The sequence below is a fragment of the Streptomyces sp. NPDC052114 genome (assembly GCF_040680155.1).
Classification (GTDB): domain Bacteria; phylum Actinomycetota; class Actinomycetes; order Streptomycetales; family Streptomycetaceae; genus Streptomyces.
In genome coordinates this window covers 56,062-169,418 of sequence record NZ_JBFAWC010000002.1, presented here as the reverse complement: position 1 = coordinate 169,418, position 113,357 = coordinate 56,062, and the positions used below count along the sequence as shown (strand labels likewise).

Annotated in this window: 97 protein-coding genes, 2 tRNA genes and 2 pseudogenes (2 of these 101 only partly in view); 34 read left to right on the top strand and 67 right to left on the bottom strand. The window is 71.6% G+C overall.

Annotated features, from left to right (window positions below; genetic code table 11):
* Nucleotides 1-760 carry the 5' portion of an SGNH/GDSL hydrolase family protein gene (locus tag AB0L89_RS04935; RefSeq protein WP_365134406.1) on the bottom strand. The gene continues 47 nt to the left of window position 1, outside the view, so only the first 760 of its 807 coding nucleotides appear in the window; it begins with the start codon at nt 758-760; its stop codon lies off the left edge, out of view.
* A gap of 323 nt (nt 761-1,083) precedes the next feature.
* On the opposite strand from AB0L89_RS04935, the gene AB0L89_RS04930 reads away from it, so the two are divergent.
* On the top strand, nt 1,084-1,881 hold the full coding sequence (locus AB0L89_RS04930) for a tyrosine-protein phosphatase (RefSeq protein WP_365134403.1): 798 nt from the start codon (nt 1,084-1,086) through the stop codon (nt 1,879-1,881).
* Nucleotides 1,882-1,906: 25 nt separating this feature from the next.
* Here the strand turns inward: AB0L89_RS04930 and AB0L89_RS04925 are convergent, their stop codons facing one another.
* The 19 genes from AB0L89_RS04925 to AB0L89_RS04835 form a co-directional block, all read right to left on the bottom strand.
* A complete protein-coding gene (locus AB0L89_RS04925; protein ID WP_362326896.1) occupies nt 1,907-2,023 on the bottom strand; it encodes a DUF6126 family protein in 117 nt (38 codons plus the stop codon).
* Nucleotides 2,024-2,076: 53 nt separating this feature from the next.
* Nucleotides 2,077-2,703, bottom strand: coding sequence for an XRE family transcriptional regulator (locus AB0L89_RS04920; RefSeq protein WP_365134400.1), 627 nt, complete (start codon nt 2,701-2,703; stop codon nt 2,077-2,079).
* 99 nt (nt 2,704-2,802) lie between these two features.
* Complete coding sequence (locus AB0L89_RS04915; RefSeq protein WP_365134397.1) at nt 2,803-4,188, bottom strand: aspartate aminotransferase family protein; 1,386 nt, start codon at nt 4,186-4,188, stop codon at nt 2,803-2,805.
* Nucleotides 4,185-6,104: a 1-deoxy-D-xylulose-5-phosphate synthase gene (dxs, locus tag AB0L89_RS04910; protein WP_365134394.1), complete on the bottom strand. Its 1,920-nt coding sequence runs from the start codon at nt 6,102-6,104 to the stop codon at nt 4,185-4,187. Before dxs ends, AB0L89_RS04915 begins: the two co-directional genes overlap by 4 nt.
* A 25-nt stretch (nt 6,105-6,129) precedes the next feature.
* A complete protein-coding gene (gene ispG, locus AB0L89_RS04905) occupies nt 6,130-7,296 on the bottom strand; it encodes a flavodoxin-dependent (E)-4-hydroxy-3-methylbut-2-enyl-diphosphate synthase (RefSeq protein WP_365134391.1) in 1,167 nt (388 codons plus the stop codon).
* A gap of 4 nt (nt 7,297-7,300) precedes the next feature.
* Nucleotides 7,301-8,323, bottom strand: a complete 1,023-nt coding sequence (gene hpnH, locus AB0L89_RS04900; protein WP_365134388.1) for an adenosyl-hopene transferase HpnH — start codon at nt 8,321-8,323, stop codon at nt 7,301-7,303.
* 5 nt (nt 8,324-8,328) lie between these two features.
* Entirely contained in the window at nt 8,329-8,982 is a 654-nt protein-coding gene (locus AB0L89_RS04895; protein ID WP_365134385.1) for a 1-hydroxy-2-methyl-2-butenyl 4-diphosphate reductase, read from the bottom strand.
* Nucleotides 8,982-10,985, bottom strand: coding sequence for a squalene--hopene cyclase (gene shc / locus AB0L89_RS04890; protein ID WP_365134382.1), 2,004 nt, complete (start codon nt 10,983-10,985; stop codon nt 8,982-8,984). Before shc ends, AB0L89_RS04895 begins: the two co-directional genes overlap by 1 nt.
* Nucleotides 10,986-11,089: 104 nt before the next feature.
* Nucleotides 11,090-12,223: a polyprenyl synthetase family protein gene (locus AB0L89_RS04885; RefSeq protein ID WP_365134379.1), complete on the bottom strand. Its 1,134-nt coding sequence runs from the start codon at nt 12,221-12,223 to the stop codon at nt 11,090-11,092.
* Nucleotides 12,220-13,629 (bottom strand): hydroxysqualene dehydroxylase HpnE, encoded by a 1,410-nt coding sequence (gene hpnE / locus AB0L89_RS04880; RefSeq protein WP_365135554.1) that lies wholly within the window; start codon nt 13,627-13,629, stop codon nt 12,220-12,222. Before hpnE ends, AB0L89_RS04885 begins: the two co-directional genes overlap by 4 nt.
* Nucleotides 13,630-13,753: 124 nt before the next feature.
* Nucleotides 13,754-14,704 (bottom strand): presqualene diphosphate synthase HpnD, encoded by a 951-nt coding sequence (hpnD, locus tag AB0L89_RS04875; RefSeq protein ID WP_365134376.1) that lies wholly within the window; start codon nt 14,702-14,704, stop codon nt 13,754-13,756.
* Nucleotides 14,701-15,600 carry a squalene synthase HpnC gene (hpnC, locus tag AB0L89_RS04870; protein ID WP_365134373.1) on the bottom strand — a complete coding sequence of 300 codons (900 nt, stop codon included), beginning with the start codon at nt 15,598-15,600 and terminating at the stop codon, nt 14,701-14,703. Before hpnC ends, hpnD begins: the two co-directional genes overlap by 4 nt.
* A 347-nt stretch (nt 15,601-15,947) precedes the next feature.
* Nucleotides 15,948-16,700, bottom strand: coding sequence for an ABC transporter ATP-binding protein (locus tag AB0L89_RS04865; protein WP_365135551.1), 753 nt, complete (start codon nt 16,698-16,700; stop codon nt 15,948-15,950).
* A gap of 61 nt (nt 16,701-16,761) precedes the next feature.
* Nucleotides 16,762-17,709 (bottom strand): ABC transporter permease, encoded by a 948-nt coding sequence (locus tag AB0L89_RS04860; RefSeq protein WP_365134370.1) that lies wholly within the window; start codon nt 17,707-17,709, stop codon nt 16,762-16,764.
* 95 nt (nt 17,710-17,804) lie between these two features.
* On the bottom strand, nt 17,805-18,677 hold the full coding sequence (locus AB0L89_RS04855) for a glycosyltransferase (RefSeq protein ID WP_365135548.1): 873 nt from the start codon (nt 18,675-18,677) through the stop codon (nt 17,805-17,807).
* Between the two features lie 20 nt (nt 18,678-18,697).
* Complete coding sequence (locus tag AB0L89_RS04850) at nt 18,698-19,477, bottom strand: CDP-alcohol phosphatidyltransferase family protein (protein WP_365134367.1); 780 nt, start codon at nt 19,475-19,477, stop codon at nt 18,698-18,700.
* Complete coding sequence (locus tag AB0L89_RS04845; protein WP_365134364.1) at nt 19,455-20,522, bottom strand: iron-containing alcohol dehydrogenase family protein; 1,068 nt, start codon at nt 20,520-20,522, stop codon at nt 19,455-19,457. Before AB0L89_RS04845 ends, AB0L89_RS04850 begins: the two co-directional genes overlap by 23 nt.
* Nucleotides 20,510-21,262 (bottom strand): phosphocholine cytidylyltransferase family protein, encoded by a 753-nt coding sequence (locus tag AB0L89_RS04840; protein ID WP_365134361.1) that lies wholly within the window; start codon nt 21,260-21,262, stop codon nt 20,510-20,512. The genes AB0L89_RS04845 and AB0L89_RS04840 overlap by 13 nt, the downstream gene beginning before the upstream one ends.
* Nucleotides 21,259-23,052, bottom strand: a complete 1,794-nt coding sequence (locus AB0L89_RS04835) for a DUF5941 domain-containing protein (RefSeq protein WP_365135545.1) — start codon at nt 23,050-23,052, stop codon at nt 21,259-21,261. The genes AB0L89_RS04840 and AB0L89_RS04835 overlap by 4 nt, the downstream gene beginning before the upstream one ends.
* A gap of 575 nt (nt 23,053-23,627) precedes the next feature.
* Here AB0L89_RS04835 and AB0L89_RS04830 point away from each other — a divergent pair.
* From AB0L89_RS04830 to idi, 3 genes are all read left to right on the top strand, one after another.
* Entirely contained in the window at nt 23,628-24,566 is a 939-nt protein-coding gene (locus tag AB0L89_RS04830) for a cation diffusion facilitator family transporter (RefSeq protein ID WP_365134358.1), read from the top strand.
* Between the two features lie 270 nt (nt 24,567-24,836).
* Entirely contained in the window at nt 24,837-26,093 is a 1,257-nt protein-coding gene (locus AB0L89_RS04825; protein WP_365134355.1) for a bifunctional class I SAM-dependent methyltransferase/N-acetyltransferase, read from the top strand.
* Nucleotides 26,094-26,237: 144 nt separating this feature from the next.
* Entirely contained in the window at nt 26,238-26,831 is a 594-nt protein-coding gene (gene idi, locus AB0L89_RS04820; RefSeq protein WP_365134352.1) for an isopentenyl-diphosphate Delta-isomerase, read from the top strand.
* Nucleotides 26,832-26,853: 22 nt separating this feature from the next.
* On the opposite strand, the gene AB0L89_RS04815 is transcribed toward idi, so the two are convergent.
* Nucleotides 26,854-27,330, bottom strand: coding sequence for an ATP-binding protein (locus tag AB0L89_RS04815; protein ID WP_365135542.1), 477 nt, complete (start codon nt 27,328-27,330; stop codon nt 26,854-26,856).
* Nucleotides 27,331-27,459: 129 nt separating this feature from the next.
* Nucleotides 27,460-28,140 carry an HdeD family acid-resistance protein gene (locus AB0L89_RS04810; RefSeq protein WP_365134349.1) on the bottom strand — a complete coding sequence of 227 codons (681 nt, stop codon included), beginning with the start codon at nt 28,138-28,140 and terminating at the stop codon, nt 27,460-27,462.
* A gap of 111 nt (nt 28,141-28,251) precedes the next feature.
* Between AB0L89_RS04810 and AB0L89_RS04805 the strand changes: the two genes are divergently transcribed.
* A complete protein-coding gene (locus tag AB0L89_RS04805) occupies nt 28,252-29,004 on the top strand; it encodes an enoyl-CoA hydratase/isomerase family protein (RefSeq protein WP_365134346.1) in 753 nt (250 codons plus the stop codon).
* Between the two features lie 4 nt (nt 29,005-29,008).
* Here the strand turns inward: AB0L89_RS04805 and AB0L89_RS04800 are convergent, their stop codons facing one another.
* Nucleotides 29,009-29,662, bottom strand: coding sequence for a DJ-1/PfpI family protein (locus tag AB0L89_RS04800; protein ID WP_365134343.1), 654 nt, complete (start codon nt 29,660-29,662; stop codon nt 29,009-29,011).
* Between the two features lie 47 nt (nt 29,663-29,709).
* Nucleotides 29,710-30,684, bottom strand: coding sequence for a GlxA family transcriptional regulator (locus tag AB0L89_RS04795; RefSeq protein ID WP_365134340.1), 975 nt, complete (start codon nt 30,682-30,684; stop codon nt 29,710-29,712).
* A 112-nt stretch (nt 30,685-30,796) separates the two neighbouring features.
* Here AB0L89_RS04795 and AB0L89_RS04790 point away from each other — a divergent pair, with 112 nt between their 5' ends.
* The 3 genes and pseudogenes from AB0L89_RS04790 to AB0L89_RS04780 all read left to right on the top strand — a co-directional run bounded on the left by AB0L89_RS04790 (nt 30,797) and on the right by AB0L89_RS04780 (nt 34,494).
* Nucleotides 30,797-31,687 (top strand): hypothetical protein, encoded by an 891-nt coding sequence (locus AB0L89_RS04790; protein ID WP_365134337.1) that lies wholly within the window; start codon nt 30,797-30,799, stop codon nt 31,685-31,687.
* Nucleotides 31,688-31,794: 107 nt separating this feature from the next.
* A pseudogene (locus AB0L89_RS04785) lies at nt 31,795-31,923 on the top strand (LPFR motif small protein); the annotation flags it as partial.
* A 114-nt stretch (nt 31,924-32,037) separates the two neighbouring features.
* Nucleotides 32,038-34,494 carry a Tex family protein gene (locus AB0L89_RS04780; RefSeq protein ID WP_365134334.1) on the top strand — a complete coding sequence of 819 codons (2,457 nt, stop codon included), beginning with the start codon at nt 32,038-32,040 and terminating at the stop codon, nt 34,492-34,494.
* Between the two features lie 72 nt (nt 34,495-34,566).
* Here AB0L89_RS04780 and AB0L89_RS04775 read toward each other — a convergent pair whose 3' ends face one another.
* From AB0L89_RS04775 to AB0L89_RS04755, 5 genes are all read right to left on the bottom strand, one after another.
* Entirely contained in the window at nt 34,567-36,222 is a 1,656-nt protein-coding gene (locus AB0L89_RS04775) for an ABC-F family ATP-binding cassette domain-containing protein (protein ID WP_365134331.1), read from the bottom strand.
* Nucleotides 36,223-36,719: 497 nt separating this feature from the next.
* Nucleotides 36,720-37,751, bottom strand: coding sequence for an oxidoreductase (locus AB0L89_RS04770; RefSeq protein WP_365134328.1), 1,032 nt, complete (start codon nt 37,749-37,751; stop codon nt 36,720-36,722).
* Between the two features lie 286 nt (nt 37,752-38,037).
* The gene (locus AB0L89_RS04765; protein ID WP_365135539.1) at nt 38,038-39,669 is read right to left on the bottom strand and encodes a BCCT family transporter; all 1,632 of its coding nucleotides are present in this window, start codon (nt 39,667-39,669) and stop codon (nt 38,038-38,040) included.
* A gap of 179 nt (nt 39,670-39,848) precedes the next feature.
* On the bottom strand, nt 39,849-41,129 hold the full coding sequence (locus tag AB0L89_RS04760) for a M14 family metallocarboxypeptidase (protein ID WP_365134325.1): 1,281 nt from the start codon (nt 41,127-41,129) through the stop codon (nt 39,849-39,851).
* Nucleotides 41,126-43,135, bottom strand: a complete 2,010-nt coding sequence (locus AB0L89_RS04755; RefSeq protein WP_365134322.1) for a Xaa-Pro dipeptidyl-peptidase — start codon at nt 43,133-43,135, stop codon at nt 41,126-41,128. The genes AB0L89_RS04760 and AB0L89_RS04755 overlap by 4 nt, the downstream gene beginning before the upstream one ends.
* 202 nt (nt 43,136-43,337) lie before the next feature.
* Here AB0L89_RS04755 and AB0L89_RS04750 point away from each other — a divergent pair, with 202 nt between their 5' ends.
* Complete coding sequence (locus AB0L89_RS04750) at nt 43,338-44,852, top strand: M1 family metallopeptidase (RefSeq protein ID WP_365134319.1); 1,515 nt, start codon at nt 43,338-43,340, stop codon at nt 44,850-44,852.
* Nucleotides 44,853-44,894: 42 nt separating this feature from the next.
* Here the strand turns inward: AB0L89_RS04750 and AB0L89_RS04745 are convergent, their stop codons facing one another.
* Complete coding sequence (locus tag AB0L89_RS04745) at nt 44,895-45,746, bottom strand: oxygenase MpaB family protein (protein WP_365134316.1); 852 nt, start codon at nt 45,744-45,746, stop codon at nt 44,895-44,897.
* A 381-nt stretch (nt 45,747-46,127) separates the two neighbouring features.
* Between AB0L89_RS04745 and AB0L89_RS04740 the strand changes: the two genes are divergently transcribed.
* On the top strand, nt 46,128-47,588 hold the full coding sequence (locus AB0L89_RS04740; protein ID WP_365134313.1) for an aldehyde dehydrogenase family protein: 1,461 nt from the start codon (nt 46,128-46,130) through the stop codon (nt 47,586-47,588).
* 60 nt (nt 47,589-47,648) lie between these two features.
* Here the strand turns inward: AB0L89_RS04740 and AB0L89_RS04735 are convergent, their stop codons facing one another.
* From AB0L89_RS04735 to AB0L89_RS04715, 5 genes are all read right to left on the bottom strand, one after another.
* Nucleotides 47,649-48,461, bottom strand: a complete 813-nt coding sequence (locus AB0L89_RS04735) for an alpha/beta fold hydrolase (protein ID WP_365134310.1) — start codon at nt 48,459-48,461, stop codon at nt 47,649-47,651.
* 70 nt (nt 48,462-48,531) lie between these two features.
* Nucleotides 48,532-49,140, bottom strand: a complete 609-nt coding sequence (locus AB0L89_RS04730) for a hypothetical protein (protein ID WP_365134307.1) — start codon at nt 49,138-49,140, stop codon at nt 48,532-48,534.
* Nucleotides 49,141-49,277: 137 nt separating this feature from the next.
* Nucleotides 49,278-49,757, bottom strand: a complete 480-nt coding sequence (locus tag AB0L89_RS04725) for a macro domain-containing protein (protein ID WP_365134304.1) — start codon at nt 49,755-49,757, stop codon at nt 49,278-49,280.
* 58 nt (nt 49,758-49,815) lie between these two features.
* Complete coding sequence (locus AB0L89_RS04720) at nt 49,816-51,294, bottom strand: amino acid permease (RefSeq protein WP_365134301.1); 1,479 nt, start codon at nt 51,292-51,294, stop codon at nt 49,816-49,818.
* Nucleotides 51,295-51,454: 160 nt separating this feature from the next.
* On the bottom strand, nt 51,455-53,266 hold the full coding sequence (locus AB0L89_RS04715; protein WP_365134298.1) for an AMP-dependent synthetase/ligase: 1,812 nt from the start codon (nt 53,264-53,266) through the stop codon (nt 51,455-51,457).
* Between the two features lie 156 nt (nt 53,267-53,422).
* Here AB0L89_RS04715 and AB0L89_RS04710 point away from each other — a divergent pair, with 156 nt between their 5' ends.
* Nucleotides 53,423-54,151 (top strand): MerR family transcriptional regulator, encoded by a 729-nt coding sequence (locus AB0L89_RS04710; RefSeq protein ID WP_365134296.1) that lies wholly within the window; start codon nt 53,423-53,425, stop codon nt 54,149-54,151.
* Between the two features lie 18 nt (nt 54,152-54,169).
* On the opposite strand, the gene AB0L89_RS04705 is transcribed toward AB0L89_RS04710, so the two are convergent.
* From AB0L89_RS04705 to AB0L89_RS04680, 6 genes are all read right to left on the bottom strand, one after another.
* Nucleotides 54,170-54,901: a hypothetical protein gene (locus AB0L89_RS04705; protein WP_365134294.1), complete on the bottom strand. Its 732-nt coding sequence runs from the start codon at nt 54,899-54,901 to the stop codon at nt 54,170-54,172.
* Nucleotides 54,902-55,017: 116 nt separating this feature from the next.
* Nucleotides 55,018-57,189 (bottom strand): 3-hydroxyacyl-CoA dehydrogenase NAD-binding domain-containing protein, encoded by a 2,172-nt coding sequence (locus AB0L89_RS04700; protein ID WP_365134291.1) that lies wholly within the window; start codon nt 57,187-57,189, stop codon nt 55,018-55,020.
* A 151-nt stretch (nt 57,190-57,340) separates the two neighbouring features.
* Nucleotides 57,341-58,555: an acetyl-CoA C-acetyltransferase gene (locus AB0L89_RS04695; RefSeq protein WP_365134288.1), complete on the bottom strand. Its 1,215-nt coding sequence runs from the start codon at nt 58,553-58,555 to the stop codon at nt 57,341-57,343.
* Nucleotides 58,556-58,604: 49 nt separating this feature from the next.
* Nucleotides 58,605-59,747, bottom strand: a complete 1,143-nt coding sequence (locus AB0L89_RS04690; RefSeq protein ID WP_365134285.1) for an acyl-CoA dehydrogenase family protein — start codon at nt 59,745-59,747, stop codon at nt 58,605-58,607.
* Nucleotides 59,748-59,791: 44 nt separating this feature from the next.
* Entirely contained in the window at nt 59,792-60,817 is a 1,026-nt protein-coding gene (locus AB0L89_RS04685; RefSeq protein WP_365134282.1) for an LLM class F420-dependent oxidoreductase, read from the bottom strand.
* Nucleotides 60,817-61,974 (bottom strand): CaiB/BaiF CoA-transferase family protein, encoded by a 1,158-nt coding sequence (locus tag AB0L89_RS04680; RefSeq protein WP_365134279.1) that lies wholly within the window; start codon nt 61,972-61,974, stop codon nt 60,817-60,819. The genes AB0L89_RS04685 and AB0L89_RS04680 overlap by 1 nt, the downstream gene beginning before the upstream one ends.
* Before the next feature lie 146 nt (nt 61,975-62,120).
* Here AB0L89_RS04680 and AB0L89_RS04675 point away from each other — a divergent pair.
* Nucleotides 62,121-62,569: pseudogene (locus AB0L89_RS04675) on the top strand (DUF523 domain-containing protein).
* Between the two features lie 30 nt (nt 62,570-62,599).
* Here AB0L89_RS04675 and AB0L89_RS04670 read toward each other — a convergent pair.
* Nucleotides 62,600-62,986 (bottom strand): MmcQ/YjbR family DNA-binding protein, encoded by a 387-nt coding sequence (locus AB0L89_RS04670; protein WP_365134276.1) that lies wholly within the window; start codon nt 62,984-62,986, stop codon nt 62,600-62,602.
* Between the two features lie 84 nt (nt 62,987-63,070).
* Between AB0L89_RS04670 and AB0L89_RS04665 the strand changes: the two genes are divergently transcribed.
* A complete protein-coding gene (locus AB0L89_RS04665; RefSeq protein ID WP_365134273.1) occupies nt 63,071-64,267 on the top strand; it encodes a saccharopine dehydrogenase NADP-binding domain-containing protein in 1,197 nt (398 codons plus the stop codon).
* 63 nt (nt 64,268-64,330) lie between these two features.
* On the opposite strand, the gene AB0L89_RS04660 is transcribed toward AB0L89_RS04665, so the two are convergent.
* The gene (locus AB0L89_RS04660) at nt 64,331-65,776 is read right to left on the bottom strand and encodes a glyceraldehyde-3-phosphate dehydrogenase (RefSeq protein ID WP_365134270.1); all 1,446 of its coding nucleotides are present in this window, start codon (nt 65,774-65,776) and stop codon (nt 64,331-64,333) included.
* Between the two features lie 99 nt (nt 65,777-65,875).
* Entirely contained in the window at nt 65,876-66,568 is a 693-nt protein-coding gene (locus AB0L89_RS04655) for an endonuclease V (RefSeq protein ID WP_365134267.1), read from the bottom strand.
* 196 nt (nt 66,569-66,764) lie between these two features.
* Here AB0L89_RS04655 and AB0L89_RS04650 point away from each other — a divergent pair, with 196 nt between their 5' ends.
* Both AB0L89_RS04650 and AB0L89_RS04645 read left to right on the top strand, forming a co-directional pair.
* Nucleotides 66,765-67,280: a hypothetical protein gene (locus tag AB0L89_RS04650; RefSeq protein ID WP_365134264.1), complete on the top strand. Its 516-nt coding sequence runs from the start codon at nt 66,765-66,767 to the stop codon at nt 67,278-67,280.
* A 104-nt stretch (nt 67,281-67,384) separates the two neighbouring features.
* Nucleotides 67,385-68,818 (top strand): SPFH domain-containing protein, encoded by a 1,434-nt coding sequence (locus AB0L89_RS04645; protein WP_365134261.1) that lies wholly within the window; start codon nt 67,385-67,387, stop codon nt 68,816-68,818.
* Nucleotides 68,819-68,843: 25 nt separating this feature from the next.
* On the opposite strand, the gene AB0L89_RS04640 is transcribed toward AB0L89_RS04645, so the two are convergent.
* The 6 genes from AB0L89_RS04640 to AB0L89_RS04615 form a co-directional block, all read right to left on the bottom strand.
* Entirely contained in the window at nt 68,844-70,121 is a 1,278-nt protein-coding gene (locus tag AB0L89_RS04640) for a PP2C family protein-serine/threonine phosphatase (RefSeq protein ID WP_365134258.1), read from the bottom strand.
* Nucleotides 70,118-71,122, bottom strand: coding sequence for a SpoIIE family protein phosphatase (locus AB0L89_RS04635; RefSeq protein ID WP_365134255.1), 1,005 nt, complete (start codon nt 71,120-71,122; stop codon nt 70,118-70,120). The genes AB0L89_RS04640 and AB0L89_RS04635 overlap by 4 nt, the downstream gene beginning before the upstream one ends.
* The gene (locus AB0L89_RS04630) at nt 71,119-71,520 is read right to left on the bottom strand and encodes an anti-sigma regulatory factor (protein ID WP_365135536.1); all 402 of its coding nucleotides are present in this window, start codon (nt 71,518-71,520) and stop codon (nt 71,119-71,121) included. The genes AB0L89_RS04635 and AB0L89_RS04630 overlap by 4 nt, the downstream gene beginning before the upstream one ends.
* Before the next feature lie 58 nt (nt 71,521-71,578).
* Nucleotides 71,579-71,986, bottom strand: a complete 408-nt coding sequence (locus AB0L89_RS04625; protein ID WP_055698717.1) for an STAS domain-containing protein — start codon at nt 71,984-71,986, stop codon at nt 71,579-71,581.
* The gene (locus AB0L89_RS04620; protein ID WP_365134252.1) at nt 71,983-72,870 is read right to left on the bottom strand and encodes an STAS domain-containing protein; all 888 of its coding nucleotides are present in this window, start codon (nt 72,868-72,870) and stop codon (nt 71,983-71,985) included. Before AB0L89_RS04620 ends, AB0L89_RS04625 begins: the two co-directional genes overlap by 4 nt.
* Nucleotides 72,871-73,151: 281 nt before the next feature.
* Complete coding sequence (locus tag AB0L89_RS04615) at nt 73,152-73,652, bottom strand: MarR family transcriptional regulator (protein WP_365134249.1); 501 nt, start codon at nt 73,650-73,652, stop codon at nt 73,152-73,154.
* A gap of 109 nt (nt 73,653-73,761) precedes the next feature.
* On the opposite strand from AB0L89_RS04615, the gene AB0L89_RS04610 reads away from it, so the two are divergent.
* A complete protein-coding gene (locus AB0L89_RS04610; RefSeq protein WP_365134246.1) occupies nt 73,762-74,934 on the top strand; it encodes a PP2C family protein-serine/threonine phosphatase in 1,173 nt (390 codons plus the stop codon).
* Between the two features lie 18 nt (nt 74,935-74,952).
* On the opposite strand, the gene AB0L89_RS04605 is transcribed toward AB0L89_RS04610, so the two are convergent.
* Nucleotides 74,953-75,801: an RNA polymerase sigma factor SigF gene (locus AB0L89_RS04605; protein WP_365134243.1), complete on the bottom strand. Its 849-nt coding sequence runs from the start codon at nt 75,799-75,801 to the stop codon at nt 74,953-74,955.
* Between the two features lie 239 nt (nt 75,802-76,040).
* Between AB0L89_RS04605 and AB0L89_RS04600 the strand changes: the two genes are divergently transcribed.
* The 3 genes from AB0L89_RS04600 (at nt 76,041) to AB0L89_RS04590 (ending at nt 77,339) form a co-directional block, all read left to right on the top strand.
* Nucleotides 76,041-76,454, top strand: a complete 414-nt coding sequence (locus AB0L89_RS04600; protein ID WP_365134240.1) for an ATP-binding protein — start codon at nt 76,041-76,043, stop codon at nt 76,452-76,454.
* A gap of 46 nt (nt 76,455-76,500) precedes the next feature.
* A complete protein-coding gene (locus AB0L89_RS04595) occupies nt 76,501-76,953 on the top strand; it encodes a GNAT family N-acetyltransferase (protein ID WP_365134237.1) in 453 nt (150 codons plus the stop codon).
* 86 nt (nt 76,954-77,039) lie between these two features.
* Nucleotides 77,040-77,339 carry a YciI family protein gene (locus AB0L89_RS04590; protein ID WP_365134234.1) on the top strand — a complete coding sequence of 100 codons (300 nt, stop codon included), beginning with the start codon at nt 77,040-77,042 and terminating at the stop codon, nt 77,337-77,339.
* Here AB0L89_RS04590 and AB0L89_RS04585 read toward each other — a convergent pair.
* Entirely contained in the window at nt 77,336-78,418 is a 1,083-nt protein-coding gene (locus tag AB0L89_RS04585) for a YCF48-related protein (protein WP_365134232.1), read from the bottom strand. The genes AB0L89_RS04590 and AB0L89_RS04585 overlap by 4 nt on opposite strands.
* Nucleotides 78,419-78,659: 241 nt before the next feature.
* On the opposite strand from AB0L89_RS04585, the gene AB0L89_RS04580 reads away from it, so the two are divergent.
* Complete coding sequence (locus tag AB0L89_RS04580) at nt 78,660-79,076, top strand: SsgA family sporulation/cell division regulator (protein WP_365134229.1); 417 nt, start codon at nt 78,660-78,662, stop codon at nt 79,074-79,076.
* A 30-nt stretch (nt 79,077-79,106) separates the two neighbouring features.
* Here the strand turns inward: AB0L89_RS04580 and AB0L89_RS04575 are convergent, their stop codons facing one another.
* On the bottom strand, nt 79,107-79,787 hold the full coding sequence (locus AB0L89_RS04575; RefSeq protein ID WP_365134226.1) for a GPP34 family phosphoprotein: 681 nt from the start codon (nt 79,785-79,787) through the stop codon (nt 79,107-79,109).
* 297 nt (nt 79,788-80,084) lie between these two features.
* On the opposite strand from AB0L89_RS04575, the gene AB0L89_RS04570 reads away from it, so the two are divergent.
* The 4 genes from AB0L89_RS04570 (at nt 80,085) to AB0L89_RS04555 (ending at nt 86,028) form a co-directional block, all read left to right on the top strand.
* A complete protein-coding gene (locus AB0L89_RS04570; RefSeq protein ID WP_365134223.1) occupies nt 80,085-81,728 on the top strand; it encodes an ATP-binding cassette domain-containing protein in 1,644 nt (547 codons plus the stop codon).
* A 10-nt stretch (nt 81,729-81,738) separates the two neighbouring features.
* The gene (locus AB0L89_RS04565) at nt 81,739-84,042 is read left to right on the top strand and encodes an excinuclease ABC subunit UvrA (protein ID WP_365134220.1); all 2,304 of its coding nucleotides are present in this window, start codon (nt 81,739-81,741) and stop codon (nt 84,040-84,042) included.
* Nucleotides 84,043-84,107: 65 nt separating this feature from the next.
* Entirely contained in the window at nt 84,108-84,884 is a 777-nt protein-coding gene (ddaH, locus tag AB0L89_RS04560) for a dimethylargininase (RefSeq protein ID WP_365134217.1), read from the top strand.
* Nucleotides 84,885-85,056: 172 nt separating this feature from the next.
* Entirely contained in the window at nt 85,057-86,028 is a 972-nt protein-coding gene (locus AB0L89_RS04555) for an acyl-ACP desaturase (RefSeq protein WP_365134214.1), read from the top strand.
* 28 nt (nt 86,029-86,056) lie between these two features.
* Here the strand turns inward: AB0L89_RS04555 and AB0L89_RS04550 are convergent.
* The 6 genes from AB0L89_RS04550 to AB0L89_RS04525 all read right to left on the bottom strand — a co-directional run bounded on the left by AB0L89_RS04550 (nt 86,057) and on the right by AB0L89_RS04525 (nt 89,971).
* Nucleotides 86,057-86,132 (bottom strand) — tRNA-Trp (locus tag AB0L89_RS04550).
* A gap of 146 nt (nt 86,133-86,278) precedes the next feature.
* On the bottom strand, nt 86,279-87,442 hold the full coding sequence (locus AB0L89_RS04545) for a ribonuclease inhibitor (protein WP_365134211.1): 1,164 nt from the start codon (nt 87,440-87,442) through the stop codon (nt 86,279-86,281).
* Nucleotides 87,439-88,779: an SDR family oxidoreductase gene (locus AB0L89_RS04540; RefSeq protein WP_365134208.1), complete on the bottom strand. Its 1,341-nt coding sequence runs from the start codon at nt 88,777-88,779 to the stop codon at nt 87,439-87,441. The genes AB0L89_RS04545 and AB0L89_RS04540 overlap by 4 nt, the downstream gene beginning before the upstream one ends.
* Before the next feature lie 28 nt (nt 88,780-88,807).
* A tRNA-Ala gene (locus AB0L89_RS04535) sits at nt 88,808-88,879 on the bottom strand.
* A 125-nt stretch (nt 88,880-89,004) separates the two neighbouring features.
* A complete protein-coding gene (locus AB0L89_RS04530; RefSeq protein ID WP_365134206.1) occupies nt 89,005-89,334 on the bottom strand; it encodes an AzlD domain-containing protein in 330 nt (109 codons plus the stop codon).
* On the bottom strand, nt 89,327-89,971 hold the full coding sequence (locus tag AB0L89_RS04525; RefSeq protein ID WP_365134203.1) for an AzlC family ABC transporter permease: 645 nt from the start codon (nt 89,969-89,971) through the stop codon (nt 89,327-89,329). The genes AB0L89_RS04530 and AB0L89_RS04525 overlap by 8 nt, the downstream gene beginning before the upstream one ends.
* A 203-nt stretch (nt 89,972-90,174) precedes the next feature.
* On the opposite strand from AB0L89_RS04525, the gene AB0L89_RS04520 reads away from it, so the two are divergent.
* Nucleotides 90,175-90,630, top strand: coding sequence for an Lrp/AsnC family transcriptional regulator (locus tag AB0L89_RS04520; protein WP_365134200.1), 456 nt, complete (start codon nt 90,175-90,177; stop codon nt 90,628-90,630).
* A gap of 113 nt (nt 90,631-90,743) precedes the next feature.
* Nucleotides 90,744-93,215, top strand: coding sequence for a hypothetical protein (locus AB0L89_RS04515; protein ID WP_365134197.1), 2,472 nt, complete (start codon nt 90,744-90,746; stop codon nt 93,213-93,215).
* A 91-nt stretch (nt 93,216-93,306) separates the two neighbouring features.
* On the opposite strand, the gene AB0L89_RS04510 is transcribed toward AB0L89_RS04515, so the two are convergent.
* Complete coding sequence (locus tag AB0L89_RS04510) at nt 93,307-93,555, bottom strand: WhiB family transcriptional regulator (protein ID WP_365134194.1); 249 nt, start codon at nt 93,553-93,555, stop codon at nt 93,307-93,309.
* 311 nt (nt 93,556-93,866) lie between these two features.
* Nucleotides 93,867-94,670: a VOC family protein gene (locus AB0L89_RS04505; RefSeq protein ID WP_365134191.1), complete on the bottom strand. Its 804-nt coding sequence runs from the start codon at nt 94,668-94,670 to the stop codon at nt 93,867-93,869.
* 302 nt (nt 94,671-94,972) lie between these two features.
* Between AB0L89_RS04505 and AB0L89_RS04500 the strand changes: the two genes are divergently transcribed.
* Entirely contained in the window at nt 94,973-96,208 is a 1,236-nt protein-coding gene (locus AB0L89_RS04500) for a glycoside hydrolase family 64 protein (RefSeq protein WP_365134188.1), read from the top strand.
* Nucleotides 96,209-96,281: 73 nt separating this feature from the next.
* On the opposite strand, the gene AB0L89_RS04495 is transcribed toward AB0L89_RS04500, so the two are convergent.
* Nucleotides 96,282-97,349 carry a LacI family DNA-binding transcriptional regulator gene (locus tag AB0L89_RS04495; RefSeq protein WP_365134185.1) on the bottom strand — a complete coding sequence of 356 codons (1,068 nt, stop codon included), beginning with the start codon at nt 97,347-97,349 and terminating at the stop codon, nt 96,282-96,284.
* A gap of 168 nt (nt 97,350-97,517) precedes the next feature.
* Here AB0L89_RS04495 and AB0L89_RS04490 point away from each other — a divergent pair, with 168 nt between their 5' ends.
* Nucleotides 97,518-98,996: a HEAT repeat domain-containing protein gene (locus AB0L89_RS04490; RefSeq protein WP_365134182.1), complete on the top strand. Its 1,479-nt coding sequence runs from the start codon at nt 97,518-97,520 to the stop codon at nt 98,994-98,996.
* Here the strand turns inward: AB0L89_RS04490 and AB0L89_RS04485 are convergent.
* Complete coding sequence (locus AB0L89_RS04485) at nt 98,993-100,057, bottom strand: multicopper oxidase domain-containing protein (RefSeq protein ID WP_365134179.1); 1,065 nt, start codon at nt 100,055-100,057, stop codon at nt 98,993-98,995. The genes AB0L89_RS04490 and AB0L89_RS04485 overlap by 4 nt on opposite strands.
* A gap of 199 nt (nt 100,058-100,256) precedes the next feature.
* Here AB0L89_RS04485 and AB0L89_RS04480 point away from each other — a divergent pair, with 199 nt between their 5' ends.
* Nucleotides 100,257-102,782: a ThuA domain-containing protein gene (locus AB0L89_RS04480; protein ID WP_365134176.1), complete on the top strand. Its 2,526-nt coding sequence runs from the start codon at nt 100,257-100,259 to the stop codon at nt 102,780-102,782.
* An 89-nt stretch (nt 102,783-102,871) separates the two neighbouring features.
* A complete protein-coding gene (locus AB0L89_RS04475; RefSeq protein ID WP_365134173.1) occupies nt 102,872-105,019 on the top strand; it encodes a family 16 glycoside hydrolase in 2,148 nt (715 codons plus the stop codon).
* A gap of 135 nt (nt 105,020-105,154) precedes the next feature.
* Here AB0L89_RS04475 and ligD read toward each other — a convergent pair whose 3' ends face one another.
* The 3 genes from ligD to AB0L89_RS04460 all read right to left on the bottom strand — a co-directional run bounded on the left by ligD (nt 105,155) and on the right by AB0L89_RS04460 (nt 107,885).
* On the bottom strand, nt 105,155-106,189 hold the full coding sequence (gene ligD, locus AB0L89_RS04470) for a non-homologous end-joining DNA ligase (protein WP_365134170.1): 1,035 nt from the start codon (nt 106,187-106,189) through the stop codon (nt 105,155-105,157).
* A 175-nt stretch (nt 106,190-106,364) separates the two neighbouring features.
* Nucleotides 106,365-106,889 carry a hypothetical protein gene (locus tag AB0L89_RS04465; protein WP_365134167.1) on the bottom strand — a complete coding sequence of 175 codons (525 nt, stop codon included), beginning with the start codon at nt 106,887-106,889 and terminating at the stop codon, nt 106,365-106,367.
* Nucleotides 106,890-107,297: 408 nt separating this feature from the next.
* Nucleotides 107,298-107,885 carry an XRE family transcriptional regulator gene (locus tag AB0L89_RS04460; protein WP_365135533.1) on the bottom strand — a complete coding sequence of 196 codons (588 nt, stop codon included), beginning with the start codon at nt 107,883-107,885 and terminating at the stop codon, nt 107,298-107,300.
* Nucleotides 107,886-108,290: 405 nt separating this feature from the next.
* On the opposite strand from AB0L89_RS04460, the gene AB0L89_RS04455 reads away from it, so the two are divergent.
* The 4 genes from AB0L89_RS04455 (at nt 108,291) to AB0L89_RS04440 (ending at nt 113,344) form a co-directional block, all read left to right on the top strand.
* Nucleotides 108,291-108,806, top strand: coding sequence for a hypothetical protein (locus tag AB0L89_RS04455; RefSeq protein ID WP_365134164.1), 516 nt, complete (start codon nt 108,291-108,293; stop codon nt 108,804-108,806).
* Between the two features lie 446 nt (nt 108,807-109,252).
* Nucleotides 109,253-110,323, top strand: coding sequence for an ATP-dependent DNA ligase (locus AB0L89_RS04450; RefSeq protein ID WP_365134161.1), 1,071 nt, complete (start codon nt 109,253-109,255; stop codon nt 110,321-110,323).
* A gap of 222 nt (nt 110,324-110,545) precedes the next feature.
* Nucleotides 110,546-112,339, top strand: a complete 1,794-nt coding sequence (locus AB0L89_RS04445) for an FAD-dependent oxidoreductase (protein ID WP_365134158.1) — start codon at nt 110,546-110,548, stop codon at nt 112,337-112,339.
* A 48-nt stretch (nt 112,340-112,387) separates the two neighbouring features.
* The gene (locus tag AB0L89_RS04440) at nt 112,388-113,344 is read left to right on the top strand and encodes a DUF3048 domain-containing protein (RefSeq protein WP_365134155.1); all 957 of its coding nucleotides are present in this window, start codon (nt 112,388-112,390) and stop codon (nt 113,342-113,344) included.
* A gap of 6 nt (nt 113,345-113,350) precedes the next feature.
* Here AB0L89_RS04440 and AB0L89_RS04435 read toward each other — a convergent pair whose 3' ends face one another.
* On the bottom strand, nt 113,351-113,357 hold the 3' portion of the coding sequence (locus AB0L89_RS04435) for a MarR family transcriptional regulator (RefSeq protein ID WP_365134152.1). Its footprint extends 476 nt past the window's final position; 7 of the gene's 483 nt are visible here — the last part of the coding sequence; its start codon lies beyond the right edge, outside the window — the gene reads right to left on this strand; it ends in the stop codon at nt 113,351-113,353.

Here is a 113,357-nt window from a genome sequence, read left to right as displayed (position 1 = left end):
AGCTCTCGCCGCGGATACGCCGGCCGATCCACGGGACCAGGTACTCGCGGGCCCAGTGGATGTCGTCGCGCCGCACTTCCAGCGTGCCGCGCGGCGGCAGCGGGGGCCACGCCTGGTCGGGGTCCGCGGGCACCTCGAGACCGAGCACCTGACCGGCGCGCAGGGCCACACGGGTGTGCCCCTCGGCGGACAGGTGCAGCCGGTCGCCGTCCCAGGCGCGCCGGTCCTGGACGGTCTTGAGGGACCACAGGTCGAGCACGGGGCAGCCGTACCGGTCGGCGATCGCGCGGACGTGCATGTTGTACGTGGCGATCTTGCCGCGCAGGTGCTTGAGCAGGGCGACGCCGCGGGTGTCGAAGCCGGTGGTCACCATGACCGTGCCGACCGCCGAGGCGAGGTCGGCGACGGCCCGCTCGAAGCGTTCGGCGACCTCGTCGGGGTCGGTGCCGGGGCGGATGATGTCGTTGCCGCCCGCACAGAACGTCACCAGGTCGGGGGCGAGCTCCTTGGCGCGCGGGATCTGGTCCTCGACGATCTGGTCGAGCAGCTTGCCGCGGACGGCGAGGTTGGCATACCGGAAGGTGTGCTCGGGCACCCGGTCGTCCAGCAGGACGGCGAGGCGGTCGGCCCACCCGACGAACGCGCCGTCGGGCCCCGGGTCCCCCACGCCTTCGGTGAAGCTGTCGCCGACCGCTGCGTAGGAGTTGAATACGCCGTTGTTGATGGGGTGATTGATGAAGGATGTCGACTCTGCGCTCACGAAGTCACATCTTTCACCTCCCTAAGTGACCTACGCCACCGTAGGGAGGGGTTGACGGAGCGTGAGATAAGCCACCGGTCAAGATTCACCCAAGACGGAATAAGCCTCGGCATATGCCCCGGAGGGTCCGAAGCCCGGCTCGGGGGGCGGTGATTCGGCCGTCCGGAGGGGTGTCCGCGCGTCTGTCATGAGGGTGGATGTGCGCCTGTCACAGGGGTGAACGAAGGGGCGTCGCGGGGGTGATTGCCCAAGGAACCCATGTCGTATCGTCGAGGGCGCAACCACCGGCGAGTCGCGCCGGCCGCAGAGCTTGAGGAGAGCCCGTGACGCAGCAGGTCCCGTCGACAGAGCCCGAGCTTGCCGGAGTGCGCAACTTCCGTGACGTGGGCGGCCTGCCGACGGTGGACGGCCGCCGGGTCCGCGCGGGCCGGCTGTTCCGCAGCGGTCACCTCGCGCACGCCACCGAGGCCGACGCCGCGTTCCTCTCCTCGCTGGGCCTGCACACGGTCTTCGACTTCCGCAACGCCGCCGACCAGCGCCTGGAGGGCCCCGACGTCGCGCTGCCCGGCGTGCGCAACGTGAACCTGCCGCTGACCGACCCGGCCGACGGCGCCGAGTTCTGGAAGATGGTCCGCGACGGCGACCTGGACCAGCTGCGCGCGCTCCTGTCCGACGGCAAGGCCGCCGGACGGATGTCGTCCTCGTACCGCTCGATCATCAAGGAGCGCACCGCCGAGCACAGCCGGGTGCTGCACGCCATGGCGGAGGACAGCGTGCCCGCCCTGATGCACTGCGCGGCCGGCAAGGACCGCGCGGGCCTGTCGATAGCGGTCACCCTGCTCGCCGTGGGTGTCGAGCGCGACGCCATCGAGGCGGACTACCTGGAGTCGAACGCGGCGCACCGCCGCTACAAGGTGCAGCGCTCCGACGACTCCCCGAACGCGATGTCGCCCGAGGTCATGGAGCTGCTCAACCCGCTCTTCGACGCCCGCGCCGAGTACCTCGCGGCGGCCTTCGAGACGATCGAGCAGACCTGGGGCGGCGTGGACACCTACCTCTCCGAGGGTCTGGAGCTGAGCGACGCGACCCGCGAGCGGCTGCGCGAGCGCCTCCTCGACTGAGGCGGCGCCGCAAAGGGGGCGCCGCCTACTGGTTCTGCGCCCCCAGCTCGAACAGCAGATAGATGAAGGCCGCGAAGATGTGCCCCACCGCCACATAGATGATCAGGCGGACCCACAGGGCCCGGGGGAACTTCTCCTCCATGGACGTGCGGGCGGGCCGCCGCTCCTGGCCGGGTCCCTGCGGTTCGGGTTCCGTCATGTCGGGTCTCCCTGGGTGGGGCCACCGAGGCACAGCGCGGTGGCGGGGCTCTGCAGCAACGTGTGGACGAAGAGAAGGTCGGCGCCGCCCTGGTCGGCGGCGGCGATCCGGTGCGGGGTCAGCGAGTCGAAGTGCGCGCTGTCCCCGGGGCCGAGCGTGTGCGCGGTGTCCCCGAGGCGCAGCCGCAGCCGCCCCTTGAGGACGTACAGCCACTCCTCGCCCGGGTGGACGCGCACGATGTCCCCCTGGGCGCCGTGCGGCACGTGGACGCGCAGGGACTGCATGCCGCGGCCCGGCGCGCCCGCCTGCCAGTAGGTCCAGCCGCCGGCCCGGGTCGGCTCCATGTCGGCGGCGCGCACGACGGAGTCCCGGTCGGCGACCGTCTCGCCGAGCAGCTCCGAGACCGTCGTACCGTAGATCCGTGCGAGCGCGAGCAGCATGGGCAGCGACGGCTGGCGCTGTCCCGTCTCCAGGCGGGACAGATGGGCGGGCGAGAGCCCGGCGGTGCGGGCCGCGGCCTCCAGCGTGAGGCTCGCGCGACGGCGCAGTTCGCGCAGTTGGGGCGCGACGGCGGGCAGCGCTTCGGCCGCCTCCGGCGGCTCGGCGGGCTCGGCAGGGCTCATGCTTCGATTGAGCCAGAGCCTTGCCTCCCGGGCAAATTTCTTGCCCGGGAGGCAAATCCACACGTCACGGCGTCAGAGACGCACTCTCACGTCACTGCGTCACCGGTGGGCGACGGCCTGCTTCACCAGCGTCCTGCCGAAGTCCCACATCAGCCCGCCGCCGCTGTGCGCGTCGTCCATCACGGCGGTGAAGGCGGCCACGAAGCGGTCCACCTCCTGCTCCCCCACCGTCAGCGGCGGGATCAGCTTGATGACCTCCAGGTGGTCGCCGGAGACCTGGGTGAGGATGCGGTGCTTCTGCAGCAGCGGCACGACGACCATCTGCGCGAAGAGCCCCTTGCGGGCGGCCTGGAGCATCGTCCAGCGCCCGCGCAGCTTCAGCGACGTGGGCCGCCCGAACTCGATGCCGACCATCAGGCCCCGGCCGCGCACCTCGGCGAGCAGCTCATAGCGGTCGACGAGCGCGGCGAGCCGGGTCCTGAGCAGTTCCCCGGTCACGCGCGCGTTCTCGACGATCTTCTCGTCGTCCATCACGGCCAGGACGGCGAGCCCCGCCGCCATCGCCTGCGCGTTGGAGCCGAAGCTCGCCGAGTGCACGAGCACCCGGTCCATCGACGAGTAGACCTTCTTGAAGATCCAGTCCTTGCCGAGCGTCGCCCCGACCGGCACGTAGCCGCCCGACAGGGCCTTGGCCACGCAGACGAGATCGGGCTCGACCCCCTCCTCGTGCTGGTAGGCGTAGAAGTCGCCGGTCCTGCCGAGGCCGGTCTGCACCTCGTCGGCGATCAGCAGCGCCTTGTGCCGGTGCAGCAGCTCCTGGGCGGCGCGCAGATAGCCGGGGGGCGTCTCGTGCACGCCCTTGCCCTGGATGGGCTCGACGATCAGAGCGGCGACGTCGCCCTTCTTCAGCTCCCGGCGCAGGGCGTCCAGATCGCCGAGCGGGATCGCGGTGTCGGGCAGCAGCGGCGCGAAACCGTCGCGGAAGCCGCTCTCGCCGTTGACGGAGAGCGATCCGGTGGTCAGCCCGTGGAAGGCGTGCGCGCAGTAGAGCACGCGCGGCCGCCCCGTCGCGTAGCGCGCGAACTTCAGGGCGGTCTCCACGGCCTCGGTGCCGCTGTTGCCGAAGAAGACCCGGTCCAGGTGCGGGCTGTGGGTGAGCAGCCGCTCGGCGAGCAGTCCGGGCAGCGGCTGGCAGTCGAACCGCGTGAGGTCGGCGAGCGAGGCGTCCAGGACGTCGTGCAGCGCCTTGCGGACGACGGGGTGGTGCCTGCCGAGGCCCATCACGCCGAAGCCCGCGAGCATGTCGAGGTAGTCGTTGCCCTCCGCGTCCCAGAAGTACGCGCCCTCGGCCCGCTCGTAGACCTTGTCGAAGCCGATGGTGTGCAGCATGCGCGGCAGCTGGTGGTTGAGGTGGCGCGCGTGCAGTTCGTAGCGCTCGGCGCCCCGCTCCGCGAGCAGTCCGCCGAGGTCGAACTCCTTGGTCATGAGCTGTGCTCCTTGCCTGGACCGGGCTCCCCCGCGCCCTCCTTGGCCGCCAGTGTGGCGCTGATCCGCCCCGCGATCTCGACGGGCGTGAGCCCGATGTCGGCGAGGACCTCGCCCCGCTTGGCGTGCGCGAGGAACTGCTCGGGGATCCCGAACCTCCGCACGGGTACGTCCACTTCGGCCTCGCCGAGCGCCAGCGCGACGGCCGCGCCGACACCGGCGGACCGGCTGTTGTCCTCGACGACGGCCACGACGCGGTGGCGGGCGGCGAGCGCGGGCAGCTCCGCGTCGACCGGCTTGACCCAGCGCGGGTCGACGACGGTGCAGCGCAGGCCGCGCTCGCGCAGCAGCTCGGCGGCCCGCAGACAGACCGGCGCCATCACGCCGACCGCGACGAACAGCACGTCCGCGTCCGGCGCGTCCGGCTCCCGCAGCAGTACGTCCATGCCGCCGAGCCGGTCGACGGCCGGGATCGCGGGGCCCACCGACTCCTTGGGGAAGCGGATGAGCGTCGGCGCGTCGTCGACCGCGACGGCCTCGCGCAGCTGCGCCCGCAATTGGTCGGCGTCGCGGGGCGCGGCGATCCTGAGGCCGGGCACCACCTGGAGGACGGAGAGGTCCCACATGCCGTTGTGGGACGCGCCGTCCACGCCGGTGACGCCCGCCCGGTCGAGCACGAACGTCACCCCGCACCGGTGCAGCGCGACGTCCATGAGGAGCTGGTCGAAGGCGCGGTTGAGGAAGGTGGCGTACACGGCGACGACCGGGTGGAGCCCGCCCGTCGCGAGTCCCGCGGCCGACACCGCGGCGTGCTGCTCGGCGATGCCGACGTCCCACACCCGGTCGGGGTAGGCCTCGGCGAACTTCGTCAGGCCGACCGGGCCGAGCATGGCCGCGGTGATGGCGACGACGTCCTCGCGCTCGGCGCCGATGCGGACGATCTCGTCCCCGAACACCGAGGTCCAGGAAGGGCCGTTGGAGGGAGCGAGCGGTTCGCAGGTGAGCGGGTCCATCACGCCGACGGTGTGGAAGCGGTCGGCCTCGTCGGCGAGCGCGGGTTCGTAGCCGCGCCCCTTCTCCGTCAGGCAGTGGACGAGGACGGGGCCGTGGAAGCGTTTCGCGCGGCGCAGCGCCGACTCGACGGCGCCCGTGTCGTGCCCGTCGATCGGTCCGACGTACTTGAGGCCGAGGTCCTCGAACATGCCTTGGGGCGCGAAGGCGTCCTTGAAGCCCTTCTTGGCGCCGTGCAGCGACTCGTAGAGCGTGCGCCCGACCACGGGCGTGCGCTGGAGTATGTCCTTGCCCCAGGCGAGGACCCGCTCGTAGCTGTCCGTCGTGCGCAGCGTGGCGAGGTGGTTGGCGAGGCCGCCGATGGTCGGGGCGTAGGAGCGTTCGTTGTCGTTGACGACGATGATCAGCGGCCGGTCCTTCGCGGCCGCGATGTTGTTGAGCGCCTCCCAGGCCATGCCGCCGGTGAGCGCGCCGTCACCGATGACGGCGACGACGTGGCCGCGCTCGCCGAGCACCTGGCGCGCCTTGGCCAGGCCGTCGGCCCAGCCGAGCGCGGTCGAGGCGTGGCTGTTCTCGACGATGTCGTGCTCGGACTCCTCGCGCGAGGGGTAGCCGGAGAGGCCGCCCTTGCCGCGCAGCTTCGAGAAGTCCTGACGTCCCGTCAGAAGCTTGTGCACGTAGCTCTGGTGGCCGGTGTCCCAGACGATGCGGTCGACCGGCGACTCGAAGACCCGGTGGAGGGCGATGGAGAGCTCCACCACCCCCAGATTGGGGCCGAGGTGACCGCCTGTCCTGGCGACCGCGTGCACCAGGAACTCCCGGATCTCCTCGGCCAGTTCACCGAGTTGCGCCTCGGTCAGCGACTTGAGGTCGCGCGGCCCCCGAATGGTGTCGAGAATGGTCATGCTCGGGCCCCCTTGCTGGTTGCACTCAGTTCACGGTGACGGCGGGCGCCCCTGACGGGGTCCCGTCGCGCTCCATCCGTGCGGCGATCTTCATCGCCTCTTCGATGAGGGTCTCCACGATCCTGGACTCGGGGACGGTCTTGACGACCTCGCCCTTGACGAAGATCTGCCCCTTGCCGTTGCCGGACGCGACGCCGAGGTCGGCCTCGCGGGCCTCGCCGGGGCCGTTGACGACACACCCCATGACGGCGACGCGCAGCGGCACCTCCATGCCGTCGAGCCCGGCCGTGACCTCGTCGGCCAGCCGGTACACGTCGACCTGGGCGCGCCCGCAGGACGGGCAGGAGACGATCTCCAGGCGGCGCCGGCGCAGGCCCAGCGACTCCAGGATCTGGATGCCGACCTTGACCTCCTCGGCGGGCGGCGCGGACAGCGAGACGCGGATGGTGTCCCCGATGCCCTCGCTCAGCAGCGCGCCGAAGGCGACGGCCGACTTGATCGTGCCCTGGAAGGCGGGGCCGGCCTCGGTGACGCCGAGGTGGAGCGGGTAGTCGCAGGCCTCGGCGAGCTGCCGGTAGGCGTTGACCATGACCACCGGGTCGTTGTGCTTGACCGAGATCTTGATGTCCCGGAAGCCGTGCTCCTCGAACAGCGACGCCTCCCACAGCGCCGACTCGACGAGGGCCTCGGGGGTGGCCCTGCCGTACTTCAGGAGCAGACGGCGGTCCAGGGATCCGGCGTTGACCCCGATGCGGATCGGCGTGCCCGCGTCCTTGGCCGCGCGCGCGATGTCGCGCACCCGGTCGTCGAACTGCTTGATGTTGCCGGGGTTCACACGGACCGCCGCGCACCCCGCGTCGATCGCCGCGAAGACGTACTTCGGCTGGAAGTGGATGTCCGCGATCACCGGGATCTGGGACTTCCGCGCGATCGTGGCGAGCGCGTCCGCGTCGTCCTGCGTCGGGCAGGCCACCCGCACGATCTGGCAGCCGGACGCGGTCAGCTCCGCGATCTGCTGCAGCGTCGCCCCGATGTCGGACGTACGCGTGGTGGTCATCGACTGCACCGAGACCGGCGCACCGCCCCCCACGGCCACCGGCCCGACCTCGATGCGCCGCGAGAGGCGGCGCTCGGCGATCGGCCGGACCGGCAGCTCCGGGAGGCCCAGAGAAACGGGCTCTCCAGGGGTCATGACGTCACCCGCGGTTTCCGGAGACCGTCTCGCGGGCCGCGCGGATGGACTCCTTGAGGGAGCCCATGGTGGCGAGGACGGCGGTGGGTTCGTAGCCGCAGTGCGCCATGCAGTTGGCGCAGCGCGGGTCCTTGCCGCGGCCGTACTTGCTCCAGTCGGTCTCCTCGATGAGCTGGCGGTACGTGGGGACGTAGCCGTCGCTCATCAGGTAGCAGGGGCGCTGCCAGCCGAACAGCGAGTAGTTGGGGATCGCCCACGCGGTGCACGGGAAGTCGGCCTTGCCCTCCAGGAAGTCCAGGAAGAGCGGCGAGTGATTGAGCCGCCAGCGGCGCCGGTTGCCGCCCGCGAAGGCCTTCTTGAACAGTTCCCTGGTCTGGTCGACGCCCAGGAAGTGCTCCTGGTCGGGCGCCTTCTCGTACGCGTAGGCGGGCGAGAGCATCATCTCGTCGACCTGCAGGTCGTCATTGAGGAAATTCAGGACCTCGATGATGGTCTGCGGGGTGTCCGTGTTGAAGAAGGTCGAATTGGTGGTGACCCGGAAGCCGCGCCGCTTGGCCTCCTTGATGGCCGCCACCGCCTCGTCGAACACCCCCTCCTTCGCGACGGACTCGTCGTGCCGCTCCCGCATGCCGTCGATGTGCACGGCGAACGCGAAATACGGCGAGGGCTTGAACTTGTCCATCTTCTTGCGCAGCAGCATGGCGTTGGTGCACAGGAAGATGTACTTCTTCTTGGCCACCAGCTGCCGCACGATCTCGTCGATCTGAGGGTGCATCAGCGGCTCTCCGCCGGCGATGGACACCATCGGCGCACCCGACTCGAGCACGGCGCCCACGGCCTGGGCCACCGGCATGCGCTGCTTGAGCACACCGGCCGGGTGCTGGATCTTCCCGCATCCCTCGCACTTCAGATTGCAGGCGAAGAGCGGCTCCAATTCGACGATCAGCGGGAACTTTTCCCGCTTGCGGAGCTTCTGTTCAAAAAGATACGTAGCGACCTTGACGGACTGACGCAGCGGCATGGCCATCTGGCTCACCTCCGGGGGAGCAAAGAAGAACGGTGCCATTCAAAGAAAGCGGGAAGCACGGCACGAAGAACGCGGAAAGCCGATATTCCACCGCGTACCGTGCCGATGCGGACGAGTTCGTGCTGTGGGGCGTCCACGACCACCCGGACGGCCGCAACGGGCCGCCGTCCCGCGCGCACGGCGCTGTGCAGGGTCGCGGCGGACTCCATGTCCACGGCGATCGCGCCCGTGGCCAGGAGGTCGCCGCGCTCGTGGCCGCGCACGACGTGGTCGGAACCGGTGAGCGGTCCGGTGTGCACGGTGCGTCCGGGCACGGCCCGCACCAGCTCCTCGACCAGCAGGGCGGTCCCCGTGCAGGGGGTGCTGCCACGGGCGTCCCGGGTCTCCTCGGCGACGACGAGGTCGCCGGGGTGCATCCCGGGGGCGAGTCCGGCGCAGAAGCCGGTCGCCAGGACGGCCGCGTCCCGCAGGGGGTCCTTGCCGAGCGCCCCGCTGACGGCGCGCTCGGCGTTCTTGGGTCCCATGCCCGTGCGCAGCACGGTCAGGGGTCCGGGCGCGCCGCTGCGGTCGCCGGTGCGCAGGGCGAGGTGCTCGATGCCGAGCGCGCAGGCGATCAGCAGCGGTGCGGGGCCCGGCCGGGGGGCCGGGGTCCGGTCCATCAGCTCCCCTTGCCGGAGCGTTCGGAACCGTTCGCGAAGGGATCTCCGTTGACGTACCTGCCGAGCGCGGTCAGCGGGAAGACCTGCCGGTACAGGTGGTAGTTGATGGAGAAGTCCCACGGGAAGCCCGTGCCGGTGAAGTACGGCTCGTCCCAGGAGCCGTCCTCGCGCTGCGTCTCGGCCAGCCAGTCGATCGCGCGCTCCACGGCCTTGGACTCGCGCTCGCCCGCCGAGAGCAGCGCGAGGAGCGCCCAGGCGGTCTGCGAGGCCGTCGACGTGCCGTGGCCCGCCCAGCCGCGCTCGCGGTAGGAGCGCAGGTCCTCGCCCCAGCCGCCGTCGTCGTTCTGCACGGACTCCAGCCAGGCCACCGCGCGACGGATGGCGGGGTGCGAGCCCGGCAGTCCCGCCGCGACGAGCGCGGGCACCACGGACCCCGTGCCGTAGACGTAGTTGACGCCCCAGCGTCCGAACCAGGCGCCCTCGGGCTCCTGTTCGGCCAGCAGCCAGGCGATACCGCGGCGGGTGCGCGGGTCGTGGGACCTGCCCTCGACGGCGAGCATCTCCACGACGTGGCCCGTCACGTCGGCGGACGGCGGGTCGATGACCTCGCCGAAGTCGCAGAACGGCAGGCGGTTGGGGAAGGCGCTCGTGTTGTCGACGTCGAAGGCACCCCAGGCGCCGTTCTTCGACTGCATGCCGAGGTTCCAGCGCACCCCGCGCTCGATGGCGTTCTCCACGCGCGCCTTGTCCGGGTGCTTGACCCGGCGCAGCGCGAGGGCGACCTCGGCGGTGTCGTCGATGTCGGGGTAGTTGTCGTTGTGGAACTCGAACGCCCAGCCGCCCGGCGTCAGTCGGGGTCTGCGGACCGACCAGTCCCCCGGCCGCACGATCTGCTCGCCGAGCATCCAGTCCGCCGCCTTGACCAACTGCGGGTGGTCGGCGGGCAGTCCGGCGTCCGCGAGCGCGATGGTGGCCAGACAGGTGTCCCACACGGGCGACTGACAGGCCTCGATCATCCGCGCGCCGTCCTCGCGCCACACGGCGAACCGGTCGAGGGACTCCAGACCGGCCCGCAGGACGGGGTGGTCGAGGTCGTAGCCGAGCAGGTGCAGCGCGATGACGGAGTAGACGGCGGGCGGCTGGATCCCGCCCCAGCAGCCGTCGTTCTCCTGGCGCTCGATGATCCAGCGCGCGGCGCTGTTCATCGCGGTCCTGCGCAGCCGGCGCGGCGCGACCTTGCGGTAGAGGTGCAGCGCCTTGTCGAGCCGCTGGAAGATCCCGTCCCAACTCGCCACGGGAGCAAGGGGCTTGGCCGGGCGCGGCCGGCGCGCGTCGGTGTGCAGCTCGTCGAGCGCGAAGGGCGCGGGGCGCACCGGCCGCTTGGCGGAGACGATGGTGAGCGGCACGATCGTCTGCCGGGCCCAGCAGCCGAAGTCGTAGATGTTGAGGGGGAACCACTTGGGGAAGTAGATGAGCTCCGGCGGGAGTTCGGGCAGGTCGTCCCACTTCCACCAGCCGAACAGGGCGAGCCAGATGCGGGTGAAGACGCGGCTCGCGGCGATGCCGCCCTGGTCGCGGACCCACGCGGAGGCCTTGGCCATGTGCGGGGCGTCGGGCGCGTCGCCGGCCAGGCGCAGGGCGACGTACGCCTCGATGGTGGTGGAGAGTTCGCCGGGCCCGCCGAAGAAGGTGGCCCAGGTGCCGTCGTCGCGCTGCTCGCCGCGGATGAAGAGCGCGGCGGCGTGCGTGGTCCGCTCGTCCCGGATCCCGAGGAACTGCCGCAGCAGGAGGTCCTCGGCGTCCATGGTGACGTTGGTCTCCAGGTCGCCCTTCCACCAGCCCTGGGCGTCCTGCCGGGAGAGCAGGAACTGTGTGGAGCGTTGTATGGCGCGCGCGGCGGCTTCCTGCGTGCCCGCCGCCGCGGCGGACGTGTCGGTGGTTTCGCTGGCCGAGGCTGCGCGGGGCGTGGCCGCTCCGGTGCTTCCGTCGGTCGTCGCTGTCATGGCTTCCCCTTCGTGCAGTGCGATGGCTACGTCTGCTGTGGGTCCGCCGTCGGCCGACGCGAAGCGTCGGCCGGCGACTGCGAGTCATATGCGGCCGATAGTGATCATCTCTCTCGTACGACGACGAAGTCCGCGAGCGCGACGAGCTGCGCCCGCACCCGGTCCGGCATCTCGATGGTGTCCAGCGCCTCGACGGCGACGGTGTGCTGGCGCCGGGCCTCCTCGGCGGTCCACGCACGGCCGCCCGCCTCTTCGATCAGGGCGGCGCGTGCGGCGAACTCCTCCTCGGAGAAGCTGTCGAAGTCATTGCTCTTGGCGTCGGCGGCGAGCAGCTCGCCGAGCCGCTCGGACGCGGGGCCGCCCGCGGCGAGCGCGGCCACCACCGGCAGGGACTTCTTGCGCTGGCGCAGGTCGCTCCACGTCTGCTTGCCGGTGGCCTCCGGGTCGCCCCAGATGCCGAGCAGGTCGTCCACGGCCTGGAAGGCGAGGCCGAGGTGGTAGCCGTACTTCTCCAGCGTGTCGGCGGTGCGGTCGTCGGCCCCGCCGAGGACGGCACCGATGGAGACGGCGCAGGCGAGCAGGGCGCCGGTCTTGTTGCCCTCCATCTCCAGGCACTCCTCGACGGTGACCCGCTCGCGGTGCTCGTAGCTGATGTCCTGCGCCTGGCCGTCGATCAGCGCGCGGGTGGCGGTGGTGAGGCGGCGCGTGGCGCGGCCGGCCTCGACGGTGCCGAGTTCCAGGAGGATCTCGTTGGCGAGCGCGAAGAGGGCGTCGCCCACGAGGATGGCCTGCGCGGGGCCGTGCACCTTCCACACCGTGTCGCGGTGGCGGCGCTGCTCGTCGCCGTCCATGAGGTCGTCGTGCAGCAGCGAGAAGTTGTGCACGAGCTCGACGGCGACCGCGCCGGGCACGCCGACCTCGGGCGCCGCGCCCGCGGCCTCGGCGGAGAGCAGGGCGAGCGCGGGGCGCACGGCCTTGCCGCCGTCGCCGTCGGACGGGTTGCCCGCCGCGTCGATCCAGCCAAAGTGGTACGCGGCGACGGTGTCCATGGGAGGCGCGAGGCGGTCCACCGCGGCCCGCAGCACCGGGGTGGCCAGCGTCCTGCCACGCTCGAGCAGTGAGGTCACGTCCACCGTGTCGGCAGCCGCCTTTTCGGCCGGGGGCACAGTCGGCACAGTTTCTCCTCTTGTTCCGGTGCGGGGTTTCTGGGGACCTGACCCCAGAAGATCGAGCTTCACGCCGCCGCCTCCTCGAATGCGAAGAGGTGATCGCGGGGGCGATCGAGGGTGGAGAGGGCGGCTTCGGCCGCGGTGATGCCGCTGCGCACGGCGCCCTCCATGGTCGCGGGCCACCCGGTGGCGGTCCACGCGCCCGCGAGGTAGAGGCCGCGGGCCTTGGTGCGGGCCCCGGGCCGGAGCCTGCCGACGCCGGGGGTGGGCGCGAAGGTGGCGGTGCGCTCGCGGGTGACGAAGAAGTCGCGGACCTCGGCGCCGTGCGCGGCGGGCAGCAGCCGCTCCAGTTCGGGCAGATAGCGCTCTCGCAGCGCGGCGACGGGCGCGTCGATCTCGTCCTGGGCGGCGGACTGCGACAGCGCGAGGTACTGGCCGTCGGTCAGGCCGGCGGCCTCGGTGCGGTCGAAGACCCACTGGACCGGGCTGCCGAGCGCGGCGAAGAAGGGCCGCTTGAGCACCTTGCGGCCGTACACGACGTGGATGTTGAGGATCGGCGCGGTGTCGATGTCCAGCAGCCGGTCGGGCCGCTCCAGGGCGCCGTCCGGGAGCAGGTCGTGCGCCTCGTGCTGCGGCACGGCGAGCACGACGGTGTCGGCCTCCAGCGTCTCGCCGGGAACCTCCACGCGCCAACCGCCGTTGTCCGTACGGGAGATGGAGGTGACTCGTGTCTTCAGTTCCGTACGGACTCCCGCGGCGTCGAGCGCCTTGCGGGCCAGCTCGTCGTGCAGATCACCCAGGGGCACCCGGGACCAGCCGATGTCGGCGGCGCCCGGGTCGGAGAGCAGTCCCGTCTTGAACACCATCGCGGCGAGCCCCAGCGAGGCGTCGCCCGCGACGGCGTTCAGCGTGGCGACGCCCACGAGGTCCCAGAGGGCCTCGATGGCGCGCTGCGACTGCCCGTGCCGCGCGAGCCAGCTGCCGAAGTCCTGGCCGTCGAGCGCGGGGTCGGCCGGGTCGAGTCCCTTGAGGGCGAGCGCCGCGCGCCCCACCTTGGCGCGCTCGGCGACCGACAGATGCGGATAGGTGGCGAGGCTCGCCGCCAGGTGCAGCGGCACGGGAAGCGCGGTGCGCCGCAGCCGCCCGAGCCGATTGCGGTCGGCGTCGAGCACCGGCACGTCGAGACGTTCCTGCAAGGGGGCGAGGTGTGTGCCCTCGACACGGTCGAGGAACCAGCGGTAGGCGGTGCAGCAGCGCAGGTAGACGTGCTGGCCGTTGTCGACGGTCAGGTCGCCGCGCCGGAAGGAGAAGGCGAGCCCGCCGAGCCGCGGCCGCCCTTCGAGCAGCGTCACACGCAGCCCCGCGTCGGCGAGCGAGAGCGCGGCGGTGACACCGGCGAGTCCACCGCCGACCACTACGGCGGCCGCCCCACCGGGGCGGCCTTCGGCATCCGCGCTCAGCCCATCGGGCCGCATGTCGTCGCTCTTCATGCACCCTCCCCTTCGACCGTTGCAGTCTTGGACGCGACCTTCGAGCGGAGGGTTGCCCGCCGCTTCGCGCAGGTCGCCCCAGCCGCCCCACGATCACCCCGGATACCCGTCACGCGCGCCTCCTGACGGTCTGGCGTGACACGTTCCGCGCGTCCAGACCGGACAGACCGCGCACGGCGACGTACGCCTTCTCGCGGCCCGGCAGCGAGACACGGCCCCGCAGGACCGCTTCCGGTTCGCGCTCGATGCGGTCGAGCAGGCGGCGGTAGATGCCGGCCATGGCCGCCACACAGGCACCACTGCGCCGGTCCAGCATCGGCAGCAGGCGGTAGCCCTCGGCGAACAGCGCCCGCGCGCGGCGCACCTCGAAGTGGACGAGGCCCGCGAAGTCCGATCCGGCGGGCGGCTCGGAGCCCGAGAATCCCGCGGAGCAGCCGAACTTGGCGAGGTCGTCGGCGGGCAGATAGGTCCGTCCGCCCTCCGCGTCCTCGCGAACGTCCCTGAGAATGTTGGTCAGTTGGAGCGCGAGGCCGAGCGTGTCGGCATACTCCGGCGCGCGCTCGGCGTGGAGCGCCCCCCGCTCGGTGCCGAACACGCCGAGCGAGAGCCGCCCGATCGCCCCGGCCACACAGCGGCAGTAGACCTTCAGGTCCTCCCAGGTCTCGTACGTCTCGCCGCGTACGTCCATCAGGACGCCGTCGATCAGCTCGTCGAGGCCGCCCATCGGGATGGGGAAGTGCTCGGCGGCGTGCGCGAGGGCGACGGCCACCGGGTCGGTGTCGTCCTCCTCGACCTCGCCCGCGCGGATCCGGGCGAGCAGCGCCCGGGTGTCGTCGAGGCGGTCGGCCTTGACGTCCGGCGCGAGCGCGCCGTCCCCGATGTCGTCCACGCGCCGCGAGAGCGCGTAGAGCGCGGACATGGCACGCCGCTTGGGCGTCGGCAGCAGCCTGATGCCGTAGGCGAAGTTGCGCGCCTGCTGTCCGGTGATGGCCTCGCAGTAGCTGTACGCGGCGAGCACCGGCGCGGACACATGCGGATCCGACTCCACGGTCCGGCTCACCCCTCTCCTCGCAGAACCGCCCCTGCTTCGCGCAGCAATCGGGGCGTGGTGGGCTTGGGTGGTCCAGGAAGCACGTCGTAACCGGCGGCGACGATCGCCCGGACCGCCGCCCTTCCCCCTGCCACGAACCCCGCCAGCAGCAGCTTCAGCCTGCCGTGGACGCTACCCACCAGGGGGGTGCCTTCATTCAGGAGGTCACGGGCGCGTTCCGTCTCGAAGGCGACCAGAGCACGCACCGACGCGCCGGCCGTCGGCCGAGCCAGATCGGCCTCGCTCACGTGGAACCGCTTCAGGTCCTCGGCGGGCAGGTAGATGCGGTCGCGGCGCAGGTCCTCGGCGACGTCCTGGATGTGCTCGACGATCTGGAGCGCGGTGCACACGGCGTCCGACCTGCGGATACGTTCGGGGGTCGCGGTGCCGGTGAGGGCGAGGACGAGACGGCCGATGGGGTTCGCGGAGAGCGCGCAGTAGGCGACGAGGTCGTCGTACGTCTCGTAGCGCGTCACGAGCTGGTCCTGGCGGTTGGCGGCGATCAGCGCGAGGAAGGGCTCGGCCGTCACGCGCCCGCGCTCGGCGACCGGCCGCAGCGCCCGCAGCAACGGGTGGCCGGACCGGCCGTCGCCGAAGACCCTGCCGAGGTCGGCCTCGACCGCGTCGAGCAGCTTCAGCGGATCCCGGGCGTCGGCCTCCGACACCCCCAGGCACCGGGCGTGGGCGGACCCGGGCGGGAGGTCGCCGTCGCCGATGTCGTCGATGAGGCGGACCACGCCGTACACGGCCATGAGGTCCTCGCGCCACGCCCTGGGCAGGAAGAAGGGCGCCACGGGGAAGTTCTCGTCCGCGGCCTTGTCGAGGACGGCGGATGCATCGCGGAGCTGGAGATCATCCGTAGCCATTGCCGTCACATCTCCCGTTCTACACTGCCGACCCAATACATCCTATTTCGGACACGCCGCCCGGTCCTTCGCGAGGTACGCCGTGCTCTGAGCCGGAGCGCCGCGCCATATCGCCCCACTTGCCGCGAATCAGCACCGGTACAGCTTACGTTGTACAACCCAGCACGCATCGTCGGGGTGTTCGGCACATCACAACAACACACCAATTGGCGTCAATCTTCCCTGCGCGCCGGTGAGTTGAGGGATTCACGAGGCTCCGTGAACCCTATGACACGACAGGGCCCCGCCGGATCGTTCCCGGCGGGGCCCTGCTGCCGAACGGGTGCTTGCCCGATGGCTCGATCGGGCTACTTGCCCGTGAACTTCTCGTACTCCTTGATGACCTCGTCGGTCGGCCCGTCCATGCGCAGCTCGCCGCGCTCCAGCCAGAGCACCCGGTCACAGGTGTCACGGATGGATTTGTTGTTGTGGCTGACCAGGAAGACCGTGCCGGCCTCCTTGCGGAGCTCGCGGATGCGGGCCTCGGAGCGCTTTTGGAACTTGCGGTCGCCGGTGGCCAGCGCCTCGTCGATCATGAGGACGTCGTGGTCCTTGGCCGCCGCGATGGAGAAACGCAGGCGCGCCGCCATGCCGGAGGAGTAGGTGCGCATCGGAAGGGTGATGAAGTCGCCCTTCTCGTTGATCCCGGAGAAGTCGACGATCTCCTGGTAGCGCTCCTTGATCTGCTCCCGGGACATGCCCATGGCCAGACCGCCGAGGATGACGTTGCGCTCGCCCGTCAGGTCGTTCATCAGGGCCGCGTTCACCCCGAGCAGCGAGGGCTGGCCGTCGGTGTAGACCTTGCCCTTCTCGGCGGGGAGCAGGCCGGCGATGGCGCGCAGCAGGGTGGACTTGCCGGAGCCGTTCGAACCGATCAGGCCGATGGCCTCACCGCGGTAGGCGGTGAAGCTGACGCCCCGCACGGCGTGCACCTTGCGCACCCCGCGCTCCTCGCCGCGCCTGAGGATGCGGCTCAAGGCGGAGGTGGCGCTGCCCTTGCCCGTCTTGGCGCCGTTGACGCGGTAGACGATGTGCAGCTCGTCGGCGATGACGGTGGGGATGTGGCCCTTGCCGGCGTTCGCGTCCGCCTTGTCGGTGTTGCCGGTGTTGCCGGTGTTGTCGTCAGCCACGGCCGTACCGCTCCTCAGCCTTCCAGAAGTACACGAACCCGAGCACGCCGAGCAGCACGGCCCAGCCCACGGCGAAGGCCCACACGTGCGGCGGCAGGTACGTCGAGCCGTAGTCGTCGATCATGGCGTACCGGATCAGGTCCATGTAGATCGAGGCCGGGTTCCACTGGAGCACGTCCCCGACCCAGCCGGGCACGCTCTCCTTGTCGGCGAGCATCGCGGGAATGCTGAACATGACGCCCGAGGCGTACATCCAGGTGCGCATCACGAACGGCATCAGCTGCGCCAGGTCGGGCGTCTTGCTGCCCATCCGGGCGAAGATCAGCGCGAGCCCGGTGTTGAAGACGAACTGCAGGAGCAGCGCGGGCACCACCAGGAGCCAGGACAGGGCCGGGAAGATCCCGAACGCCAGCATGATCACGACGAGCACGATCATCGAGAAGAGCAGCTGCTGGAGCTGCTGGAGCGCGAAGGAGATCGGCAGCGAGGCCCGGGGGAAGTGCAGGGCCCTGACCAGCCCGAGGTTGCCGGAGATCGCCCGCACGCCCGCCATGACCGAGCTCTGCGTGAAGGTGAACACGAAGACGCCGGTCACCAGGAAGGGCACGTAGATCTCGTGCGGGATGCCCTTCCTCGCGCCCAGCAGCAGGCCGAAGATGAAGAAGTAGACCGCCGCGTTCAGGAGCGGTGTGGCCACCTGCCACAGCTGGCCGAGCTTGGCCTGGCTGTACTGGGCGGTCAGCTTCGCCTGCGAGAAGGCGAGGATGAAGTGGCGCCGTCCCCAGAGCTGGCGGACGTACTCGAAAAGTCCGGGCCGGGCGCCGCTGACGGTCAGACCGTACTTGGCGGCGAGGTCGGCCCGGGAGAGCCCGTCATCGGGCGACGGAGTCGACAGGGATGCTGTCACGGCGACCCCGCCGTCATGCGTTGTCTCACTCACGAGTGGAAACTTTCGTCTTCAGATGCGCAGCCGGTCGGGCGTAGGCGTGGGCCAGGGACCGGGGTATGGCCCAGATGCTCTCAGACCCGAGCTTGTCAGATGACAGGAGGTCGGCCCAGTCGGGTCAGCCGCCACACCGTACGCCACTTCATGGGCCTGCGCGGTCCGCAGGGCGTGGTCCAGCCCTCCTTGAAGCCGCCGAACCAGGCCTTCAGGGCCGGGCCCGAGGGGCGCCGGGCGAGGGTGAGGAGCAGCCAGACGCCGAGGTAGACCGGGACCAGGAGCGCGGGGAGGTTGCGGCGGGCCAGCCAGACGCGGTTGCGGGCGACCATGCGGTGGTAGACCGCGTGCCGCGAGGGGGCCGTCGTCGGGTGGAAGAGGACCATGTCGGAGCGGTAGTCGATCATCCAGCCGGCGTTCAGCGCGCGCCAGGCGAGGTCGGTCTCCTCGTGCGCGTAGAAGAACTCGTCCGGCAGCCCGCCGACCTCGGCGATGACCTTCGTGCGCACCGCGTTGGCGCCGCCCAGGAAGGTGGTCACGCGCGAGGAGCGCATCGGGTCGGCGGCGCGCAGGCGCGGCACGTGGCGGCGCTGGGTCTCCCCCGTCTCCGGGTCCGCGATGCGGAAGCTGATGATGCCGAGCTCCGGGTCGGCGGCGAAGGCCTCGCGGCACAGCTGGGCCGTGTCCATGTTCGCGAGCAGGCCGTCGTCGTCCAGGAAGAGCAGGATGTCGACGTCGGTGCCGCCAGGGCCGAAGGCCTCGATGCCGACGTTGCGGCCGCCGGGGATGCCGAGGTTCTCGGGCAGCTCGACGGTGCGCACACCGGCGGGGACGTCCGGCACGGGGGCGCCGTTGCCGACCACGACCACCTCGACCGGGTCGCCGTCCTGCTTGGCGACCGAGTCGAGGAGGGCGCGCAGCTCCTGCGGCCGGTTGCCCATCGTGATGATGACGGCGCCGACCTTCATCGTCTTGCCCCCTGCCGTACTCACTTGAGCCTGCTCGAAGCCAGGATGGACACGAGGTGCAGCAACGTCTGCAGGAGCGCGATCCCGGCCAGCACGGCGACGCCGAGCCGCGAGAAGAACAGGTCGCCCCGGACCTGGTCCACGATCGCCAGGACCAGGATGAGCAGGGACGCCTCGATGCCCAGGATCAGACGGTGGAACTTCAGCGCGGCGGCGGCCTTGCGGGCCAGGGCCATGCCGGAGCCGCGCATCTCGGACGCGGCCTCCTTCACCTGCTCCTTGCCGTTCTGCGCACGGGCCACGGCGACCAGGTCCGTCTCGGCCTTGATCAGGATGGCGCCGAGCGCGGCGAGCGTACCGAGGAACGCCCACAGCCAGTCGATCCGGCCCGAGCCCCACAGGTCGGCGGCGCGCAGGCCGAAACCGACGAGGACGGCCGCGTCGGTGAGGTAGGCGCCGACGCGGTCCATCCAGACACCGGCGAGCGAGTACTGCTTGCGCCACCGGGCGATCTCGCCGTCGACGCAGTCGAGCAGGAGGTACAGCTGAACCGCGACGACACCGAGAACCGCGCCCCAGATGCCCGGCACCAGCAGGGCAGGGGCCGCGAGGACGCCGCAGACGGTCATCAGGTAGGTCAGCTGGTTGGGCGTGACCTTGGTGTTCACCAGGTGACGGTCGATGCGCAGCGAGATCTCGCGCATGTAGAGGCGTCCGCCCCAGTGCTCGCCGCTCCGCCGGTCCTTGACCCCCGGGGGGTGAACAACCGGGCGGAGCTCAGCTACCGATGGCTTTTGCATAGTCGGCGTATGCGTCCCTGATCTGGTCGGTGGACAGGTCGAGGTGTTCGAGGATCGTGTAGCGGCCCGGACGGGTCTGCGGAGCGAACTCCACGACCTTCACGAACTCCTCCACGGTGAAGCCGATCTCCTCCGGCAGCACGGGCAGGCCGTGGCGGCGCAGGACCTGGGCCATGAAGCCCGACTCCTCGCGGGCGCCGCGCAGGTGCATCGCGAAGGCCGCGCCCAGGCCGCACTGCTCGCCGTGGCTGGCCGCGCGCTTGGGGTAAAGGAGGTCGAAGGCGTGGTTGATCTCGTGGCAGGCGCCGGACGCGGGGCGGGAGTCGCCCGAGACCGACATCGCGATACCGGTGAGGACCAGGCCTTCGGCGAGGACCTGGAGGAACCCGTCGTCGCCGACACCGCCGGGGTGGCGCAGGACGGCCTCGCCGGCCTGGCGGGCCATGGCGGCCGCGAGCCCGTCGATGTCCTCGCCCCGCTCGCGGGCGGCCAGCTCCCAGTCCGCGATCGCGGAGATGTTGGAGAGGGCGTCGCCGATGCCGGAGCGGACGAAGCGGACCGGCGCCTCGCGGATCACGTCGAGGTCGATGACGACCGCGATGGGGTTCGGAACGCCGTACGAACCGCGGCCCGCGTCGTTGTCGAGGGTCGCGACCGGCGAGCAGAGGCCGTCGTGCGACAGGTTCGTCGCGACGGCGACCAGCGGCAGGCCCACGCGCGCCGCGGCGAACTTGGCGCAGTCGATGATCTTGCCGCCGCCGAGGCCCACGATCGCGTCGTAGCGGCCCGACTTCTTGATGGCGTCGGCGAGCTTGATGGCGTCGTCCAGCGTGCCGCCACCGACCTCGAACCACTCCGCGCCGCCCAGCGAGGGCGCGAGCCGCTCACGCAGCACCGCGCCCGAGCCGCCGCTGATGGCGATGGCGAGCTTGCCGGTCGACGAGCAGATCCGCTGGTCGGCGAGGACATCGGCCAGGTCGTTGAGCGCCCCCGGCCGAATGTCGACGACGACCGGCGAGGGGATGAGCCTCGTCAGTACTGGCACGCGATCTCCCGGCCCTTGGCGAGGTCCTCGTGGTTGTCGATCTCGACCCACTTGACATCGCCGATCGGCGCCACGTCGATCTTGAAGCCGCGGTTGACGAGCTCCTGGTAGCCGTCCTCGTAGTAGAGGTCGGGGTCGCGCTCGAAGGTGGTCTTCAGCGCGTCGGCGAGCTCCTCGGCCGCCTCGCCCTCGATGAGGGTGACGCCGATGTACTCACCGGTGGCCGTGGCCGGGTCCATGAGCTTGGTGATCTTCTGGACGCCCTTCTCGGGGTCCACGATGACCTTCATCTCCTCGTCGGCGAGGCTCTTCACCGTGTCGAGGGCGAGGATGATCTTCTTGCCGTCGCCGCGGGCGGCGAGCAGCGTCTTCTCGACGGAGACCGGGTGCACGGTGTCGCCGTTGGCGAGGATCACCGAGTGCTTGATCGCGTCACGGCCGCACCACAGGGAGTAGGCGTTGTTCCACTCCTCGGCCTTGTCGTTGTCGATCAGCGTCAGCTTGAGGTTGTACTTGGCCTCGAGCGCCGCCTTGCGGTCGTAGACCGCCTCCTTGCGGTACCCGACGATGATCGCGACGTCGGTCAGACCGATCTCGGCGAAGTTCTTCAGGGTGAGGTCGAGGACGGCCAGCTCGTTCTCGGTTCCCTCGCCCACGACGGGCACCAGCGCCTTGGGGAGCGTTTCGGTGTAGGGGCGCAGACGCCGGCCGGCGCCGGCGGCCAGGACGAGGCCGATCATGCGGGTTCTCCTTCATCGTGTACGGCGGGTGCTCCGGAGGACACCCAGAAGCGGATGCTCTCGACGAGCACCACGAGTGCCACGGCCACGGCGAGTGCCGTGAGCGCGACGGTGAAATCTGAGGTGGGCAACAGGGCCGCGGCCAGCGCGACCACGAGGGTCCTGCCCTCCTGGCCGCCGATCGCCCGCACCAGCCAGCGCGGGGGTGCGCCGGTGCCGCCCTTGATGCGGTACACCGTGTCGTAGTGATGGTAGGCGACCGCGGCCACGAGCCCGAAAGCCGCGGGAAGCGCTCCGTTCACATCGGCTTTGGCCGCCAGTACCAGGACCGTGCCGTACTCGGCGGCGCGGAAGAACGGCGGGACCAGCCAGTCGAGGGGGGCCTTGAGGGGGGTGCCCAGGGCGAAGCCCGACAGGGCGACGTAGACCACCGCGGCCACCACGACCACGGGGCTGCCGTAGGAGTTGGCCACCGCGGTGCCGACGAGCGCGGCACCGCCGGCGAAGGCGATGACCGGCGCGGGGCGCAGCCAGGGCCGGTGGCCGAGGGCGGCGAAGGCGGAGGCGAGCGGGCCGTTGTCGGCCAGGTCGCGCAGGGCGAGCGCGGCGCGGTCGGTGCGGGTCGCCTTGCGGGTCAGCGAGCGCAGGACGCGTCCGGCCGTGGTGTAGCAGGCGGCGAGCGCGCAGCCGATGATCAGGACGACGAGGGTGATGCGCGGGGTGGTGACCGCGGTGAGCACGGCGATCATCGCCCAGCGCTCGCCGATGGGCAGCACTATCATCCGGCGCACCCACACCGTCCAGCCGACGCTGTCGAGCTTGTCGGACAGGGCCGCCGTGGGGCTGGTGTTGGCGGTCGCGTCGTGGTTCGCCTCGTTGAAGGAGAAGTCGACGACGTGGCGGCAGGTCTGCAGGACCATCGCGCCGAGCGCGAGCGCCCATACGTCGTCACCGCCGCGGGCGGCGCCGAGCGCGAGGCCCGCGTAGTACGCGTACTCCTTGGCGCGGTCGAACGTCGCGTCCAGCCAGGCGCCGAGCGTCGAGTACTGGAGGGAGTAGCGGGCGAGCTGCCCGTCCGTGCAGTCCAGGACGAAGGAGAGGAGCAGCAGCAGGCCCGCCGCGACGAAGCCGCCGCGGGTACCGGTGGCCGCGCAGCCCGCCGCGATCAGCGCGGTGAGCAGGGAGGCGGTGGTGACCTGGTTCGGGGTCAGGCCCCGGCGGGCGCACCAGCGGGCGATGTAGCGGGAGTACGGGGAGATGCAGTACGTCGTGAAGAAGCCGTCCCGCGACTTGACCGCGGTGCGCAGGCGCACGGCTTCGTCGTCGACGGCGGCGACGGCCTGCCGTGCCTCGTTGCGCGCCTGCGGGTCGGTTGGCACGGTGGCGACGAGGGTGCCGAGCTCGGGGCGGTGCACGTCCGTTTCGGCGGACTCCATCGCGGCGGCGATGTCGTCCGGCAGGGCGTCGAGCGTCACGACGGCGCCCGTGGTGCCGGCCGTGGCGCGCAGGGCGCGCGTCAGGTCCTTGCGGGCCTCGGGCTGCGCGGTGACGGCGCCGGTCACGGCGGACGCGGGGAAGCGGGGGTCGGTGAGACCGAGACGCAGGGCGTGGACGTGCCCGACGAAGCGCGCGTCGACGACCGCGACCCGCTGGCCACCCGGTACGGCGGCGAGCAGCGTCTCGACGTCCGCCGCGTCGGAGGCGACCCGCACGTCGAAGCCGAGGGACCGCAGATCGCCTTCGAGCGGCGACCCGGGGACCGGCTGGCCGGTGAGGATGGCGGTCGACAGACGAACTCACTCCTTGAGTCCCGGCGCGGCTCGCGCCGGGCACATGCGTAAGGGGGGCGCCCCTGGCCACAGCGGCCGGGCGGCACGTCGGCAGAGGCTATCGGATGATGGGAAGCGGGCGTTCATCACCCGTTCACGCCCCGATAAGGGCGGCCTGCGAGGGCCTGGGCCTTGGCGATCATCATGGTGGAAGAGGGGCCGCGCCCACAAACCGCGCCCGCACGGCGCCCGGCTTGCCCGCATAGCGCCCACCTGGTGCCCGGCGCCGGTCGGAGGGGCTCCCGGCGGCCTGACGGATCACCCTGATCGGTGAGGTTCACGGGGACGCTGTCGGGGAGTCGGCCTCCACGGCGCCGCCAGGACGCCCCGCGCCACCCCGGAGCTGATCGTTCCGGCGCTCTGACCTGCGCCCCTCGCCGTGCCGCCGCCTTGCCGGTAATCGTTGCCATTTTCGCAGGTCAGAGCATATGACAACGGTGTTCAGTGCCGCGTTGCCAGATACCCCCCACCCGTAGTTCACTGTGCACCGCGACCAGCGGACAGCAGACCGATGACCGACGCGGGAGGGCGGCTCCATGGGGGCTGGGCACGATCACGGACACACGCACGGGGCACCGACGACGGGGACGGCGGCCAACGCCTACAAGGGGCGGCTGCGGACAGCGCTCGGCATCACGATCACCGTCATGCTGGCCCAGATAGTGGGCGGCGTCATGGCCGACTCACTCGCGCTCATCGCGGACGCGGCACACATGGCGACGGACGCCGTGGGCCTCGGCATGGCCCTCCTCGCGATCCACTTCGCGAACCGCCCGCCGACCCAGAACCGCACCTTCGGCTACGCACGCGCCGAGATCCTCGCCGCGCTCGCCAACTGTCTGCTGCTGCTCGGCGTCGGCGGCTACGTCCTGTACGAGGCGGTCGAGCGCTTCTTCACGCCGGCCGAGACCCAGGGCGGGCTCGCCGTCTTCTTCGGCGTCTTCGGCCTCGTCGCGAACATGATCTCGCTCTCGCTCCTGATGCGCGGCCAGAAGGAGAGCCTCAATGTGCGCGGCGCCTTCCTGGAGGTCGTGGCGGACACCCTCGGGTCGGTCACGGTCATCGTCTCGGCGACCGTGATCCTGCTCACCGGGTGGCAGGCGGCCGACCCGATCGCCTCGCTCGTCATCGGCTTCATGATCGTCCCGCGGACGGTGAAGCTCCTCAAGGAGACCCTGAACGTGCTCCTGGAGTCGGCGCCCAAGGACGTCGACATGGCCGAGGTGCGGGCCCACATCCTCGCCCTGCCGGGTGTCGAGGAGGTGCACGACCTGCACGCCTGGACGATCACGTCGGGCCTGCCCGTGCTCTCCGCCCATGTGGTGGTCGGCTCCGACACCCTCGACGCGATCGGCCACGAGAAGATGCTGCACGAGCTCCAGACCTGCCTCGGCGACCACTTCGACGTCGAGCACTGCACCTTCCAGCTGGAGCCGAGCGGTCACGCCCAGCACGAGGCGAAGGTCTGCCACTGAGGCACGGCCGCGCCATCACGTTGCGTGCTATCGTGGCCAAGGATCTTTGAGCGCCGAGCAATGAAGGAGGTGGGTTGATGACTGTCGCGCCGAGCGCTGCTCTCGTACTGCGCAGCGACACGTGCATCCCCACTTCCCGGGCTCACGGCTGACTTCTCGTACGTTTCGTACGTCCTCTTCGTACCGCCTTCACGCGTACACCTTCGTACCCGTCGCGGGCGCGTGCGTACGGCACGTCTGCCGAGCCCCTCACTCAAGGGTTTCCCCACGTTGACTGACAACGCTTCCACCACCGACGCCTTCTTCGCCCTGCACCACGGGCTTCCCCGGCAGGGACCCGGCTCCGACGCCACCACCCGGCGGCTGCTCTCCTTCGCGGGGCCGCTGCCCGAGCGGCCGCGCGTGCTCGACCTCGGCTGCGGCCCCGGCCGGGTCGCGCTGCTGCTCGCCGCCGAGGCCGGCGCCGAGGTGACCGCCGTCGATCTGCACGAGCCGTTCCTCGACGAGCTCCGCGCGTCCGCACGGGCCCGCGGGCTCGACGGATCCATCACGGCCGTCAACGCCGACATGACCGAACTCCCCCATCCGGATGGTTCGTTCGATCTCGTCTGGGCCGAGAGCTCGGTCTACAACGTCGGCTTCGACACCGCGCTGACCGCCTGGCGACGCCTGCTCGCCCCCGGCGGCACGCTCGTCGTCACCGAGTGCGAATGGACGGCCGCCGAGCCGTCCGAGGCCGCCCGCGCCTTCTGGGCGCAGCACTACGCGCTGCGTACCGGAGAGGACAACATTCGAGCCACCGCGCGCGCCGGGTACTCCGTGCTCGGCGTGTACCGGCAGCCCGAGTCCGACTGGGACGAGTACTACGGCCCGCTGGCCGCTCGCGCGGACGCGGCGGACCCCGGCGCCCCCGGCATGGCCGAGGCGCTCGCCGCCACCCGCGCGGAGATCGCGATGCGGCGCGAGCACGGGACGGAGTTCGGTTACACGGGCTACGTCCTGCGGCCCGCGGACTCCTGGCCGACCCGGCCGGAGACCCCGGCCGACGTCGCCGCGGTGCACGCCGTGAACACCGCGGCCTTCGAGACGGAGGCGGAGGCCGACCTGGTCGACGCGCTGCGCGCGGACGCCGACGCCTGGCTGCCGGGTCTGTCCTACGTCGCCGAGGCGCCGGACGGCTCGGTGGCGGCGCACGCGCTGATCACCCGCTGCCGGGTGGACGGCGCGCCCGCGCTGGCACTCGCGCCGTGCGCCGTCCTGCCGGAGTACCAGCGGACGGGGGCCGGCTCGGCCGTCATCCGTGCCGTGCTCGATGCGGCACGCGCGCGGGGCGAGCGGCTCGTGCTCGTCCTCGGGCACCCCGAGTACTACCCGCGGTTCGGATTCCGGCCCGCTTCCGGCTATGGAATCCGGCCAGGGTTCGAGGTGCCGGACGAGGCGATGATGGCCCTCGTCCTGAACGAGGACGACGGTTCCGTGCCGCTCCCGCAGGGCACGATCAGGTATCCGGCCGCTTTCGGGGTCTGAGGCCTTCCGGGGGCGTCTCCTCGGGAGGCGCCCCCGCATGTCCCGCCGTGCCGTCCACGGCGGGACATGCGGGTCCCCGGAGTGTCGGGAGTGTCCGGAACGTACGGCAGACTTGGGGCTCGAAGACCGAAGCGAAGGATGGGTATGCCGATCACACCTGCCACCGCGACGAACAGCTCGTCGAACGGCACCGGAGAAGCGATCTTGCTGGAACTCGTCGACGAGGACGGCAGGACGATCGGCACGGCGGAGAAACTCTCCGCGCATCAGGCCCCCGGGCAGCTGCACCGGGCTTTCTCCGTCTTCCTCTTCGACGAGCAGGGCCGTCTGCTGCTCCAGCAGCGCGCCCTCGGCAAGTACCACTCCCCCGGCGTCTGGTCGAACACGTGCTGCGGCCACCCCTACCCGGGCGAGGCGCCGTTCGCCGCGGCCGCCCGGCGTACGTACGAGGAGCTGGGGGTCTCGCCGTCGCTGCTCGCCGAGGCGGGCACCGTGCGCTACAACCACCCGGACCCGGACTCGGGGCTGGTGGAGCAGGAATTCAACCACCTGTTCGTGGGCATGGTGCAGTCGCCGCTGCGGCCCGACCCCGCCGAGATCGGCGACACCGCCTTCGTCACCGCGGACGAGCTGGCCGAGCGGCACGCCAAGGGGCCGTTCTCCGCGTGGTTCATGACCGTGCTCGACGCGGCGCGTCCCGCGATCAAGGAGCTGACCGGCCCGTCCGCCGGCTGGTGACCGCGCGGCGGGCCGGTGCGCGCTAGTCGCAGCCGGGCTTGAGGGGCAGGGCCGCCCAGATGACCTTGCCCCCGGTCGCGGTGTGCTCGACGTCGCAGGCGCCGCCCGCCTCCTGGGTGATCTCGCGGACGAGGAGCAGCCCCCGGCCGCCCGTCTGCCCGTGGTCCGCCACGAGGGCCGTCGGGCGGTAGGGGTGGTTGTCCTCGACGGACACCCGCACCCACTCGGCGCCGACGGCGACCTCCACCGCCAGCATCGGCGAGAGCAGGGCCGCGTGGCGCACCGCGTTGGTGACCAGCTCGGAGACGATGAGCAGCAGGCCCTGGATGAGGTCGTCCGAGGCGGGGACGCCCTGCCGGGCCAGCAGGTCCCGCACCGCGTGCCGTGCCTGGGGAACGGAGGCGTCGACGGCGGGGGCGGTGAAGCGCCATACGCCCTCGTACGGCACCGGTCCGTCACCCCTGGGGAGCGGGCCGGGCCCCCTCCCGTCGTTCTCCATCGTCCGGTCGCCGCCCTTGCGCTCGATTGTCACCACACATCGAGTGTTGGGAATGCGCTGGTCCGGACCGCGCTACTGACCAGAAGTCAGCGACTATCGACGGGATTTGATCGGTGGCGCATGACCGCGTCACTTGTCTGACCGGTCCTGCTCTCCTTGTGCCGCCTTGGCGCGTTCTTCAGGTTGTACGAGGCTGACGATGCGGCGCCCGCCGATGCCGGTGGCGATCAGACCGAGGCCGTCGAAGAGCAGGGCCAGGGAGAAGAAGCAGCCGATGACGTACTGGCTGCTGCTCGGCCACCCGGCGAGCACCAGGATGCCGATGAGCAGGCCGAAGGCGCCCTGCAACAGCGTCAGGGCGAACTGTGGGCCACGCACCACCAGGCTGCCGACCAGGCGGAACACACCGCCCGTGAGGAAGAGCAGGGCCGCGAACATGGTCAGCGCCTCCGCCGCCACGTCGGGCCTGCGGATGATGACGACGCCCGCCGCGAGGTTCAGCGCGGCGACCACGACGCCCAGCCAGAAGAAGCTGCTGCCCCGCGACTGCACGGCGTGCAGCAGGCCGACGAAGCCGCCCACGAGCAGGAGCCAGCCGAACAGCAGCATCGAGGTCAGCGTGGCGACGCCGGTGTAGACGAGCCCGACGAGCCCCGCCACCGCGAGGATCACGCCCAGCAGCGCGAGCCAGCCGAAGCTGCGGCTGAGCCGGGCTCCCGGGTCGCCCGCACCCCTGTTCGCGGGCTTGCCGGGTCCGGCATCGGTGGGGTTGGTGGGATCCGTGGGATCGGCGTCCTCACGTCCGGCCATCGGCGTCTCCGTCCCGCTCGGCAGAGCTTTGTGCGCCCTATGTTCCCTATATGCCTTTCGTCCCACCCCTTCTTGATCGTACGTTCGAGGGGTACGGATAGCATCCGGCGCATGGAGCCGCAGCTGAGGCACACCGTCACGGACGGCGTCGCCACCGTCGTCATCGACCATCCGGCCAAGCGCAACGCCATGACGGCGGACATGTGGCGCCAGGTGCCGCCGCTGTTCGCGGGGCTCGCCGCCGACCCGGCCGTGCGGGCCGTCGTGCTCACCGGCGCGGGCGACACCTTCTGCGCGGGCGCCGACATCTCCTCGCTGCGCAAGTCGGCGACGGCGCCGCAGGACCTCGCTGTGCGGGCCGAGGAGGCCCTGGCCGCCTTCCCCAAGCCGACGGTGGCCGCCGTGCGGGGCTACTGCGTGGGCGGCGGCTGTCAGCTGGCGGGCGCGTGCGACCTGCGGTTCGCGGACGAGGGCGCCTCCTTCGGGATCACCCCGGCCAAGCTGGGCATCGTCTACTCGGCGGCGTCCACCCGGCGCCTGGTCTCCCTCGTGGGGCCCGCCACCGCCAAGTACCTGCTCTTCTCCGGCGAGTTGATCGGCGCCGAGCGGGCGCTGCGCACCGGCCTGGTGGACGAGGTGCTGCCCTCCGGCGAACTGGACAAGCGGGTCGCGGAGTTCACCCACGTGCTCGCGACGCGTTCGCAGCTGACGCAGGCGGCGGCCAAGGAGTTCGCGGCGGGACGCACGGACCGGGACGCGTACTGGGCCGGGCAGGCGCGCGGCAGCGGCGACACCGCCGAGGGGGTCGCCGCCTTCCTGGAGCGCAGGCAGCCGCGCTTCACCTGGACCGTTCAGGGCGACTGAGCCGTCAGCGGCCCGACTGGTCCGCCAGTTCCTCGAAGCGGCTCCCGTCACGGAACGAGGCCACGATGTGCGCGGGCGCCTTCTCCGGGGACCCGGCGTCGTAGGGCGGCTGGGGGTCGTACTCGGTCAGGAGCTGCACGGTCTGCGCGACCTCGTCGCCCGCGATCCGGCCGGCCAGGGCGAGCCCCATGTCGATGCCCGCGGAGACACCGGCCCCCGTCACGTACTTGCCGTCGAAGACGACCCGCTCCCCCGTCGACTCCACGCCCATCCTGTCGAGTTCGCCGAGGGCGAGCCAGTGCGAGGTGGCGCGGCGGCCCTTGAGGAGTCCGGCGGCGGCGAGGGCGAGCGAGCCCGTGCACACCGACGTCGTCCAGGTGGTCGTGGCGTCGACCGCGCGGAGCCAGTCCAGGAGCGGCCCGTTCTCCGTCTGGTCGCTCTGGCCGGGGCCGCCGGGGACGACCACGATGTCGGGGCGCCGCACCTCGTCGAAGGAGGCGCCGGCGACGAGCGTGAGGCTGCCGCTGTCGTCGCCCACCGGGCCGGTCCGTTCGGCCACGAAGACCGTCTCGGCGCCGGGGAGGCCGCTGAGCATCTGGTACGGGCCTATGGCGTCCAGGGCGGTGAAGCGCTCGTACAGGGCAATGGCGATCTGCATGGTGTCCCTATCGTTCGGAGTGGACGGTTCGGAGTGGACGGGTGCGGTCATTGCGGGTGGGCGGGTACGGGACGGAAGCGGCGGCGGTACTCGGCCGGTGCCGTCCCGAGGGCCTTCAGGAAGGCGCGGCGCATGGCCTCGGGAGTGCCGTAGCCACACGCGCGTGACACCTCCTCCACGCCGTCGGAGGTGTCCTCCAGGAGCCTGCGGGCGTGTTCGACTCGGACGCGCTCGACGTACTTGCCCGGTGTCAGCCCCGTCTCGGCCTGGAAGGCGCGGGCGAAGTGGCGGGGCGAGAGCCGGGCGCGCGCGGCCAGCGCGTCGACCGAGAGGTCCTCGGCCGGGTGCTCGGTGATCCACTGCTGGACCTCGCGCAGCGGTTCGCGCCGGGCGGTCTGCGTGGCCAGCTGCACGCTGAACTGCGCCTGGTTTCCCGGGCGGCGGAGGAAGACCACCAGGTAGCGGGCGACGGTGAGGGCCACCTCCCGGCCCAGGTCCTCCTCCACGAGCGCGAGCGCGAGGTCGATGCCGGCGGTGACACCGGCGGACGTCGCGACCGGACCGTCGCGCACGAAGATGGGGTCCGGGTCGACCTCGACGCCCGGGTGGTCCTTGGCGAGCTTGTCGCAGTACGCCCAGTGCGTCGTCGCCCGGCGGCCCTCCAGGAGCCCGGCCTCGGCGAGCCGGAGCGCGCCGGTGCAGACGGACACCAGGCGCTCGGCGCGCGGGCCGTTCGCGCGCAGCCAGGCGGTCAGCTCCGGGTCCGGCGGGCGGGTGCCCTCACCGCCCGGGACGAGCAGCGTGTGCGGCACCGGGGCGTCGGCCAGCGCGACGTCGGGAACCAGGGTCAGGCCGCTGGTGGCGCGTACGGGAGAGCCGTCCAGGGAGGCCGTGCGCACGAGGTAGCCGGCCCCCGGGTCGTCCAGGCAGTTGCTCGCGCCGGCGAACACCTCCGCGGGACCCGTGACATCAAGGCTCTGGACGCCCTCGAAGAGGACGACCAGGACGGTTCGCTGCTCCATGCCCTCGATTCTTGGCCCGCCGCACGGTGACCGCAATGACGAGTACCCCACCTTTCCTGCCATCCGTGACCGGGGCACGCACTCCATACCGACCAGTAGGTAGCGTGGGCCCATGACCTCTTCGACGACCTCCGCCCCGGACGCCGCGCCGCAGCCGCGCGCCGGACGCCGCTGTCACAACGTCCTCAACTCGCTGCACTCCACGCACTACTTCTCGCCCGACGTGGCGCGGGAGCTGGCCGGGCTCGGGATCACCCACCGCAGCGCCGTCAACTTCGCCGTGCGCGCGGCGGCCATGGGGCCCGTCGGCGCCGGGACCGTGACCGCGGCCTTCTACAACTACAAGCACGCGCTCGTGGCGGCGCACGTGCCCGAGGTGTGGCGGACCGCCTCGCCCGAGGACGTGCTCGCGGCACGGCTGCGCGCCGTCGACACGACGCTGCGCCGGCTCCTCGGCGAGGAGCTCGTCGCCTCGAAGGAGATGGCGGAGGCCGCCGGGCTCGCGCTGCGCGCCGCCGAGGCCTGCACCCGCAGCGCGCGTCCGCTGTACTCGGCCCACGCCGACCTGCCCGTCCCCGAGGAGCCGCACCTGGCGTACTGGCACGCGGCCACGCTGCTGCGCGAGCACCGCGGCGACGGGCACCTCACGGTCCTGCTCGGCGCCGAACTCGACGGCATCGAGGCCCTGGTGAGCCACACCGCCACCGGCAAGGGCATGACGCCCAAGTGGGTCTTCACCACCCGGGGCTGGGAGCAGGCCGAGTGGGACGCCGCCGTGGAGCGGCTGCGCGGGCGTGGGCTGCTGGACGGCGAGGGCGAGTTGACGGAGGACGGCGTGGCGCTGCGCCGCGACGTCGAGGCGGAGACGGACCGGCTGGACCGGGCCCCCTACGCGCACCTGGGCACAGCGGGCGTCGAGCGTCTGACGGAGCTCGGCACGCTGTTCATCGGCACGGCGCTGCAGGCCGGGGCGTTCCCGGCGGACCTGCTCGGCAAGAGCTGAGCCGCGCGCCCGCACGGCATGGGGCATGCCCCGGGGCATGCGCGGTACCCGTTCCTCTCCCGGCACCACCGCTCCTGGTGGCACCGGGAGACGAAAGGGGAGAATTCATGTTCCGTGCCCTCGCGGATGTCCTGCGGCAGATCGGTGCCGCCATCGCCACCGTCGTCACCCTGCCGTTCCGCGCACTTGCCCGGCTGTTCGGCGGAGCGTCACGTTCCACCGGCCGGGGCGGGCGTGGTGCCGCCCGTGGGGGTGGCCGAACCGGCCGGGCCAGCCGGGTCTGATCGTCCCTAGTCGGCGCCACCTGCCACAATTGCCCGGCAACCTCAGTGAGAAGGCGGTACCGGAACGTGGCAGCTTCGAAGACGTCCACCCCCACTCCCTCGTCGGTCGAGGCCAGGATCGCCGAAGAACTCGGCGTACGGGAGCGGCAGGTGAAGGCCGCCGTCGAGCTGCTCGACGGCGGCTCCACGGTGCCCTTCATCGCGCGCTACCGCAAGGAAGCGACCGAGATGCTCGACGACGCGCAGCTGCGCACGCTCGAGGAGCGGCTGCGCTATCTGCGCGAGCTGGAGGAGCGGCGCGCCGCGATCCTCGACTCGGTCCGTGAGCAGGGCAAGCTGACCGACGAGCTGGAGGCGCGGATCCGCGAGGCGGACACCAAGGCGCGGCTCGAGGACATCTATCTGCCCTTCAAGCCGAAGCGGCGCACCAAGGCGCAGATCGCCCGCGAGGCCGGTCTCGAACCGCTGGCCGACGGTCTGCTCGCCGACCCTGGCGTGGAGCCGCAGGCCGCCGCGGCCGCGTTCGTGGACGCCGACAAGGGCGTCGCGGACCCGCAGGCCGCCCTGGACGGGGCCCGCGCGATCCTCGCCGAGCGCTTCTCGGAGGACGCCGACCTCATCGGTGAGCTGCGCGAGCGCATGTGGGTGCGCGGCCGCCTCGCCGCGAAGGTGCGCGACGGCAAGGAGGAGGCGGGCGCCAAGTTCGCCGACTACTTCGACTTCGCCGAGCCGTTCACCGAGCTGCCCTCGCACCGCATCCTGGCCATGCTGCGCGGCGAGAAGGAGGAGATGCTCGACCTCGTCCTGGAGCCGGAGGAGACCGACGCCGACGCCGCACCGGGCACCCCGTCCTCGTACGAGGGCATCGTCGCCCACCGCTTCGGCGTCGCCGACCGCGGCCGGCCCGCCGACAAGTGGCTCCAGGACACGGTGCGCTGGTCCTGGCGGACCCGGATCCTCGTGCACCTCGGCATCGACCTGCGGCTGCGGCTGCGGACGGCCGCCGAGGACGAGGCGGTGCGGGTCTTCGCGTCGAACCTGCGCGACCTGCTGCTCGCCGCCCCCGCGGGCACGCGCGCGACGCTGGGCCTCGACCCCGGTTTCCGTACGGGGGTGAAGGTCGCCGTCGTCGACGCCACCGGCAAGGTCGTCGCCACGGACGTGATCCACCCGCACGTCCCCGCGAACAAGTGGGACGAGGCCCTCGCCAAGCTCGCCCGGCTCGCCGCCGAGCACGCGGTCGACCTGATCGCGATCGGCAACGGCACGGCCTCGCGCGAGACGGACAAGCTCGCCGGTGAACTGATCACCAAGCACCCGGAGTTGAAGCTCACGAAGGTGATGGTGTCCGAGGCGGGCGCCTCGGTGTACTCCGCCTCGGCCTTCGCCTCGCAGGAGCTGCCGGACATGGACGTGTCGCTGCGCGGCGCGGTGTCCATCGCGCGTCGCCTCCAGGACCCGCTGGCCGAGCTCGTGAAGATCGACCCGAAGTCGATCGGCGTCGGCCAGTACCAGCACGACCTGTCGGAGGTGAAGCTGTCCCGCTCGCTCGACGCGGTCGTCGAGGACTGTGTGAACGGCGTCGGCGTGGACGTGAACACCGCCTCCGCCCCGCTGCTCGCCCGGGTCTCCGGCATCGGCGCGGGCCTCGCGGAGAACATCGTGGCGCACCGCGACGCGAACGGCCCGTTCAAGAACCGCAAGGGTCTCAAGGACGTGGCGCGGCTCGGTCCGAAGGCGTACGAGCAGTGCGCGGGCTTCCTGCGCATCCGCGGCGGCGACGACCCGCTGGACGGCTCCAGCGTGCACCCCGAGGCGTACCCCGTGGTGCGCAGGATGGTGAAGGCGACGGGCGGCGAGGTCGCCTCGCTGATCGGCAACACGGGGACGCTGCGCTCGCTGCGGGCGGACGAGTTCGTGGACGACGTCTTCGGTCTGCCCACGGTCACGGACATCATCAAGGAGCTGGAGAAGCCCGGACGCGACCCGCGTCCCGCCTTCAAGACGGCGACCTTCAAGGACGGCGTGGAGAAGATCGGCGACCTCGCCTCCGGGATGGTCCTCGAAGGCGTCGTCACGAACGTGGCCGCGTTCGGGGCCTTCGTGGACGTCGGCGTCCACCAGGACGGCCTGGTCCATGTGTCCGCCATGTCCAAGACCTTCGTCAAGGACCCGCGCGATGTCGTCAAGCCCGGTGACATCGTCAAGGTGAAGGTCATGGACGTCGACATCCCGCGCAAGCGGATCTCGCTGACGCTGCGCCTGGACGACGAGGCGAACGCCTCCGACGGGGAGCAGCCGAAGCGGGGCGGAAGGCCGCCCCAGCAGCGGCAGCAGGGCGGACAGGGTGGTCAGGGCCGCCGTCAGGGTGGCCAGGGCGGTCAGGGCGGCCAGGGGCAGCGCGGTGGTGGGCGCGGCGGGCAGCGCGGTCAGCGCCCGCAGCGGCAGGCTCCGCCGCCGGCCAACGACGCGATGGCCGAGGCGCTGCGGCGGGCCGGTCTGGTCGACCCCGGGCGGCGCTGACGCCGACGTGCCGGGCGCCCCGGGTCGGGGCGCCCTGGTGCGGGGTGCCCCGGTTCGGGTGTGGGGCTGAGGTCAGAGGGGCCGTTCGGTCACGGTTCCCTCCGCCACCTCCAGGCGGCGCGTCACGTGGACCGCGTCGAGCATCCTGCGGTCGTGGGTGACCAGGAGCAGCGTTCCCTCGTACGCGTCCAGGGCCGACTCCAGCTGTTCGATCGCCGGCAGGTCGAGGTGGTTCGTCGGCTCGTCCAGGACCAGGAGGTTCACCCCGCGGCCCTGGAGCAGGGCGAGGGCCGCGCGGGTCCGCTCGCCGGGCGACAGCGTCGCGGCGGAGCGCAGTACGTGGTCCGCCTTCAGGCCGAACTTGGCCAGCAGCGTGCGGACTTCGGCGGGCTCGGTGTCCGGTACGGCCGCGCAGAACGCGTCCAGCAGGGACTCCTTGCCGTGGAACAGCGCGCGGGCCTGGTCGACCTCGCCGACCAGGACGCCCGAGCCGAGGGCCGCGTGGCCCTCGTCCAGCGGGACGCGCCCCAGGAGCGCGCCGAGCAGTGTCGACTTCCCCGAGCCGTTCGCGCCCGTGATCGCCACGCGGTCCGCCCAGTCGATCTGCAGGGTGACCGGGCCGAGCGTGAACGCGCCCCGGCGCACCCGGGCGTCGCGCAGGCTCGCCACGACCGCGCCGGAGCGCGGTGCCGCCGCGATCTCCATGCGCAGCTCCCACTCCTTGCGGGGCTCCTCGACGACGTCGAGACGCTCGATCATGCGCTGCGTCTGGCGGGCCTTCGCCGCCTGCTTCTCGCTGGCGTCGCTGCGGAAGTTGCGGCCGATCTTGTCGTTGTCGCCGCCGCCCGACTTGGCCTTGCGGCGGGCGTTCTTGACGCCCTTGTCCGCCCAGGAGCGCTGCATCTGGGCGCGGCCCTGGAGCGCCGCCTTCTTGTCGGCGTACTCCTCGTAGTCGTCGCGGGCGTGCCGGCGGGCCGTCTCCCGCTCCTCCAGGTACGCGTCGTAGCCGCCGCCGTAGAGGTTGATCTGCTGCTGGGCCAGGTCGAGTTCGAGGACCTTGGTGACGGTGCGGGTGAGGAACTCGCGGTCGTGGCTGACGACGACCGTGCCGGCGCGCAGGCCGCGCACGAAGCTCTCCAGGCGTTCCAGGCCCGCGAGGTCGAGGTCGTTGGTCGGCTCGTCCAGGAGGAAGACGTCGTAGCGGGACAGGAGGAGGGAGGCGAGACCGGCGCGGGCCGCCTGTCCTCCGGAGAGCGAGGTCATCGGCTGGTCCAGGCTCACGGCGAGGCCCAGGGAGGCGGTGACCTCCTCGGAGCGCTCGTCGAGGTCGGCGCCGCCGAGCGCCAGCCAGCGCTCCAGACTGGTGGCGTAGGCGTCGTCGGCGCCGGGGGCGCCGTCGACCAGGGCCTGGGTGGCGTCGTCCATCACGCGCTGGGCCTCCGCGACGCCGGTGCGGCGGGCCAGGAAGGCGCGGATCGTCTCGCCGGGGCGGCGGTCCGGTTCCTGGGGGAGGTGGCCTACGGAGGCGGTCGGCGGGGACAGCCTCAGCTCACCCCCTTCGGGGGCGTCCACCCCCGCGAGCAGGCGCAGCAGCGTGGACTTTCCGGCTCCGTTCGCCCCGACGAGCCCGATGACGTCGCCGGGGGCGACGACCAATTCCAGGTCCGAGAAGAGGGTACGGTCGCCGTGGCCGGCGGCGAGATTCTTGGCGACGAGGGTTGCGGTCATCAGGCGGCGATTGTACTGGCGGGGCGCCTCGGACTGCGCTGCGCCCCGGGTCCGCCGGGGGGCGGGTGACGTTGGCGTCTGACGGGTCACCTGGGCTGGTGCGCCTTTGCCCGCCTCGGGGGGCGGGTGCGTGGGCGTCTGCGCCTTGCCGGGTCTGCGCCTGTTGTCCGTCGGTGGGGCGGGGCCGCGGGGGTATGTGCGTACTCGCCATCCCTGCGCCGCGCCCCAAGTCCAAAGACGCCAACGTGCGCTCGGTGCTCCGTTCGCACATACCCCCACGTCCCCTCAGGAGCGCGTGCGACCGCGGCCCGGTGGGGGCCGTTCACTCCGTGCTGCGCCCGGTGGGCCGGTAGCCGCTCCTGCTGTGGGCAGGCGTTCCGCAAGGCGGAACGGGTGGGCACAGCCCACGGCGCCGGGCAGCGGGAAGTGTGGCTCCAGCCCCGGCGCAGCCGGGATACGCCGGTGCAGGCCTGCGCGGCCGGGCGGCGTACGCGAGGTCACCCCGAAGTCGGTGCGACCAGCACACTCGTGGAGGTCCGAGCCACCACGTACGCATCCCCCTTCGTCGCCTTCGCCGCCAGCGCCACCCGATGCTCCCCCGGTTCGAGGACCTCGTCGAAGACCTCGTGCACGTGCGTGCGCGACAGCCGGTCCATCCGGTACGCCGTCAGCTGCACCCGGCACGCCGAGGTGACCTCCACCCGGGCCGACCGGGGATCCGCCGCGAGAGCGGTGAGCCGGCGCTGTTCCCGGGGACTGCGGTCCAGCGCGTACTCGATCTGCGCGACCAGCAGCGGAATGATCGGCGCGAGCCCGTCGACGCAGGCGATCCGGACACCGGCCCCCTCGAAGGCCGCGCGGACGGAGCGGCGGGTCTCCTCGGGGACGGCGCGGCCGAAGGCCACCGCCCCGTAGGTGCGCAGTTCGTCCGGCGGCACGCCCGCCGCGTCCGCCGCGATCTCCGCCCCGATCCCGATCGTGCGGAGCGCCGCGGCCAGCTTGGCGAGGACCGCGACACGGGCGCCGATCAGCAGGACGCGGCGCCGGGCCTGCGGCTCGCCCCCGGTGAGCAACTGCCCGAGCGCCTCGCGGTATTCGGCGCCCCGGAAGCGGAAGGGCCCTATGCCGTGGTAGCCGTTGAGCTCCAGGTCGGCGGGCTCGGCCGTCTGCCAGGCGAAGTCGCGCCAGACGAAGTCGTCGGCGCCGTCGGTGGACTTCTCGATGACGGCGGTGACCGCGCCGCAGTCCAGGCCCTCGCACTCGGGACAGCCGTATATGACGTAGCGGCCGTCGTGCAGCGGCGCCTCCGCCTCCAGGAGCAGCCTGCGGACGTGTGCGGTGAAGATCGCCGGCGGAATGTCGGCGGCCAGCGGCGAGACGGCGTCGAGGTCGGAGAGCTGGAAGAGGAGGGGGCGCCCGTTCACGATGAAGTCGACGAAATCACGGTGCACTTGATAGCCACCGTCGGCCAGGACTCCACCGGCACGTATGGCCGGTGCCAGAGCGAAAGTCGCGTACTCGGCAGACATGCTGTGAGTATCCCCACCTGATGTGTGATGTGAGCACGGCATCGCACATTCCGCTACGTTCCCGGGAGCCCCGTCCGCCCGCGCGGCCGGGCCGGTCCCGTCAATTCCCCGTCGTACGGCGGGTGTTGGCGGTCGCGGGCGCCTCCTCGGCGTACGCGTGGTCGAGGGTGTATGCGCCGGGCCCCGGCTGGACGCCCTGGCACGGGCGAGGTGAGGGGTGTCTGGTGATGCGCCCGGGAGGCGGCGCCGGTGGCCGACGCCGCCTCCCGGAACGGGGCGGGTCCGGTCAGGTGCTCTTGACCGGGTCGTTGTCCGACTCCAGGCCCCCGTCGTCGTCCTGCGCGGGGCCGATCCGGATCTCGAAGTCGCCGTCGTACTGCTCGTGACCGGCGATCACGGCCTTCTCGACGGCTTCCGTGCCGTGCTCGCCGCGCACGATCAGCGGGTCGTGGCGCAGGTCCCGCATCAGGGCCACACACATGCCGATCATCACGATCGTGAAGGGTGCCGCGACGAGGATCGTGAGGTTGCGCAGGCCCGTGAGCGCGTCGTCGGAGCCGTCGCCGATCAGCAGCATGATCGCGCCCACGGCGCCGGTCACCATGCCCCAGAAGATCACGACCATCCGGCCCGGTTCGAGCGCGCCCTTCTGCGAGAGCGTGCCCATCACGATGGAGGCCGCGTCGGCGCCGGACACGAAGAAGATGCCGACGAGGATCATCACGAGCAGGCTGGTGACCGTGGCGATCGGGTACTCGTGCAGCAGGCCGAAGAGCTGCGCCTCAGGGGTGCTCTCGTCCTTGAGGCCGCCCCGGTTCGCGACGGTCATGGCGCTGCCGCCGAAGACGGCGAACCAGATGAGGCTGACCGTGCTCGGCACCAGGATGACGCCGCCGACGAACTGGCGAATCGTTCGTCCCCGGCTGATGCGCGCGATGAACATGCCGACGAAGGGCGTCCACGAGATCCACCAGGCCCAGTAGAAGACCGTCCAGCTGCTCAGCCAGTCCGCGACGCCCTTGCCGCTGGAGGCCTCGGTGCGGCCGATCAGCTGCGGCAGGTCGTCGAGGTAGGCGCCGATGGACGTCGGCAGCATGTCGAGGATGATGACGGTCGGGCCCGCGATGAAGACGAACACGACGAGCAGCAGCGCCAGCACCATGTTGATGTTGGACAGCCACTGGACGCCCTTCTCCACACCGGAGACGGCGGACGCCACGAAGGCCAGGGTGAGTACCGCGATGATCACGACGAGCAGTCCGGTGCCCGCGTTGTCCATCCAGTCGAGGACCTCGATGCCGCTGCCGATCTGGAGGGCGCCGAGGCCCAGCGAGGCGGCGGAGCCGAAGAGCGTGGCGAAGATGGCGATGATGTCGATGACCCGGCCCCAGCCGCCGCGCGCGTGCTTCTCGCCGATGAGCGGCTCGAAGACGGCGCTGATGGTCTGCCGGCGGCGGCGCCGGAAGGTGCTGTAGGCGATGGCGAGGCCCACGACCGCGTAGATCGCCCACGGGTGGAGCGTCCAGTGGAAGAGGGTGGTGGCCAGCGCGGTCTCCATCCCCGCGGCGTCGTCCGCGGGGTCGGTGCCCGGCGGGGGCGTGGTGAAGTGGGCGAGCGGCTCGCTCACGCCGTAGAACATCAGACCGATGCCCATGCCGGCGCTGAACATCATGGCGACCCAGGAGACGGTCTTGAACTCCGGCTCCTCGCCCTCTTGACCGAGGGTGATCTTCCCGTACCGGCTGATCGCGAGCCAGAGCGCGAAGACGACGAAGCCGGTGGCGGTCAGCATGAAGAACCAACCGCCGTTGTGCATCAGACCGTTGAGCATGTCCGTGGAGACATTCTCGAGCGAGTCCGTCGCCACCCCGCCCCAGACCACGAAGGCCAGGGTGAGGACGGCGGTGACGCCGAACACCACCTTGTCCGTCTGTGGGGACCGGCCGCCGGGGGCGGGCGCCGCGCTGTCGGGCGCCCCTCCCCCGTCGTCCGCTTTCTGCTGATCCTGCGTCACAGGTGACACCTTTCAAGGGGTCGATTACGTCGAGACTTTGTTCTCCGTTACCCCCTACCACATGTGACGCACATCTCTCTTGCTCAACAGCTCATGTCGGGCCGACCCGTGACGAGGTGATACGGCGCGCGCTCGTCGAGCAGCAGCGGCACGAGGGCCCGCGCGGACTGCCGCAGCGGGACGTAGGCGCCGGACTTCTGGCGCTTCACGGTGACGCCGTGCAGCGCCAGTTCGTCCCTGATGTCCCCGTACTGCGCGGCGTCCAGGCGGTAGCCGCAGGGCGGGTCCTGGATGATCTCGGACGGCTCGGCGGGGTCGTTGTCGGCGCCGCCGATGTAGACCGGACCGCGGTCGCGGAAGCCCTCGGCCCGCGCCGCCGTGGTGGCCGCCTCAAGGCTCTTGCGGCGCTCGTCGGTGTAGTCGAACAGACCTCCGAGCGCGGAGAGTTGCGAGGTGACGCGGCGGCGGTTGTTGAGCGCCTCGTCCTTCTTCTCGGCCTCCGTGAGGGGGTCGACACGGCTCTCGATGAGCAGGCCGGCGGCGTGCTTGATGCCGGAGACGTTGCGCAGGATGCGCTCCTGCCCGTCGCCCGCCGTCTGCTTGATCGGCTCGCCCGTGACGGGGTCGGTCCAGATGCCGTACGTGCCCGTCGAGTGCCCGTCGGCCTCGGCGGCCGGCCGCACGTACGCCTTCGACAGGGTCTGCGCCTCGTCGTGCACGGCCTCGTCGGTGTTGAGGTTGCGCGGCCAGAGGTCGAAGAGGTCCTTGTCATAGTACTTGGGGGTCGCGCCGTACTCGTGCAGGTCGTAGATGACGTCCGGCGCGCGGTCGCGGATCACGGCGGCCATGGCGCGGGCCTCCGCGGTCGCCAGGGAGATGTGGTCGCGGTTGATGTCGACGCCGTCGGAGTTGCCGCGGGTGTCGGCGGCGCGCCCGTCGGGGTTGGCGGTGGGCACGACCAGGAGCGTGGTGCGGCTCAAGAAGCGCTTGGTCCGCTTGTCCTTCGCGTACGCGAGGTCGCGGATCGTCGACAGGCAGGCCTCGCGGCCGGACGGCTCGTCGCCGTGCTGGCTGCAGATCAGCAACACCGTGTTCTTGGCGGGGCGTTCACCGATGCGGACCAGCTGGAGCGGGCGGTTCTGCTTGGTGGCGCCGATGCGGGAGACGGACACCCGCTCGCTCGCCCTGTCGACGGTGGACAGGAGCTGCTGCTCCTCGGGCTGGGTGGTCCAGCGGGCGCCGTTCGTCTCCTCGAATCCGGTGCGCGGTGGGATCGGCGTCGCCTGCGCGGGCGCCGTCACCAGCGGTGCGGCGAGGGCCGCTGCGGCGCAGGCGAGCGCCAGGGTACGGATGCGCGGTGTCATGAAGTGCTGCCTCCCGGGCGGGGGTTGAGCGGACGCGGCGGGGCCACGCCGTCGAGACGGGTTTCGCGGGGGGTGACGGATGAGGAGGTGGTGAACGCGCCCGCGCCGCCGACCAGCGGCAGCTTCGCCGAGGTCCGGGCGAGGTCGACGGTGAGCGTCGGGGTGTCGGCGGGCGGGTCGATGAGGTTCTTGTCGGTGCCCGCGACGATCAGGGCGAGGCGGTGCCCCTTGGGTACGACGTGGTCGCTCGCGGCGAGGTCGAGGGTGATCGTGTACTTCTTGCCCGGGGTCAACGGGCGGCCCCGGTGCTCGTCGGCCCAGTTGCCGAGGTCGGCCCAGCCGCGGCTGAAGATCGTGTAGTCGACGTCCGCGGTCTTGGCGCGCGTCTCCTTGAAGCAGGAGCTGTCGCCCGGGGTGCTCGCGCCCCAGCACGTGCGCTCGGGGAGGGTGGTGATGCCCTCGGCGTCGTCGGCGTAGTCCCGGATGGTGGCGGGTCCGAGGTCGACGAGGACCGCGGACAGGTGCGCGGTGGGGGTCGTCGGGGTCACCGTGACGGTCACCTTCGAGGAGCCGGAGACGCGCAGGTCACGGGCGAGGGGGCGGCTGGCGAAGCCCGCCTTGGCGGAGGTCGGCGTGTCGATGCGCTCGGCCCAGTCCGTCTCGCTCAGCCGCCGGTCGTCGGTGAACGTCTCGGCGCCCTTGCCGGGGCGCGTGCCGAGGGTGCCGACGCCCGGTGCCGTGCCCTTGGCGGGGCGCAGCGCGACGGTGTGCGTGGCGCGGGGCGGCCAGACGCGGTCGGTGGTCCAGTGGTCCGGGGTGCGCTCGATGTCGGCCATGGGCTCGCGGTCGACGCCGTTGTCGTAGCCGAGGAGTTCGTGGTCGAACCAGCGGTGCAGGGTGCGCACCCAGTCGGCGCGGCGGAAGTCGAACGGGTCGACGTGGCCGGCCTGGCTCAGCCAGAGCTTGCGCTCGACGCCGTGCTCGGCGAGGGCGTCCCACCACTGGCCGAAGTGCTTGGTGCGGACGTTGAGGTCCTGCATCCCGTGCACGGCGAAGACGCTGGCGCGCACCTTGCCCGCGTCCGGCACGTGGTCGCGCTCGGTCCACAGGGGGGTCCAGTCGCCGGTGCGGGGCGCGCCGTCGATCAGGCGCTGCTTCACCGCGCCGCAGCGGGCACGGGCCTCGGGGCTCTCCACGCCGTACGCGAGGCGGTCGGGGCCGCTGTTGTAGAGGGGGGCGCCCTTGGCGAAGTAGTAGTCGTACCAGGAGGAGATCGCGCCGATCGGCACGATGGTCTTGAGACCGCGCACTCCGGTGGCGGCCACGCCCTGCGCGACGGTTCCGTCGTAGCTCTTGCCGATCATTCCGGTGGCGCCGTTGGTCCAGGGGGCCGTGGCGCGGTCGTCGCCGGTGCGGCTGGTGTAGCCGCGGGCGCGGCCGTTCAGCCAGTCGACGACGGCCTTGGCGGACTGGACGTCGGAGCGGCCGCCGACGTCGACGCAGCCGTCGGAGCGGTTGGTGCCGGCGAGGTCCACGGCGACGTAGCCGTATCCGCGGGGGACGAAGTAGTTGTCGTAGTACAGGGGGAACTGGACGGGTCGGCCGTCCGCGTCGTAGGTCTTCTTCTGGCTCTCGTTGCCCCGCCCACAGCAGGAGTAGTACGGGCTCGCGTCCATGATCACGGGTATCCGGCGGCCCGCGCGGTCCGGTTCGCGGGGCCTGACGATGTCGACGGCGACGCGGTCGGTCCTGCCGTCCGCGTCGCCGTCGATTCCGATGTCGACCCATACGGATTCGCGTATCGCGTCCTCGTACGAGTACACGGGTCTGCTCTCGCCCGGCCTGCCCTTGCCCGAGCTCGCGCCCGGTGCGTCCAGGGGCGTGCGCGGGGACGCGGTGGCCCCCTGCGCGGCGCCCGGGGACAGCAGGGTGGCGAGCAGCGCGGCCAGGGCCGCGGCGAGCAGCGATCTCCACAACAGGCGGGTGCGTCGCGCACGTATCGGCATGGCGCGGAAGGTACACCGGTGAACTCCCGTGCGACAGAGGGCCGCATGCGGCGGCGACAGGAGTGTGGGACATCCAGGCACATGTCGGCCGAATGGCGATCGTGTGACGTCTGAGGCCATGGACATGACGTGCGTGGGAAGGGCTGAATAGGGTCGGCGACCAAGAACAACCGATCTTGTGCCCCTACGACTTGGAGCTCTCGTGCACCGCAGACTCATCGCCCCGGGCGCGCTCGCGGCCTCCCTCCTGCTGGCGATCCCGGCATCGGCGGCGGACTTCTCCCCCGGGGCCCCGGGCCTCGGCGACTCCTACTACCCGGCGAGCGGCAACGGCGGATACGACGTCTCGCACTACGATCTGCGGCTGAAGTACCAGCCCGCGACCGACCTGCTCGAAGGCACGGCGACGATCAACGCCCGCACCACGCAGAACCTCTCGCGCTTCAACCTGGACCTCGGCCTCAAGGTCTCCGAGGTGCGGGTGAACGGCAAGAAGGCGAAGTTCGCGCAGACCGGCGGCCAGGAGCTGGAGATCACTCCGGCCGCGGGGCTGGCCAAGGGCACGCCGATCACCGTGGTCGTGCGCTACTCCGGCAAGCCGTCCGAGGTGAAGATCAACGGCTACACGGCCTGGCACCGCACGCCCGACGGCGGCGTCGCGGCACAGGAGCCGGAGTCGGCCGTGTGGTGGTTCCCGTCCAACGACCACCCGCTGGACAAGGCGACGTACGACGTGTCGGTGGCCGTGCCGGACGGCACCCAGGCGATCTCCAACGGCGTGCTGCAGTCGCAGAGCTCCAAGCTGGGCTGGACCCGCTACAACTGGCGTTCGAACAAGCCGCAGGCCAGCTACCTGGCCACGCTCGCGGTCGGCAAGTTCGACATCACGACCGACAAGACGGAGTCCGGCCTTCCGGTCCTCAACGCCTACAGCAAGGACCTCGGCGACAACGCCGGCTCGGCCCGCGCCAGCATCGAGCGGACCACCGAGATCGCCGAGTGGCTGGAGACGATCTACGGGAAGTACCCGTTCAACGCGCTCGGCGGCTACGTCCCGAACGTGAAGAGCAGCTACGCCCTGGAGACCCAGACGCGGCCCTTCTACAGCCCGTCCGCGTTCTCGAACGGCTCCAACGCCTCGATCGTCGTGCATGAGCTGGCCCACCAGTGGAACGGCGACAACGTCTCCGTGGACAACTGGAAGGACATCTGGGTCAGCGAGGGCTTCGCCCGCTACAGCCAGTGGCTGTGGTCGGAGAAGGAGGGCGAGGGCACGGCCCAGGAGCTGGCGGACTACGCGTACGCCCAGCGGCCCGCCGACGACCCGTTCTGGCAGGTCAAGCCGGGCGACCCGGGTCCGGACAACCAGTTCCACATCGCGGTCTACGACCGGGGCGCGCTCGCCCTTCAGGCGCTGCGCAACGAGGTCGGCGACGACACGTTCTTCGAGATCCTCAAGGGCTGGCAGACGTCGCGCGCCTACGGCAACGCCAAGGTCGGCGACTTCGTCAAGTACGCCGAGAAGGTCTCCGGCAAGCCGCTCGCGGAGCTCTTCGACACCTGGCTGTACCAGCCCTCGCGCCCGGAGGCGCCCGCCGCGCGCGAGGCCGGCATCGCCCGTGCCGCTTCCGCGCCGGCCAAGCCGAAGTCGTGGCAGAAGATCGCCGCCACGAACGACGTGCACGAGCACGGGGACGACGAGAAGCACGGTCACTGAGAACCGGCCGCACCACGGTCGAACACGCCGCGCCGTCCGGGCTCACCGCCCGGCGGCGCGGTGCCGTGCCCGGGCCTCACGGGCGATCGGCAGATAGCGCAGCCGCTCCGGCAGGAGCGGCACCACCGTGCGGACCACCCTGCCGAAGCGGCGGAGTCTGCGCTCCTGCGCGGCCGTCCACGGCAGACCGATCGCCGCACGGGCGTCCGGCGGCATCAGGCCGATCGTGACGAAGCGGCGGAAGCGGGCCAGCGGCGGCAGGAGCACCGGCCACAGCGCGCGCAGCAGCAGCCGCAGCGGGTACGGGCCGCGGTCCGGCGGCGGCACCGGACGGTCCGTGGCGGTCAGCTCCTCGGCGACGGCCGTGAGCTCCACCTCGTCGGCCAGCACCTCGCGGTAGCGCGGCCAGAACTCCTGGAGCGTCTGCGGCATGTCCCGGTCGTGGATGCCGAGGATCCGTCCGACCTGGAGCCACTCCGCGTACAGCTGCCGCTCCTCGGCGGCGGTGAAGGGACGGCCCAGGTACTTCTGCGCATGCCGGTAGACGGGGAAACCGGTGGCGTGGACCCAGGCGTAGTACGCGGGCATCAGCGCGTGGTAGCGGCGGCCGTGCGCGTCGGTGCCCTGGATGGCGCGGTGCAGCACGCGGAGCCTGCGGCCCTCTTCGGCGGCCGCCTCCCCGCCGTACACCCAGAGCAGGACCGACCGCACCGAACGCTCGCCCCGGCCCCAGGGATCGGTACGGAACACCGAGTGCTCGTCGACGCCGGCCCCGACGGCCGGGTGGGCCACCTGCATGGTCAGCGCGGGCGGCAGCATGAGGAGCATGCGGATGTCGCCCGCGATGCTCCAGAGGATGCCGCCGGGCGGAGGCGGGAGGGGGTCGGGCTCCATGCGGCGTGCTCCTCGGCCGTGCTCGGGGGCGGAGGGCGGGACCGGACAGGTCCGGAGCGCCCGGCGGGCGACCGACCCGCCTGTGGGTCCGTCCCCGGTTCGTACGTGATCCAGTATGCGACGGCGAGCGCGCGGGACGCCGCCGGGCCGCGACAGCGCTCCCGGGGAGGGCAGCTCGGGATCCCGCGCATCCTTCGCCCCTCGGTGGGCAGGATCGCCCTCGCACTGCCCGGCGAACCACCGCGTGCGGTCCGGGGCCGTCCGGCGGTCCTGCGGGCTGCCGCCCGCGCGGCCGCACCGGTCGCCCGCGCTGCCCCGCACCAGGCGCACAGCCGTCCGGTGCGGCCGCTGCCCGCCGAAGTACCCCAGGAGCCCTGACTGATGCCGACCTTCTCCGTACGTTCCCCCGCAACCGGTGACGTCATCGGCGAGCACCCGGTGCACGGCCCCGACGAGGTCGCCGACGCCGTCGTGCGCGGCCGGGGCGCGGCCGCCGGCTGGGCGGCCCTCGGCTGGGCCGGCCGGCGGACCCGGCTGCTCGCGTGGAAGCGGTCGCTGGCCCGGCGCATGGACGAGCTCGCGGACGTCGTCGTGGCCGAGACCGGCAAGCCCGCGCACGACGCGCGGGCCGAAGTCATGCTCACGCTGGTCCACTTGGACTGGGCCGCCCGCAACGCGCGGCGCGTGCTGCGGGTGCGCCGGGTGCCGTCGGGACTGCTCTCCGCCCATCAGCGCTCCTTCCTCGGCCACCGTCCGTTCGGCGTCGTCGGCGTGATCGGGCCGTGGAACTACCCCGTCTTCACCCCCATGGGCTCGATCGGATACGCGCTCGCCGCCGGGAACGCCGTCGTCTTCAAGCCGTCCGAACTGACGTCGGGCACGGGCGCGTTCCTCGCGGCCTCCTTCGACGACGCGGTGCCGGACTGCGCGGGGCTGCTGCGCACGGTGACCGGTCCCGGCGCGACGGGGCAGGCGCTCGCGGAGGCCGGTGTGGACAAGCTGGCGTTCACCGGGTCGCCCGGGACCGCGCGCAAGGTGGCCGAGGTCTGCGCGCGTTCGCTCACGCCGCTGCTCGCGGAGTGCGGCGGCAAGGACGCCGTCCTCGTGGGCGCGGACGCCGACCTGGAGGAGGCGGCCGAGGCGATCGTGTGGGGCGCCATGGCCAACGCGGGGCAGACCTGCGCGGGCGTCGAGCGCGTCTACGCGGTGGCGTCGGTGCACGAGCGGCTCTGCGGGCTGATCACCGCACGGGCCCGGTCCCTGACCGCCGGGGAGCACTACGGCCCGATGACGCTCGCGACCCAACTCGGTGTCGTGGAGCGCCATATGAAGGAGGCGCTGTCCGCCGGCGGGCGGGCGCCGCTCGGCGGGCCCGAGTCGGTCGCGGCACCGTTCGTGCAGCCCGTGGTCCTGGTCGACGTCCCCGAGAACTCGCCCGCGATGACGGAGGAGACCTTCGGGCCCGTCGTCGCGGTCAACCGTGTGCGGGACCTGAACGAGGCGGTGGAGCGGGCCAACGCGTCGCCGTACGCGCTGGGCGCGGCGGTCTTCACCGGGTCGCGGGCCACCGGGCGCGCGGTGGCCGGGCGGCTGAACTCCGGGATGGTGGCGGTCAATTCGGTGCTGGGGTTCGCGGCCGTGCCCGCGCTGCCGTTCGGCGGCACGGGCGAGTCGGGGTTCGGGCGGATCCATGGCGAGGAGGGGCTGCGGGCGTTCGCGGTGCCGCGCTCGGTGACGGTGAAGCGGTTCGCGCCGTACGCCGATCTGACGTCGTTCGCGACCGCGCCGGAGAAGGCGGCGCGCGCCGTTGAGCTGGGGCGCAGGCTCCATGCGCGCTTCTGACGGACGCCGTTCCCCTCTGCTGGACCACTGACCGCCGGCCCCCTGGGCGGTCGGGTCCCCTCAGCGCGCGGCGGCGTACGCGTCCAGGACGGCCTCGACCACCGCGTCCGGTTCCCGCACCGTCGGGAAGTGGTCGCTGTGGGCGAGGCGGACCAGACGGCAGCCGGGGATGCGCTCCGCCATGACCTCGTTGACGCGGACGACCTCGGGCTGGTCCTGTTCACCGAGGACGAGCACGCACGGCACGTCCAGTTCGCCGAGCCGGTCGAAGACGGGCGGGTCCGGCACGTGATGGGGGTGGACAGCGAGCCATGCCGGGACCACCGCCCGCAGGAGCTCGGTCACCTCGGTGTCGTCCCCGGTGCCCACGGCGGCGGAGGTGCGCCGCATGAGCGTCACGATGCCCTCCACGTCACCCGCCTCGGCGAGCCTGCCGACCTCGGCCATCAGCTCCGGCGGCAGCGGGTCGTCGGCGCCGGTGACGCTCGGGACGACCAGGGCGAGGCCCGCCACCCGGGCCGGGTCGCGGAGCGCGAGGCTGAGGGCCGTCGCGCCGCCCATGCTGGACCCGACCAGGACGGCGCGGGCCACCCCGAAGTGGTCGAGGACCGCGATCAGGTCCTCGACCAGCGAGAACGCGGCGGTCGGGGCGGGGGACCTGCCGTACGCCCGCGCGTCGTAGCGGATCACCCGGTGCCGCTTCGTGAGGCGCGGCAGGATGCCGTCCCAGATCCGGGAGTCACCGACTCCCGGATGCAGCAGGACCAGGGGGAGCCCCTCGCCACCCGCGCCGCTCGGCGCACCCGTGCCGCTCGGCGCACCCGAGTCCTGCGCCCACAGTTCGCCGTCCTTGACCGAGACCATGACATCCATGCGTCGAGTCTCCGGGGGCGGCGGACCGGCCGCCAGGGGTGACGGGGGACGAGGCCCCGAATGCGTAGGGCTAGCGGCCGGAACCCGTCGAGTCGGTGCGGGGCGCGGCGTCCTCGGCGTCGGTGCCCGGCCCGGTGCCGGAATCGGAGCCGGGCCCGGTGCCACGGTCCGCCCGCGTGCCCGGCGCCACGACGCTCCCCGTGCCGTTCGCCCCGCCCGGTGCGGCTATCGGTTCGCCCACGATCCGACTGGCCAGTTCGGACGCCAGCTCCGAGACGCGGCCGCGCAGTTCGGCCTCGGCCGCCGCGCGCTCGGCCTCCACCCGGGCCTGCCCGGTGACGACGACCTCATCGCGCTCCCGCCGGCCGTCCGCGCAGGCCTCGGCGATCAAGGCCGTGCCCTCCTCCCGCGCGTCCTGGCGCGTGCGGGCGGCGTCGCGCCGGGCCTCGGCGAGCAGCCCTTCAGTCAGGGCCGCCAGTTGCTCGGCCTCCCTCCTGAAGAGGGCGGGCCTCCCGCCCTGTATGTCGTCGAAGATCATCTCGCGCGCGTGGAGCACGCGCTCGACACGGGGCAGCGTGCGCCCGACGAAGAAGAGGACTCCTCCGAACACGACGACGCCGAAGACCAGTTGCGCGACGTCCGGGTTCAGGGGACCGATGTTCGCGGGGATGAGCAGCATGTCAGAGCCATACCCGCTCATCCGTGCACAACAACGCCCATCTGTAGGGGAGTTGAGTGACGGCCGTCACTCCCCCGCCCCGCGCACCCCCCAGCGGAACGCGGGCCACACCGGCACGACGCCCGCGGCGAATGGCCTCAGTCCCCGAAGTCGTACACCGTCACCGATATCCCGCGCGCCACCAGCCGCTCGGCTATCAGCGACTCCACGCGCGACCACGTGCCGCCCGCGAGCCCGCAGCCGATGCGCGGCATGTGCACGGAGGCGCCGAGCTCGACGGCCTTGTCGGCGAGGGCGGTCAGGGCGGTGTCGATCGCCTCGTACCGGACGGGGACGCCCTTGCTGCCCGTGCGCATCCCCCGCTGCCCCACCATGTTGGCGACCCACAGGCCGCGGCCCACGTCGACGAACTGGACGGCACCGAGGCCGAAGTCGTTCTTCGCGCGCTCGCGGTGCCACCGCCGGTACGCCTTCTCCGGCTCCGGCCAGCGGCGCGAGACCGCGAGCACGAAGCCCTTCCCCCAGCCCCCGAGGTCGTTGCAGACGTGGGCGATCAGCTTGACGCCCTGGCCCAACGGCGCGGTGGTGTCACCTCGGACATAAATGATCTCCGACATGACGCCACCGTAGGGGCTACCACTGACAACGGCCGTCGAGCGGCCGTCGCCCGGGCTGTCACCGGTCCTGCGGCTCCCGCGGGACGGTGAGGCCCTGCGCCTCGCGCGCCACCCGGCGACGGACGCCGAACCAGCCCGCGACCAGGGCGGCGCCCACGATCGGGATGAGGAACAGCGTCTTGCGGCCGACCTCGGCGTCCTTCCACATCAGGCACAGGACGGCGAGCAGGAACGCGATCGTCACGTACTCGGTGACTCCGCTGCCGGGCAGGCGGAACTTCGGCCGGGTGATCTCCCCGCGCTTCGCGCTGCGCACGAAGGCCAGGTGACACACCATGATCGTGATCCAGGTGCCGATGATGCCGAGCGAGGCCACGTTCAGGACGATCTCGAAGGCCTGGTCCGGGACGATGCGGTTCAGGCCGACGCCGAGCACGCCGATCGAGGCGGTGAGCAGGATGCCGCCGTAGGGCACCTGGCTGCGGTTCATCCGCGCGGTGAACTTGGGGGCCGAGCCCGACATGGCCATCGAGCGCAGGATGCGGCCGGTGGAGTACAGGCCGGAGTTGAGCGAGGACATGGCCGCGGTGAGGACCACGAAGTTCATCACGTCGCCGGCGGCCGGGACGCCGATCTTGGACAGGACCGTCACGAACGGGCTCTGGTCGGCCGAGTACAGCGAGCCGGGCAGCAGCAGCGCGAGCAGGACCACGGAGCCGACGTAGAACAGGCCCACGCGCCACATGATGGAGTTCACCGCGCGCGGGACGACCTTCTGCGGGTCCTTCGTCTCGCCCGCCGCGACGCCGACCAGCTCCAGGGACGCGTACGCGAAGACGACGCCCTGCATCACGATCACGACCGGCATGATGCCGTTCGGCAGGAAGCCGCCGTGGTCGGTGATCATGTTCAGGCCCGGCGTCTCGCCGCCCACCTTGTGCTGGCTGGCCAGCAGCCAGATACCGATGATCATGAAGGCGGAGAGCGCGGCGACCTTGATGATCGCGAACCAGAACTCCATCTCGCCGAAGTACTTCACCGAGATGAGGTTCACGGAGAGCACCACCGCGAGGGCGATCAGCGCGAGCACCCACTGCGGTATGTCGGTGAAGAAGCTCCAGTAGTGCGTGTACAGGGCGATCGCCGTGATGTCGGCGATGCACGTGGTCGACCAGTTGAGGAAGTACATCCAACCGGCGAAGAACGCGCCCTTCTCCCCGAGGAACTCACGCGCGTACGAGACGAACGAACCCGAGGACGGCCGGTACAGGACCATCTCGCCGAGCGCCCTGACGACGAAGAACGCGAAGATGCCGCACACGAGGTACGCGACGGCGAGCGCGGGCCCCGCCGAGTTGAGGCGTCCGCCGGCCCCGAGGAAGAGGCCGGTGCCGATCGCGCCACCGATCGCGATCATGTTGACGTGGCGGGCCTTGAGGTCCTTGCTGTATCCGGCGTCGCCGGCGTCCGCGGGGGCCTGGGAGGCGTCGTTGCGGGACTCCTCCACGGCGGCCGTGTCTACGGCTTCCTTGCTCACGTGCGACTTCTACTCTCTGGTGCCCGGAAGAGCTCCGGGGTCCGGAATGTGCTCCGGCCCGCGACACCCCTGACGTGCCCGGACCGACGGGACACCTTCCCCCAGAGATCACCCCCCACGCGGTGGCGCACGTCACATAGCGGGACTTCTCACATGCTGGTCAGGGGGTGTACAGCTCCTCGACGACCTGCTCGTACCGCTCACGGATCACCCGGCGGCGCAGCTTCAGGGACGGCGTCAGCTCGCCCGTCTGCGGACCCCACTCCTCGGCGAGCAGGCGGTAGCGCTTGACCTGTTCGGTGCGGTTCAGGCGCGCGTTGGCGGCCTCGACGGCGCGGGCCACCTCCGCCCGCACGGCCGGGTGGGCCACCAGGTCCTCCCCGGGCCCGATGCCCTGGGCGGCGGCCCAGGCGGGCGCCAGATCCGGGTCGAGGACCAGCAGCGCCACCAGATAGGAGCGGCCGTCGCCGTGCACGAGGGCCTGGCCGATCAGCGGGTGCTCCTTGAGCGCGTTCTCGACGAGGGCGGGCGAGACGTTCTTGCCCGTCGACGTCACGATCATTTCCTTCTTGCGGTCGGTGATCCAGAGGAATCCGTCCGCGTCGATCCGCCCGATGTCGCCGGTGGCGAACCAGCCGTCCGCGTCGCAGGCGCTGTCGACACCGCCGTCGGGCCGCAGATAGCCGTCGAAGACCGTCGCGCCGCGCACGAGGATCTCGCCGTCGTCGGCGGTGCGGATCTCCAGGCCGTCCAGGGGGCGGCCCACCGACCCCATGCGGAACGCGTCGGGTCCGTTCGTCGTGACGACGCCGGTGGTCTCGGTCAGCCCCCACGCGTCCATGATCACCAGCCCGAAGCCGGCCCAGAAGCGGGCGACGTCCAGCGGCATCGGCGCCGAGGCGCTCGCGGTCCACACCAGCCGGTCGAACCCGGCGAGCGCGAGCAGCGGGTCGAGGACCTTCTCCTTGGCCTCCTCGTACGCGGCCAGCAGCTCGGCGGAGGGTTCCTCGCCGCGCTCCAGGCAGTCGACACGCGCGCGTGCCGTCTCGTTCGCCGCCGCCACGGCCCGGCGCCGCTCCTCGGGCAGCCCGGCGAGCGCGGCCCGCACGGAGGCGGCGAGCTTCTCCCACACGCGCGGGACACCGAAGAACTGGACGGGATGCAGCTCGCGCGCGGTGGCGGCGACCTGGGCCGGGTCGGCGCAGAGGTAGACGTGCGCGGCGCGCAGCACCGGCAGATAGATGCCGAGCAGGCGCTCCGCGATGTGCGCGAAGGGCAGGTAGCAGATGTGCCCGACGTGTTCGGGGAAGTCGACGACGGAATCCAGGGCGATGCCGTTGAGGACGACGTTGCGGTGGGTGAGCCGCACGCCCTTGGGGTCGCCGGTGGTGCCGGAGGTGTAGACGACGGTGAGCGCGTCGGTGGCGCGGTTCTCCTGCCAGGCCTTCTCGAAGGCGTCCGGATGGAACAGCCGGCCGCCCGATGCGTGCAGGGAGCCGTAGGTGCGGTGGGTGCCCGCGTCGGCGGCCTCCACGACGACGAGGCGCTCCAGCGGGGCGCTCTCGTCGGCGAGCAGGGGCTCCCAGCGCGGGAGTTCGCGGGCGCCCTCGACGATCGCGAAGCGGGCGCCGCTGTGCCGGACGATGTGCGCGATCTGCTCGGGGGCCGCGGTGCCGTACACGGTGACGGGGACGGCACCGAGGTGGACGAGGGCGAGGTCGCTCAGCCAGTGCTCGGGGCGGTTGCCCATCATCATCAGGACGTGCTCGCCGCGCCGCACGCCGAGCGCGGCGTACCCGGCGGCGAGCACGGCGACCTTGCGCCGCGCCTCGCGCCAGGTGAGCGTCGTCCACTCCTCGCCCGTGCGCCAGGAGAGCGCGGGAAGATCTCCGTGGTCCTCGGCATTGCGGAGCAGCAGGGCGGGGAGCGTGATGTCGGCGGGGTCCCCGGGGAGTCGCAGGATCGTGGTCATGACCGCCTCCTGGAGCCATCGGCTGTGCGTGTGCGGACGCGTGACTGGGTGCCTGGCCGGCCGTGCGAGGGAGCGAGTGACTGGCCCGGAGGGTTTCACAACACTGGTGTGCCAGCAATACTGTTGCACCGGATTGATGCACAGGAGGGCGCTGCCATGACGACGGACACCGAGGAGCCGACACTCACCGTCGACGAACTGGCCGCGCGCGCGGGCGTCACGGTCCGCACGATCCGCTTCTACGGCACCAAGGGACTGCTGCCGCCGCCGGTCATCGGCCCGCGCCGCGTCGGCCACTACGGCCAGGCCCACCTCTCCCGGCTCGCGCTCATCGAGGAGCTCCAGCACCAGGGCATGACGCTCGCCGCGATCGAGCGGTACCTGGAACAGCTGCCGGCGGACCTGAGCGCGCACGATCTCGCCATCCACCGTGCGGTGGTGGCCTCGTGGGCGCCCGACTCCGCGGAGGACGTGCCGCTCGCCGAGCTGGAGCGCAGGGCGGGCCGCGCGCTGGGCGAGCAGGACCTGGACCGGCTCGCGGCGATGGGCGTGACCGCCCGGACCCAGACGCCGGGGACGTACCGCGTGGACCTGGGGCTGCTGCGGCTCGGGGTGCAGCTCCTGGACGTACCCATCGAGCACGAGACGATCCTCGCGGCGCGCACGGTCCTGATGGAGCACACCCGCTCGGCCGCGCACGAGCTGTCGCGGCTCTTCCGCGACGAGGTGTGGGGGCCCTACCGCGAGCGCGAGTCGGACCCCGAGCACGTGGCCGCGATGCGGTCGCTGTCGGCCCATATGCAGCCGATGGTGGTGCAGGCGCTGGTGACCGCGTTCCAGCGCTCGCTCAAGGAGGAGCTGCGGGAGTGGCTCAAGGAGGGGTGAGCCACTCCCCCGGCTTGCCTACGCCACGGTGACGTCGGCCGCGCTCGCGGTCGGCGTCTCGTCCTGCGCGGCCTGCCGCAGACGCGCGGCGTAGACCTCGGAGAGCTTCTTCAGGTCGCTTCCCGCGGCGGCGGCGCCCGCGGTGTCACGGACCTCCAGCGTGCCGATGCAGTCGCCCTGGAAGATCACGATCTCCTGGGTGTTCTTCTTCGCGGCCGTCTTGTAGGCGTACGTGATGCTCCCGCCGCCCTGCGACGGGCCGTCGACGACCTTGAGCTGGCGCGTGTTGTTGCGCGCGAAGCTCTCCCAGGCGGTGAAGGCGCGCTGGGCGGCGTGCGCGTTGCGGTACACGATCACGTCGTAGCCGACGCCCTCGGCGCGGTCGCCGGTGCGGTAGCCGACCCGGCCGTTCGCGATGGCGCCCTTGCACTTGCCGCCCGGGTCCTTGCACACGGACGGCGCCTTGGCGCGGCTGTGCAGCTCCGTGGTGACGGTGCGCAGGGCGGCCGGCATGGTGCCGGCGGGCGGCAGGATCGCCTCGGCCCGCCGGGCGCCGCTCAGGGAGCCCGCACCCTTGGCCTTCCCCGCGGAACCGCCCGTCGCGCCGCCGACGGTGCGGCTGTGCGAGGACGACGAGCCGTGCTTGTGCTTCTTCTTGCTCTTCTTGCCCCCGCAGCCCGTCAGGGCCAGTGAGAGGACCAGCACTCCGACGCCGACTGCCCGCGTCGTTCCCCCAGTCGTGAACCGCACTGCGGCCACCTTCCACTTGTCGTGATCATGCCTACGGCAGGATACGACGCGGGGGCAGCGCCTCCGGTTCCGCCTCTGACCAGGCGAAACCGAAGGCGCGGCCGACGCCAGGTGACTCAGGCGTCGCTGAACTTCTCGCCGTTCTCGGCCTTTTCGACCAGCAGCGCCGGCGGCGTGAACCTCTCTCCGTAGCGCTCGGCGAGCTCACGCGCGCGTGCCACGAATCCGGGCAGGCCGCCCTCATAGCCGTTGATGTACTGCAGCACGCCGCCCGTCCAGCCCGGGAAGCCGATGCCGAAGATGGAGCCGATGTTGGCGTCGGCGACCGACGTCAGGACGCCCTCCTCGATCAGGCGCACGGTGTCGAGCGCCTCGGAGAAGAGCATGCGCTCCTGCATGTCCTTGAACGGGATCTCGTGTCCGGGCTTGGTGAAGTGCTCGCGCAGGCCCGGCCAGAGCTTGCCGCGCTTGCCGTCCACGTAGTCGTAGAAGCCCGCTCCCCCGCTCCTGCCGGGGCGCTCGAACTCGTCGACCATGCGGTCGATGACGGCGTCGGAGGGGTGGCCCGCCCAGGTGCCGCCCGCCTCCTCGACCGCACGCCTGGTCTCGTTGCGGATCTTGCGGGGCAGCGTGAGGGTCAGCTCGTCCATGAGCGAGAGGACCTTCGCCGGGTAACCGGCCTGCGCCGCGGCCTGTTCGACGGAGGCGGGCTCGATGCCCTCGCCCACCATCGCGACGCCTTCGTTGATGAAGTGCCCGATGACGCGCGAGGTGAAGAAGCCGCGCGAGTCGTTGACGACGATCGGCGTCTTGTTGATCTGGCGCACCAGGTCGAAGGCGCGCGCCAGCGCCTCGTCACCGGTCCGCTCGCCCTTGATGATCTCGACGAGCGGCATCTTGTCGACCGGCGAGAAGAAGTGCAGACCGATGAAGTCGACGGGCCGGGCGACGCCCTCCGCGAGCAGCGTGATCGGCAGGGTGGACGTGTTCGAGCAGAGCAGCGCGTCCGGCTCGATGACGTCCTGGATCTCCTGGAAGACCTTGTGCTTGAGCGAGGTGTCCTCGAAGACCGCCTCGATCACGGCGTCGCAGCCCGCGAGGGCCTGCGGGTCCGCGGTGGGCGTGATGCGGGCGAGCAGCGCGTCCGCCTTCTCCTGGCTGGTGCGTCCCCGCTGGACCGCCTTGGCGCAGAGCTTCTCGGAGTAGCCCTTGCCCTTGGCGGCGGCCTCCGCGGAGACGTCCTTGAGGACGACCTCGATGCCCGCGCGGGCGCACGAGTACGCGATGCCCGCGCCCATCATCCCGGCGCCGAGCACGGCGACCTTGCGGACCTGGCGCGGCTCGACGCCCTGGGGGCGGTTGGCGCCGGAGTTGACGGCCTGGAGATCGAAGAAGAACGCCTGGATCATGTTCTTGGCGACCTGGCCGGTGACCAGCTCGGTGAAGTACCGGGCCTCGATGGTCAGCGCGGTCTCGAAGTCGACCTGGGAGCCCTCGACGGCCGCCGCGAGGATGTTGCGCGGGGCCGGGTAGTTGGCGCCCGCCGTCTGCTTCTTGAGGTTGGCGGGGAACGCCGGCAGGTTCGCGGCGAACTTGGGGTTGGCCGGGGTGCCGCCCGGGATGCGGTAGCCCGGCTTGTCCCAGGGCTGCTGCGACTCCGGGTTGGCGTCGACGAAGGCGCGGGCCTTCTCGATCATCTCCTCCGGGGTGGCGGCCAGTTCGTGGACGAGGCCGTTCTCCAGGGCGCGCTTCGGGTTGTACTGGGTGCCCTGGAGCAGCACCTTCAGGAGCGCGTCGGCGATGCCCATGAGGCGTACGGTGCGGGTGACGCCGCCGCCCGCAGGGAGCAGGCCGAGGGTGACCTCGGGCAGGCCGATCTTGGAGCCGGGGGCGTCGAGGGCGACGCGGTGGTGCGAGGCGAGGGCGATCTCGTAACCGCCGCCGAGCGCGGCGCCGTTGATGGCGGCGACGACGGGCTTGCCGAGGGTCTCGATGCGGCGCAGCGAGTTCTTGATGGCGGTGCCCGTCTCGAACGCCTGCTGGGCGTTCTCGGGACCGACCTTGATCATGTCCTTCAGGTCGCCGCCCGCGAAGAAGGTCTTCTTCGCGGAGGTGTAGATGATGCCGCGGATCGAGTCCTTCTCGGCCTCGGCGCGGTCGGCGATCGCCGCGATGGAGTCCTTGAACGCCTGGTTCATGGTGTTCGCGGACTGGTTGGGGTCGTCGAGGACGAGGGTGACGACACCGGTGTCGTCCTGTTCCCAGCGGATGGTCGTGCTTTCGGTCATGACTGTGTCTCCGTGAAGTCTCAGATGGGGAGAGGCGGTGGGAGGGGAGGGCGCGGCGGAGCCGCAGGCCTCGGGGGCGCGGGGAACCGCGCGAGCGACCACGGCGCATCCGCGGTCGGCGACGCGCCCCGGGCCTCTGCGGCGCGAGGCCCTACAGCCGCTCGACGATCGTGGCGATGCCCATGCCCCCGCCCACGCACAGCGTGGCCAGCCCGTACCGGAGGTCCCGCCGTTCCAGTTCGTCCACCAGCGTGCCGAGGATCATCGCGCCGGTGGCGCCCAGCGGGTGACCGAGCGCGATCGCGCCACCGTTGACGTTGACCTTGTCCAGGGACAGCCCCATGTCCTTCACGAAACGCAGCACGACCGCGGCGAACGCCTCGTTGATCTCGACGAGGTCGATGTCGTCGATGGTGAGTCCGGCCTTGGCGAGCGCCTTGCGCGTGGCGGGCGCGGGCCCGGTGAGCATGATCAGCGGTTCGGAGCCGGAGACGGCCACGGAGACGATCCGCGCGCGCGGGGTGAGGCCGTAGCGCTCGCCGACCTCCTTGTTGCCGACGGCGACCAGCGAGGCGCCGTCGACGATGCCGGAGGAGTTGCCCGCGTGGTGGACGTGGTCGATCTCCTCGATCCAGTGGTACTTCTGGAGCGCGACCGCGTCGAAGCCGCCGAGGTCGCCGATGTCCTTGAAGGACGGCTTGAGCCCGGCGAGGGAGTCGGCGGTGGTGCCGGGCCGCAGGTGCTCGTCGTGGTCGAGGACGACCAGGCCGTTGCGGTCCTTGACGGGCACGACGGACCGGCCGAAGCGGCCGTCCTTCCAGGCCGCGGCGGCGCGCTCCTGGGAGAGGGCCGCGTACTCGTCGACGTCGCGCCGCGTGAAGCCCTCGACCGTGGCGATCAGGTCGGCGCCGATGCCCTGCGGCGCGAAGTTGGTCTCGAAGTTGGTCATCGGGTCGGCGAACCAGGCACCGCCGTCGGAGGCCATCGGCACCCGCGACATCGACTCCACGCCACCCGCGAGGACCAGGTCCTCCCAGCCCGAGCGGACCTTCATCGCGGCGAGGTTGACCGCTTCCAGGCCCGAGGCGCAGAAGCGGTTCTCCTGGACGCCGGCGACCGTGTCGGGGAGCCCCGCGGCGATGGCCGCGATCCGCGCGATGTCGGAGCCCTGGTCGCCGACGGGACCCACCACACCGAGCACGATGTCGTCGATCGCGGCCGGGTCGAGGTCCGGGAAGCGGGCCTGGATCTCGTGGATCAGGCCGACGACGAGGTCGATCGGCTTGGTGCCGTGCAGGGCGCCATTGGCCTTGCCGCGTCCGCGCGGGGTGCGGATCGCGTCGTATACGTACGCTTCGGTGGTCACGCGAGTGCCTTTCGGGGGTGCTTGAGGGTGAGGGGTCGGCCGGTGGGGCTCAGCCGAGGAGGGAACGCCCGATGATCTCCTTCATGATCTCGGTCGTGCCGCCGTAGATGGTCTGGATGCGTCCGTCCGTGAAGGCCTTGGCGACGCGGTACTCCGTCATATAGCCGTAGCCGCCGTGCAGTTGCAGACAGCGGTCCGCGACCCGCTTCTGCAGCTCGGTGGCCCACCACTTCGCCATCGACGCGTGCACGGCGTCGAGTTCCCCGTTCGAGTGATCGACGATGCACCGGTCGAGGAACGTGCGGGTGACGGCGCACTCCGTGGCCATCTCCGCGATCTCGAAGCGGATGTGCTGGAGCTTGGCGAGCGGCCGCCCGAAGGCCTCGCGCTCCTTCACGTACGTCGTGGTGATCTCCAGGAGGTGCTCGGCGGCGGCGATCCCCGCGACGGCGATGCCCATGCGCTCCTGGGCGAGGTTCGTCATCAGGTGGACGAAGGCGCCGTTCAGCTCGCCGAGGAGGTTCTCCTTGGGGACGCGTACGTCGTTGAAGAACAGCTCGGCGGTGTCCTGCGCCTTCTGCCCGATCTTGTCGAGGTTGCGGCCCCGCTCGAAGCCCTCCATGCCGCGCTCGACGACGAGCAGGGACAGGCCGTGCGCGCCGCCCTCGGGCGTCGTCTTCGCGACGACGATCACCAGGTCGGCGAGGATGCCGTTGGATATGAACGTCTTGGAGCCGTTGAGCACCCAGTGGTCGCCGTGGTCCTCGGCGCTGGTGCGGATGCCCTGGAGGTCGGATCCCGCGCCCGGCTCGGTCATCGCGATGGCCGTGATGGTCTCGCCGCTGCAGAAGCCCGGCAGCCAGCGCCGCTTCTGCTCGTCGGTGGCGAGCGAGGTCAGGTACGGGCCGATGATGTCGTTGTGCAGGCCGACGGCGAGTCCGGCCGCGCCGGCGCGCGTGAACTCCTCTGCGAGTACGGCGGAGTAGCGGAAGTCGTCGTTGCCGCCGCCCCCGTACTCCTCGGGGACGGCGAGGCCCAGCAGCCCCTGCTTGCCGGCCGCGAGCCAGGCCTCGCGGGAGACGACGCCGTCCTTCTCCCACTGCTCGTAGTGCGGCAGCACCTCCTTGGCGAGGAAGGTGCGCACCGTCTCGCGGAACGCGTCGTGCTCGGCGGTGAAGATCTGCCGTTTCATCTGTACGTGGCCTCCTGGAGCCCTTCTAGAACCAGCGAGCCCTCTTAGAGCCAGCCCTTGACGGTTTCGATCGACCTGGCCGGCTCGGGGCCGACGGGGGTGACGTTGAGCATGGTGACGCCTGCGGCCCGGAAGGCCTCGACGCGCTCGCGCACGTAGCCCTCGGGCCCGCACAGCGACATCAGTTCGCACAGCTCGTCCGGGACGGCGGCCTCGGCCTCCCGCTTCTTCCCGGCGAGGTAGAGCTCCTGGATGCGGGCGGCCGCCTCCTCGTAGCCGTAGGCCACCGCGAGGTCGTTGTAGAAGTTCTTCCCCTTGGCGCCCATGCCGCCTACGTAGAGGGCGATCTGCGGGCGCGCGAGGTCGCGCGCGGACGCCGCGTCGTCGCCGATGGCGAGCAGTCCCCCGGCGACGGTCTGCAAGGGCCCGAGCGCCGGATCCCGCTTCTTGGCGCCCTCGGCGAGCGCGGCGCCCCACACCTCGTGGGCCTTCTCCGGGATGAAGAGGGTGGGCAGCCAGCCGTCGGCGATCTCGGCGGTCATCGTCACGTTGGCGGGGCCCAGGGAGGCGACGTACAGCGGGACTTCGGGGCGCACCGGCCTGGTGAGGATCTTCAGGGGCTTGCCGAGCCTGCCGCCCTTCTCCGGAGGCAGCGGCATGTCCGTGATGCCGTGGTGGTCGATGACCTCGCGGCGCAGGATGCGGCGGATGAGCTCGACGGTCTCGCGGGTGCGGCCGAGCGGCCTGTCGTACGTCTTGCCGTGCCAGCCCTCGACGACCTGCGGGCCCGAGGCGCCGAGCCCGATGATCGCGCGCCCCTGGGAGATCGCGTCGAGTCCGGCGGCGGTCTGGGCGATCAGGGCCGGGGTGCGGGAGTACACGTTGATGACGGCCGCGCCGATCTTCATGCGTTCCGTGCGCGCGGCCAGGTAGCCCATGATCGTGGGCGAGTCGAAGCCGTAGGCCTCCGCGACCCACACGGCGTCGAGCCCCGCGGACTCCAGGGCGGCGACGCCGTCGGCGGCCTCGCGCGGGTCGCCCGCGTAGGCGAGCGTGGCGGAGATCTCCATCAGTGGTGTTCCTCCTCGGTGGGCGCCGGTCCGTCGTGCAGCGCCGGTACGCCCCAGTCGCGGGCCACTTCGGCGGTGTCGGCGCCGGGTTGCGCGGGGCCGCCGCGCACCTGGGTGGGCGTCGCGGAGAAGCGGGGGGCGGGGGCGGGCTGGGTGATGCCGCCGTGGTCGGTGAAGGTGCCGCGCGCGGCGAGGTGCGGGTGGGCGGGGGCCTCGCGCAGCGAGAGCACGGGCGCCACGCACGCGTCCGAGCCCTCGAAGACGGCCGTCCACTCGTCGCGCGTACGTTCCTTGAAGCGGGCGGCGACGGCGTCGCGCAGCTCGCCCCAGCGGGCCAGGTCCTTGCGGGCGGGCGCGGCCTCGGCGAGGCCGAGCAGCGCGATGAACTCGTCGTAGAACCGCTGCTCCAGGGAGCCGACGGCCATGTAGCCGCCGTCGGCGGTCTCGTACGTGCCGTAGAAGGGGCAGCCGCCGTCCAGGAGGTTGGCGCCGCGCCGGTCCTGCCAGCCGCCGGCCGCCAGCATGCCGTGGATCATCGCGGAGAGGTGGGCCGCGCCGTCCACGATCGCGGCGTCCACGACCTGGCCCGTGCCGTGCTCGCGCGCGTGGTGGAGCGCGGCGAGGATGCCGACGACGAGATAGAGCGAGCCGCCCGCGTAGTCGCCCACGAGGTTCGCGGGGATCGCGGGCGGCTCGTCGGGGTTGCCGATCATCCCGAGGGTGCCGGTGATCGCGATGTAGGAGATGTCGTGCCCGGCGCGCTGGGCGAGCGGCCCCTCCTGGCCCCAGCCGGTCATTCGGCCGTAGACGAGCCGGGGGTTGCGGGCGTGGCAGTCCTCGGGGCCCACGCCGAGGCGCTCGGCGACGCCCGGCCGGTAGCCCTCGATGAGGACATCGGCGCGCTCGACGAGGTCGAGGACGCGGGCCGCGCCGTCGGCGGCCTTCAGGTCGACGACGACGGAGCGCTTGTTGCGGTTGGTGACGTCGTACTCGGGGTCGATGGCGAGACCGCTGCCGCCCGGCCGGTCGACGCGGACGACGTCGGCGCCCAGATCGGCCAGGAGCATGGCCGCGAACGGGCCGGGCCCGATGCCCGCCAGCTCCACCACCCGCACCCCGGTGAGCGGTCCGTGAACGCCCTTGCCCGGCACTGCCATTGAGCCCCCAGCGCTATGACACAACTGATGTAACACCAGTGATGCTAAGAACGTGTTCCACCGCGCACAAGCCCTTGACGAGCAAGCGCTTAGCCAATTCTGGCCCGCGGCGGCGGGCGGAGGCGGGCGGCGCCTAGCCTGAGGACATGGATTCCGTACTGGTCAGCGCGTGTCTGCGGGGAGTTCCGTGCCGCTACGACGGCCGTGACAAGGCCTCGCCCCTGCTCGACGAGGCGGTGGCGGGACGCGGGGTCGTGTCGTTCTGCCCCGAGGCCGCCGGGGCCTGCCGACACCGCGCAGGCCCGCCGAACTGGTCGGAGGCGACGGGCACGACGTCCTGGACGGCACCGCGCGGGTCGTCGAGGACACCGGGCGCGACGTGACGGCCGCGTTCGTGGCCGGCGCGCGGCGCGCGCTGGCGGCCGCGCGGCACGGCGGCTGCACCGAGGCGCTGCTGATGCCCCGCAGCCCCTCGTGCGGGCGCGGGGCGGTGTACGACGGGTCGTTCGGCGGGGAGCTGGTGGCCGGGGACGGGGTCACCGCGGCGCTCCTCGAACGGAACGGCATCGCGGTGCGGAACGCTCCGGGGGTCTGAATCCGCCAGGTCGTCGCGCGCGGGTCACGCTCACCGCGCGCGGGCGTCCAGCTCCGCGACGAGCTTCTTCGTGGCGATCGCGCGGTAGCTCTCCTCGACCCAGTCGCAGAGCAGCTCGGCGGCGGGGGCACCCTTCTCCTCCAGGGGGATGCGCACCCAGCCCGACCTGCCGAGGCCGTACCCCGCGGGCTCCGCTCCCGGCGCGGTCAGGGCGTGCGCGTGCGCCGCCTCGTCGGTGAGCTTGAGGGTGATCCCCAAGGGGTGACTGCCGTCGTCCATGCCGAGGAAGACGAACACCTTCTTGTTGACCTTCGCGACCGACTCGCCCCACGGGAACTCCTCCGTGGCGCCCGGCAGCCCGAGCGCGAAGGCCCGCACGCTCCCCCACTTCTTCACGGCGCCTTTCGGGACAGCCATGGACACCTCCTGGTCGCGGCCCACTCCTCTCACGCTAGCCTCGGCCACCGACAACTGCCCGGGGGCGTACGGCTGAGAGGTGCCATGACCGGTCGCAACAGCAAGAACAGTGATCGCGCGTACGACATCGTGCTCTTCGGAGCGACGGGGTTCGTCGGGGTGCTCACCGCGGAGTACCTCGCCGCGCACGCGCCCGAGGGGCTGCGCTGGGCTCTGGCGGGCCGCGACACCACGAAGCTGGAGAGACTGCGGGAGCGCCTGGCCGCGGACCATCCGGCCTGCGCCGAACTCCCGCTGGTGCGGGCCGATGTGGCCGACCCCGCCTCGCTGCGCGACCTGGCGGGGGACGCGCGCGTGGTCGCCACGACCGTGGGACCCTACCTGGCCTACGGGCAGGACCTGGTGGCGGCGTGCGCGGAGGCGGGCACGGACTATCTGGACCTGACGGGCGAGCCGGAGTTCGTGGACCTCATGTACGTCCGGCACGACGCGCGGGCCCGGGAGACCGGGGCGCGCATCGTGCACTCCTGCGGCTTCGACTCGGTCCCGCACGACCTGGGGGCGTACTTCACCGTGGGGCAGCTGCCGGAAGGGGTGCCGCTGCGCGTCGACGGGTTCGTTCGCGCGACCGCCCAGTTCTCCGGCGGCACCTTCGCCTCCGCGCTCAACCAGTTCGGCCGGGGCCCGCAGATGCTGGCCGCCGCGAAGGACCGGCGGCGGCACGAGCCCCGCCTGGTGGGCCGCAAGGCGTACGCACCGCCGAGCGCACCCCGGTTCGCGGGCGAGGTCGGCGCGTGGGCGCTGCCGCTGCCGACGATCGACCCGCAGGTGGTCCAGCGCTCGGCGCGGGCCCTCGACCGGTACGGGCCGGACTTCCGCTACCGGCACTACGCGGCCGTGAAGTCGCTGCCGGTCGCGGTGGGCGGCGCGCTCGCCGTCGGCGGTCTGGTCACGGCCGCCCAGCTGCCCGCCGCGCGGCGGTGGCTTTCGGGGCGGCTCAGGCCCGGCGACGGGCCGAGCGACGAGCGGCGCGCCAAGTCGTCGTTCTCGGTGCGGTTCGTCGGCGAGGGCGGCGGCAAGCGGGTCTTCACCGAGGTCTCGGGCGGCGATCCCGGCTACGACGAGACGGCGAAGATGCTGGGCGAGGGGGCGCTCTGCCTCGCGCTGGACGACCTGCCGCCGACCGCGGGGCAGGTCACCACGGCCGTGGCGATGGGGGACGCGCTGCTGGCGCGGCTGCGGGCCGCGGGGCTCGCGTTCCGGGTGGCGTCGGTCCGCTAGAACGGCGAACGGGTGCCCGCCCCTCCAGTGGGCGGGCACCCGTCGGCGCGGAGCTGCCGGTGCCTAGGAGACCGGCACGGGGTAGGTCGGGTACTCGACCCCGGAGACGTACTGGACGACCCGGATGACCTGGCACGAGTAGCCGAACTCGTTGTCGTACCAGAGGTAGAGGATCGCGTTGTCGCCGTCGACCTTGGTGGCGCCGGCGTCGACGATCGAGGCGTGGCGCGAGCCGACGAAGTCCATCGACACCGCGTCGGGCGCCGTCGTGAAGTCGATCTGACGCTTCAGCGGCGAGTGCAGCGACACGTCGCGCAGGTAGTCGAGGACCTCGTCGCGGGTGGTCTCGCGGCCCAGGCGCAGGCTGAGGATGGCGATCGAGACGTCCGGCACCGGCACGCGGATCGAGCTGCCGGTGATCGGGGCCTTGAGGTCGGGCAGCGCCTTCGCGACGGCGGAGGCGGCGCCGGTCTCGGTGATGACCATGTTGAGCGGCGCGGAGCGGCCGCGGCGGTCGGCCTTGTGGTAGTTGTCCAGCAGGTTCTGGTCGTTGGTGAACGAGTGGACGGTCTCCACGTGGCCGCGGAGCACGCCGTACTCGTCCGCCATCGCCTTCAGCGGCGGGACGATCGCGTTGGTGGTGCAGGAGGCGCAGGACAGGATCTGCTCGTCCGGCTTGATCGTGTCGTGGTTGACGCCGTGCACGATGTTCGGGACGTCGCCCTTGCCGGGGGCGGTGAGGACGACCTTGTCGATCCCGGGGCGCAGGTGCTTGGAGAGCCCCTCGCGGTCGCGCCACTTGCCGGTGTTGTCGATCAGGATGGCGTTCTCGATGCCGTACGCCGTGTAGTCGACCTCGGACGGGTCGCCTGCGTAGATGACCTTGATCTCGTTGCCGTTGGCGACGATCGTGCTGTTCGCCTCGTCGACCGTGATCGTGCCCTGGAACTGGCCGTGGATCGAGTCGCGGCGCAGCAGCGAGGCGCGCTTCACGAGGTCCTGGTCGCCGCCCCCGCGCACGACGATGGCGCGCAGCCGCAGGCCGTTGCCCGAGCCGGACTTCTCGATGAGGAGACGGGCGACGAGGCGGCCGATGCGGCCGAAGCCGTACAGGACGACGTCGCGGCCCTCGCCGCGCTCGGCCTTGTTGGCGCCGATGGCACCGGCGACCGCCTCGGCGGTGAACTGCTCGACGGTCAGTCCGCGGTCGTCGGCCTTGTAGGACTCCGCCAGCAGGGCCAGGTCGATCTGCGAGGGGCCGAGGTCGAGCGTCGTGAGGGCCTTCAGGAACGGCAGCGTCTCGGTGACCGAGAGCTCCTCACCGGCGATCTGGCGGGCGAATCGGTGGGTCTTCAGGATGCTGACCACCGACTTGTTCACCAAGGAGCGGCTGTGCAGCAGGACGGTGACGTCCCGCTCGCGGTGCAGCTTCCCGATGACGGGGATCATCGACTCCGCGATCTCCTCGCGGTGCTTCCAATTGGTGAACGAGTCGTCATTGACAGTCACAGGAGTATCTTTCGAGCTAGGCGGCGCTCATATGCTAACCCGACGCTCTTTTGAGCCTTCAACGGGTACCGCTGAGCGGTGCTCAGGATCCGCCGCTCCTCAGCCCGTCACCGCCTCCCGCAGGGCCGCGCGGCACAGGGCGTCCGCGCGGCGCGTGGACTCCGGGAGGCGGTAGCGGGGGGTCAGGCGCAGGGTGTGCGCGCAGGCGCGGGCGAGGTCCACCCGGTGGCCGGCCGAGACGAAGACCGGCTTCACGCCCTCGCGGGTGCGCAGCGCGCGGCCCACCTCCTCGGCGCCGTCCAGCAGCGGCGATGCGCTCCCCCGGGGCGCGGCCGGCGCCTCGTACGCGAAGGTGAAGGGGTTCTTGGCGACGCCGATCGTCGGCAGGCCCGTCAGGACGCCGAGGTGGCTCGCGAGGCCGAAGCGGCGCGGGTGGGCGACGCCGTAGCCGTCGCAGACGACCAGGCCGGGGTCGGCCGTCAGGCCGCGGAGCGCGGCGAGCACCGTCGGGATCTCCCGGAACGCCAGCAGGCCGGGCACATAGGGGAAGGTCACCGTGCCGACCGCCGTGGCCTCCTCGACCACGTCGAGGCTCGCGGCGTCCAGGACGACGACGGCCGCGGCGACGACGTCCCGCTCGTCGTCGTAGGCGACGTCCACGCCGGTCACGTGGCCGGTGCCGGGCGGCGGCCCCGGCTCGTCGAGGACGACGCGGGTGCGCAGCTCGTCCTGGACGGCGCGCGCCGCCCGCTCGTCGGTGGGCCAGCCGTCGGGAAGTGAGTACCTGATCATGGTGCGCGCCAGCCTAGCGGCGCCGTCCGGCGGCCTCCGGGCACGGAACCCGGAAACCGGGCGGACCGACACCCCGCGCCGGACCGGCATCAAAGAAGCGTAAAGATTGCCGGAAACCGGCAATGAACGAGTCGCCCCTGACATGTCACGATCGCCCCGTACCGAGGTGAAACGGCATGACGGGGGAAGTGATCCGATGACGGTCTTTCTGGGTCTCGGCATCGCGGGAATCGTGCTGCTGGTGCTCTCGCTCCTCCTCGACGGGGTCCTGGAAGGGCTCTTCGGAGGAGCGGGCGCGCTGGACGGGCTCTTCGACGGGCTCCTTTCACTGCCGGTCGTCGCCGGGTTCGTGTCCATGCTCGGCTTCGGCGGAGCGCTCGTGCTCGGTACCACCGGACTCGGCGCGGGTCCCGCCACCGTCGCGGGGGCCTGCGCCGGGACCGGAGCGGGCTGGCTCACCTGGAAGCTCACCCGCGCCCTGATGCGTGACCAGACCGCACCGACCCCGCGCGGCGACGACCTCGTGGGCACCGCGGGCTCCGTGGTCACGGCGATCCCGGCCGACGGCTACGGCGAGGTGCTGCTGCGCCTCGCGGGCCAGCCCGTGAAGTTCGCGGCCCGCAGCTCCGTCGCCGTGGCGCGGGGCACCGAGATCTGGGTCGACGAGGCCCTGTCGCCGACCTCGGTGGCCGTGCGGCCCGTGGAGCGCTGAGCGGGCCCGGCCCGCACGCGGCACTGCGCACGCGCACGCACGCATCGACTGCCATACGTCTTGTAACCGATCTGCCGTCCCCGGGTGGCAGGGGGGAATGCACCATGAGTCCCGTTCTGATTTCCGTCGTCGGAGTCGTCGTACTCCTCGTCCTGTTGGCGCTCGTCGTCATCACGCGCTACAAGGTCGCCGGGCCCAGCGAGGCCTTCATCGTGACCGGGCGGCGCGGCAAGAAGTCCACCGACCCGAACACCGGCCAGGTCATCACCGACAACAGCGGCCAGAAGGTCGTGGTCGGCGGCGGCGTCTTCGTCGTCCCGTTCGTCCAGCAGAAGTTCACCCTCGACCTGTCCTCGCGGCACATCCCGATCGCCGTGCGCGGCGCGGTCACGCTGCGCGGCGTGAAGTCGAACCTCGAAGGCGTCGCCATCGTGAAGGTCGGCGGCACCGAGGACTCCATCAGGGCCGCGGCCCAGCGGTTCCTGGTGCAGCAGGACGGCATCGTCGGCTTCACCCAGGAAGTGCTCTCCGGCGCGCTGCGCTCCATCGTGGGCCGCATGTCGGTCGAGGACATCATCCGTGACCGCGCCGCGTTCGCCGGGCAGGTCGCCGAGGAGGCCGAGGCCAGCCTGTCCGGCCAGGGCCTGGTCCTGGACGCCTTCCAGATCCAGGACATCACCACCGAGGGCTCCTACCTGGAGGACCTCGGCCGTCCGGAGGCCGCCCGCGCCAAGCAGGAGGCCGACATCGCCGAGGCCGTGGCACGCCGCGCCGCCGAGCAGGCGCGCCTGAAGGCCGAGGAGGAGATCGCGATCGCGCAGCGGACCTTCTACCTCAAGCAGGCCGAGATCAAGGCCGAGACGGACGAGGCGGCGGCGCGCGCGAGCGCCGCGGGCCCGCTGGCCGAGGCCGCGCGCCAGCAGGACGTCCTGACCGAGCAGGAGAAGGTCGCCAAGCGCCAGGCGGCGCTCACCGACAGCGAGTTGGACACCCAGGTCCGCAAGCCCGCCGACGCCGCGCGCTACCAGGCCGAGCAGGAGGCAGAGGCCCGCAGGATCGGCCTGGTCAAGCAGGCCGAGGCCGACGCCGAGCGGGCGCGCCTGACCGGTGAGGGCGAGAAGGCGCAGCGTGCCGCGCTCGCCGACGCCGTGCGCCTGGAGGGTGAGGCCGAGGCCGCCGCGATCGGCGCGAAGGGCGCCGCGGAGGCGGAGGCCATGCGCAAGAAGGCCGACGCGTTCGCGCAGTACGGCGACGCCGCCGTCCTGCAGATGCTCGTCGAGGTGCTGCCGAGCGTGGTCGCCAAGGCGTCCGAGCCGCTCGGCGCGGTGGACAAGATGACGGTCATCTCGACGGACGGCGCGAGCCAGCTCTCCCGCACGGTGGCCGACAACGTCGCCCAGGGCGTCGAACTCCTCAGCTCCACCACGGGAGTCGACCTCGCCGAGCTCCTCAAGGGCATCACCGGCGGCAAGACCACGTCCCCGGAGCCGGCCGCGGCCCCGGCCGCCGTCAACGGCCGGATCGACGTGACCGACTAGCCCGCGGCACGGGTCGGGCGACCCGTCACGTCGCGGTGCGGCGCACCGCGATCGCCAGGGTGTCGTCCTGGTGGAGCACGTCATGGAGCAGGTCCTCGGCCACCAGGCCGGGGACCTGTTCCGTGGGTTCGGCGCGGTGCCGGCACAGGGCGTCCTTCAGCCGGCGCTCGCCCTCGACGGGGTCGCGCCGGCTCTCGGTGAGGCCGTCGGTGTACAGGAGCAGCACGTCGTCGGCGTCAAGGCGCGCGGTCAGGACGCGTTCGCTGCCGGGCAGGGGGAAGCCGACGCCGCGCCCGCGCACCTCCAGGTACGCCGCGCTGCCGTCGCCCCGGGCAACCAAGGCGGGCGGATGACTGCCGTTGGCCAGGCTGAGCTTCCCGTCGGCGGGGTCAAGGCGGGCCAGCAGCAGGGTCGCCATGACGCTCTGGTCGAAGGGCGCCAGGATGGAGTCCGTCCGCGCCACGATCGACTCCAGCGGGTGGCCTTCGAGGGCCAGCGTCCGTACCGCGTGGGTGACGGTCAGCGCGGTGCGCGTGCTCGTTATGCCGTGCCCGAGCGCGTCGACGACGGTGATGTGGACGGTGCCGTCCGGCAGGGTGAACCAGTCGTAGAGGTCGCCGCCGGTGGGCGCCTCGTCGCTGGCCGGGGCGTAGTGCACGGCCAGCTCCAGGCCCTCGACGTGCAGGGGCCGCGGGCGCAGCGCGTCCTCCAGGGCCCGCAGGGTGCGGCCGTGCGCGGTGCGCAGCTGTTCGTCGCGCTCTTCGAGCTGGACGTACAGGGCGAGGACGCCGCTGTTCGTCTCGGCCAGTTCGTGCTTGAGCCTGCGGTGCTCGTCGGCCAGGGCGTCCGCGCGGGCGAGCGAGGCGCGCAGCTCCTCCTCCAGGAGGGCGATGTCGGCCTCACCGCTGTGCGCCGCCGCGGGGGTCGCGGGCGGGCGGCTCGTCTGCGGTACGCCGGGGGCCGCCTGGCCCTGCGCGCCGGCCGGCGGCAGGGGCAGGTTCCACACCACCGTGCCGTCGGGCTGGGTGCGCGCCCGCAGCGGCAGGCTGTCGGTGGCCACTTCCGGGCCGGAGTTCTGGCTCGGCAGACGCAGGGCGAGGGTCAGCAGGTGGGAGCCGTCCTCGTCGGTGTCCCGGCCGCTCAGCAGGGTGACGGGACGGCCGCCGCCGAGGGCCGCCGCGGCCACCTCGCTCAGCGACAGGACGAGGCGCGCCCGGTCGTCGGCGGGCAGCCGGTGCCCCAGGGCGATGCTTCGTACGGTGTGCCGCAGGGCCGTGAGCGTACGGAAGGTTTCGCGGGTCATCTCATTCCCAGGTGCGGGCCGAGGGCCAGGACGGTGGCGTCGTCGCGACGGCGGCGGTGGCTGTGGGCCAGGTACGCCGCGAGCATCACCGGAGGCAGTGTACGGAGCGCGTCGGAGGGGGCGTGCGTCCACCGGTGGTCGATCCCGTCGGTGTACAGGACCACGGTCGTGTGCTCGTGGAGGTCCACGAAGCGGCTTCTGGGCGCGGGGAGGGTGTAGCCGACGATGCCGGCCTGGCCGGTGAACTGGTGGTGGATGCCTTCCGGGGACACCACCGCGCCGCGTACGTTGCCGACCCCGCAGTACTCGGCCTGCCCTGCGGTGATGCGCAGCGCGCCGACGGCCGCTCCGCGCGTGTGCCGCAGCGCCTTGTGCAGGGCGGTGAGCACGTCCGCGAGCGGGGCCGCGGGGTTCGCCAGGAAGGTCCGCTCGGCGCGCTGGGCGGCCGTGGCGGCCTCGGGCCCGTGGCCGAGGCCGTCGATCACCAGCACGGTCCGGACACCGCCGTGCTCGACGACGGCGTAGCCGTCGCCGTTCTCGAGCTGGCCGGCGGCGGGCAGGCACAGCGCGCCCGGCGCGGCGGCGGTGGGCGGCGCGTCCGGGGCGGCGAGGCGGGCGTGGGCGAGCGTGCCGAACCCCGCCTCGGAGCGGATGGTGAAGTCCGTGGCGATCCGGCGCACGGCGCCGAGTCCGGCGCCCAGCGTCCTGGTGGTGCTGTACCCGTCCGTGAGGCTCAGGGCGATGTCGGGCATGCCGGGACCGGAGTCGACGGCGACGACGTCCAGGCTGTCGCCGAGCGGCGACCGCTGGACGAACAGGGCGCCGTTGCGGGCGTGCTTGACGATGTTGCTGGCCAGCTCGCTCGCGAGGACGGCCGCCTGGTAGGGCAGCGCGCCGGGCATCTCGCGGGCGCACGAGCGGGCGTGGTCGGCCGCGCTCTGCACGGCGCTGGGGTGGTCGATGGCGATGTGCGTGCTGCGGGCCGCCGTGGCGGTGTTCACCGCGGTCCGACCCAGCGCAGGACGGTGACGGTCGTGCCGCTGCCGGGCGTGGACCGCACCTGGAACTCGTCCATGAGGCGGCGTGCGCCGCCCAGGCCGTGCCCGAGACCGGCACCGGTGGTGTACCCGTCCGTGAGCGCCTCGTCGACGTCGGCGATGCCCGGCCCCTGGTCGCTCACCGAGAGGCTCAGCCCCCGGCGGCCACCGCGCCGGACGATCTCCAGCGTGAGCGTGCCCCCGCCGCCGTGCACGTAGGCGTTGCGGGCAAGTTCGCTCGCGGCCGTGACGATGCGCGTCTGGTCGACGAGTCCGAAACCGACCCGAAGTGTCGCCTCCCGGACCGCGTGGCGCACCGAGAGCAGGTCTTCCTCCGCGCGAATGGCGTGCTCGGCACGGATGCCGTCGGTCTCCGAGAGACCCTCGGCGAGGGCGGGGCGGACGGATGTTTCCTCGATGTCACGGTAGAGGGACAACGGGTTCCCCCTTTGGGGGTCGGGGTGCCGGCTGCCAGCCCAGCGCGATCATTCCCTGCTCGGCGTTGAGCGTGGTCTCCACACCGGACAGCTGGAGTCCCAGCTCCACCAGGGTGATCGCGACCGCCGGACGCATGCCGGCCACGATGACCCGCGCTCCCAGCAGCCGTGCCGTGGTGGTCAGTTCCATCAGCGTGCGGGCCACGAAGGAGTCGATGATCTCCAGCCGGGAGATGTCGATGAGGATCGCGCGCGCCCGGTCGGCGACGATGCGCTCCGTCAGCTCCTCGGTGAAGGCGACCGCCGCCTTGTCGTCGAGTTCGTTGAGCAGGCCGGTGACCAGCACGTCACCGAGTCGCAGAATCGGTACGCCGCTCAAACCGCCGTTCACCGCGCGTCCGCGTGCGAGGTCAGGTGGACCGACTGGTCTCTGAGCATCGGAATGGCGGCGGACAGGGCGTCGGCCAGCGTCGCGCGGGTCAGGATGGCCGACAGGTCGATGCCGAGCTGCGCGATGATCTGGGCGATCGGCGGACGGATGCCGCTGATCACGCAGTCGGCGCCCATCAGCCGTACGGCGTTGACCGTCTGCATCAGGTGGTGCGCCACCGCGGTGTCGACCGTGGGCACACCCGTGATGTCGATGATCGCGACCTGCGCCTCGTCCCGCTCGATGGCCTCCAGGAGGTTCTCCATCACCACCTGGGTACGGGTGGTGTCGAGCGTGCCGATCAGCGGCACGGCCAGGACCCGGTCCCACAGGCGGACCACCGGCGTGGAGACTTCGAGGAGTTGACGGCTCTGCCGGCGGATGATCTCCTCACGGCCCTCGACGTAGATCTCGAAGGACATGGCGCCGGCGGAGTCGAGGAGGCGGTTGATGAACAGCGCGGCGTGGTAGAGCGCGGTGACGTCGCCCGCGGGCGTGCCCTCCTGCACCGCTTCCAACAGCGCTTCCTTCAGTGCCAGGACGGCCAGCGAGGTGGCCGTCGGCGTCGCGCCGCCGCGTGCGCGGCGCAGCGAGAGGTCCGTGACGGCCTGCCGCAGGCCGGGGTGCGCGGCCACGACGTCCTGCACCGCGTACTCGGTCTCGAGGCCGGCGAGCAGGGCCTCGACCAAGGAGTCGGCCTCCTCGTTCAACTCGGCCTTGGTGATGCCGGTGTCCAGGACCGCGCGCTCCGACTGGAGCTCCACCCAACGGTCGGCCACCTTCTCGCCTTGCTCGCGCAGGGTGGCACTGACGCGCGACCGGGCCTCGGACTCACTGGTGTTCATTCCATCCACCTTAGCAATTGTTGTCGCGCGGCAAATGTTATCCCGAGGCCGACGATCTTTGGACGCCCGGAGCCCACGAAGCGTCAACTGCGGCAGCCGCCCGAGCCGTTAAGCCTTCTCCCGCCTGCACCGGCAGCACCGTTCCCCCGAGTGCGGCCCGCACCCGGAAGTATCGTTACCACCTGTTCGACCGTCTGCGTGTACCTGGATGCACCGAAAGTAAACCCACGCGATCAGGGGAACCGCCACCCCTCTCCCGACGGAACCGCGGCGCGCCCCGGTCAGGCCGTCCCGACCGCGCGGGCGCCCGCCGGCCCCGGACGCGGCTCGGCCGCCTCCACCGCACGGCGGAACCCGCTCAGCCCCTTCACCAGAGCGGAGCGTTCCGCGGGCCGCATGGTGGACAGCGCCTCCAGCAGCGCTTCCTCCCGGCGGGCCCGCAGATCCTTGAGGTAACTTTCTCCCCGGCTCGACAAGCGCAGTTCGAGCTCGCGGCGACTGGCTGAACTGAGGGACCGCTCGATGAAGCCCAGGGCATGAAGGCGGTCACACATACGACTCACCGACGACGGCGCCGACCCCAAGTGCTCACCGAGGGTCCGGAGGTTGATCCCCTGAGCGCCGTCCAGGGCGAACAGCACACGCAGCTGTGACGACGACACCGGTGCGGTCGGCGCGATGTCCCGGCCCCGCCCCCACAGCACTTCGAGCAGTTCGATGACCTCCCGGGCGGCCTGTGCGGCCGCGCCCGGATCGCCCGCGCCGGAAGTGTCGGCATCCATACCCGCAACTGTGACACTTCGCAATGGCCCTGTCAGTCGATGAGGCATGGCAGGCCGACGGCTCCTTCTCGCACTCTCGTCCCGAACAGGAACAGGTGGTAACCGACAGGTGGACAGATTCACGGCTGTGGAGCGTGCCCTGCGCTGCTCCGCACCGCACGCTCTCCTCGAAGCCGTACAGGACGCGCTCGCGGTCCACTACACAGCCTGCTCCGTCGACCTGCTCATGGCCGACTACGCGACGACCATACTCCAACCGGTCAGTGCGCTCCCCTACACCGCGCGGCCCGTACCGGTGCACACCAGCGCCCCCGGCCGTGCCTTCGGGCGCCAGGAGCCGCACATCGAGGCCGACGGCCACGAAGGGGAGGGCGTCGTCTGCGTGCACCTCCCGGTCAGCGTGCGCGGCGACCGCATCGGCGTCCTGACCGTGCGCCTGCCCGCCACCGTCTGCGACCCCGCGACCGTGCGCGAGCTGAGCGACGTGGCGGAGGTCCTCGGGCACGAGATCCTCGTGGCGGAGCGCGACACCGACCTCTATCTCCAGGCCCGGCGCGCCGACCGGCTCACCCTCGCCGCCGAGATGCAGTGGCAGCTCCTGCCCGGACGGTCCTGCTCCCGTCCGGAGTACGACATCGGGGCACAGCTGGAGCCCGCCTACGCCATCTACGGCGACAACTTCGACTGGTCGACCTCGGCCCACCACCTGACCCTCACGGTCACCAACGGCATGGGCGAGGGCATCGAGGCCGCCCTGCTGACCAATCTGGCGGTCAACGCGCTGCGCAACGCGCGCCGCGCCGGGCTGTCGCTCACCGATCAGGCGTGCCTGGCGGACCAGGCCCTGTACGGCCACCACCAGGGCGCCGTCCACCTCTCCACGCTGCTGCTGCGCTTCGACCTCGCCACGGGGGAGGCCGAGGTCATCGACGCGGGCTCGCCGAAGATGTGGCGGATGCGCGACGGCCGGGCCGAGCCCATCGAACTGGACGCGCAGCTCCCGCTCGGCATGTCCGAGGACACGCCCTACAGCGCGGAGCGCCTCCAGGTCCTGCCCGGGGACCGGCTCCTGTTCGTCAGCGACGGCGTCTACAACGTGGCCTCGCCCACGGGTGAGCGCTACATCGAGCGTGCGCTCACCCGGGCGATGACCAGCACCCGCCTGCTGCCGCCCTCGCAGGTGCCGCGCGCGGTGCTCCTGGAGCTGTCCGGCCACCGCGGGCCGATCGACGCCGAGGACGACGCGATGATCGTGTGCCTCGACTGGCGGGGGCGGGCCTGAGGCCGGCATGAGCGCAGGTCAGCCGGCCGGGGTGAGCATGCCCGCGCGCAGGCGCTCCAGCGTGCGGGCCAGCAGCCGTGAGACGTGCATCTGCGAGACGCCGAGGCGCTCGCCGATCTGCGCCTGCGTCAGCTCGTCGACGAACCGCAGATGCAGGATCCGCCGGTCGCGGTCGTCGAGTTCGGCGAGCAGGGGGGCCAGGGCGTGGAAGTCCTCGACCAGTTCGAGGGCCGGGTCCTCCTCCCCGATGAAGTCCGCGAGGGCCGCCTCGCCCTCGTCGGGGTCGCCGTGCACGGAGGCGTCCAGGGAGGTGGAGTTGTAGCCGTTGGCGGCCACCTGGGCCTCGACCACCTCGTCCTCGTCCAGGTTCATCAGGGCGGCGAGCTCCGCGACCCGCGGGGCCCTGCCGAGTCTCGTGCTCAGCTCCTCGGTGGCCTTGGCCAGCTCGACCCGGGCCTCCTGGAGACGCCGCGGCACGTGCACGGCCCAGGAGGTGTCGCGGAAGAAGCGCTTGATCTCCCCGGTGATGTAGGGCACCGCGAAGGTCGCGAACTGCGTGTCGCGGGACAGCTCGAAGCGGTCGATCGCCTTGATCAGACCGATCATGCCGACCTGGACGATGTCCTCCATCTCGTCGGCGCGGTGCCGGAAGCGCCCGGCCGCGTACCGGACGAGGGACATGTTCATCTCGATCAGGGTGTTGCGCGCGTACTGATACTCCGCTGTGCCTTCCTCCAGCGCGGCGAGCCGGTCGAAGAACACCCTCGACAGGTCCCGGGCATCCTGCGGGCTCATGGCCCGCGGGGCGGTGATCTCCGGCAGCGGGTCGCTCCCGGTCCTGACCCGTGTTCCCGTCACGATCGTCATGTTGCCCTCCTAATAGGCCGGCTCTGCGCGTCCTCCGAGGCGCCGGTGAACGGCGACTACCCCGAAGTGATCACTTCATGTCGGCCGATCGCACAACTCCGTGATCTGGCCGAGACGTTCGCACAACCCTGCGATCCTCCCGCGTCAAAGGCGTTGAACCCGCCATTTTCGGGCAAGAGATCTTCTCGTACGGCCCTCACCTGGTAAGGCCGTTACGCCGCACAAGAAGGAGGAGGCTGATGCGGACACCGCATGCACCGTTCGACACCGCTCCGCCGGAGACGGCCACCTTCGACAAGAAGCCGGAATCCGTCACGGACGCGCGGGACCTCACGCGTGACTTCGTCGCCGGCCTCACCCCGGCCGTCGGCGACCAGGCCGCCGCGACCATCGAACTCGTCGTCTCCGAGCTCATCACCAACGTGGTGCGCCACGCCCGCGGGGCCCTGTGCTCCCTCCAGCTGCAGGCGCGCACCGACGGGATCACCGTCGCCGTCTCCGACGCGGACCCACGGCCGCCCCGGGAGCGCGCCCCCGACCTCGAGGGCGGTACGGGCGGGTTCGGCTGGCCCATGGTCCAGAACCTGGCCAGGGCCGTGAGCGTCACCTTCGACGCGTCCAGCAAGACCATCCGGGCGGAACTCGCGCGGTAGCACCCCCGCCCTCCGGCCCCGCCGTCCGGGCGGCGATACTCCGATCATGGAATGGACCCTGCGCCCCGCGAACACGGCGGACATGGAGGTCATCGCGGAGCTCCGTGCGGTCGTGATGCGGCCGGATCTGGAACGGCTCGGGCGGTTCGACCCGCACCGGGTGCGCCAGCGACTGCGGGACTCCTTCTCGGCCGGGCACACGTCCGTGATCGAGAGCGAGGGCGCCTTCACGGGGTCGGTCACCCTGCGGCCCGACACCGTCGCCGACGGATACTGGCTCGAACACTTCTACCTCTCCCCCCATGTGCAGGGGCGGGGCCTCGGCTCGGCGGTCCTCGGTGCGCTCCTGGAGCGCACCGACGCCGAGGGGACGGCCGTCCGCCTCGACGTCCTGCGGGGCAGCTCGGCCCGACGGCTCTACGAGCGCCACGGATTCACGGTGGAGCGCCAGGACCCGGTGGACGTGTTCATGGTCCGGGCGCCGCGGACGGCCGACTGAGCCATGGTCCGGGCGTCGCGGACGGCGGTCTGAGCCGGGCACGCCCGCCCCGCGATCGCCCGGGGCCGCCGGGTAGCCTCGCGATCATGTTCATTCTCGAATTGACCTACACCGCGCCGGTCGCCGCCGTCGACGAGCACCTGGAGGCCCACGTCGCCTGGCTCGACGCGCAGTACGAGGCCGGGGTCTTCATCGCCTCCGGCCGCAAGAACCCGCGCGACGGCGGCGTGATCATCGCCGTCGCGGACGACCGCGCGCGGATCGAGGAGATCACCGCCGCCGACCCGTTCACGGTCGCCGGGGTGTGCGCGTACCGCGTCACCGAGTTCTACGCGACGAAGACGGCCCCGGAGCTCGCCCCCTACCGCGAGCAGCTGCCCGCCTAGCGCCGCTCCAGGCGGGCGATCCGCCCCTTCTCGCCGGACGCCCAGCAGCCCCGGTCCCGGGCGCAGTCCACGGTGTCGTACGAACCCGTATCGACCGTGCGCCAGGTCCGCCCGCCGTCCGTCGTGACGTCCGTGCCCGTCGGGCCGACCGCGAGGGCCGTGCCGCGGCTGTGCGGGAACCACGTCACGCCCGAGCGGTAGGCCGGCGGCGGGCGGCCCGCCGGGTCCCAGGTGCGGCCGCCGTCGCGGGTGACGGCCGCGGCCTTCGGCGAGGCCTGGTCGGCGCGGTAGTCGCCGCCGACCGCGATGCCGTGCGCGCGGTCGCGGAAGGCGAGCCCGAAGACGCCGCGGGCCGGGTCGCCCGCGGGGATCGGGGCGTCGGTGGCCGTCCAGGTCAGACCGCGGTCGGCGGAGTGCAGGATCCGTGCGCGCGAGGCCCCGCCGGTGGCCAGCCACACGTCGCGCGGCCCCGAGCTCACCAGGCACTGGCCGCTCGCCGCGAAGCCCGCCTCGCCCTCTTGGGCGGCGGGCATGCCCGCGTTCGGGAGCACCTGCCAGGAGCGGCCGCCGTCGGCGGTGGACAGGATGCGGTACTTGCCGTCGACCGGGTCGCTCATCGCGAGACCGTGGCGGCGGTCGAAGAAGGTCATGCAGTCGTAGAAGGCCTTGGCGTCGGTGTTGCGGAAGGACTCCGTCCAGGTCGCCCCGCCGTCCTCGGTGCGCAGCACCCGCGAGGCCTCTCCCTCGCCGATGGCGAGGACGACCGCGCGGCGCCCGTCGAAGGCCTCCACGTCGCGGAACTCCAGATCGGCGGCGCCCGGTGGGGAGACATCGCGCCAGGTCTTGCCGCCGTCGGCGGTGCGCAACACCGTTCCCTTGGTTCCCGCCACCCAGGCCGTCCTGCTGCTGACCGCGGCGAGCCCGCGGAAGCGCGCGTCGGTGCCGCTGTCCTTGAGCTGCCAGCGCGGACCCCCCTTCGGGGTGGATCCGCGGCCGTCCGCCTGCGCGGTCCCCGGCGCCGCGAGGACGGCCCCCGCGAGTGCCGCGCCGCACAGGCCCGCCAGTACCGTGCGCCTCATCGACTTCGTCTTCCCCATGCCCCTCATGGCGGGCGAAGCTAGCCGACCCGCCGGGCCTCGTCCAGATGGCCGGAAGGCGTCCCCCGTGCGGTGAGCGCCGGGAACCGCGCGGGCCGCCACGGTGTCGCGGTGACAGAGGTCACTCGCTCTCACCCGCTCTCCGTGTGCACGGATCTCGTCATTCCGTCGTCTATCCAGGTGCCGAACCCCAGTCGTCCAGCAGTCAGTGAGGGAGCAGGCGTTGTCCACCGTCATCGAGCAAGCCGTAGAGGCCCGCCTCGTCGCCGCCGCGCCGCGGATGCCGACCATTCCCGCCACGCTCCACTACGACCTGCGGGATCCCTTCGCCGTGCGGATGAGCTTCCCCGCGCCGGCGACCCTGGAGGGCATCGAGGTCTACTGGACCTTCGCCCGCGAACTGCTGACCCAGGGCGTCGAGCTCCCGGCGGGCGACGGGGACGTGCGCGTGCGGCCGTACGGCTTCGACCGCACGGTCGTGGAGTTCCACGCGCCCGAGGGCACCGCGATCGTCCACATCCGCACGGGCGACCTGCGCCGCTTCCTGCACCGCACGACGGCCCTCGTGCCCCTCGGCCAGGAGTTCCGCCACGTCGACCTGGACCAGGACCTGGCGGAGCTGATGCGGGACGCCTGCTGATTCAGGCCCCCGAGGGTCCCTCCCTCGCCCTCAGCCGCCCCCGCCCCCGGAGCGCGCGATCTCGGCCGCCGCGACCGCCGAGTCCAGCGCCTTGCGGAGGTGGCCCATCAGCTCGCGCAGTTCGGGCGACCCGCCCGCGCTGCGGTCGGTCAGCGCCTCCAGCCTGTCCTTGTGCCGTCTGCGGTCCCTGCCCGTGACGACCGGGCGCAGCTTTCCGGCGGCCGCGCAGACGACGAGCGCCGCGTCGCGCTCGGCGACCTCCTCGACCGGCTGCGGCCCGCGCAGCACGGCGAGCACCTCCGCGTGCAGCGCCTCCGCGTAGCCCGTGCGCTCCAGCTCCCAGCGCCGGGCGGGAATGACGCCGAGGACGCGCCTGCGCTCCGCGCGCAGATAGCCGTGGGCGGCCAGCTGGTCGCGGACGGCGCCCAGGGTGGCGCGGGAGCGGTACGTCAGCCAGCCGCGCCACTTGCGCGGACGGGAGCGCTCGACGACGTCGAGCAGGTCGTCGAGGACCGTGTCCCCGGTGCGCGCACCGACGACCGGCGCGACGGTGCCGCCCGAATCGCGCAGCAGACCGCGCTGCGCCAGCTCCGCGAGGGCCCCGGCGCGGACCACGAGGTGCAGGTCGGGCCCGCCGGTGAATCTGCCCTTGTCGGGGTGGTAGGCGAGCAGGAAGAGCTTGGCGGGCAGGGACAGCGTTCCGAAGTGCACGGCGCCTCCTCGTCCGGTGGGTCCGACGATAAAACGTTGACACGCACCAAGGGCCTTCGTACGGTGTACAACGGTTCTGTTGCCGTCGATAGGAGAAGGACGTTGCTCGTCTGAGGTCATGAGACACCGCGTCACACAGCTTTCGCTGCTGTGCACGCCGTTGTGTGCGACCTCGGCATCCGAGCCGTCCCGTCCCCCCGGCACAGGCCTTCCTTATTTCCCTGGCCTCTCCACCGCCGCGGTGTCTCGAACGCGTTGCCCCTGACCACGCTCGACTCACGCAACCGCGAGGCCTGTATGTCTCATACCCCCACCTCTCTCACCTGTACGTCGCTCTCCTTCGCCTGGGCCGACGGCACCGGCGTCTTCGACGGCCTCCAGGTCGCCTTCGGCCCCGGCAGGACCGGGCTCATCGGCACCAACGGCTCGGGGAAGTCCACCCTCCTGAAGCTGCTCGCCGGTGAGCTGACGCCCACCGAGGGCGCCGTGCGCGTCGTCGGCGAGGTCGGCTACCTGCCGCAGAACGTCACGCTCGACACCCGCGCGCGGGTCGACGAGGTGCTCGGCATCGCCGCCACACGTGCCGCGCTGCACGCCATCGAGGCGGGCGACGTGCGCGAGGAGCACTTCGCCGCGGTCGGCGACGACTGGGACGTCGAGGAGCGCGCCCGCGCCACCCTCGACGAGCTCGGGCTCGGCCACATCGGCCTCGACCGCACCACCGGCGAGGTGTCGGGCGGCGAGTCGGTGCTGCTGCGCCTGGCCGCCCTGCTGCTGCGCAGGCCCGACGTCCTGCTGCTCGACGAACCCACCAACAACCTGGACCTGTACGCCCGTCGGCGCCTGTACGCGGCCGTCGAGGCGTGGTCCGGGGTCCTGGTCGTGGTCAGCCACGACCGTGAACTCCTGGAACTGGTCGACCAGATCGCCGATCTGCACGAGGGCGAGGTGCGGTGGTACGGCGGCAACTTCAGCGCGTACGAAGCGGCCCTCGCCACCGAGCAGGAGGCGGCGGAGCGCATGGTGCGCGTCGCCGAGTCGGACCTGCGCAGGCAGAAGCGCGATCTGGCCGACGCCCAGGTCAAGTTGGCCCGCCGCAAGCGGTACGGCCAGAAGATCGGGGACAGCGGGAGTCTGCCGAAGATCCTCGTGGGCGCGCGCAAGCGGGCCGCGCAGGAGTCGGCGGGCAAGCACCGCATCATGCACCAGGAGAAGCTCGCCGAGGCCAAGGAGCGCCTGGACGACGCCGTCGAGGCGGTGCGGGACGACGACGAGATCCGCGTCGACCTGCCGCACACCCTGGTCCACCCGGGGCGCACCGTCCTCACCCTGAGCGGCCTCGAACTGCGCTACGGCGCCCGCGTGAAGGGCGAGTTCGAGCTGCGCGGTCCCGAGCGGATCGCGCTGATCGGCCGCAACGGCGCGGGCAAGACCACGCTCCTGCGCACCATCGCCGGTGAGCTGGACGCGGTGGCCGGGGAGGCGCTGACGCACGTCCCTACGCGGTTCCTGCCGCAGCGCCTGGACGTGCTCGACGACGAGCTGAGCGTCGCCGAGAACGTGGCGGCGCACGCGCCCGGCGCGACCAACAACCGCGTCCGGGCGCGCCTGGCCCGCTTCCTGTTCAAGGGCGCCAGGGCCGACCAGCAGGCGGGCACCCTGTCGGGCGGGGAGCGGTTCCGGGCGGCGCTCGCGGCGCTGCTCCTCGCGGAGCCCGCGCCGCAGCTGCTCATGCTCGACGAGCCGACCAACAACCTCGACATGGCGAGCGTGAAGCAGCTCTCGACGGCCCTGGAGTCGTATCAGGGCGCGCTGATCGTGGCCAGTCACGACGTACCGTTCCTGGAGTCCATCGGCATCACGCGGTGGCTGCTCCTGGACGGGGAACTGAGGGAGATCACCCAGGAAAAGAAGACAGAAGCTGTCGGGTATTCCGACTAGCTTCGCGTGCATGCACCAGGACACGCACGCGTTCATCACCCTCGCCGGAGCCCGCGAGAACAACCTCAAGGAAGTGGACCTGCGCATCCCGAAGGGCCGTCTCACGGTCTTCACCGGGGTGTCCGGGTCCGGGAAGTCGTCGGTCGTCTTCGACACGATCGCGGTCGAGTCGCAGCGCCAGCTGAACGAGACCTTCACGTGGTTCGTCCGCAACCGGCTGCCGAAGTACGAGCGGCCGCACGCGGACGCCATCGAGGAGCTCTCGCCCGCGATCGTGGTCGACCAGAAGCCGATCGGCGGCCACTCCCGCTCCACCGTGGGCACGATGACGGACATCTACTCCGTGATCAGGGTGCTGTTCTCGCGGCACGGCACCCCGAGCGCGGGCCCGGCGACGGCGTACTCGTTCAACGACCCCTCGGGCATGTGCCCCGAGTGCGACGGCCTGGGCCGCACGGTGCGGCCCGACTACGGCCGCATCATCGACCCGGCCAAGTCCCTGGCGGACGGCGCGGTCCTCTTCCCGCCGTTCGCCGCGGGGACCTGGCAGGGGCAGACGTACACGAACACCACCGACCTGGACACGCACAAGCCGGTCGGTGAATTCACCGACCGGGAGAGGCAGTTCCTGCTGCGCGGGAGCCGGGACCGCAAGAAGGTCAGCGTCGACAACACGGGCGGCGCCCGTGACATCGACTACGAGGGGCTCGCCGACCGCTTCGAGCGGCTCTACCTCAACCGCGACCTGTCCACGCTCTCCCAGAAGACCCGCGACATGGTGCAGGCGTTCCTGGAGGAGGGTGCCTGCCCGTCCTGCCACGGGGCCCGCCTCAACCCGGCGGCGCTCGCCACCCGCGTCAACGGCCTGGGCATCGCCGACTGCACCCGCATGGAGGTCACCGACCTGATCAAGGAGCTGGAGCGCATCGAGGACGCGGTCGCGGGCCCGATCGCGCGGGCGGCCGTCGCGGCCCTGGAGCGGATCGAGGCGATCGGCCTCGGCTATCTCAGCCTGGACCGCGAGACGTCCACGCTCTCCGGCGGCGAGGGGCAGCGCCTGAAGATGGTGCGCCACCTCGGCTCCAGCCTCACCGGCATGACGTACATCTTCGACGAGCCGAGCGTGGGGCTGCACCCGCGTGACGTGGGGCGGCTCAACGACCTGCTGCTCCGGCTGCGCGACAAGGGCAACACCGTCCTGGTCGTCGAGCACGACCCGGACGTGATCGCGGTCGCCGACCACGTCGTCGACATGGGCCCGCACGCCGGCGCGGACGGCGGCCTGGTCGTCTTCGAGGGCACGCCGGACGAGCTGCGGCGGGCGGACACCCTCACCGGCCGCCACCTGCGCCGCGCGGGCGGCGTCAAGGAACACCCGCGCGAGCCGGTCGGCGGCCACTGGATCAAGGACGCCGACCTGCACAACCTGAAGAACGTCAGCGTGCGCGTGCCGGCCGGGGTGCTGACGGCCGTCACCGGCGTCGCGGGCTCCGGCAAGAGCACGCTGGTGTCGCGCGCGTTCACCGAGGCGCACCCGGACGCCGTGGTCGTCGACCAGTCGTCCATCGGCATCTCGGGCCGCTCCACCCCGGCGACGTACCTCGGGATCATGGACACGGTACGCAGGCTCTTCGCGCGGGAGACCGGCGCGAGGGCGAGCCTGTTCAGCTTCAACTCCCAGGGCGCGTGCGAGCGTTGCCAGGGGCGCGGGATCATCTACAGCGACCTCGCCTTCATGGATCCGGTGACCACGACCTGCGAGGAGTGCGAGGGGCGCCGTTTCAAGGACGAGGTGCTGCGGCTCACCGTCGATGGCACGTCCGTCGTGGACGTCCTGGAGATGACGGCCGATCGGGCCCTGGAGTTCTTCGACCGCTTCGACGACGCGCAGGTGAGCCGTCGGCTGCACGCCCTGCGCGACGTCGGGCTCACCTACCTCACGCTTGGGCAGCCGCTGAGCACGCTCTCCGGAGGCGAGCGCCAACGCATCAAGCTGGCCACGCAGTTGCACCGCACGGGCACGACGTACGTCCTGGACGAGCCGACCACCGGCCTGCACATGGCGGACGTCGACGGACTGCTCGCGCTCCTCGACCGGCTGGTCGACGCGGGCAACACGGTGCTCGTCGTCGAGCACAACCTCGACGTCGTCAAGCACGCGGACTGGGTGATCGACCTCGGCCCCGACGGCGGCAAGCACGGCGGGCGCGTCGTCTTCGAGGGGACGCCCGCGCAGCTGCTGCGGGCCGAGGGCTCCTGCACGGCGGAACATCTGCGAGGCGCTCTGGGCGGGGGCCGGGCGCGCGCTGCATGATGTGCGGCACCGCTCCGCCCTGTCGGGGCGGTGCCGCCCGTCCGCCCGCGTGAGGAGAGTCAGCCGTGCCCAGCAAGAAGGCCCTGATCCGCCGCCCGGGACCGCGCCTCGCCGAGGGCCTGGTCACCCACCTGGCACGCACGCCGGTGGACGTAGGACTCGCGCTGCGGCAGTGGGAGGCGTACGCCGAGGCGCTCCACGCGCACGGCTGGCGGACCGTCGAGGTGGAGCCGGCCGACGACTGCCCCGACGCGGTCTTCGTGGAGGACGCGGTGGTCGTCTTCCGGAACGTGGCACTGATCGCCCGGCCGGGCGCCGAGTCCCGGCGCGGCGAGACGCCGGGCGTCGAGGAGGCTGCGGCCCGGCTCGGCTGCTCGGTCAACTGGGTGTGGGAGCCGGGCACCCTCGACGGCGGTGACGTCCTCAAGGTCGGCGACACGCTCTACGTGGGCCGGGGCGGGCGGACCAACGCGGAGGGGGTGCGGCAGCTGCGGGCGGTCTTCGAGCCGCTCGGGGCGCGCGTCGTCGCGGTGCCCGTGTCGCGGGTGCTGCATCTGAAGTCCGCGGTGACGGCGCTGCCCGACGGGACGGTCATCGGGTACGGGCCACTGGTCGACAGCCCGTCGCTCTTTCCCCGCTTCCTTCCCGTACCGGAGGAGGCGGGCGGGCACGTGGTGCTGCTCGGCGGCGCGAAACTGCTGCTTTCGGCCAGTGCGCCGAAGAGCGCGGAGCTGTTCGCCGATCTTGGATACGACCCGGTTCAGGTGGATATCGGCGAGTTCGAGAAACTCGAAGGGTGTGTGACGTGCCTCTCAGTCCGACTCCGTGAACTGTACGACTGACCAGCAATGAGGCCCCAGTTACGCACGGGGCGGCCGGGACCCGGGATGCCGACCCCTTTACGGCGGGTTTAACCTACGGCAACGTAACCTACGACACCGTAGGTAGTGCACCGCTCGCACTGCCCGTACGCACCTCCGTTTCCCTCTGGCCCGTCCCCCCTCTGGAGCCCCCGTGACGATCACCTCTCCCCACCTCGGCAGCGCGGACAGCTGGACCGACGCCCGCCTGCTGTACGCGCTGGAGGAAGTCGTCGAGCGCGAGCTGAACCGCCATCTGAAGGTGGCGAAGGACTGGATGCCGCACGAGTACGTGCCGTTCACCGACGCCCGCAACTTCCCCGGCCAGTTCGAGGACGGCGAGGCCTGGGAGAAGGGCCAGTCGCCGGTCACGGACATCGGGCGCATCGCTCTCGTGGTCAACCTCCTGACCGAGGACAACCTCCCCAGCTACCACCACGAGATCGCCAGCCTGTTCGGCCGTGACGGCGCCTGGGGCACCTGGGTGCACCGCTGGACGGCCGAGGAGGGCCGGCACGGCATCGTGATGCGCGACTACCTCCTGGCCTCGCGCGCCGTCGACCCGGACGAGCTGGAGCGGTTCCGGATGGCGCACATGAGCGAGGGCTTCGAGTCGGACAACCGCCACTCGATGCTGCACTCGGTCGCCTACGTCGCCTTCCAGGAGCTGGCGACCCGCATCTCGCACCGCAACACCGGCCATCAGTCGGGTGACCCGGTCTGCGACCGCATGCTGGCGCGCATCGCGACCGACGAGAACCTCCACATGGTCTTCTATCGCAACCTCCTCAAGTCCGCCTTCGAGCTGGCGCCCGACCTGACGATGCAGGCCGTGCGCGACGTGGTGGTCAACTTCCGGATGCCCGGTCACGGCATGCCGGGCTTCGAGCGGGCCGCCGCGCAGATGGCGATCGGCGAGGTCTACAACCTGCGCATCCACCACGACGACGTGCTGCAGCCCGTGCTCCGCTTCCTGAAGATCATGGAGATCGACGGGCTCGGACCCGAGGGCCGCCAGGCCCAGGAGGAGCTGGGCTTCTACATGGGCGGGCTCGACGCGGAGGCGTCGAAGTTCGACGAGAAGCTGGCGGCGCGCAAGGCACGGATGGCGGCGCGGCGCGGCTGACCCGGCGGGGCCCCGGGGCCGAGAGGGGGGCGGGGCGGCTGGGATCGAACCAGCGTGTTCCGGTTCTGGAGACCGGTGCGACCACCTCTGCGCTACGACCCCGCCCCTTGCGCCCGATGGTACGCCGAGCCCGGCCGGGCTCGGCGCGGGGCCTCAGAGGCACGTCCGCGCCTCGACGACCCTCCCCGGCGCCGGAGTTCAGCGGCCGGGTTCAGCGGTGCAGTCCAACGGCGGGGTTCAGCGGCGGGGTTCAGCGGTGGACGCTGCGCACCGCCGCCACGTCCGGCGGCACGACCGGCGCCGGAACGGCCGCGCTGAAGGCGGCCAGGCGCCGCTTGACGCTCGCCGCGATGCCCTGCCCGAGGACGAACCGCGTGGCCGTGCGGGCCCGTTCGGCCGTGTCGAGGAGCCGGTGGGCCTCGCGGCTGCGCAGGCCGGTGTGCGTGAGCACCAGGTGCGCGAGTCGGTGCTCGCCCGCCGCGAGGACTGCCGCGACGGCGGTGGCGGCCGCGTCGTCGAGGTGGTTGTCGGCCGCGCCGAGCACCCCGGCGGCGCGCACCCGGCCGAGGTCGAGGAGCTCCACTCCCCCGGCCACGGCGGCCTCGACCAGCCGGGCCGCCGCGCGCGGCCCAATGCCGTTGCTGGCGACGGAGAGGCGGCGGAGCACGCCGTGCGGCGCCCTCTCCAGGGCCTCGGCCAGCAGCAGCGCGCCCGCGTCGCCCAACCGCGCCGCCGATACGTACAGTTCACCCACCGCGCCCCGGGCGACGAGCTCCGCGAGCGGCGCCGCCCCGGCCGGCCCCACGGGATTGCCGCCGAGGAAGACCCGCTCGACGCGCCGTCCCGTGTCGGCCGCCGCGAGGAGCGCGTCGGCGACGACCACGAGACCGGGCGCGTCCAGGCCGGTCTGGACGAGATCGAGGGTGCGCAGCGTCCGTACGGAGTCCAGCAGCCGGGCCGCCGCACGGCCCGCGCCGGGACCCAGCGGATTGCGCTTGAGCCACACGCCCGTCACGACCTGCGGCGAGGCGCGCAGCTGGTCGGCGATGCGGCAGGCGCCGCCCGCCGTGATGCCGTTGCACCCGAGGTAGAGGGTCTCGATGCCGGCATCCCCCGCCGCGCCGCTCACCTCGCCGGCCCCGGCGTCCCCGAGACCGTCGGTGCCGAGCAGCACATGGCGTACGGAAGAGGCGCCCCGGGCGTCGCGGAGCGCCTCGGCGACCAGGGCCGCGCCCCGCGCGCCGAGCCCCTGCTTGCACAGGTCGAGCCGGCCGTCCGGCAGGGCCGTGCCCGCCGTGAAGTCGAGGCGCTCACCGGCCGGGCGTCCGCCTCTCAACCAGTCGAGCAGCGGCTCCAGTTCGTCGACCGGCCGGGGCGCGACCGATGGCACTCCGGCGTACGGACCCTCGCTCACCACTCCGCCTCCCGGTAGTCCTTGAGGAAGACACCGGAGACGGGGGCTCCCGCCTCGCCCCGGACGATCGGGTCGTAGACGCGGGCGGCGCCGTCCACGACGTCGAGCGGGGTGCGAAAGCCCGCTCCCGCGATGCGGTCCTTCTTCGGCGTGGGGTTCTCGTCCGTGATCCACCCGGTGTCGACGGCGCACATGTGCACGCCCTGCTCGGCGAGTTCGGCGGCGCTGGTGCGGGTGAGCATGTTCAGCGCGGCCTTCGCCATGTTCGTGTGGGGGTGCCCGGCCGTCTTGTTGCGCACGGCGAAGCGGCCCTCGACCGCCGTCACGTTCACGATGTACGTGCGGGGGTGCGGCGAGGCGAGCAGCAGGGGCAGCAGCCGGTCGCAGAGCAGCGCCGGGGCCAGGGCGTTGACCAGCTGGGTCTCCAGGACCTCGGCGGGGTCGAGGTCGCCGAGCCGGGCCGACCAGGAGTTCTCAGGCGAGGGGTCGGGGAGCAGTCCGGCCTCGTCGGCCTCGCGCAGGACGAGCGCGAGCGCGCCCCGCGCGGCGGAACCGCCGAGCGCCCGCATCGGGCGGAAGCCGGGAGCGCTGCGGGCGAGCGCGGGCAGCTCCGCCGTCTCGCCGGCCGCGAGGGCGGCGTACGACTCGGGGGGTCGCCGGACCGTCTGCGCCGCGTTGTTGACCAGGATGTCGAGCGGCTCGCCCCGCGCGCGCAACTCCTCGCACAGGCCGAGCACCTGGCGCGGGTCGCGCAGGTCGACGGCGAGCACGGTCAGGCGGTCGAGCCAGTGCTCGCTGCCCTCGGCCGCGCGGAAGCGCCGCTCGGTGTCGTGCGGGAAGCGGCTGGTGACGAGGAGTTCGGCGCCGTCGCGCAGCAGCATCAGGGCCAGCTGGAAGCCGATCTTCACGCGGCCGCCGGTGAGCAGGGCGCGGCGCCCGCGCAGATCGGTGGAGAGCGCGCGCCGGGCGCGGTTGTCGTCGGCGCAGTCGGGGCAGAGCCGGTGGTAGAAGGCGTCGACCCTGCGGTACGACATCTTGCAGACGTAGCAGGGGCGCGGGCGCCGGAAGACGCCCGCCGTGCCCTCGGCGAGCAGCGGCGCGTCCTCGCGGCGGCCGGTCGCGCCGGTGGCGGTCGCGGACATCACGGCGGCGTCGGCGGCGGACAGTTCGGCCCCGCGCGCCTTGCGTCTGCGCAGGCGGCCGTCGCGGGCGAAGGACGCGGCGACCTGTTCGGCACGCAGCCGGACCGGGTCGTCGACGGGCAGCTTCCGCAGTCGGCCCACCATGTCGTGGAAGGCCGCGAGGTCCGCCTCGCCGATCCCGCCGCTCTCGCCCATCCGTCCCGCCCCGTGTGTGCCGTGCGCGTGGTCCCGACCGGATTCGAACCGGCGTATCCGCCATGCCGTGGCGGCGAGTCTGCCTCTGCTCTACGGGGCCGTGGTCGCACGCCCCCCCGTGCGCCCCCGTGATCGTAGCCACGGCCGCGATGCCGTGTCGCGTCGATTTCGCGGGCCCCGCGCGGGGCCCGTCCGGCCGGGGCCCGGACCCGGCGCGCGCTCGGCTCAGGCGGCGAAGACCGTACTGGCCAGGGCCACATGGACGGCGGTGCCGCCGAGGATGCTCAACAGCGCGTTGCGGCGCCACAGATGGAGGCCGACGGTGACCGCCAGGGCCACCAGCGGGGCCAGGGCGCGTGGTTGCGCCAGGGGGAGGTCGCGCAGGCAGTAGACGACCAGGATCACCATGACGCCGGCGGGCATGCGGGTGCTGAGGTACTGGACGGTGGCGCTCTCGCGCAGCGGGGCGAGGGCGGCGAAGGGCAGGGCGCGCAGGGCCCAGGTGACGGCGGCGGTGACGAGGACCGCGGCGACGGCGTAGCGGGCGTCAGGCATGGTGCGGGGTTTTCCGGGTCGTGAGGTGGCGGGCCAGGAGCCCGGCGGTGAAGAGGGCGAAGGCGGCCAGGAGCAGTTCGCCCGGGAACAGGAGCCGGGCGAGCAGGGCGCTCACCAGGGCGATCACGGGCGTGGGCAGGTCGCCGCGCAGATCCCGGCAGGCCTCCAGGGCGAGGACGGCGAACAGGGCGGTCAGCGCGAAGTCGAGGCCCGTGACGGAGTCCGGGATGAGCGAGCCGAGCAGCGCTCCGGCGACCGCGCTGCCCGCCCAGTACAGATGCAGCAGACCCTGCACCCACAGGATGCGCCGCCCCGGCCAGGAGCGTCCCTTCTCACCCGAGGTCAACGCGTACGCCTCGTCGGTCAGCGCGAAGGTGGAGTAGCCCTTGCCGAGGGCGCCGCCGACGCGGTCCAGCGGGAAGGAGAGCGAGTAGAAGACGTGCCGGACGTTCACCATGAAGGCGGTCGCGGCGATGGAGAGCAGCGGTGCCGCGGCGGCGACCAGGCCGATGAGCAGGAACTCGAACGACCCCGCGAAGACGAGCGCCGCGGACAGTCCCGCCCACCACCAGTCGAGGCCGGACTGGGTGACGAGCGCCCCGAAGGCGAGCCCGAGCGGGATGAAGGCCAGCCCCACCGAGGCGGACTCCTTGAAGGCCGCCGGCGCCTCTGACCTGGGGCGGGAGACAGAAACAGAGGCGGAGGAAGGAGCAGGCGCAGGGGCGGGGGAAGAGGCGGGGACAGAAAGATCGCCGACGACGGAAGGCGGTATACGCATGCCGAAACATTATGTTGAATCCCGCCTTATTTGGTTGCTTATAGTGGCCGTATCATCGCTCCATGAGCAATGAAATTCGCCTGGATGCGGTCGACCGTGAAATTTTGTTCCATCTCCGCCAGGACGGCCGTCTCACCAACGTCGAACTGGCCAAACGCGTCGGCCTGACCGCGCCCCCGTGTCTGCGCCGGGTCAAGCGCCTGGAGGACGCCGGCGTCATCTCCGGCTACCGCGCCGTCATCGACCACGGCGCGCTCGGCCGGGGGCTCGAAGTCCTCATCGACGTGGAGGTCAGCGCCAACGACCGCAAGACCTACCTGGAGTTCGAGGAGGTCGTGGCGTCGTACGACGAGGTCATCGAGGTACGGCGGATGTTCGGGCGTCCCGACTACTTCATCCGCGTCGCGGTCGCGGACCACGCCGCCTACGAGGCCTTCCTCACCGGCAAGGTCACCGGCCTGCCCTGCGTGCTCCGCGTCGATTCCCACCTGACCATGAAGACGATCAAAGGCCCCTGACGAACGATCTTTGAGGGGAAGGGCCGTGAGGAAGGGCGAACCGCGCCCTTGACGGAGCGCCCCGATTTACGGAATCCCGCCGCGGTGCGACTGTGGGCACCAGGGGTGAACCCATGGCGCAGACCCATGAGTGGATGTTCTACGAGGTCATGTGGCGCAGTTGGGCGGGCCGGGCGCAGGTGCCCTACCCCGTTCCATGGTGGACGCAGCAGGCCTTCCGGCGCTGGAGCGACGACTTCGACTCCGGGACGTACGAATCGAAGGAGGCCGCGCTGGCCTCCAACGCCCTGTACCGCTACTGGCACATGGTGGGCGTGAAGGACCACCGCCAGGAGTCCCTGATCGGTCAGGCCGGTGAGATCGAGCCGGTCTACGACAAGTACTGTCTGTCCTTCTTCCTCTACGACCCGGCGACGGGCGCCCTGCACCTGCCGCAGCTGCCCGAGGGCGGCACGGTCGGGCAGCGCATGGAGGCGCCGCATCTGCCGGTGGTCCTCACCGACTTCCGCACGCCGGACGGCGTCGAGTTCGTGCAGCGCACCTTCGCGACGGCGATCGGCGCACGGCAGCGCGATCTGGTCGTGTCCCGGGTGACGGTGGGCACCGCGACCGGTCAGCCCCGCGAGGGGTGGCTGTGCGCGGCGGTCATGCCGGCGGGCCCGAGCGGCTTCCAGCGGCACGACCGCAACGGCCGGCGGATCACCGACCGGAGGCTGACGTTCCTGCGGCACCTGCCGGCGGAGAACCGGGTGGAGACGAACAGCGGCTGGGGCCCGGTGTTCGACACGGCTCCCGAGCAGTACGGCGTGTACGGCAACCCCGACTTCAGCCGGGACCCGGACAGCTATCTGGCCCACAGTCCGTTCCACGACCTGGTCATGGGCGGCAAGCTCAACGGCGCGCGACAGGCGCAGGACCAGGTGGCCGGGTTGTGCAGCGCGGTGTTCGCCTGGCCCTTCCGGGTCGTGGACGACGAGATGTTCGAGGTGGACGTACGGCTGCCCGTCGACCTGTACAGCGGGGCCGCCGACCTGGCGGAGATCAGGGCGACGCCGGCCGCCGAGCTGGAGGAGCGCAACCGCCAGTTCTGGACGACGAAACTCCTCGGCCAGGGCGTGCAGCCGGAACTGCCCTGGCCCGTCACGCACTTGACGGACCTGTTCCGTGAGGCCCGCTCGCACCTCCTGATCCTCTCCGACGGCGGGGAGATCCATCCGGGCCCGACGGTCTACGACTCGTTCTGGATCCGCGACTCCTCCGTCGAGGCCACGGCCTGCTCGCTGGTGGGCGACCAGGCGCTCGCCGAGCACCAGCTGGGCACGCACTATCCGCTGAGGTTCAACCGCGGCACGGGCCGGATCGGGCCGTGCGCCGAGTACGGCTTCTACGGCGGGCCGCACGAGCGGGACGACCACGAGTGGGACAGCAACGGCCAGGCGCTGTGGGCGATCGGCCGCTTCGACCGCACCAGGGGCCGCGCCGCGTCGTTCGGCGCGAAGCTGTACACGCCGTACGTGCTCGACGGCGCCCGGTGGCTGCGCGACAACCGCGACCAGTACGGGCTGCTGCACAGCGGCTGGAGCGCCGAGCACCTCGGCGAGCGCGACAAGCCGCACTACTGGGACGACCTGTGGGCGCTCGCCGGGCTGTACGAGGCGGCGCGGCTCGCGGAGCGCATCGGCGCGCCCGACGTGCCCGAGCTCTGGGCGGCCTTCGACGACGTGCAGCGGGCCACGGCCGCCTCGGTGCGCTGGGTCCTGGCCGAGCAGCGCAGGCGCGGCGCCTGGGAGACGTACATCCCGACCGGCCCCGCCGACGTCGGGCGGCTCGACTCGACGATGATCGGCACCGCGGCGTTCTTCCATCCGCTGCGGCTGCACATGGGCAGCAAGCTGGGCGCGGACATCGACCGGGCGGCGCGCTTCACGCTCGACACCCTGTACGCCCACTTCGTGTCCGGCGGCTACCGGCACGAGGCGGCCTGGAACGCCTACGGCCCCTATCTCACCACGCAGTTGGCGCACGCCTACCTGCTGGCGGGCGATCCGGCGCGGATGGACGCGCTCCTCGGCTGGATCGTCGGGGCGTCCTTCCCGCGGACGCGGGAGCGGGCGGTGGCGCTCGGCGCGTGGAACGAACAGCACGCGTTCCCCATCGCCTCGGACTTCCGCGAAGTGCCCGCCCGCCCCTGGTACATGGGCGACATCCCGCACGGCTGGGCGGCCGCCGAGTATCTGCTCCTGCTCCGCGACATCCTGTTCTTCGAGGCGGACGAGGACCGCGATCCGCATCTGTACATCGCGCCGGGTGTGCGTCCGCACTGGGTGCCGGACGGGGACACGGTGGCCGTGAAGTCGGCGCCGACGCTCTTCGGCGCCCCCTTCGGCTACCGGCTCACCCATGACGCGGACCGGCGGACCGTGACGGTGGAGATCGACGAGTCCCCGGAGCGGGTGCGGTACGTCTATCCCTGCCGCTTCGGACAGGTGCGCTCCGTGTCGGCGGACGGGCGGGACCTGCCGGTCTCGGGTGACGACGTCCACGTCCCCGCCGGGACGCGGCGGTTCCGGGTGACGTACGCCTGACACGCGCCCGTCCGCGCCCGGCCACCTGTGGTGTGGCCGGGCGCGGACGGGGTCGGACGCGTACGGGTACGGACGGTGTCGGGTGCGTGGGTCAGGCGCGCGGTTCGCGTCTGAGGGCGTACCGCTCCTTCTCGGAGAGGCCGCCCCAGACGCCGAACCGCTCGTCGTTGGCGAGTGCGTACTCCAGGCAGGCCGAGCGCATCTCGCAGAGCTGGCAGATGTACTTCGCTTCGCGCACCGAGCTACCGGGCTCGGGGAAGAAGAAGTCCGCTCCGGTCTGGGCGCACAGCGCCTGCTCCTGCCAGGCGAGTTCGGGCTCGGCCGTCATGTCGATCTGCATGCCGCAGATGCTGCCGCACCGCGCGAAACAAGCGATCAACAAACGATCAACGACCGTTTGCCCGGTGTTTCGCGACGGCACGCAAAGGGCTCGACACCCCCGTGGTCCAAGGGCGCGACACCCTTCCGCCGAAGGCCGGAGAACTCTCCACCCGCAGGCTCGACACCCTGCCTCTCCCGAGGGCCGAACGCTCATCGGCGCGCCGGGAGGTCCGATGCTCACCCGCGCCGGGGCGCGGCTCTCCCCGGCCCCCGATGAGGGTTGCCCCTCGGGCCCCGCCGCGAAACGCCCCGCGTGCCCCGGCTTGCTGCCTACGCCTCCATCTCCTCACCGGGAGGCGACGGTTGCAGCACGGCGAACCGCGCGCCCGCCGGGTCGGCGAGCTTGGCGAAGCGGCCCACGCCCTGCATCGAGACCGGCTCCATGCGCACCGCGCCCCCACCCCGCCGGGCCGTGGCCACCGCCTCGTCGCAGTCCGTCACCTGGAAGTACGGCAGCCAGTAGGCCCCCGCGCCCGCCTCCGAGGGGTCGCTCGCGAGCGGCACCATGCCGCCGAACATGTCGTCCTCGGTGCCGTCCGCCGGATGCACCATGGTGTAGCTGCCGCCGGGGAAGGGGGTCTCGGAGGTGCCCCAGCCGAACACGGAGCCGTAGAACGCGGCGGCCCTCGGGACGTCCGGGGTGTAGAGCTCGGTCCAGACCAGGCTGCCCGGTTCGTTCAGCACGTCGAGGCCCTTGAGCTCGCCCTGCTGCCACACGGAGAACGGCACTCCGGAGGAGTCGGTGAGCCCCGCCATGCGGCCGAGGTCACGGATGTCCACGGCTTCGAAGAGTGTGCCGCCGCCGGCCTGCTCGGTCGCCTTCACCGTGGCGTCCACGTCCGGCGTGCGGAAGTAGAGCGTCCAGGACGGCGGGGCCTCCTCGGCGGGCAGGGCCATCGCGCCCGCCGCGGTCCTGCCGGACAGCTGGAACCGGCTGTAGCCCCCCACGTCCGCGCCGCCCGGCAGGAGCTCCCAGCCGAACAGGTCGCGGTAGAAGCCGCTGACGTCGGCCAGGTCCGGGGCGCACATGTCCACCCAGACCGGGGCGCCCGTCAGGAAACGGGTATTGAGCATGATCGACTCCTTTGTCGCATCTCTCTTCCGTATCTCCGAGTCTGGCACCCGCCACCGACAATCCGCCCGCCGTGCCGCCACACACCGACGACCTCGTCATTTCATGAACGCACAACATTTCTGAGAGCGCTCTCAGTCACAACTCTTGACGCCCCTGGCGCCCGCCACGACAGTGGTGCACCACCCGTACGACACCCCCGCACCCGCCGTACCCGACTCCCCCGGTACCCGACTCCCCCACACCCAGCTTCCTCCGCACACCACTTCCCCCCACACACTCACGACCGCGCAGGAGACCTTCCGTGATATCGCGTCGAATGTTCCTGACCTCCGCCGCCGGTGCGGCGGGCGCCCTCACCTACCCCGTCTGGGGCAGCGCCCTCAGTCCCAGCGCCCGCGCGGGCGGCAAGGCCGCGCCCGCCACCTGCGAGCTGGCCCTCGCGAACAAGTCGCTCCCGGGCCAGGTGCACGCCTACGTCACCGGTCACGAGCAGGGCACCGACCGCTGGGTGCTGCTCAAGCCCGACGGCGGCGTCTACCGCCCCGACTCCCCCTCGGCGCCGCAGACCCCGCTGCCCGTCGACTGCGCCATCCCCCTCGGCGCGGCCGGTTCGGCCCCCAAGGTCCTGACGCTTCCTCAGATGTACGGCGCGCGCGTCTACTTCGTGCGCGACGACAAGCTGGACTTCTACCTCAACCCCGGGCCCTCGCTGGTCGAGCCCGCCTTCGCCACCCCCGAGGACCCCAACTACGGCCGCACCTGGTCGTTCTGCGAGTTCACCTTCAACCCGCAGCAGCTCTACGCCAACATCAGCTACGTCGACCTCGTCACCGCGCTCCCCATCGGCCTGACCCTGGAGGGCGACGGCACGCACACCGTCGCCCCGCTCCCCGACGGAGCCGTCGACAAGATCGCCTCGGATCTCGCGGCACAGGCGGCCAAGGACGGGCAGCCGTGGGACGACCTGGTCATCCGGGGCGACGGCGGGGTCCTGCGGGTCATCTCGCCGCAGAACCTCATGGCGCCGTACTTCGACAAGCCCGACCAGATGCCCTTCCGCGACGTGTGGAACGGCTACATCGACCAGGTGTGGGACAAGTACCGCTCCACGGACCTGAAGATCGATCTCCAGGGCGGCCGGGGCGTGTTCACCGGGCGCGTCAGCGGGGACGTGCTGACGTTCAACGGCGGCCACTCCTTCACCAAGCCCACGTCGAAGGACATCTTCACCTGCAATCACGGGCCGTTCGCCAACAACCCGAACGACCCCGACGACAAGAAGGGCCTCCTCGCCCGCCTCGCCGCCGGCTTCAACCGCAGCATCATGCTCACGCACCCCGAGCAGCCGAACGGCGCGACGACCGACGACTACTACCGCGACGCGGTGACCAACCACTGGTCACGCGTGGTCCACGCCAACTCCCCGATCGGGTACGCGTTCCCGTACGACGACGTGCGCCCCGACGGCCAGCCGGACGTCTCGGGCGCGGCGCACGACGGCAACCCGCGACGGTTCACGGTGAGCGTGGGGTCGTAGCGCGCGACCCGTCGCTCGATGCCGCCTCGCACCTCCTGCCCGAGGCGGCATCGCCCCCGGTGGTCCAGACCCGTTATGCCGAGGCCCTGCGCACCAGGGCCGTCGGCAGGACCACAGGGGCGAGCTCCGGGCCGACCCCGGCGCCTCCCCTGCCGCGCAGGAGCATGCGGGCCATCAACCGGCCCATTTCCTCGATGTCCTGACGGACCGTCGTCAACGGCGGGTCGGCCTGCTCGGCCACCGGCAGCATGTCGTCGAAGCCGACCACCGCCACGTCGTCCGGCACCCTTCTGCCGCGCTCGCGCAGCACGCGCAGCGCGCCGGACGCCGACAGGTCGTTGGCGGCGAAGACGGCGTCCACGTCGGGGACCCGGTCGAGGAGTTCCCGCATCGCGCGCTCGCCGCCCGCCGGGGTGAAGTCGCCCTCGGCGATCAGCCGGGGATCCACATCGGCCAGCACGTCGCGGAAGCCGTCCAGGCGGTCGACCGCGGAGGTCTGGTCGAGGGGGCCGGTGATGTGCGCGATCCGGCCGCGGCCGAGCCCCACCAGGTGGCGCACCGCCTCGCGCGCACCACCGCGGTTGTCGCAGTCGACGTACGGGGCGACGGGATCGCAGAGGTCCACCGGAAGGGCCCGCTCGCCCGAGGGGCCACGCCCGGCGTCCGCCCACCCGGGACGTCCGCCGAACACCGTGGGCACCCCCGCCCTGCCGATGATGCCGGGCAGCGGGTCGTCCAGATGCAGCGAGAAGACGAGCGCGCCGTCGACATGGCCGCCCGCGAGATAGCGGCCCACCCGCTCGTGGTCGTCCCGCCCCTCGGTGAGCAGCAGCACAAGCTGGACGTCGTGCGCCGTCAACTCCTTGCTGATCCCGCGCAGTTGCAGCGCGAAGAACGGATCGGCGAAGACCCTGGTCTCCGGCTCCGCGATCACCACGGCGACCGCGTCGTGGCGCCGGGTCACCAGACTGCGGGCGGCGCGGTTGGGGACGTAGCCGAGCTCGTCGACCGCGCGTCTCACCTTCGCGGCGAGCACCTCACGTACCCCCGGGTCGCCGTTGACCACGCGGGAGACGGTGGCCCTGGAGACCCCGGCACGGGCGGCCACGGCTTCCAGGGTGGGACGCGGTTCCTCGGTCACCTTCGCTCACTCCTCCCTGACGGTGTCAGGAGGCATCCTTCCGTACGGGTGCCGCCCAGGGCCCGGCGAGGGCGCCATCGCCACGCGGGACGGGTGCGCCGGGACGGGTTCCCTCGCGAGGGGACCGTGGGGCGCATGCCCCGGAGCCGCCGCGCATACGCTGCTCCCATGTTCAAGAAGCGGAGAGAGCGCAAGCAGGCCGAGCTCCAGGAGCGTCTTGCGGCGGCCCTGCGGGACCCGGACGCGGGCGTCCGCGCCGGGGCGGCGGCCGAGGCCGCGGAGTCGGCCGACCTGGAGTGGGCGCTGCGCGAGTTGGCGCAGGCCGTGGCGCGCGAGCCGTGGACGGACGACTTCCACGAGACGGTGGTGGACGGATTCGCCGTGACGCTGCGCCGCGACACCGCCGTACGCGAGCGCACCGAACGGCTCGTCGCCGAGCACCTCGACGACCCCGAGGGCTTCGTGCGGGCCTGGACCGCCTTCATGACGGAACTCGGCGGGAGCCCCGCCCCCCTGGCCGTGGGCGAGGACCTCTACGACGACATGCGCGAGCGGCTCACGTCCCTGCGCGGGCACGGCTGGAGCGCGCGGGGCCTCGCCGGGCTCGGTCGGCCGGAGACCTTCGAACGCCAACTGGCGTTCGAGCTCGCCGTGATCCTGGTCTCTGCCGTCCTGCGCCGCAACGAACCGCTCTCTCCGGAGGAGGCCGACCGCGTGCGGTCCCGGATGCGCGCCGGCCTCGCCGAGGCGCTGTCGTTGCCCCCGGGCGGCACGGAGCGCACCGACGCCCTCGTCGCCCTCACCCGACCGTCCGAGGAGGACTCCTCGACGGAGCGCGCACGGGTCGGCCTGATGGTCGACGAGGCACTGGACCTGTGCGCCGACGAGGACCCGGACCGGGTGGTCCTCGGCATGTCGGCGCTCTCCGATCTCCTGCTGCTCAACGACGTGTTCCGGTACGGCCGGGTGCGGGAGACGCTGGACCGCCTGGTCGCGGGCGAGCCGGACGCGCTCGTCCTGAGCGAGGCGCTGTCCTGCTACGACTACCTGAACGTGCACGCCCCCCTGGCCGACCCGCCCCTCCCCCTCTTCCTCGACGGGCTGCGGCACGCCGACGCGCGGGTGCGCAAGGCCGCCGCCGAAGGACTCCACCCGATGGCCTCGGGCTCGGCGGCGGAGCGCGCGGCCGTGGAGGGGCTCGCCGAACGGCTGGAGCACGACGAGGACGACGGCGTGCGCGTGGGCGCCGCCGTGACGCTCGCGAACCTCCACTGCGTCGAGGAGCGCAACGCCCATGCCGCCGCCGACGCCCTGGAGCGCTGTCTCGACGCGCCGGTCCCCGAGTTGCGCGCGATCGCTCTCGGCGACGCGCTCGGCCGGGGCGTTCCCGACGCGTACGACCGTCTCCTCCACGCGTTCGAGGACCCCGATGTGCACTGGCAGTTCGTGTCGGGGCTCGCCGGCGCGGCGGCGGAGGACGACTTCGGCCTCCCCGACGACCTGCGCCCCCGCCTCGTCGAACGCCTGGAGCGTCTGGAGGCGTCGGGATGGGCGGACCGCGGCGGCCCCTCGGACGACTTTCCCGACCCGGAGGAGCGCGCCGGGATGCTGTCCGGGCTGCTCAAGGAGCTGCGCGCCGGGAGCTAGTGGTGCTCGTGGCCCGACGTCCCTGACGTCTCCGTGTCCTTGGCGGCTCCGGAGGCCTTGTCTCCAGAACTCTTGTCTCCGGAGTCCTTCTTCGAGGCCGCTCCCGCGTGGTGCGGCTCGTAGTCCGGGATCGTCCCGTCGGCCTTCTTCACGAGGAACAGGCCCGCCATCCCCATGTCCGAGTGGCTCTGGACATGGCAGTGGTACATCCACGCCCCGGCGCCCACGCCCTCGCCCGCGATGACCTGGAAGCCGAACGAGTCGCCGGGGCCCGTGATCTTGTCGTCGAGGATCTGGCTCGGGTCGTCGGGGCCGGTCAGCATGCCCGTGCGGTTGTCCGCCCAGCGATGACCGTGCACATGGAACGTGTGGTAGTACTCCCCGTGCGTGATCGACACGAACTCCACCCGGTCGCCCACGGTGGCCTCGAAGGCGGGGCTGTCGTGGCCCGCCTTGTTGTTGATCGTCATGTCGTTGAAGACGACGGTGAAGGTCTTGTCCGGCAGCAGGTCGCCCTTGCGGCGCACGATCAGCGCGCCGTAGAGCCCCTTCCGCACGCCGCCGGTGCCGTGGTCCGTGCCGACCACGTGGTCGTGGTAGTGCCAGTAGCCCGCGGTGCCGGGGCGCCAGGTGCCGTCCTTGCGGCGGCCGGGGGCGTGCGTGCGCCAGGTGTAGGTGCGCTTGCCGCCCGGCTCCACATGGCTCTTGGTGTGCCGGGTGCCGTCGCTGGAGATCTCGTAGTCCATGCCGTGGACGTGCAGGCTGGCGTCCACGTCCATCGTGTTCTCGAACTCGATGTGCAGGGTGTCGCCCTCGTTCAGCTCGATGAGCGGGCCCGGAATGCTGGCCTTGCCCTTCTCCAGGCCGTACCCCATCTGCCCGTCGGGGAGCTTCTCCGCGTACAGCTTCATGCGCTTGACCTCGCCGCCCGCGGGCGCCGTCCTCGGCGGCGCCTCGGCCGTGCTCGCGTCCGGCGCGTTGGCGAGCGACAACGATGTCACGCCCGCCGCCGCAGCCGCGCCGCCGACCAGCATCCTCCGGTTGAAGCTCCGTCGGTCCATGCCGAACTCCCCCTTGCGGTACGGAGACTGACGGGGCGCAGGAGGCCCCGGGGACGGCCACACGGTATCGGCGGGATCTTCGTTTATCCACACGCAGGACAAAGTTTGCGCTATCGCGGTGATACCTATTGGCGAGTTGCGGAAAGAGGTCTAGCTTCGTCGGCGCTGTTGCTGTGACCGACGAGGGGTGGGTGTACTCATGCGGCGCACACCGCATCAACGACCCTTGGACATCCGAGGGTTGAGCAGAACTCGACGCAGACCGAACCGTTCGCACCGGGCCTGGGCGGCCGTCCTGATGTCCGGGGCCCTGGTCACGGGCGCGCTGTCCGCCCAGGCCGCCTCGGCGCGGCCCTATCCGGACCCGCCGTTGACAACGATGTCCCTCCCGTCGCCGCCCGGCGGCGCCAACGTCAAGGTGCTGGTCTTCCACGGCTCGGCGGCCGACGGCGAGGAGTCGCCCGTCGTCAACGCCGGCATCGAGGCGATCGAGAAGATCGGCCAATCGGGCCCGGCCGCGCAGCGGTTCAGGATCGAGGCGACGGACGACCCGTCCGTGTTCACGAACGAGGCGAAGCTCGGCAAGTTCAACGCCGTGACCTTCCTGACCGGCGGCGGCGACGTCCTCGACGCCGAGCAGGAGGCGGGCCTGGAGGCCTACATGGAGGCCGGCGGCGGCTTCCTCGGCATCCACGACGCCGCCCGCGCCGAGCCGTACTCCAGCTGGTTCACCGGCCTGATCGGCGCCCGGCCCGCGGACTCCGGCCCGACGGACGTCCAGCGCGCCACTGTCGAGGTCGGCGACCGCGAGAACCCGGCCACCAAGGACCTGCCCCTCCAGTGGAAGCGCCCCGACCGGTGGCTGAACTGGGCGAAGAACCCGTCCGGCGATGTGCATACAGTCGCCCGTGTACGGGAGTCGACATACAAGCCCGGTGACAGCAAGAACGGGTGGGACCACCCGGTGTCGTGGTGCCGCGACTACGACGGCGGGCGCTCCTTCTACACCGGCATGGGCGGCACGGCCGCCTCGTACGACGAGGCGGACTTCCGCGGCCATCTGCGCGGCGCCCTGCTGTGGACGACGCGCATCGCGCGCGCCGACTGCAAGTCGACGATCAACGCCAACTACAAGGCGGAACGCCTCACCCAGCCCAACCAGCCGGGCCAGAACGACCAGATCGGCGAGCCGCACGGCCTGGTGACCGCGCCCGACGGACGGGTCTTCTACATCGGCCGCGGCGGTGCCGACTCCTCCCAGCCCGTGGTCACCGACTGGAACAACCCGGACATCGGCAAGGGCCGGGGCGAGATCCACGTCTACGACCCGAAGACCAAGAAGGTGACGCTCGCGGGCGCCCTGTCGGTCTTCGGCAACAAGGGCGGCGGCGACGAGCTGATCAAGGTCGAGGAGGGCCTGCTCGGCATCGAGCTCGACCCGAAGTTCGCGCAGAACGGCTGGGTGTACCTGCACTACACGCCCCACTCGAAGATCAACCGTGAGACGCACATGGCGGAGCGCTACGTCTCCCGCTTCACCCTCGACCAGGCCACCGACAAGCTGGACATGGGCAGCGAGAAGGTCCTCCTGAAGTGGCCTGTGCAGATCCACAGCTGCTGCCACGCGGGCGGCGGGATGGCGTGGGACTCCAAGGACAACCTCTACATCGCCACCGGCGACAACAACTCCTCCGGATTCACCGACGGTTACTCGGGCAACAACCCGCAGCCCAACTTCAAGGGCGTCTCCTTCGCCGACGCGCGCCGCACCGCGGGCAACACCAACAACCTCAACGGCAAGATCCTGCGCATCCACCCGGAGCCGGACGGGACGTACACGCTCCCCTCGGGCAACCTCTTCACGGGCAAGGAGCCGGACGAGGGCGGCGGCAAGACGCGGGGCGAGATCTACGTGATGGGCGTCAGGAACCCGGCGCGCATCTCCGTCGACAAGAAGACCGACACGCTGTATGCGGGCTGGGTCGGCCCGGACGCCTCCGCGCCGTCGACGACCTGGGGCCCGGCGAAGTACGACACGTTCGCCGCGATCACCCACGCCTCCAACCGCGGCTGGCCGTACTGCATGGGCAACAACCAGCCCTACCGCGACCGCAATCTGCCCGACCCGACGAAGCCGCTGGGCTGGTACGACTGCAAGAACCTCAAGAACGAGTCGCCCAACAACGACGGCCTGGTGAAGATCCCGCCGGCCGAGCCCAACAACATCTGGTACTCGCCGCAGGGCGGCGGCGTGGACTACCCGCGCGACGCGAACGGCGTGCCGAGCTACAAGACGGAGGAGCAGAAGCTGCTCCTGCCGTGGCTCAAGGGCGGCGGCCAGGCCACGATGAACGGCCCGGTCTACCGCTACGACGCGGCGAACCCGAGCGCCGACAAGTGGCCCTCCTACTGGGACGGCAAGTGGTTCGTCGGCGACTTCTACGACGGCGACCAGCCGCGGCACGCGGTGCTCACCGACCCGAAGACCGTCGGCGGCGGGGGCATTCCCGTGCACGCCGAATCGCTGAAGAAGATCATTCCGATCGGCAACGACGGCATCAAGAACCTCATGGACTGGAAGTTCGCGCCGGACGGCTCGCTGTACGTCCTCGACTACGGCAGGGGCTTCTTCACCTCGGACGCCAAGTCGGCGCTGTGGCGCGTGACGTACAAGGGCGGCGCGGCGACGCCGGCCGCGGGCGACCTGGCGAGGAAGGCGGGATGATGCGCGCGTCCTGGAAGGCTTTCGGCAGTACATCGCGTACTGGATCCAGAAAGCGAAGACTGTATACAGCGCTGTTCGCGGCGCTCCTGATGGTCCTCGGCCTCACGTCCGTGGCCACCGCGCGTCCCGACAACCCCGGGATCGCCGCACAGGCCCAGACCCTGACCTGGACCGCCGACAACGACATCACGAAATACAAGTCGGCGCCCACCACGGCGGTGGCGGGTCCGACGACGATCGTCTTCGAGAACAGCGAGGCGACCGGCAACACCACGGGCATGCCGCACACCCTGACGTTCGACGTCTCGGACCCGGAGTACAACAACGACGTCCCGCTCAACATCCTGGCCAACCCCAGTGACGCGCAGGGCGGCAAGCACACGGCGGAGGTGACGCTCACCCCGGGCCGCTACCGCTACCACTGCACGATCCCGGGCCACGGTTCGATGCAGGGCATCCTCGTCGTGACCGAGGGCGGCGGCGAGGACACCACGGCGCCGGTGGCCGCTGCCAAGGTCGAGGGGACCACCAACGCCGATGGCGCGTACGTCGGTTCGGCGACGGTGGCGGTGACCGCGACGGACGAGGGCTCGGGCGTCGACCGGATCGAGTACGCGGTGGGGGCGGACGGCGCCTGGCAGCCGTACACCGCGCCCGTCGTCGTCGACCAGGTCGGCACCCACAAGATCCGCTACCGGGCCACCGACAAGGCGGGCAACGTCGCGGCCGAGAAGTCCGCCGACTTCACGGTCGTCGCGCCGCCGACGGACGACAAGACGCCTCCGGAGACGTCGGCCACGGTGACCGGCGAGAAGAACGACCAGGGGCAGTACGTCGGCATGGCGACGGTCACGGTGACGGCGTCCGACACCGGGTCCGGCGTCAACAAGATCGAGTACGCGATCGGCGACGGCGCCTGGACCGCGTACACCGCGCCGGTCATGGTCCACGAGACGGGCACCCACAAGGTCCGTTACCGCGCGTCCGACAAGGCGGGCAACCAGGCCGCGGAGAAGTCCGTGGAGTTCACCGTGGTCGCGCCGCCGGTCGAGGACAAGACGCCTCCGGAGACCTCGGCGAAGGTCGAGGGCGACAAGGACTCGGACGGCGCCTACCTCGGCAAGGCGAAGGTGACGGTCACCGCGACGGACGCGGACTCGGGCGTCGCCAAGGTCGAGTACTCCCTCGACGGGGGCCCGTATCTCGCCTACGAGGCGCCGGTCGTCGTCGACCGCGCGGGCCGCCACTCGGTGGCCTACCGGGCGAGCGACAAGGCGGGCAACACCTCCGCGGCGAAGGACGTGTCCTTCACCGTCTCCCGGGGCGGCGGGGTCCCGGCCCCCAACTGCCCGGAGTTCGACGAGCGGTCGACGGTGATCGTGGGCACGGTCGACACGGGCATCCCGAACCGCGTCACGAACAACCGCTGCCGCATCAACGAACTCATCGAGGACGAGAAGGAGTGGACGTCGCACGCGCTGTTCCTCAAGCACGTCAAGACCGTCACGGACAGGCTCCTGAAGGCCGGCGAGATCGACCAGCGCGAGTACAACAAGATCAACCGTGCCGCCAAGCAGTCCGGCATCGGCAAGCCCGGCCAGACCGAGGGCTACCGCAAGCTCTTCGACGGCACCCAGGCGTCCCTGGACAAGTGGGAGCAGGTGGGCGGCGGCAAGTTCGGCCTCAATGACGACGGCACCATCACCAGCTCCACCAGCGTCGAGGGCATGGGCATGCTGTGGTTCCCGGAGCGCAAGTACGGCGACTTCTCGCTGAAGCTCCAGTGGCGGGACGACGCACCGGGCAACGGCAACACCAACTCCGGTGTATTCGTGCGCTTCCCGCAGGTCCACGACCACCCGGAGGAGTCGCGTCCGGAGTGGGTCGCCATCAAGTACGGCCATGAGATCCAGGTCCACGACCGGCCCGACGGCGACATGTACAAGACGGCGTCGATCTACGGCTTCGACCGGGTGGGCCTGGCCGGCGCCGGTGTCACCCCGAAGGGCACGTGGAACGACTACGAGATCCGCGTGGTGGACCAGCACTACTCGATCTACCGCAACGGCGTGCTCCTCAACGAGTTCGACAACACCGGCGGCCAGGAGTTCGTGCCGCCGCGCGGCGACGACCCGGGCACGGACGGCCGCCGCTACGCGTCCGGCTACGTCGGGCTCCAGGTCCACGGCGTGACGGACGTGGTGTCCTACCGGGACATCAGGATCAAGGAGTTGTAGCGCCGGTTCGCGGCGCCACCGCAGGTGAATGCGTGGTGCCGCGCCGGACTTAACGGTGCGACCGCACTCGGTGCGACCGCACTCGGTGCCCTCGCCCCTCAGTGGGCGGGGGCACCGTTGTCAGTGGCCGTGCGGTCAGGCGTCCTCGTGCTTCGCCCGGCTCGGCTGGACCCGCTTCGGCTCCCCCGGCATCTTCGGGTACTCCGGTGGATACGGCAGATCGCCGAGGCCCCGGTCGCGCTCGTCGCGGTCGGCGAGTTCGAGCAGGGCGTCGAGGGCGTACGCCTGGTCCTCCATGTCCGCATGGACGTCGCCGAGCCGCTCGAAGCGCTCCGGCATCGTGGCGACGTCGAAGTCCTCCGGCACCGCGTCGTCGACCTCGTCCCAGCGCAGCGGCGCCGACACGGGCGCGTGGGGGCGGGCCCGTACGGAGTAGGCGGAGGCGATCGTGCGGTCGCGGGCCGTCTGGTTGTAGTCCACGAAGATCCGCGCCCCGCGCTCCTCCTTCCACCACGCGGTCGTGACCGCGTCCGGCATCCGCCGCTCCAGCTCGCGCCCGCAGGCGATGGCGGCGCGGCGGACCTCGGTGAACGTCCAGCGCGGCGCGATCGGCACGAAGACGTGCAGGCCACGGCCGCCGGAGGTCTTGGGCCGGCCCACCAGGCCGCCGAACTCGTCGAGAACGGCGCGCAGTTCGTGGGCGGCGCGGACCGCGTCGGCGTAGTCCGTGCCGGGCTGCGGGTCGAGGTCGATGCGGAGTTCGTCGGGGTGGTCGGGGTCGTCGCGCCGCACGGGCCAGGGGTGGAAGGTGAGGGTGCCGTACTGGGCGGCCCAGACGACGGCGGCGACCTCGGTGGGACAGATCTCGTCCGCGGTGCGCCCGCTGGGGAAGGCGATGGTGCCGGTGGGGATCCAGTCGGGCAGGTTCTTCGGGGCGCGCTTCTGGTAGAAGGACTCGCCGGTCACGCCCTCCGGGTAGCGCTCCAGTGTCGTGGGGCGGTTCCGCAGGGCGCGCAGGATGCCGGGGCCGACGGCGACGAAGTACCGGGCGAGGTCCAGCTTGGTGAAGCCCCGCTCGGGGAAGACCACGCGGTCCGGGCTCGACAGGCGCACCGTCCGCTCCCCCGTGTCGATCTCCACGGCCGCGCTCTTGCCCTTGGCTGCACCCATGCGAGCCACGCTAGACGTGCCGGACATATGCCGCACATCGAACAATATTATGACAAGATGCCGCAGAATCGAGTTGGCGGAGCGGCACGGCGTGCACGTGACGACGGTGGGCGGGATCATCCCCCGGACCTCCTGGAGGCGCACGGACGTCACATAGCGCCCTCTGCGCAGCCCGCTACTCCCCCACGCCCTGCACCGTCTCCCGCGGCGGCTCAGGCTGATCTTTCAAGCCCGGGAAACGCCACATCCTGCGGCCACGGGCAATCTGGCCGTTGGTGAGCGTCGCTTGGGTGCGTGCATAGAGGGGGCCTCTGCCCTTGTGCAGAAGCGACTCGGAGGACAGGACCAAGGGGTAGATCACGCCGGAGAGCCCATCTACGGTCACGGGTTTCAGCCTACGAGTGCCCTTCACCAACCTCAGACGCTTGAAGGGCCAACGACTGTCACGGGTGTACAGCTCAACCCTTTCAACACCAAGGGGGGTTGTTCCCTCGTTGATCAGCCGCAGACGGAACATGTAGGCACTCCGAGGGCTCCCCTCGATATCGTTCTGCGGCACCGGATGCTTACTGCGTCGCTCCGCCTTCATCTTCAGCTTGGGGCGGACCCTTCGGTAGGTCTTGGCGGACACGATCATATTGATTCCGGCAAACCCGGCGGCGCCCATCGCGATCCCGCGCGCCCACCAGTCAGCAGCCATCAGCCAGCCCCTCTCCCTGGACCTCAGAATCTACTCAGGTCGGCATCGTTCGGGTCTCCCGCGTGAGCACCCTGCGGGCATGTCAGCCGCCACTGTCACCATCCTTGTCGCGTCCCTGAATGCCGTCTTCGCAGGGGTCATGAGGAACACAACGCCTCTCACCGCAATCCGGGCCCACGTCGAGCGCCTTCGCCCGCCTGCACCGCCTCACCCTCGTCGGTTGAGCGAGCAGCCGCACATCGCACAGCCTTGCCCATGCCGACCCAGAAATCATTTGCGGGACACCCTTCAGCGCACCCGCAGGAGTTCTACACCAGCCTTACCGGGAACGTGTAGTCACACCGCGCGAGCAAACAGACCAGAGAGGCCTCCGGAGGACGGCAGGCCTCTCTCTTGATTTCAGTGTCTTCAAGTCCGCTCAGCCACGGGCCGGGAACGCGACCACAGCTCTTCGGCGTGCTCCGAGAAGCGGTCGAACATGCCGCCGTCCTTAACCCTCCGCAGGTGCATCAACGGAGAGTCGTGACCAACAAGCCTTGCCAAGTGTGGAGTTACCAACTCCTGCTCATCGAACCGAAAGACGCTCAAACTGACGTGGTTGACCGCGTCCTCCGGCGCACTGAAGTGAACCTCCAGGCCCTCGAGGTTCCCGACGCGTTTCAGCTCCTCCAAGGTCATGTGGATACGCGTTGAGACTGCCAGGGCAACGTCCTCGATGACCTCACGCTGTCGGGTGACCTCTCCGTCCGGGTCCCCCAGGAGGAAGCGCACCCGAACGCCTTGCTTGGTCTTGCGCCGCAGAACCTGCGAGAACGCCGGCACTTGGGTCCAGAAGAAGTAGTTGGTGTAGCCGCTCAGGAAGAGATCATTCCGAGACTCTTCGATCAAGGAAGCCCAGAGGGTCGATGGCGCCGCAGAGCGGTATGGGAAGGACTCGACGATCTCCAGGTCTCCCCCAACTTTCAGCCTCTCCTTGATGGCTTTTGGCCAGAGCATGTCTTCATCCACTCCCAACGCGCGGGCAGCGTCTTCCCTGTTCCGAGCATGTGGCACGAGGTCTTCGTCCGCCAACCAGCGCTCCACTGTCTTGCTGGTGACTCCGATGCGCGCAGCAAGACGCCGCGGTGACTGATGCGCCGCATCCATAGCTTGACGAAGCGTTGTGTTCAAGGCTTCTCCCCCCGACATTTGGGCCTTCTTCAGGCTAGCGCCCGGACATCTCAACTGTCCCTGTTCGGGGGCGAGATACGTCCCGTCGGTGGGTCGACCCTCAGCAAGCAGCCTTCGCACGGGCGCGAGGCTACCCGGCCTCCAGAACCCGCCCGCGCTGGGGCTCAACGCGAGTCCGCCGGACCACATGCAGCGTGATCCGGCGGCTAGCCGACTGAGAAGGAGTCGACCATGGCCGACAGTACGGGCCGCACCCTGAGCACGGGAAGTGGCAATTCTCCGGACCTGGTGTACGCCGCGTTTGACTGGCTTGCACGCTCCCAGGACAACGCACGCAAGGCCCACGACGACTGGCGGGAGCACGGACTCACGCTGCTCCCGGTGGGATCGCGTTTCAACAGCGTCTGTCTCAACGCCCGGATCATGCGCGCTGCCGTAGGGTCAGACGACCTGGAGGTCACCGCGGCGACGCTCGCCCAACTGCTCGATGGCCCGGTGATCCATGGCCGGCCGAAGAACCAGTTCCATGCCCTCACCGAGGTGTACCCGGTGTCGCGGTGGACGTGTCCCGAGGCACCGATGCTGGGGAAGGGCCACTACGTGACCGTTCCCGCGTCCGACCTGCGCGGCCCGACCGGCCTCTACTGGGCGGTCCCGCCTCGCGTCCCCGGTGACCTGTGTGCCGTGCAGGCCATCGCCTCGCTGGTCGCCATCGCCCGCAGCAGCAGCCAGGGAAGGCCGTGGTGAGCGTGACCGAGACGCCCGCCGAGGACCAGCGGGTACAGGAGACATATAAGGCGTTGCTCACGCACGTCGAGAACTGCGGTCGGTGTCTGGCTCACGAGGAATGCGGTAGCGCGCTGCAACTCTGGCGTGCGTGGCGTGCCCTGCGAGCCGAAGCAGCGTCCACCCGGCACAGCACCCACACGAGCGAGGGTTCATGACCGACTCACGGCCTGCTCAGGCCCCTGGCTGGTGCGTCCTATGCGGTCGCCTCATCCGCGACGACGAACCAACACAGCACAGATCTCATACACACCGGATGGACAGCAACAGCCGCGCTTCGCTCACGCGGAACCGTGCCCGGGGCTACTTGTCGTCTGGTGTCCGCCCTGGATGTCCAGGCTCTGACCTGGCCTTTCTGGACGTGAGCTGAACAGGCGGACTGTGTGGACACCTCCTAGATTTGAACCATGGACCTGCCGGTGATGCCGCCCGTGAAGCCGATGCTCGCCAAGCCCGTGGCGAAGATCCCGCCGGGCATGCAGTACGAGGCCAAGTGGGACGGCTTCCGCGCCATCGTCTTCCGCGACGGTGACCGGATCGAGCTGGGCAGCCGCACCGGCAAGCCGCTGACCCGCTACTTCCCCGAGTTGGTCGAGGCCCTGCGCGAGCGCCTTCCGGAGCGCTGCGTGATGGACGGCGAGATCGTGATCGCCAGGGACGGGCGCCTCGACTTCGACGCGCTCACGGAGCGCATCCACCCGGCGGCGTCACGGGTCGCGCTGCTCGCCGAGCGCACCCCCGCCTCGTTCGTGGCGTTCGACCTGCTGGCGCTCGCGGACGAGGCGCTGCTCGACGTACCCCTGGCGGACCGGCGCGCCCTCCTGGTGAAGGCGCTGTCCGGGGTCACGGCCCCGGTCCACGTGGCTCCGGCGACCACGGACCCCGAGGTGGCGCGGGAGTGGTTCGAGCAGTTCGAGGGCGCGGGCCTCGACGGCGTGATCGCCAAGCCGCTGGACCTGCGCTACCGCCAGAACGAACGGCTCATGTTCAAGATCAAGCACGAGCGCACGGCGGACGTCGTGGTCGCGGGCTACCGCTTCCACAAGAGCGGGCCCGTCGTCGGCTCGCTCCTGCTGGGCCTGTACGACGGCGAGGGCGCCCTGCAGCACGTGGGCGTCGCCGCGGCCTTCACCATGAAGCGCCGGGCGGAGCTGGTCGAGGAGCTGGAGCCGCTGCGGATGGAGTCCACGGCGGGGCACCCGTGGGCCGCATGGACGGACGAGGCCGCCCACGAGAGCGCCCGCATGCCGGGCGCCCCGAGCCGCTGGTCCGGCAAGAAGGACCTGTCGTGGGTGCCGCTGAGCCCGGAGCGGGTCTGCGAGGTGGCGTACGACCACATGGAGGGCGGGCGCCGCTTCCGCCACACGGTCCGCTTCCGCACCTGGCGCCCCGACCGGGACCCGGAGGGCTGCACCTACGCCCAGCTGGAGGAGCCGGTGAGCTACTCCCTCACGGACGCGCTCGGCCCCCGGGCCTGACCTCACGGGCCTCGCCCCTCGCCCCACGCCTCTCCGGATCCCGCCCCTCCGGGGCCCGCTCCTCCGGGTCCCGCTCCTCCGGGGCCCGCTCCTCCGGGGCCCGCCACCCACCCCAATCACGCCAATGTTCGACTCGACCCCCGGGTATCTTCCACCCCACTGATCGCAACCGTATGCTCCTGCGCCTGACACGTCAGTTACCGACGGTAAGGGGGGCGGGACATGGGGCACAGTCGTGCCGAGGGAAGCACGCGGCGGGGGTTCGTCGCGGGGGCCGCGGCGGTCGGCGGGGCGGCCGCGCTGGGCGTGGGGGCGGGAGCGCTGCCGGCGGCCGCCGCCGCGCCGGGCGCCCCGCGCGCGAAGCAGTCCGTGGCCGTGCTCGGCGGCGGCGTGGCGGGCCTCACCGCCGCCCATGAGCTGGCCGAACGCGGCTTCGCCGTCACGGTGTACGAGCGCAGGGCACTGGGCGGCAAGGCCCGCAGCATGGACGTACCGAACAGCGCCAAGGGCAACCGCAGACCGCTGCCCGGCGAGCACGGCTTCCGGTTCATCCCCGGGATCTACCACAACCTCCCGGACACGATGCGCCGCATCCCCTTCCCCGGGAACGCGAACGGCGTGTGGGACAACCTCGTCGCGCCGCGCGAGATGTCGTTCGCGCGCACCGGCCGCGAGGACATCCGCATGCCGATCCCGTGGCCCGGCAGCAAGCCCGAGGAGCTCACCCTCGACGACATCCGGCGGGCGCTCACCGCGCTGCTCGACACCGCGTTCAACCTGCCCGCCCACGAGGCCGCCTACTTCGTCAACCGCGCCCTGGTCTTCCTGACCAGCTGCGACGAGCGCCGCGACGACGACTGGGAGTCGACGCCCTGGTGGGAGTTCGTGCGCGCCGAGCGGATGTCGAAGGACTACCAGCGCATCCTCGCGATCGGCGTCACCCGCAACATCGTGGCGACGAAGGCCGAGGAGGCGAGCACGCGGACCGTCGGCACGCTCGGCGAGGCCTTCGTCTTCAACGCGCTCGGCCAGGGCGCGGACGGCCCGCCCGACCGGGTCCTGAACGCGCCGACGAACGAGGCGTGGATCGACCCCTGGGTGACCCATCTCACCTCACTGGGCGTGGAGTTCAGGATCGGCTGGACCGTGCGCGAGCTGGCGTTCGACGGCGGCCGGATCACCCGGGCCGTGATCGAGGAACCGGGCGGCGCGCGGCGCGACATCACCGCCGACCACTACGTCCAGGCCATGCCGGTGGAGCACGCGCGCGGCACGTGGAGCGCCGCCCTGAAGGCGGCGGACCCGCAGCTGGCGCGCTGCGACAAGCTGGAGACGGACTGGATGACGGGCATCCAGTTCTATCTGACCGAGCGTCCAGCCACCGTGAAGGGCCACTTCAACTGCATCGACTCGCCCTGGTCGCTGACGGGCATCGCGCAGGCCGGGCACTGGCCCGAGCGCGACTTCCCCGCCGACTACGGCGACGGCGCGGCGGTCGACTGTCTGTCGGTGGACATCTCCGAGTGGGACAAGCCGGGGATCCTGTACGGCAAGACCGCCAAGCAGTGCACCCGCGACGAGGTCGCCAAGGAGGTGTGGGCCCAGCTCAAGGCGTCCCTCAACGACACCGGGAAGACGGTCCTGAGCGACGGCAAGCTGCACTCGTGGTTCCTCGACCCGGGCGTCGACGGCCTCGGCACCCCGAACCCGACCAACGAGGACCAGCTCCTCATCCACCCCGTGGGCACCTTCCACAACCGGCCGTCGGCCGCCACGAAGATCCCGAACCTCTTCCTGGCGGGCGACTACGTCTCCGTGGACATCGACCTGGCGACGATGGAGGGCGCCAACGCCTCGGCCCGGCAGGCGGTCAACGCGCTGCTGGAGCGGGTGGGGTCGCAGGCCGAGCGGTGCACGGTGACACCGCTGCACCGCATTCCCGCGGTCGAGGTACTCAAGCGCCACGACCGCACGCGGTACCGCCTCGGCCTGCGCAACGCGCTCGATCTGGGCTGAGGGGCCGCGCGTCGGTGCGTACGGGGCAGGACGGGGTAGGACCACCGCATGAGACGGCGGACCCGCACGCGCGTACCCACCGGGGCGGCGGTGGCGATCGCACTCGCCGCCCTGGCGGCCGGCTGCACGATCGACCCCTCCGGGGCGGACGGCAGGCCGCCGTCCGACGCGGGCGGAGGGGGCGGCACCGTGCTCGCCGTGAAGATCGACAATGTCCGCCCGGCCCGGCCGCAGACCGGTCTCGACGCCGCGGACATCGTGTACGTCGAGCAGGTGGAGGCCGGACTCAGCCGGCTGATGGCGGTGTACGCGTCGCGCTTCCCGTCCGCCGTGGGACCGGTGCGCAGCGCGCGCGAGACGGATCTCGAACTGCTGCGGCAGTTCGACGACCCCGTACTCGCCTTCTCCGGAGCGCAGTCCAAGCTGCTGCCCCTGATCGACGACGCCCCGCTGCGGGCCGTGCCGCCGGGCAAGGCTCCCGGGGACGCCTACTACCGGGGCGGCGGAAAGGTCGCTCCGCACAACCTGTTCCTGCGCCCGGAGGCCCTGAAGAAGGACCTCCCGCGCGGGGACTCGGGCGCCCTGGAGAGGGCGGGGATCCGCTTCGGTCCGAAGCCGGCGGGCGGCACGCCCGACACCCGGCGGACGGTGCGCTTCCCCGCGGCGAGCTTCACCTTCGACTGGGTGGAGTACGAGGGCCGTTGGCGCGTCTCGATGGACGGCGAGCGGGCACGGACGTCGGGCGGCAAGGAGCTGGCCCCCACCACGGTGGTCGTGCAGTACGTGAAGGTGCGGCCGTCCCGCTTCCACGACCGCGCGGGCAGCGTCTCGCCGTTCACCGAGACGGTCGGCGAGGGCACCGCGCGCGTCCTGCGGGACGGGCGCGCCTACGACGCGCGCTGGAGCCGTCCGTCGGCACGGGCCGGCACGGAGTTCACGACGCCCGACGGCAAGGAACTGCCGTTCGCCGAGGGGCAGGTGTGGGTGGTGTACGCGAAGGCGTGAGCGCGGTCAGGCC

Coding starts and splice junctions, on each gene's coding strand:
- AB0L89_RS04925 (WP_362326896.1), bottom strand. CDS start 2,023: ATGGAGGAGAAGTTCCCCCGGGCCCTGTGGGTCCGCCTGATCATCTAT.
- AB0L89_RS04920 (WP_365134400.1), bottom strand. CDS start 2,703: ATGAGCCCTGCCGAGCCCGCCGAGCCGCCGGAGGCGGCCGAAGCGCTG.
- AB0L89_RS04915 (WP_365134397.1), bottom strand. CDS start 4,188: ATGACCAAGGAGTTCGACCTCGGCGGACTGCTCGCGGAGCGGGGCGCC.
- dxs (WP_365134394.1), bottom strand. CDS start 6,104: ATGACCATTCTCGACACCATTCGGGGGCCGCGCGACCTCAAGTCGCTG.
- ispG (WP_365134391.1), bottom strand. CDS start 7,296: ATGACCCCTGGAGAGCCCGTTTCTCTGGGCCTCCCGGAGCTGCCGGTC.
- hpnH (WP_365134388.1), bottom strand. CDS start 8,323: ATGGCCATGCCGCTGCGTCAGTCCGTCAAGGTCGCTACGTATCTTTTT.
- AB0L89_RS04895 (WP_365134385.1), bottom strand. CDS start 8,982: ATGGACCGGACCCCGGCCCCCCGGCCGGGCCCCGCACCGCTGCTGATC.
- shc (WP_365134382.1), bottom strand. CDS start 10,985: ATGACAGCGACGACCGACGGAAGCACCGGAGCGGCCACGCCCCGCGCA.
- hpnE (WP_365135554.1), bottom strand. CDS start 13,629: ATGCGGCCCGATGGGCTGAGCGCGGATGCCGAAGGCCGCCCCGGTGGG.
- hpnC (WP_365134373.1), bottom strand. CDS start 15,600: ATGGCTACGGATGATCTCCAGCTCCGCGATGCATCCGCCGTCCTCGAC.
- AB0L89_RS04855 (WP_365135548.1), bottom strand. CDS start 18,677: ATGAAGGTCGGCGCCGTCATCATCACGATGGGCAACCGGCCGCAGGAG.
- AB0L89_RS04850 (WP_365134367.1), bottom strand. CDS start 19,477: ATGCAAAAGCCATCGGTAGCTGAGCTCCGCCCGGTTGTTCACCCCCCG.
- AB0L89_RS04840 (WP_365134361.1), bottom strand. CDS start 21,262: ATGATCGGCCTCGTCCTGGCCGCCGGCGCCGGCCGGCGTCTGCGCCCC.
- AB0L89_RS04830 (WP_365134358.1), top strand. CDS start 23,628: ATGGGGGCTGGGCACGATCACGGACACACGCACGGGGCACCGACGACG.
- idi (WP_365134352.1), top strand. CDS start 26,238: ATGCCGATCACACCTGCCACCGCGACGAACAGCTCGTCGAACGGCACC.
- AB0L89_RS04815 (WP_365135542.1), bottom strand. CDS start 27,330: ATGGAGAACGACGGGAGGGGGCCCGGCCCGCTCCCCAGGGGTGACGGA.
- AB0L89_RS04810 (WP_365134349.1), bottom strand. CDS start 28,140: ATGGCCGGACGTGAGGACGCCGATCCCACGGATCCCACCAACCCCACC.
- AB0L89_RS04805 (WP_365134346.1), top strand. CDS start 28,252: ATGGAGCCGCAGCTGAGGCACACCGTCACGGACGGCGTCGCCACCGTC.
- AB0L89_RS04800 (WP_365134343.1), bottom strand. CDS start 29,662: ATGCAGATCGCCATTGCCCTGTACGAGCGCTTCACCGCCCTGGACGCC.
- AB0L89_RS04795 (WP_365134340.1), bottom strand. CDS start 30,684: ATGGAGCAGCGAACCGTCCTGGTCGTCCTCTTCGAGGGCGTCCAGAGC.
- AB0L89_RS04790 (WP_365134337.1), top strand. CDS start 30,797: ATGACCTCTTCGACGACCTCCGCCCCGGACGCCGCGCCGCAGCCGCGC.
- AB0L89_RS04775 (WP_365134331.1), bottom strand. CDS start 36,222: ATGACCGCAACCCTCGTCGCCAAGAATCTCGCCGCCGGCCACGGCGAC.
- AB0L89_RS04770 (WP_365134328.1), bottom strand. CDS start 37,751: ATGTCTGCCGAGTACGCGACTTTCGCTCTGGCACCGGCCATACGTGCC.
- AB0L89_RS04760 (WP_365134325.1), bottom strand. CDS start 41,129: ATGACACCGCGCATCCGTACCCTGGCGCTCGCCTGCGCCGCAGCGGCC.
- AB0L89_RS04755 (WP_365134322.1), bottom strand. CDS start 43,135: ATGCCGATACGTGCGCGACGCACCCGCCTGTTGTGGAGATCGCTGCTC.
- AB0L89_RS04745 (WP_365134316.1), bottom strand. CDS start 45,746: ATGGAGCCCGACCCCCTCCCGCCTCCGCCCGGCGGCATCCTCTGGAGC.
- AB0L89_RS04740 (WP_365134313.1), top strand. CDS start 46,128: ATGCCGACCTTCTCCGTACGTTCCCCCGCAACCGGTGACGTCATCGGC.
- AB0L89_RS04735 (WP_365134310.1), bottom strand. CDS start 48,461: ATGGATGTCATGGTCTCGGTCAAGGACGGCGAACTGTGGGCGCAGGAC.
- AB0L89_RS04730 (WP_365134307.1), bottom strand. CDS start 49,140: ATGCTGCTCATCCCCGCGAACATCGGTCCCCTGAACCCGGACGTCGCG.
- AB0L89_RS04725 (WP_365134304.1), bottom strand. CDS start 49,757: ATGTCGGAGATCATTTATGTCCGAGGTGACACCACCGCGCCGTTGGGC.
- AB0L89_RS04715 (WP_365134298.1), bottom strand. CDS start 53,266: ATGACCACGATCCTGCGACTCCCCGGGGACCCCGCCGACATCACGCTC.
- AB0L89_RS04710 (WP_365134296.1), top strand. CDS start 53,423: ATGACGACGGACACCGAGGAGCCGACACTCACCGTCGACGAACTGGCC.
- AB0L89_RS04700 (WP_365134291.1), bottom strand. CDS start 57,189: ATGACCGAAAGCACGACCATCCGCTGGGAACAGGACGACACCGGTGTC.
- AB0L89_RS04690 (WP_365134285.1), bottom strand. CDS start 59,747: ATGAAACGGCAGATCTTCACCGCCGAGCACGACGCGTTCCGCGAGACG.
- AB0L89_RS04685 (WP_365134282.1), bottom strand. CDS start 60,817: ATGGAGATCTCCGCCACGCTCGCCTACGCGGGCGACCCGCGCGAGGCC.
- AB0L89_RS04680 (WP_365134279.1), bottom strand. CDS start 61,974: ATGGCAGTGCCGGGCAAGGGCGTTCACGGACCGCTCACCGGGGTGCGG.
- AB0L89_RS04670 (WP_365134276.1), bottom strand. CDS start 62,986: ATGGCTGTCCCGAAAGGCGCCGTGAAGAAGTGGGGGAGCGTGCGGGCC.
- AB0L89_RS04665 (WP_365134273.1), top strand. CDS start 63,071: ATGACCGGTCGCAACAGCAAGAACAGTGATCGCGCGTACGACATCGTG.
- AB0L89_RS04655 (WP_365134267.1), bottom strand. CDS start 66,568: ATGATCAGGTACTCACTTCCCGACGGCTGGCCCACCGACGAGCGGGCG.
- AB0L89_RS04650 (WP_365134264.1), top strand. CDS start 66,765: ATGACGGTCTTTCTGGGTCTCGGCATCGCGGGAATCGTGCTGCTGGTG.
- AB0L89_RS04645 (WP_365134261.1), top strand. CDS start 67,385: ATGAGTCCCGTTCTGATTTCCGTCGTCGGAGTCGTCGTACTCCTCGTC.
- AB0L89_RS04640 (WP_365134258.1), bottom strand. CDS start 70,121: ATGACCCGCGAAACCTTCCGTACGCTCACGGCCCTGCGGCACACCGTA.
- AB0L89_RS04620 (WP_365134252.1), bottom strand. CDS start 72,870: ATGAACACCAGTGAGTCCGAGGCCCGGTCGCGCGTCAGTGCCACCCTG.
- AB0L89_RS04615 (WP_365134249.1), bottom strand. CDS start 73,652: ATGGATGCCGACACTTCCGGCGCGGGCGATCCGGGCGCGGCCGCACAG.
- AB0L89_RS04605 (WP_365134243.1), bottom strand. CDS start 75,801: ATGACGATCGTGACGGGAACACGGGTCAGGACCGGGAGCGACCCGCTG.
- AB0L89_RS04600 (WP_365134240.1), top strand. CDS start 76,041: ATGCGGACACCGCATGCACCGTTCGACACCGCTCCGCCGGAGACGGCC.
- AB0L89_RS04595 (WP_365134237.1), top strand. CDS start 76,501: ATGGAATGGACCCTGCGCCCCGCGAACACGGCGGACATGGAGGTCATC.
- AB0L89_RS04590 (WP_365134234.1), top strand. CDS start 77,040: ATGTTCATTCTCGAATTGACCTACACCGCGCCGGTCGCCGCCGTCGAC.
- AB0L89_RS04585 (WP_365134232.1), bottom strand. CDS start 78,418: ATGAGGCGCACGGTACTGGCGGGCCTGTGCGGCGCGGCACTCGCGGGG.
- AB0L89_RS04570 (WP_365134223.1), top strand. CDS start 80,085: ATGTCTCATACCCCCACCTCTCTCACCTGTACGTCGCTCTCCTTCGCC.
- AB0L89_RS04565 (WP_365134220.1), top strand. CDS start 81,739: ATGCACCAGGACACGCACGCGTTCATCACCCTCGCCGGAGCCCGCGAG.
- AB0L89_RS04540 (WP_365134208.1), bottom strand. CDS start 88,779: ATGGGCGAGAGCGGCGGGATCGGCGAGGCGGACCTCGCGGCCTTCCAC.
- AB0L89_RS04530 (WP_365134206.1), bottom strand. CDS start 89,334: ATGCCTGACGCCCGCTACGCCGTCGCCGCGGTCCTCGTCACCGCCGCC.
- AB0L89_RS04520 (WP_365134200.1), top strand. CDS start 90,175: ATGAGCAATGAAATTCGCCTGGATGCGGTCGACCGTGAAATTTTGTTC.
- AB0L89_RS04515 (WP_365134197.1), top strand. CDS start 90,744: ATGGCGCAGACCCATGAGTGGATGTTCTACGAGGTCATGTGGCGCAGT.
- AB0L89_RS04510 (WP_365134194.1), bottom strand. CDS start 93,555: ATGCAGATCGACATGACGGCCGAGCCCGAACTCGCCTGGCAGGAGCAG.
- AB0L89_RS04505 (WP_365134191.1), bottom strand. CDS start 94,670: ATGCTCAATACCCGTTTCCTGACGGGCGCCCCGGTCTGGGTGGACATG.
- AB0L89_RS04490 (WP_365134182.1), top strand. CDS start 97,518: ATGTTCAAGAAGCGGAGAGAGCGCAAGCAGGCCGAGCTCCAGGAGCGT.
- AB0L89_RS04485 (WP_365134179.1), bottom strand. CDS start 100,057: ATGGACCGACGGAGCTTCAACCGGAGGATGCTGGTCGGCGGCGCGGCT.
- AB0L89_RS04480 (WP_365134176.1), top strand. CDS start 100,257: ATGCGGCGCACACCGCATCAACGACCCTTGGACATCCGAGGGTTGAGC.
- AB0L89_RS04475 (WP_365134173.1), top strand. CDS start 102,872: ATGGTCCTCGGCCTCACGTCCGTGGCCACCGCGCGTCCCGACAACCCC.
- ligD (WP_365134170.1), bottom strand. CDS start 106,189: ATGGGTGCAGCCAAGGGCAAGAGCGCGGCCGTGGAGATCGACACGGGG.
- AB0L89_RS04465 (WP_365134167.1), bottom strand. CDS start 106,889: ATGGCTGCTGACTGGTGGGCGCGCGGGATCGCGATGGGCGCCGCCGGG.
- AB0L89_RS04460 (WP_365135533.1), bottom strand. CDS start 107,885: ATGCTCTGGCCAAAAGCCATCAAGGAGAGGCTGAAAGTTGGGGGAGAC.
- AB0L89_RS04455 (WP_365134164.1), top strand. CDS start 108,291: ATGGCCGACAGTACGGGCCGCACCCTGAGCACGGGAAGTGGCAATTCT.
- AB0L89_RS04450 (WP_365134161.1), top strand. CDS start 109,253: ATGGACCTGCCGGTGATGCCGCCCGTGAAGCCGATGCTCGCCAAGCCC.
- AB0L89_RS04445 (WP_365134158.1), top strand. CDS start 110,546: ATGGGGCACAGTCGTGCCGAGGGAAGCACGCGGCGGGGGTTCGTCGCG.
- AB0L89_RS04440 (WP_365134155.1), top strand. CDS start 112,388: ATGAGACGGCGGACCCGCACGCGCGTACCCACCGGGGCGGCGGTGGCG.